Raw genomic sequence first — 115,343 nt, forward strand, 5'->3', positions numbered from 1 at the left:
ATCTACAGCGATTCGTGCATTGATCAAGAAATTAGTGGCCGCTGAAAAGCCTAGCAAGCCGCTAAGTGATAGCAAGATTGCTTCATTGTTGGCCGAACAAGGCATTAAAGTTGCCCGGCGAACAATAGCAAAGTACCGGGAATCGTTGTCGATCCCGCCGTCGAACCAACGCAAAAGCCTTATTTAATCGGGCTTAATAATATAAGGAAGACGAAATATGCAAATCAACCTTACTGGTCATCATGTCGAAATCACCGACTCTTTGCGTAATTATGTCGATACGAAGTTCAGCAAACTTGAACGTCACTTTGATCACATTTCTAATGTGCATGTCATCCTGAACGTTGAAAAATTAAATCAAAAAGCCGAAGCGACCGTTCATTTAAGTGGCGCTGAAGTATTCGCATCCTCAGAAAATACCGACATGTATGCGGCGATTGACAGCATGGTTGATAAACTCGACCGGCAGGTAATCAAGCATAAGGAAAAACTGAAAAAACATTAGTAGTTAATTAAGCATGGATATACAAGCCATCGTAAGTCTGGACCGCACCGAGTGTGCGGTTCAGTGTAATAGTAAAAAGCGAATTCTTGAGATCATCGCTGATATCGCTGCCAAGCAAAACGAGAACATTGATCAGGCAACGGTACTCAACAGTTTGATGGCTCGAGAGCGTATGGGTAGTACAGGCATTGGTAATGGTATCGCCTTGCCCCACGGACGCCTGCCGGGCCTTGAAAAAGTGATCGCCATTGTTGTAACCAGCACGCCAGCAATCGACTTCGACGCCCTTGACGAGAAACCCGTAGACATCTTTTTTGCGCTACTCGTTCCCGAGGAACAGACCGAAGGACACCTTCAAACGCTGGCCACCGTGGCTGGTAAACTAAGCGACAAAGAAACGATTAAAGCAATACGTCGCGCAACGACAAGCGACGATATTCTATCTGCATTAAGTTAAACATTAAGCGCCTATTAACCGTTTAGTAGGCGCCTAATTCAACAACGCGTATGTGATAAAACCAGAGTATTAGGGAGAAAGTAGGTGAAGCTGATAATAATCAGTGGTCGTTCGGGGTCTGGTAAGTCTGTCGCACTTCGCGCATTGGAAGATTTAGGTTATTACTGTGTTGATAATATCCCGGTAAACTTACTTCCCACCTTAACCCATACAGTTGTTGACGAGTACGATCAGGTTGCGGTAAGTATCGATGTGAGAAACTTACCTAAAAATCCTGACGATTTGGTAGAAATTTTAGACTACCTGCCTTCTTCGTGGTCGATGACCATTGTTTACATTGACGCGAGCGATGATGTACTGGTTAAGCGTTTTAGCGAAACACGTCGTCTTCACCCTCTTGCCAAGCTCAATAAGTCGCTTTCAGAAGCCATTAAAGCCGAGTCTGCCCTACTTGCTCCTATTGCAGAACGCGCAGATTTATATTTAGACACTGATAAGCTTACCATTCACCAACTGGCAGAGTTAATTCGAGAGCGTATCTTGGGTAAGAAAAGCTCACGCCTTGTGCTTGTGTTCGAGTCGTTTGGCTTTAAGCACGGTATTCCTAAAGATGCGGATTACGTTTTTGATGCCCGCTTTTTACCTAACCCCCACTGGGAGCCCGACCTTAAACATCTGACCGGATTAGATGCACCAGTAGAAGTATTTTTGGGGTCGCAGCCTGTAGTGACCAAGTTCATTTGGCAAATTCAGAATTTAATAACGACATGGCTGCCTCATTTAGAGCGCAATAACAGAAGTTACGTAACCGTAGCGATTGGCTGTACTGGTGGCCAACACCGTTCGGTTTATATCGCACAGACCCTGTCGAAAACCTTCAGTGAAATACACCCTGATGTTCAAATTCGTCATAGAGAGCTGAATCAGTAATGACTATTCAAAAAACGCTAACTATCGTCAATAAGTTAGGGTTGCATGCAAGAGCGGCGACCCAACTGGTTAAACTGGCTAATCAATTCGACGCTAAAATCATCTTAAAAAAAGGCGATAAAGAAGCAGACGCAAGCAGTGTATTGGGATTAATGATGCTTGAAAGCCATCAAGGTGAACAGGTAGACGTGATTGTGGACGGCATTGATGCTGTTGATGCACTTGCAGCTATTGAAGAGCTTATTGAGGGCAGATTTAACGAAGACGAATAGTCTTACTTGCCCAATCCATTGACCAATTAATCAACACTTAGCGCAGTTATCTTAAAATCCTGCGCAAAACCTACGCAATTATCATGACAGACTCATCATAATTGCGATATTCTACGCCCACTTAGGCTCTATGGCCTGCATTGTTCATCTTTTAGCTTGTAGGAATAACGCCTTATGGCAGAAGCGCTTGTTTCTAAATACGTACAAACTCAGTTACGCGCACTCAACGCTGCGTTGACCAACGGTCAATTCGTATCTGTACGTAAGCTTCTGCTTGAATTACCGCCTTCAGACGTCGCCCACATTCTTGAATCTAGCCCAAGCAGAACCCGTGACGAATTATGGGAGCTCATTGATGGTGACTTTCACGGCGACATTTTAGAAGAACTGTCTGACGATGTTCGAAACGGTATCATTACAAAAATGCTTCCCGCTAATGTGGTTGACGCACTTGAAGAGATGGATACCGATGACTTAGCAGAGACGCTAAGCAGCCTTCCCGAGCCAGTATTGGCCGATATTCTAGATTCGATGGATGCACAAGATCGCGTGCGCGCAGAGCAAGCGCTGTCTTACGGTGAGGAAACCGCTGGTTTCATCATGAACACCGACACCATCACATTACGTCCAGATGTGACCATTGACGTGGTTCTGCGCTATATCCGCTTAAAAGGTGAGCTACCTGAGAATACGGATACGTTTTACGTGGTAAACCGAACTGACAACCTTGTTGGTATTGTTCCGGTTACCCGTTTACTCACCGCAGATACCGACGATAAAGTGTCTGACGTTATGGACGAGGAATCTGAAGCGATTCCTGTGAATATGCCAGACGATGAAGTCGCAAGCCTGTTCGAGCGATACAATTGGCTTTCAGCACCTGTTGTAGATGAAAACCATCGCTTAGTGGGCCGAATTACCATTGATGACGTGGTTGATATTATTCGTGAGGACGCCGAGCACTCGATGATGAGTATGGCGGGTCTTGATGACGACGAAGATACCTTTGCACCCGTTATGCAAAGTACCAAACGACGCTCGGTGTGGCTGGCGGTAAACTTAGTGACGGCGCTAATGGCTGCGATGGTGAGTGATCTATTTGAAGCAACGCTCAGCCAACTGGCTGTGTTAGCTATATTAAATACCATTGTCCCCAGTATGGGCGGTGTAGCGGGTAATCAGACGCTAACGCTAGTTATTCGCGGTATGGCACTAGGCCATGTTAACGCGAGTAACTCACGATGGCTTATCAGTAAAGAAATATCCATCGGCTTTTTAAACGGTGCCATTTGGGCGGTGCTTATTGCCTCTGTCATCGCGTTATGGAAACAAGATTACATGCTGGGCGTAATTATTGCCTTTGCCATGATGGTAAACATGATTGCAGCTGCTTTAGCGGGCGCAACCTTACCTATGATCATGAAGCGTCTTAAGATAGACCCTGCCCTAGCTGGCAGTGTTATCTTAACTACGATAACCGATGTAGTGGGTATTTTTGCTTTCTTAGGTACTGCGACGCTGTTTCTAATTTAAGTTAATTTTGAACTCTCATGCCTGATAGGGCATGGGTGAGCTAAACAACACTCATGCAATAAGCGCTTTCTCTATATATCCATTGACGTTCAGCTTGTAACCCACACCCCAGACGGTTTCTACTAGCTGTCCGCCATTTTCAATACTGTTGATTTTATCAAGCTTAGTGCGTAACCGATTTATATGGGTATTCACCGTGTGCTCGTAGCCTTCGTGGTTATAGCCCCACACCTCACTGAGCAATTGATTGCGAGAAAAAACTTGGTTTGGATGACGACAAAAATAATCCAGTAGCGCAAACTCCCTAGCCGTTAACGTTAGCACTTGGCCATTTAGGGTTACGCTATGAAAACGCTGGTCGATTTTAAGGGGTCCTATTTCGATGCGCTCTTCACTACCTTGAGATGGTCTTAAATGTGCTTGGCTAGGCATACTCCTACGCATATGGGAGCGAATACGGGCAGTAAACATGCGTGCATCAAATGGCCCTGATAGATAATCATCTACGCCTACTTCATAGTAGTTTGCTTCATCTACCTCTTCGTCGGCCACATCGTCTGTCATCGCGTCACTTTCCACTGCCATCACCCAACTTTCGGGGTTCGTATCAACAAGGCCTTTTATACGATTAAGACAGATAATATTTCCATGCGACTCAACAATAACGAGCGAATAATGCTGCGCCTTAAGCAGCGACTCTGCGGATTGAAAATTAGAGACTGCGTCGTAAAGAAAGCTATGCTTACTTAAGCATTGCGATATGTTCTGTTGAAACTTATTTCCACTGTAGATGATAAGGATCATATCTCGCTCCTAATTCGCCAATAAAAAACAAGACCAGTGTGATCGTGGTTTTCTTTCACAGTGATTACAATTTTTTTAAAAAATATAAATTCAGAATTTATAACAGCACTGTTATTTATTGAGACGAATCTGTGTGCGTTTTGTGAAAGTTCTGTGATGAATTGGACATTTTACTGCCCTAAATTTTTATGCGATTTAAGCCATAAATAAGGACAATAAAATGAAATTCACTAAACTTGCTAGCGCAACGCTTTTGTCGCTAGCAGCAGTATCAGTAAGCCAAGCTGTCACTTTAGACGTTGAAATTACCAACCTGACTCAGGCGCAGAGTTTTACGCCGCGCTTAGTCATAGCTCACGATGACACCGTCGATGCCTTTGAAGTTGGGCAACCTGCGTCGTCAGCTTTAGCGTGGTTAGCTGAAGCTGGTGTTATTGACGACGAACAAAATGCTGATTCAAGCGGCGCAAACTTTGAAGCGTTACTCGGCCCTGTTGATACCGACAATGGTTCAAATACGTGGCACCGTTTTGGCGGACTTCTCGCGCCGAAAGCTACGTTAAGCTATCCCTTCGATACTATGGACAAGCCATATCTTTCGCTACTTTCCATGCTAATACCTACTAACGACGCTTTTGTTGGTATGGACAGTATTGAAATTCCAACCGAGCCGGGTACCTACACTTATTACCTTAATGCATACGACGCCGGTACTGAGCTTAATGATGAATTAAATAGTGCCCGTACAGATGTTGTTGAAGCTGGGACCGGAAACGCGCTGGGTGGATATGGCGTACCGGGTGTTGCCGGTGGCGGCGCTCCCACTCGTATTGTTGATTTGGGTACAGGTGGCACGGGTGTGGGTGCACAAATCGTTAATGGCGAAATTGAAGATGGTGAAGATGGCCCAGTACACATCCACCGCAATGCGCTTGGTGATACTGATAGCGCCGCTGGTGCCAGTGATCTGGACTCTACCGTACACCGTTGGTTGAACCCAGTAGCACGTGTAGTTATTACTGTTCCTGCATCTTAAGGAGCCAATACGATGAATAATCCAATAATTAAACTCAGTACATTATTGATGCTTTCAGCGCTTCTTGCTGCCTGCGGCGACGATGGTGATACAGGCCCTCAAGGACCAGCGGGTCCGCAGGGGGAAGCAGGTACTGACGGACAAGATGGTACGGATGGCCAGGACGGTTCGGACGGACAAGACGGTATTAATGGTAATTCAGCGGTTTATACCGTACAAATTACCAATTTAACCTACTCTCAGCCCTTTGCACCTGCCGCCGTCATATTGCATGAGTTAGGCTTCCATTCATTTAATGAAGGCGAGCCAGCCAGCATGGGCATTGAAATAATGGCTGAAGGCGGTGACCCGTCTATGGTCATTACTGAAGCCATGGACTCCACGGACTTTTTGGATGCGCAAAACTCTGGGGGCATATTGGGTCCTCGCTCAATGGGCGCAGAACTAACTCTAGTGGTTCCAGAACTCGATGCTGACGACCTGCGCCTTACGGTAACGACCATGCTGGTCAACACCAACGACGCATTCACCGGCTTAAACGCTGCGAATGTAAGCAACATGGCGGTTGGTGATATAAAAACGTTCATGACAGTGACTTGGGATGCGGGTACAGAAGCAAACACAGAAACCGCAGCTACTATGCCAGGCCCTGCCGCTAGTGCAGCGGGTGGCGGCGGAGAAGCTGCGGGCTATGATGTGGTGAGGGATGATCTTGCCGATGCAGTAAGACTTCACCAAGGTGTAGTCACTAGTGCAAACGCTGACGATCCAAGCCGTGAGGGTCTATCCACATCGGTACTAACCGAGGCCCATCGCTTTGATTTCCCAACGAGCCGCGTGGTGATAACCCGAACCCGTTAAATGGTCAAACGCAGTACCACCTGAAAGCGCCCTATTACTCAGGTAATGGGGTGTTTTTACTTTTGTGCGAAGGGGAAACGGAGATAAAACTTAACGGGAATAAGAAAGATAAGCGCTGGCTTTGCTGAGTAGATAAACTTCACAAAACCAGGCTATTACATTATTTGATAAGCTATTTAATAAGTTACTTAATAAGCTACTTAATAACTTTAAGGGTAGGTTTACCCTTTTTAGGTGGAACAGGTGCGTCTTTCACGTCGCTTGCATCAGCATCTTCCAGCGACGTCGGGCCGCTAGGTTGAGAAACATCTTCAGATGTTTCTGGACGCTCTTGCTGCGCACGAGCCACATCTTCTTCAGTGGCGAATACCGTACCTGCACCATTTTCTCTTGCGTAAATAGCCATTACCGCTTCACAAGGCATACTTAATCTTCTAGGTTGCCCAGAGAAGCGCGCTTGAAACGATAAGCCATCTAAATCAAGAGAAAAGTTAACACACGCACTAGGTGATACGTTTAAAACGATCTGACCGTCTTTAACGAATTCCTGCGGCACTTCAACCAACTCGTTGGTTGCATCTACCACAATGTACGGCGTTAAGTCGTTATCAACAATCCACTCATAAAAAGCCCTAAGCAAATAGGGCTGGTTTGACGTCATAGATGTCATAGCGGGTTGTGGATCTCACGCTCTTGGTCAGTCAAAGACGCTTTAAATGAACTACGAGAGAAAATACGGTTCATGTAAGCGTTAATTTCTTTGCTGCCAGCACCGTTTAGTTCAATACCTAGTGCAGGTAAACGCCATAATAGCGGAGCAAGATAGCAATCAACTAAGCTGAACTCTTCGCTCATAAAGTAAGGCATTTCACCAAATACAGGCGCAAGAGATAGCAAAGCTTCACGCAGCTCATTACGTGCTGCTTCTACATCACCTTCGCCACGGAAAATACGGGCAGCAAGCGAGTACCAGTCTTGCTCGATGCGGTGCATCATAAGGCGGCTCTGACCACGTGATACTGGGTAAACCGGCATAAGTGGTGGATGAGGGAAACGCTCATCAAGGTATTCCATGATGATGTGCGACTTGTAAAGTACAAGCTCGCGATCAACTAGAGTTGGAACAGTACCGTAAGGGTTAAGCTCCAACAGATCTTCAGACAAGTTGCTAGGATCTGTGTAGCTGATTTCAACACCCACACCTTTTTCTGCCAACACAATACGCACCTGGTGGCTATAAATATCAATTGTGTCAGAGAACAACGTCATAATAGAACGTTTATTCGCGGCTACGGCCATTCAATTTCCTCCGTCGAGAAACAAGTTTACGCTTACAAACGGTAAGCTTATTACGTTAACTCGTGCTACCTGAAGACCCTATTTACTAGGATTTTCAGATAGCACGAGTAAATACCAAAAAAGGGGGCGAGAAGCCCCCTTTTCATATTATACATAAATCTGTGCGATTAGTGCACTTCTCGCCAGTATTCTTTCTTCAGTAAGTAAACAAATACAAACAATACTGCGATAAAGATAAGTACCCACTTACCGATTTTGTGAGATTCAAGTTTAGAAGGCTCACCTGTGTACTCTAGGAAGTTCACGATATCGGCAACAGCTTGGTCGTACTCGTCAGGAGACATTGCGCCAGTACCATCTGACTTAATGCCTACATAACGCTTAACCATCTCTCCATCAACCATTTGCTCTTCATAAGTACGTGTTGGCGTACCTTGAAGTGGTTGAAGTACGTGTGGCATACCTACTTCTGGGAATACTGTGTTGTTCACACCAAATGGGCGGCTTTCGTCAACATAGAAAGAGCGCAGGTAAGTGTAAATCCAGTCTTCGCCACGAACACGAGCCACTAGCGTTAGGTCTGGTGGAGCAGCACCGAACCAGCCAGCAGCGGCTTCTTCTGGCATTGCACGGGTAATGTAGTCAGACACTTTTTCACCCGTGAACTGCAGGTATTCTTGACCTAGTTCGTCAGGAATACCCAAGTCTTGGAATGAACGCTGATAGCGCTGATACTTCATTGAGTGACAGCCTAAGCAGTAGTTCATGAACAATTGTGCACCGCGCTGTAAAGACGCCTTATCGGTTAAATCGATAGGGGCTTTATCCAGGTGTACGTTCCCGCCTGCCGCAAGCGCTACGCCAGGTAGGAAGAAGGCTAAAAAGCACATCATTTTTTTCATTTAGAAATCCTCTCTGGCACAGGTTTAGTGTTTTCGTTTTTGCTGTACAAGAACAGTGCTACGAAGAAACCGAAGTACATTACCGTTGCAACTTGCGACGCAATGATTTTCCAGTTTTCTTGCGGTGTACCACCTAGGTAACCTAGGAAGATAAACACAATTGCAAACACGATAAGGTTTACTTTGTGTAGGCCACAACGATAGCGCCATGACTTAACACGACCACGGTCTAACCAAGGCAGAGCAAATAGCGCAGCAATTGCACCGAACATCGCTAATACACCGAATAGCTTATCAGGAACCGCTTTTAGTACCGCGTAGAACGGTGTGAAGTACCAAACAGGGAAGATATGCTCTGGTGTTTTAAGTGGGTTAGCAATTTCAAAGTTAGGGTGCTCTAGGAATTTACCGCCCATTTCAGGGGCAAAGAACAGCACGTAAGTGAACAATGCTAAGAATACACAGAACGCCACAAGGTCTTTAAGTACGATGTGTGGGAAGAACGGCAATACGTCATCAGCAATGTCGTACTTGCTTGTGTAGTATTCATGAATTTCATACTTCGTCTTTTCAGACTCAGGTAGTGAACCTTTCTTGTGCTTGATAGCGATACCATCAGGGTTGTTAGAACCCACTTCGTGAAGTGCAATAATGTGAAGGAACACAAGAATAACGATAACCAACGGCAACGCAATAACGTGTAATGCGAAGAAGCGGTTTAGTGTTGCGCCAGAGATAACGTAGTCACCTTGTAGCCAGATAACAAGGTCAGGACCAACAACAGGAATAGCACCAAATAGCGATACGATTACCTGTGCACCCCAGTAAGACATTTGTCCCCAAGGTAGTACGTAACCCATGAAAGCTTCTGCCATAAGCGCTAGGTAAATAAACATACCAAACACCCATAGAAGCTCACGAGGCTTCTGATAAGAGCCGTAAATCATGCCACGGAACATGTGTAGATATACCACAATAAAGAACGCTGATGCGCCAGTACTGTGCATGTAACGAATGATCCAACCGTAGTCGATCTCACGCATGATGTATTCAACAGAAGCAAATGCGCCTTCTGAAGATGGAACGAAGTTCATGGTCAACCAAATACCAGTAACAATCTGGTTTACCAAAACAATAGTTGCTAGAAAACCGAACACATACCAGAAGTTCATGTTCTTTGGAGCAGGATATTGAAGAGCGTGCATATTCGCAACGCGCATCATTGGGATGCGTTCTTCAATCCAACCTAGGAAAGCATTCATATTACACGGCCTCCGCTTCTGAACCGATGATGATGTTATTGTCATCAACGAATTGATATGGCGGTACAACCAGGTTCAACGGTGCAGGAACGTTTTGGAATACACGTCCAGCCATGTCGAATTTCGAACCGTGGCACGGGCAGAAGAATCCATCTGGAACGCCTTCAACCACTTCTTCAAATGCACCGTCTTTAAGATGCTGTGGAGAGCAACCCAAGTGAGTACAGATACCAACAAGGATAAGGTACTCTTCCTTCATTGAACGGAAACGGTTTTGAGCAAAGGCAGGCTGCTGCTCAGCTTCAGAGTTAGGATCTTTCAGCTTATCTTCGTGCGTGCCTAATTCTTCAAGAATTTCTGGCGTACGACGTACAATCCACACAGGCTTGCTTCGCCACATCACACGTACTAACTGTCCAGGCTCAATCCCGCTGATATCTACTTCAACGTCAGCACCGGCGGCTTTCGCTTTGGCGCTTGGATTCCAGGACGCAATAAAAGGCACAGCAGCACCAACGACACCTACACCACCAACTACCGACGTGGCAACGGTCAAGAACCGACGACGAGTGTTGTTTTCTGGCTGGTTTTCATTGTGTGCAGACTCTGTTGCATCTACAGATACATTGCTCATCCACATTTCTCCAGGTTTGGATAATTATGATGTGTAACCCAAGCTTATACTGGTTTTATCACGCTTGCGTCATGCATCATATGGCTTGTCATGACAGCGACGTAACAGTAAAAATTTACTGGTTTACGAGGTCACGAAAGTTTTCAAAATTTTCGACCGCAAATGATAAAAGAAAAGCCCTTATAAACACAAGGTTTTACTGATATTTAAGCGATAATTTAATTCAAAAGGTGTGTTTAGGTTTAGTGAGGGAAAGGCCTAAAATCAAGGTTTTGAAGAATATTTGGTTAGATAACACCAGCAAATTAAACCTTTGTTATGAATTGTAGAGGCTTGAAGGCTTTACTGAATGTGGGACGCAGGCAACTTGTAATCGAAAAAAAGCAATAAAAAACCCGGCATAGGCCGGGTTTTTGCAAATACAAAAAACGTAAAAATTAACGCTTTGAGAATTGTGGACGCTTACGCGCTTTGTGTAGACCAACTTTCTTACGTTCAACGCGACGTGCGTCACGAGTAACGAAGCCAGCTTTACGAAGTGCTGGACGTAGTGTTTCATCATACTCCATAAGAGCACGAGTAAGACCGTGACGGATTGCACCCGCTTGACCGTTAGAACCACCACCTTTAACAGTGATGTATACGTCGAACTTTTCAGTCATTTCAACAAGTTCAAGTGGCTGACGAACAACCATGCACTCTGTTTCACGACCAAAGTACTCGTCAAGAGCGCGTTGGTTTACTTTAATGCTACCTGTGCCTGGACGTAGGAACACACGAGCAGTAGAACTTTTGCGGCGGCCTGTGCCGTAGTATTGAGTATCTGCCATGTTAATAGCTCCTTAAATGTCCAAAACTTGTGGTTGCTGTGCGGTGTGCTTGTGCTCTGCACCTGCGTAAACTTTCATTTTACGGAACATTGCGCGACCTAGAGGGCCTTTTGGCAACATGCCTTTAACTGCTTTTTCAATAACCATTTCTGGCTTGTGAGCAATTAGTTTTTCAAAGTTTGTCTCTTTAAGACCACCTGGGTAACCAGAGTGCGCATAGTACATTTTGTCTTGCGCTTTACGGCCTGTTACCGCAACTTTCTCAGCATTGATTACTACGATGTAATCACCAGTGTCCACGTGAGGTGTGTACTCTGGCTTGTGCTTACCACGAAGGCGTAGTGCGATTTCAGAAGCCAAACGGCCTAGAGTTTTGTCTGTGGCGTCTACCACATACCAGTCACGTTGTACCGTTTCTGGCTTAGCAACAAAAGTTTTCATTTTCAAATTCACCCGAATAATATCGTCGTTACTGATTTCTGAACACCAGAAATCACCTTAAAATCAACACAATGACCCCTTCGAGCCGGCTGATTCTTCCACCTTCCCAAAGGTGGGCGTAACTGGGCAGGGCGCGAATTATACAGGAATTGAAGGAAATGCGAACCCCTAAGAACAAAAAATATGGATAAAATTCCATCATCTGCCGATGACATAGAAACCGATTTGAGGTAACGTCAAAACGTTGTATTTGGAACCGTTATAAAAACAAAATGAAAATGTCTCGCTTCGTAGCTTCAATGATGATGCTACACACGCTACTTATGGCCAGTGTTAATGCTGAGGAGTTAGTATATACACGTGCGTTTGCCGATGATGATTATGGAAGTTATCACGTAGCTGTACTCAGTGCAGTTATCGCAGCAACACCAGAATACGGTGATGTTGCTTTAACCCCTCACCCCCATCCTATGAGTCAGAGTCGTCAGCTTGTTACTTTGCTAAAAGGCGATGCGGATGTAATGTGGAGTGTCACCAACAGTAACCGAGAGCAGCGTCTTCTGCCCATTAAGTTACCACTGCTGAAAGGTTATTCAGGTTATCGCGTATTGGTGATTAACCCTTCTGAGCAGTCCAGTTTTGCCCAACAAACCGGCGAAGCATTAAAGCAATCAACCATGGTTCAAGGCGCAGACTGGCCAGATTTAAGTGTACTTAAAGCAAATGGCTATAACGTAAGTGGTGAAGATTGGAGCCTTTGGTTCCATTCTATGTACTCTATGGTAGATAAGGGGCTAGTTGACGCTTTCCCCAGAAATATCATAGAAGTACACCGCGATTTAGAACGCCACAAAGATAAGCATGTCTCTTTAGAGCAGTTCCACCTATTAAAATACCCCAACTATGAGTACTTTTTTGTTAGCCCGGATAACCTTGCCCTCGCGAATAGATTGAGATTAGGTCTTGTCAGGATTCTAGATGATGGAGAACTCGAACGTATCTTCGATAGCTTCGAAGGGCACAGAAAAGCAGAAATGCTTGCCGATGCTGAAAGTAGAAAAATTCACGAGCTCGGCAACCCAACAATACCTTACAAACTAGATTACGCGCGGTGGGACAAATACAAAGATTTAGCAATACGCGCGCTCGAAAAAGAGATGTCAGAGTAAAACACCAAGCACTTAAGGTTTTCTTAAGGTCTCTCGTTTAGTGTTTTGATTTGTTTTTTTATCAATGAGTTTTTTATGCGTGTACTGCTTGTAGAGGACGATAGGCCGTTGTCTGACGCCCTCGCCCTTTCACTAAAGAATGCCAACTTCACGGTAGACTGTGTTTATTCAGGCGCAGATGCTCTTGCAACACTTAGAGCGGGCCAAAGTGACATTGTCATTCTTGACTTGGGTTTACCCGACACTGATGGCCTCGACGTACTAAAATCTATTCGAAAGAAAAACGCAACGCTTCCTGTGTTGATATTAACTGCACGGGATAAAACACTAGACAAAATCTCTGGCTTAGATGCAGGCGCCGACGACTACTTACCTAAACCGTTTGAAATAGAAGAACTGTTAGCTAGGATTAGAGTACTTGAGCGTCGTCTGAGCACAGCATCTCACACCATTCTTAGTGTTAAGAATGTCAGCCTTGATACTGCCCATCATACGCTTACTATCGACAATCAAAACGTTCACTTACCTCGACGTGAACTCATGCTACTAAAAGCGCTTATTGAAAACGCAGGGCGCATACTGAGTAAAGATCAGCTGGAAAATAAACTTTATGAGTGGGGAGAGGAAGTGGCAAGCAACACAATAGAAGTACACGTGAGTAATTTGCGTAAGAAAATGCCTCCTGAGTTTATTAAGACTATTCGAGGCGTCGGTTATTGTATTTCAAAATCGGGGGAGTGAATTGTCTTCAATTCGCCGCTTTCTAATTCTTACACTGATCAGCGCGCTTGTTTTAGTGATATTTAGTGCAGCACTTAAAGGCTACCGCGCAACACTGGGTATATCGAATACCTTGTTAGATAACGAGTTAGTTGAGCTATCCCGGGCAATCTCATACGTAGATAGCGGCACCCGCACACAGCAACAGACACTTTTCTTCCAGGTATGGAAACAAGGTAAGCTGGCCAGCTCATCTACTGACGCGCTAAGCACGCCATTAACCAGCTTCTCCGAGGGTTTTTCTGAAGTAAACGCACTGGGTACACGCTGGCGGGTACATACCCGGTTTAACCCGAATAATGATAGCTGGTATATGGTAGCTCAACCCGTAAGTAGTCGCTTCACTTTAACTGACTCGCTAACTGTAGCCGCCATCACCCCTTTTATAATTAGTGTGCCTATTCTTGCATTCATTCTCTTTTTTGGCATTACTTGGGGACTATCGCCGTTAAAACACCTATCAAAACTCCTTGCCAGCCGACAGGGTAATGATTTTTCTACCATTGCGTTATCCCGTGAGCCCAGTGAACTTAGCCCTGTTGTTACTACGTTAAACACCATGTTCACGCGACTGAATTCAGCATTCGAACGAGAGCAGCAATTCGCATCAAACGCGGCGCATGAGCTTAGAACTCCGCTCAGCGTGATGAAAATAAACATTCACAATATAGCGAACGAGTTAGGTGAAAAAGGTCACGTGTTGGCTCCGCTCAAAGCAGACACTGATAGAATGATCCACGCGGTAAATCAATTCCTTTTGCTTACTCGCACCAGCCCAGAAACGTTTGCAGAACAGCGAGAACCTGTAAATGTGCACGTGGTCGCGCAAGAGGTGATTAGTGACCTATACGGCGCTATTGAAAATAAAAACCAAGAGATAGCACTGGAAGGAGAAGAAGCTTGGTTGCTAAGTTCTCAATTTGTCCTTTACACCTTGCTTCAGAACTTAGTGAGCAATGCGAGTAAATACTCTCCTAGCGGTGCACAAATAATTATTAAGATTGAACGACGGAAAGACGAGCTTATTTTAAGCGTCTGCGATTCTGGGCCAGGCATCCCTGCTGACCAGCGCGCTGTCGTGCTAAACCGGTTCAAAAGAGCATCTAACAGCTCGCCTCATTCGGGAAGCGGCTTGGGGCTAGCCATTGTAGAACAAATCGTTGTATTACACGGGGCTGAGCTCTCTTTAGATGAAAGTTCGCTCGGGGGATTAGAAGTTAGGGTGGCATTTTCCAATGACTACATACTCTAAGATTTCTTTATTCTGCTTTTCAGCCCTTTGTGCTTTTTATACGCCCCTTGCGTTCGCCTTACCTGAAGTGGTGGTGGAAATTAAAGAGCACTTATTCTTTCCTCAGGAAGTGATTGTGCCTGCAGGGCAAAAAGTAAAGCTAACCTTTGTCAATTTCGATGATACTCCCGAAGAAATAGATAGCTTTTCTTTGAACAGAGAAAAAGTGATATTTGCGAAAAGCCGAGGGACCATCTTTATTGGCCCATTAAAAGCCGGTGAGTATCCTTTTTTTGGCGAGTTTCATCCTAATAGCGCCGTAGGAAAGGTAGTAGTTAAAAGCAAAGAGGACACGCTGGATGCTAATTAATACTGTCGTTCTCTTCTTGCGTGACACCTTGCCCATATTCCTGCTCATTAGTGTATTGCTGGCGCTGCCGCGTGTGTCTACGCTTGCCGTTGCGTGGCGGGTGTTGCTGCTGGTATTGCTCGCTGTATTTACCTACCCCCAGCTAGGACTGGTATCGCAGCTATCAGAAGGTGCCGGATTTGAGTATCTCAAATCAATACTGTTTTTTATTGCGTGGTTGGGTATGTGCCTTGTTGTCCTTTTGCCGTCACGCATGTCGAATAGGTTCAGTCTAGGCCTCACCCTGCTAGTAATAGGTATTGGCTTACCCAATTCGCTGCACTTTTTAGTTTATTTTGTTTCCGAGTTATCACGTAATAGTGATAGTACGTTATTGCTCTTGGGCACTATCATTGGTCTGGGTATAAGTATTAGCATCGCGATTCTACTTAATATTTTGCTCACCCATTTTGTTAGCAAGCGAGCAACATACTTTTTTGCAACCACATTTGTGGCAGCTCAAACCGCTAATATCGCATTACTATTGGAACAAACTGACACCTTCCCATCGCCAAGGCAGCTATGGGATAGCAGCACAATAATTAGTGACAATAGCGAATATGGTCATCTTCTGAATTCTCTTGTTGGCTATGAGGCTACGCCCTCGATGAGCTATTTATTGGTGTTTTTCTTCGCACTTATCGTGCCTAATTTAATTGCTTTCTTTTCTTCAAAAAAGAGATTCTCTGATGAAATTCAGGAGGTCGCACAGTGAGACGTTTTCTCCTTACTGCTATCGCATTATGCGCCGTGTTTTCAAGTAACGGTTATGCAGATAATTTTACCGTAGATAAGGTTTATCACCCTTATGTATTACCCTTTGAACGTGAGTTTGAGTGGCGACTTACCTCAAGACAAAATGACGATGGCAATGTTTTAATGCAACGCTTCTCATTCGGCCATGCACTTTCAGAGTTTATGATCCTCGAGACATACCTTGTCGGTGCGCGGGATGAAAATGAAGATTTTGGCTTAGAAAGCTACGAAGTAGAGTTACGCTGGATGATGACTGAACAAGGGCGATACTGGGCTGACTGGGCAACGCTGTTTGAGCTGGAAAAGCAGCACAATACCGATGACTGGGAAGTTAAAGCGGGGATACTAACAGAAAAAGAATTTGGCCAATTCAGTTTAACAACTAACGTTAGCTTGGTGTACGAGTGGGGTCAAACTGTTGAGAATGAATGGGAAAGCGAATTTAAAGCCAAGTTTAGGTATCGCTGGATCCCTGAAGTACAACCTGGATTGGAAGTGTATGTAGCAGAGGATTTTATCGGGGTTGGTCCAGCATTCATGGGTATAAAACGCTTTGACCGACAGAAGCAGTTAAAATGGGAACTGGGCTTTATTGCTGGACTAAATGGTGACAGTAAAGATCACACACTTCGCATGTCCTTGGAATACGAATTTTAATGCAAGTTTGCACTTTAGCGCCTAACTTAAGCTTTCCTTAAGGTTCAACATTTAAAGTGCACGTCATTCGATGATTTACCAAATATTCTTATGCACCAGTTTGACGTCAGTGTTGTTTTACCTGCTAAAAATGAAGCCAAAAACCTTTCTGCTTTGTTACGAGAAATTGCAGAAGTGGTTCCAAGTACAACGACAGAAATTATTGTTGTTGATGACGGTAGCAGCGACGACTCCCTAGCCTTGCTGCATAACCTTTCAAGCACCTTGCCGGTAAGTTGTCGTGTCATCGTCCACCCTATGAGCTGCGGTCAAAGCACTTCGGTTTTTCACGGCGTTTTACAGGCAAAAGGAAAGTGGATCATCACCCTTGATGCTGATGGGCAAAACGATCCTGCTGATATACCGCGACTTATTCGCGCAGCTAAAGAGACTAATGCAGCGCACTTCTGCGTTATCGGGCATCGTCAAAAGCGAAAAGATACCCCGTGGAAGCGATTTCAGTCTAAAGTTGCCAATCGTGTTCGCCAGTGGATCCTACAGGACGACACACCAGACACGGGCTGTGGCTTGAAACTCCTCCCAAGAAGTACCTTTTTACTTTTGCCCTACTTCGACCATATGCACCGATATATTCCCGCTTTAACTAAAAGGCTTGGAGGAGAAGTGGTATGTGTATCGGTCAATCATCGCGCCCGCTTAGAAGGTAAATCAAATTACACAGCGTGGAATCGTGGCTGGGCAGGAATCATCGATATGCTTGGCGTCAGATGGCTAATGTACAGAAATAAGCTTAATCACATTGCCAGCGGAATTGGTCATGAAGACTAATCTTCGCCGCCTCAAAAAATTCATAAAGTTTTTCATCGGGGCAGCAAGCATCGCGCTTGTCTGCTATGTGTCGCTTGAGGTCACTGGTGAACTATGGAAGCACGGTGATGATACAGATTGGTTGAATGCCTATATTTCAAATTTAAATTGGCAATCGCTGTGCATGATACTGAGTGGTTGTGTTGTACTTTTAACCATGGGTTTTCCCCGTCAGGCTGTCAGTTTTTTTTGCGGAGTGGGCTTTGGCGCATTGCAGGGAGGATTAATTGCTTTGTTGCTAACGGTATTGTCTGCATGCATAGCCTATGCATTAGCAAATGGCCCTCTGCGCTCACTTGCCGTCCGTCTTTTAGGTACAAAATTAAAGCCTGTTGAAAACAAACTGGCCAAGCGAAGTTTTCGCAATGTGCTAATTGTTCGTTTATTCCCTGTTGGCTCCAACCTAATCACAAACGCCGTCGCAGGTGTGCTAAGCGTTCCGTTTTTCCCGTTTATTGCTGCAAGTGCAATCGGCTTTGCGCCTCAAACTTTTTTGTTTACCTTGCTTGGAAGCGGTTCTCGATTTGTCAGTTCCCTTGAACAGCCTTTACAAATTGGTGGCTTAATCATTAGCCTTCTTCTACTTCTATCCTTATCAGGCATTGCTCGTAGGAGTGAGCCGTCGTGAGGCTTATGCTTAATTTAAATAGCCATGCATCTACCCTGTTCTTTATTGCCTGTGCTCTGATATTTGTTGGTCTGGGTTTCAGAGATGCTTGGCCCCCCGATGAGCCCCGATTCGCATTGGTCGCAAAAGAGATGGTGAACAGCGGACAGTGGCTTGTGCCCATGCGCGGTGGCGAAATTTATCCAGACAAGCCCCCTGTGTTTATGTGGTGTATTGCCTTCTTTTACCTTATTACGGGTAGCCTGAAGGTGGCTATGCTCCTGCCTAACGCTATCGCAAGCCTTGTCACTTTGGGGTTAACCTACAAGCTATCGCTAAGACTTGCCAATGAAAAAGCGGCAATGTTGAGTATGCTCGTACTTCTACTGAGCCCTCAGTTCCTTATTCAAGCCAAATTCGCTCAAATAGATGCCCTTGTCGCCTGCTTTATTTGGATTGGCGTCTACGGACTCATTCAGCACTTTTATGTGCATGTTAATTGGCGGTGGTACTTTGCAGCATGGTTCTTTATGGGGCTTGGGATCATAACCAAAGGCGTTGGCTTTTTACCTGTTCTTTTATTTATCCCCATTGCATTTTTCGCATTTACCAGCGGCTCACATCGCGGCAAGTGGTCATTGCGCATGTTGTTTGGCCCCTTAATCATGCTATCAGTTGTGGCGATGTGGCTTGCACCTCTGCTTTATCTTGGTTTGGTAAAACAAGAGCCTCAAATACAACAATACTTGTCGAACATTTTGTTTAAACAAACGGCTGAGCGATATGCCAATGCCTGGCACCACATAGAGCCCTGGTATTACTATATTGTTGAAGTTATTCCTGTATTTTGGATAACTCCAATTGCCATACTTGTATCAAAAGCTAAGTCGTTAAAAAATGTACTTACTCACAACCCCGCTTACTCACCCTTGTTGATATGGGTAATATTGGTTGTCATTTTCTTTAGTATCAGCCCAGGTAAACGTGGTGTTTATGTTTTACCGGCACTGCCTGCGTTGAGTATGGTTGCTGGTCTGGTACTTGCGAATTCGACTGTATCAAGAGGGTTGGTGCTTTTTGCGCGCGCAGTTACTTCGTTAATATCTGCCGTTTTATTGATTGCTGGCTTAGCACTGCTTTTTCACGAGCCCACCGCTGCTAAGCTGATGACGCGCTTTGACAGCGACAGCGAAACCCTTGTTCGTTTAAGCATAGTATTACTTGTACTCGGATTCGCTGGGCTTTGTACTCATATTGTCTACTATGTTTACAATAAAAAGCGCAACGCAGGGGATGGAGAATTACTCGCCCGCCAATTACTGGCATGGCTTTTCATTTTAACTGTAATTCCTTCCACATTCGGTGCATGGCTGCTAAACGACTACCGTACTCCCCGTATAGTCCTTCAAAATGCAGAAAGCCAAATAAGTAATATGTTGACGAAGGATTCAACTGCCTTCGAGGTAGGGATAGTCAGCTTTAAAGAACAGTATTTGCTTTATTCACCCTTTGAAATGGCTCATTTTGGTTACCATACCCCTAAAGAAGTAGAAAACGGTACAGCGTGGGCTTGGTTGACCGATACTTCCGAGCCTTCCCGCGAGCAGACAAAGATTTCAGGCCAGCGGGTTAGACCGCTAATACGTCAACGTTTTTTGTTAGTTCCAAGTGACTACAAATTTCAATGTGTAGACTTATCGCAAGCCACTTCACTGGGTGTAGCCCACCGTGACGAATGGTTATTGCTTCCTGCCACTGCTGCGAACGCTACCTGTGATTTACCGGCTAACGGCCCAGTTTTTAATAGCTATGACGGCTCAAGCGATTAATTAGCTTGGGCGTTCTTAACATTTTGGGCTGACATTTATAAAAGTTTTTCCCACTTAAGGTTCTCTTAAGGTCTCGCGTAAATACTCATAACATCGCAAAACCAATGAGCATGTTTATGAGTCACGTTTTAGCTTCTGTTCCAACCCAGGTTGCTAGTCAGCAATCTGCGATTGTCTCAAAGGAAAAGCCCGCTATAACCTTTATCGCGGCAAAACATGGACATAATGCCCGCCGCCGTATTGAAGCGTTTATAGCGAGTGGTTTTAAAGCTCGCTACAACGCGCGAGTGACTTCCTTTATGCCTATGCTGTTTGCTCTTGATGCTAAGGGAGTTAAAGCCACCGCAGGCGCAAGATTTGCCACCTATGATGGTCAGTATAATTCTCTTTTTATAGAGCAATACCTTAACACTTCGGTAGAAACTGCCCTCACCTTACAAGGGATAACCGTAAACAGAGCGCATATTGCTGAAGTTGGTAACCTTTTTAGCAGTGCATCGCGCTATACCCTCCCCTTGTTATTTGCCCTGTTCTTCGTTTTAAAACGATGTGGTAGCAAATATCTGGTTTTCAGTGCGACCTCACAGCTTACCTCTTTACTCATGGGCGCGGGTATTCAACTCCACCCCCTTGTTAAAGCCGATGTGTCAAAACTTCAAGGGAATAGCGATGACTGGGGCACCTATTATGACACCGCTCCTCAGGTTACTGCCCTGTCGCTACATCACGTAACCCAACACATTATTGGCTGCCCTGAACTTAATGCTCATTACCAACGTGCAATTGAGCTTATTTCCGCAAATGTGGATGCGTTAACGCAAAATATCTGCACAAAAAAGGAAACAGCGTATGTTGCTTAATCAGTATATAAACGGGCACGACGATGACGTTGCGCTGAAATACAAAGACGGTTCAATGACTTACCGCACCCTTTTGAGCGCTGTCGAGAACCTCGCAAGCTGGATAACAAACCACAATGCCGAGAGGGTGGGCATTGCCTTCGACAATAGCTTTGCATGGGTGATTGCTGATTTAGCCTGCCAACAGGCTAACGTCTGCTGTATCCCCGTTCCGCTATTTTTTACCGCTTCCCAACAAGAACATGTATTAAATGAGAGCCAGTGTCACTTTTTATTGACCAATCGCGGTGGTGAACTAAGTGAATGGAGTGAGTCACCGACTGTTATTGATAGCGAACACGACATTGTCGCTCATCCACTCAAACATGACTCTCGTGTATACACACCTGTAGGTACTAACAAAATAACCTTTACTTCTGGCTCTACGGGCTCACCGAAAGGCGTGTGCCTGTCAACTGAATCGCAATGGAAAGTTGCCCATTCTATTGAGCGCGCTGTTCAACCAGAAATAGTGAACCACCTGTGTTTACTGCCATTGTCTACCCTACTTGAAAATATTGCAGGTGTTTACGCCCCTCTGTACCACGGCGGCACAGTTTATTTAGCCACAGCATCTGAGCGCGGATTTCAAGGAAGCAAACTCGTTAATCCAAACGCACTGCTGTCACTGATAGACCGCGTTCAACCATCGTCTGTGATTTTGGTGCCCGACTTGCTAATGGTGCTAGTACAGGCATGTAATAAGGGCTGGACACCACCTTCATCACTAATGTTCATTGCTGTTGGCGGTGCACATGTAGCGCCCACTTTGCTGGCGCAAGCCCAAGCGAAGGGATTACCAGTATTTGAAGGTTATGGCTTATCTGAAGCGGTATCAGTATCAACATTGAACACGCCCAATTGCAATACGATCGGCAGTGCCGGAAAAACGCTTGGTCATAATCAACTGCACATCGAAGAGGGTGAAATCGTAGTTACAGGCAACCACTTTCTGGGCTATCTGAATCAACCTTCCTCATTTTATCCGACCCAGGTCAGAACCGGCGATTTAGGCGCCTTTTCTGACAACACACTTACGCTGAATGGGCGTATAAAAAACATAATGGTGAACAGCTTTGGTAGAAACGTATCGCCAGAGTGGATTGAATCTTTATTGCTGGGAACAGGACTGTTTAGGCAGGCTTTGGTGTATTGCGAAGCTAAACCCTACTGTGTCGCGCTCCTCGTACCCGCTTCCAATACTCTTTCTAATACACAGATTCAAAGCGCCGTGGCGCTTATCAATAAGCAGTTACCTGACTATGCGCAAGTTGTTAATTTCGCCACCATCGGTCTTTGCACGCCAGAAAACCAACTGCTTACCCCAACGGGAAAACTGAAACGTGACGCAATAATTACCCGCTACGCGACTGACTTAGACATGCTCTACCAGAGCCAAGACCAACACCAATACAGCGTTCAAAGTACAACAGCATTTTCTTCTCAATTTGTTATCAAGGAATAATTTATGAATTTCTATCAGCAACTTCAAAGCAACACCGAACATGCCAGACAGTCATTCTTACAGGCGCCGATTATACAACGCTGCTTTAACGGTGATTTTAATCTGAACGACTATATTGCCTTTCTTCAACAGGCTTATCATCACGTTAAGTTTACTGTTCCCCTGCTTATGGCTACAGGTGCCAAACTCAACGAAGATAAGGAATGGCTAAGAGAAGCAATTGGTGAATACATTGAAGAAGAAATGGGTCACCAAGAGTGGATCCTTAACGACCTTGCAGCCTGTGGCGTTGATAAAGAACAGGCGAGGATAAGTCAGCCTGCACCCGCCACCGAATTAATGGTTGCCTATGCTTTTGATGCAATAGCACGCAAAAGCCCACTGTATTTCTTCGGCATGGTATTCGTTTTAGAGGGTACAAGTATTGCGCTTGCCGACGCGGCTGCAAAACAAATCAAAGACAAGTTATCTCTGCCTAAATCAGCGTTTAAATACCTTACCTCTCACGGTGCGCTAGACCAAGAGCACATTGTTTTCTTTGAAGGGCTTATGAACAAAATTACTGACCCCAAAGAGCAGCAAATGATCATTCACAGCGCGAACATGTTTTATCGCTTATACGGAGATATCTTTCGCGAATTAACACCTGAACACGGTCTGGAACAGGTTGCTTGAATTCAAGGGTTTACCTCTGGTGCTTATCCCCCGAGGTAAATTGATAACACGTTAAGGTAACTACAATGAATATTCAGTGGCGTAATCAAGTGGTACTTCTTACAGGTGCAACTGGCGGTATTGGTCAAGCAATAGCCAAGGCGCTTGATGAAAAAGGCGCGCACATTATCCTAACTGGCAGAAGTAAGGCGAAGCTCGAACAGCTGCAACAAAATTTAACCCTTCATCATACTGCCATTGTGGCTGACATTACGTCAGATGAAGGCAAAGATAGAGTAGTAAGTGCCTGCCAACGACTTCCTTTAAGTATTCTGGTTAACAATGCTGGCATTACCTATGTGGGCGAGTTTGAGGGCACCCCAGTCGAGTCAATTGTGTCGACAAATATGCTGGCTCCGATGCTACTAACCCAACGCCTACTGCCGTTACTCGAACGTAGACCGTCTGCGCATGTCGTGAATGTAGGCTCAGCTTTTGGAAGCATAGGTTTTGCTGCGCACGGAACCTACTGCGCAACTAAATTCGCTTTGAAAGGCTGGACGGAAGCGATGCACAGAGAATTCAGCGATAGCAAAATTAAATTTCACTATCTAGCGCCACGCTCAACGCGTACCGACATAAATGACGATCGCGCTAATGCGCTAAATGAGGCATTGGGCAACCAGACAGACGAGCCTGATGCAGTAGCACAAGCATTCATTAAACAGTTAGAAAACAATTTGCCAAGGGTCGCGCTAGGACGTGCTGAACGCTTTTTTGCCAAGCTTAACGCGCTAGTTCCCAGTGTTGTTGACAACGCGTTGGCAAAGAAACTTCCAACAATTAAACGCTATGCCTTTCAAAAAGCGCAATCACAAGACAAACAGACCAGCGCTCAAAACGATACCCGCCTGGGTAACAAGCTGGTTTAACACGAGGACATTATTATGAAGAAATTAACCACGCTTAGCACCACGGTAATTCTGGGACTCGGTCTGGCATTAAGTCACACTGCTATGGCTCAAGCTAACGAAGTCACAGAAAGTACAGCGCCGACATCAGCCTTAAGCGAAACGGCTACCAGCCCTTTAAAGATACTTCAGCATCAATGGGCACATATTAACTATGAACTTGATGATGCAGAAAAGGAAAAAGCATTCGTCGCCCTTATTAATACCGCTAAATCTTTCGTAAAGGCAGAACCCAATAACCCTGAGTTATTGATTTGGCAAGGCATAATTCAATCCAGTACAGCCGGTGCCAAGGGGGGACTTGGTGCTCTGGACTACGCAAAAGATGCTCGTAAGAGTTTCGAACATGCAATGCGACTAGATGAAAATGCACTCTCGGGCTCAGCGATGACCAGTCTAGGCGTGCTGTACCATAAGCTTCCGGGTTGGCCTATTAGCTTTGGTAACGACAAAAAAGCTGAGAATTTGCTGAAGCATGCACTTGAAATAAACCCTGACGGGATAGACCCCAACTATTTCTACGCCGAGTACTTGTTCGATAATGGAAAATATGAGCAAGCGCTCAAGTTTGCCAAGAAAGCGCTCGACGCCCCAGCGCGCGCTGATCGTCCTATTGCAGATTCAGGTCGCAAAAGAGAGATCGCTTTATTGGAAGCGAAAATAGCGAGAAAAGGTTAGTCACCCTGAAGGTATACAGGGAAAGGCAATGATCTTATTGCCTTTCCATTTTCAACAAGTATTAGATTTTCGCTACAAATACCGTTAGATTAGCCGCCGATTCAACGATAATTCATGAAATTACTAACAATTTTGTCGAGTTATCTCGTTTATTCCTAACTACCTCTATCTTATAAAGGCGACTTTTCATGCAGAAAAAGAATTTCTTCTCTCCTTTTCTATTCATCCTTATTACTACGTTGTCGATATCTACGGTTCATGCAAACACCCCTGATTTACTACCGTTACAACACGCGTGGGCAAAAACGAACTATGAGCTTGAAGGTGAAGCCCAATTAGAGGCATTTTCTGCACTGATTGCGCAGGCGAAAGTGTTAGTCGAGCAATCAGAAAATAGCGCTGAAGCACTGACCTGGCTAGCTATCTCTCAATCAAGTACTGCAAGTGCGAAAGGCGGTTTAGGTGCCCTGGACTTTGCTGAAAGTGCGAAGGAAAATTTAGAACGTGCCATTGAAAAAGAGGAAGCGGTATTAGAGGGGACGGCACTCACTGTATTAGCGGCACTTTATCATAAAGTACCAAGCTGGCCAGTTAGCTTTGGAAGCGATAAGAAGGCAAAACAATTATTTAAGCGTGCATTAGAAATTAACCCAGAAGGTATGGACCAAAACTTCTTTTATGCTGAGTTTCTTTTCGACGATGGTGAATACGAAGAAGCCCAAGGGTTCTTAATCCGTGCTCAAAACGCGCCTGAAAAAGCCAACCGCCCTCTAGCCGATAAAAAACGTAGAGAAGAGATTGCTATACTTCAGGCAAAATTGGATAAAAAAGCATAGTATCATTTGCTTTATGCGGGGCTATTGCGCGTCGCTTATGAGTTCGAAATAAGCAACCCCCCCGCTTTTTGCGTGTAGAAAGGTGAATTTAACGCCTTTCTACATAAAAAGCGCATACATAGGTGGCACTTATCCTCATGTATAAATTGTAAACAGTTCTCATTCGGTATCAGCACTCCTATTATGAAAGAAAAAAGGAGTGGCCCAATGCCTAAAATCCCACGTTCCTCAGACAACGACTATACCCAAGAGATGAGCCGAACACGCCGCGAGTTTATTGCGCGCGAAACCGGCACCCAGCTAAATCACTTAGGACACTATTCTATCCCGCCTGAAACATTGTCGGGAAACATAGAAAACTTCGCCGGTGTTGCACAGGTACCTATTGGCTTCGCAGGGCCAATGCTAGTGAATGGAGAGCACGCCAAAGGTGAGTTCTACGTTCCAATGGCAACAACAGAGGGCACCTTGACCGCCAGCTACAGTAGAGGCATGCGCTTAACAAGAGGGGCTGGGGGCATAACTACCACAGTCATTGACGATGCTATGCAGCGGGCGCCTATGTTCGCGTTTTCTAACGCAAGAGAAGCCCTCGAATTTGGCAAATGGGTTGAGCAAAACTTTGAAGCCATCAAACGCGCCAGTGATAACACCACCAGCGTGGGCAAACTAAGGGATATTGAACAATATGCTGCCTCTAAACTTCGTTGGCTAAGATTCAATTTCACCTGCGGTGATGCAGCTGGGCAAAACATGGTAAGCAAAGCTACCAAAGCAGGCTGCGAGTGGATACAGGCAAACTACTCGGGCCCTATTGAACACTTTGTGCTGGCTGCAAACCTTGATACCGATAAAAAGCACTCGCACTTAAACTCGCTGCATACCCGCGGAAAGCGCGTTGTAGCAGAAATAACCCTGCCAAAAAAACTAATGACGGACATTATGCATTGCCCGCCAGAAGCATTATTTAAACAGCGCCAGTATTCAAATATGGGCGCACTAATGGCAGGTAGTGTTAATAACGGCGCACACTTCGCTAACGGCATCACCGCCATGTTTATCGCTTGCGGGCAAGATGTCGCTAATGTGGCGGAGTCGTCGGCGGGGTTTACCTACGCTGAAATTACGCCAAATGGAGACTACTACTTCTCTGTGACTATTCCATCGTTAATCGTTGCTACATACGGTGGTGGAACCGGTTTAGCTACACAAAACGAATGTTTAAGCATACTTGGCTGCACAGAAAGGGGCAGCGTAAATAAGTTTGCGGAAATTGTCGCTGCGACTGTATTGTGCGGCGATCTGTCGCTGGGTTCTGCAGTCGTCGCAGACGAATGGGTAAGCAGTCACGAGCGACTGGGTAGAAACCGTTAAAGGTTTTTAAACCTGTCACCTAACGCTTAGCAATGCAGTTCGAATAAACTGTGCGCTACTGCCGAAGGTAACTAAATTCTGTATAGAGAAATTATACAGCAGGCATGCTGGGGCGTGTAACAACAAAGTACGCGCCTATTCCCATAAATAGACCTATGCCTATGTAAGCAGGAATAGGCATTGATGCGAACAGGCAAACCAGAATAAAGCTCACCAACATACTGCAGCACGCTATGCATTTCACTTTTTTCGAAATTGCTCCATGTTTTCGCCACGCAACAAGACTGGGGCCATATTTAGGGTGTTGAAGTAACCAGTTTTCAAGGCGCGGTGAAGATTGAGTAAAACAAAAAAGCGCACCTATCAAAAAAACAGTTGTTGGCATTACCGGCAAGAATGCGCCAATAATACCTAGAAGGGTAAAAAACAACCCGAGTGATAAATACAGTACTTTTTTCATGAAATACCAACGCCCAATGCTAGCCGATTCCTTGGTAGGTGCTGTGACCACACACCCGCTGAACACTTTTCCGAAGTGCTAAATTTATACAGTCATTTTAGATAGTATGGATCTATGTAGCCTTGTCGTAAATCAAACCTACCTTTTAACCATACGTCAAAATAACTAGGTTTCCACCTTCATTGATCTAAATTTGTAGTACTAACATTTGCCCGGTCAAAAGTGATGAGCAAATCCGAGACCTTACTATCTGGCTGATTTTCAGCCTCAACGGTGAAGTTGTAGCTGGATAAACTACTTCCTATCGGACGACTGTTTAACCTGCTGCCACAGCGCTTCCATTTCATCAAGCGTCAACGCGTCGAGCTTGTCGCCCTGTTCAGCCGCTAAGCGCTCTACGCCTTTAAAACGGTTAGCAAACTTGTTACTGGCGTTTCTAAGTGCGGTATCAGCATCTACCTTGCAATGTCTTGCCAAGTTAACCATGGCAAAAAGTGCATCACCAATTTCTTCTTCAATTGCTTGTTGGTTGTCGGGCACGCCACTGTTTAAAGGTACAACACCAGTCTTCAGTGCCCCTTGTGCTCGCTGTTTGAAATCCAGCTCTTGCTGAATCTCTTCCACTTCTTCACGCACTTTATCTATGACAGGTGCGGCATCAGGCCAATCAAATCCTACCTTAGCACAGGCTTTCTGCAGCTTTTGCGCGTACATAAGTGCTGGCATACCTTTGGGCACATTATCTAAAATACTGTTTTCTATTGCTTCGTTGTCTTGCTTTAAACGCTGCTTTTTAAGCTGCTTTTCCTGGGCTTTGATAGCATCCCACTGCGCGTTTAAAGCACTGTCGTTCAATTGGGTACGTTCGACCGTGACGTTTTCATTTGTATCGCCAGAGCCTTCAGATGCAAGCGCATTCGCAAACACATGAGGGTGGCGACGCACCAGCTTATCGCTAATGCTTTTCGCCACATCGTCAAAAGAAAATGCACGCGATTCACTGGCTATCTGTGCGTAGAACACCACTTGAAAGAGCAAATCACCCAACTCATCTTTAATGTCGTGCATATCACCATTGGCAATAGCATCGGCCACTTCGTAGGCTTCTTCTATGGTGTAGCGAGTTAGGCTTTCCATGGTTTGTTTTACATCCCACGGGCATCCAGATTGCGGGTCGCGCAGCTGCGCCATAATTTTAAGCAGCCGCTGCATTTCGCTAAGCTTAGCTTTGTTTGCGTTTTGCATCGGTCACGCCTTTAAGCTGTCGCAATCGGGTTAACACTTTAGACACCGTATCGAGGTCCTGAACCTCTATCGAAATAGTGATAAGCGCCGTCTGTCTATTTTTATCACTTAGGCTGTTCACGCCTAGAAGAGGCACGTTTTCATTCGCCAATACCGTGGTAATATCGCGCAACAGGCCAGTTCTATCGTGACAAAATATATCAATACCCGTCTCAAAACCTACTTTAAGCTCTTGTGACCAATTCACTTCTATCTGACGCTCAGGGTGCTGTGACAACAAGTGTTGCAGCTGGTCGCAGCTTTCTTTATGAACGCTTACACCACGGCCTTGTGTGATATAGCCTAAAATCGCTTCGCCGGGAACCGGCTTACAGCAGTTCGCCAGCTGGCTCATTAAGTGACCCACGCCCTGCACCACCACTGCATCTTTTTTGCCTGATCCGGCCGCAGTTTTGCGCGTTTTAACCTTAGGACTAATTTCGGGTTCTGGAGCTGGCGGCTCCTGCAAGTGATGAATAAAGTTAATCACCTGCATAACGCGCACATCACCGGCACCTACCGCAGTGTACAAGTCATCGAGGGTTTGTAAGTTAAACTTCTCAAATGCCTCATTGGGTACTTTGGCAGGTAAGTGGGCACGCTGAAGTTCGCGTTCTAGCAGCTCTTTACCGGCAGCAAGGTTTTTATCTCTGTCCTGCTTTTTAAAGAAGGAATGGATAGTGGCACGCGCCCGTGATGAATGCACATAGCCAAGACCTGGGTGCATCCAGTCGCGGCTTGGATTTGGCTCTTTTCCGGTAAGTACTTCTATCTGGTCGCCACTTTGCAGTAAATAAGTGAAAGGCACTATTCGCCCATTCACTTTTGCGCCAATACAGCGATGTCCCACATTACTGTGAATATAGTAAGCAAAATCAAGCGGCGTAGCGCCTTGGGGAAGGTCAATAACATCGCCTTTTGGTGTGAACACATACACCCTATCGTCAAACACCTGGCTGCGAAGTTCTTCAACTAAATCGCCAGATTCGGCCACTTCCTCTTGCCACGCTAATATGCGACGAAGCCAGTTTATACGCTCGTCATAGCCTGACTGCTTGCCCGTACTGCCCTCTTTATATTTCCAGTGAGCAGCCACACCCAATTCTGCATCCTGATGCATTTTCTGCGTGCGAATTTGAATCTCTACCGACTTCCCTTCAGGCCCCACGATAACCGTGTGAATAGACTGGTAACCATTAGGTTTTGGGGTTGCAATGTAGTCGTCGAATTCGTTCGGTAGGTGCTTATAGCTGGCGTGAACCGTACCAAGCGCGGCGTAACAGTCTTGAAGTCGCTCGGCAATAATACGCACCGCACGAATATCAAAAAGCTGCTCAAACGTAAGGCGCTTTTTCTGCATTTTTTTCCAAATGCTGAATATATGCTTAGGACGGCCGTAAACCTCTGCGCGAATTTCTTCGCTATCAAGCAAGCCTTGCAAGTCGCCTACTATGGTTTCTATGTACTCGGCACGCTCTCGGCGCTTGCCGTCAAGCTGATGAGCTATTTGCTTGTAGGTGATGGGGTGTAGATAGCGAAACGCAAGGTCTTCAAGCTCCCACTTTAATTGACCAATGCCCAAACGGTTTGCCAATGGCGCATAGATGCTAGCGCATTCGCGGGCCACCATAACGCGGGTTTCTTCGTCGGCTTTTTTAACTTGTTGCAATGCACAAATGCGTTCTGCCATTTTGATCACAACGGCACGCACGTCTTCTACCATCGCCAGCAGCATACGACGAATACTGTCTATGTGCTGTTCGTCCGACTTTTCTGCAAAGCCAGAGCCTTTTACTTTACGCGCATGTAACGACTTGATGGCATCCATTCGGCGCACGCCAACGATCAGGTCGCGTATTTCCCCGCCGAATTCTTCATAAATATCGTCTTCACTTAAGGCGTGCTGTTCGCAATATGGAAAAACCAAGGCTGCCTGAAGCGTTGCGTCATCCATATTGAGCTGACACAAAATCTCAACCATTTCCTGACCAACCAACAGTCGCTCGGGAATAGATGACACTGCACTTAGTTTTTCTTTTGTTTCTGCACTTAACTCAAGGCTATCTAACCACGCTTCAAAGGGTGGTCGGTCGGCTTGGTGGACCTTTCTTGTCGATACCATATCCTTTACTCGTTACTGCTGCTTTCGCGTAAACAAGGCCATCATTTCCATGTGATGGGTGAAGGGGAACATTTCTGCTACGCCCGCTTTTTCCATTTCATAACCTCCCTCTATCAACACCTTCGCGTCTCTAGAAAACGTACTTGGGTTGCAAGAAACATACACTATCGTTTTTGGTAGTGCTTTTACAAGCGCATGACAAACGGTCAACGCCCCTTCTCTTGAGGGGTCGAGTAGTACCTTATCAAAGCCCAGCTGTAATGAAGCCTCGACGTTGGTCTTATCAGCCAAATCTAAATGCAGCCACTCTACATTTTCAATGCCCTGTTGCTGTGCATTGTCTTTGGCGCGGCGCACCATCTCTGCCACACCTTCTACCGCCTGAACCTTTGCACCTAACTTAGCAATAGGTAAAGTAAAATTGCCCAGCCCGCTAAACCAATCAGCGATACGTTCGCTGGGCTTTGGGTTTAGCCAACCTATTGCCTGATTAACCATTTTTTCGTTAACCACTTTATTAATTTGAATAAAGTCGTTAGCACTAGGTGAAATTGAGCAGCCATTTACCGTGTTCATCACCATATCAATACCACGGCCCACACTGCGAATTTGCCCCTGCTTATTTTCAAGCTTTAATTCAATACCGCAGACACCAACTGATGAACTCGTGTTCATCAATTCGCTCACTGCATCAATAAGCTCAGCTTCAAGGGCTTTGGTGTGTTTAATAACAAGATGTGAGGTGTTGTCGCCTGCAATAAGGCTGATATGCCCAATATGACGCGCTGACTCGAACCCTGTAAGCGCATCTCGTAAAGGGCCAATAAGTTTAGATAGCGGGTCGACCAGTATTGGGCAGGTTTCTACATTGATAACGTTACTGCTATTTGCTTCACGAAAGCCCAACTTAATTTGATTGGGGTTGCGGGCATCTATAGCCAGTCTTGCTTTCCTGCGATATTGAGGGCGAGGCCCTGCTAAAGGTGCTTGCCAAACATTTGGCTTCATTGAAAGCTGGCGTTCCATCATCACTTTAAGAGCACGGTCACGTTGCTCAAGGGCAGCGTCAGGCTTTATGTGCTGTAGCTGACACCCACCACATGCATCAAACACAGGGCAAAAAGGCGCTTGTCTTGCATCACTTGGCGAGTGAATGTTTGTCGCCCTGGCGTTAATGACTTTCTTTTTGCTAGATAGCACCTCTATGTCGCAGGTTTCCCCGACAAGGGCACCTTCAACAAATACCATCGGATTGCCGCGCACTACGCCATTGCCCATCCAGTCCAAATCTTCAATGGTGACCGTGTTAGGCTTTTGACATTCACTGGTATCCGCTGCTTTTTTGCTTTTCCCAAATCGAAGTCCTGCGACCTGCGCGTTGGCTCTGGCATTCCCTTTTTTTGAAGCGCCACGCTCAGTAAGCGACGTTTTGCCTTTTTGCTTGCTACGAGATTGTTTAAAAAGGTTTGCCAAGTGTGACTCCGGTTACTTGCTTTACGTCGTTTGATGTTAGTAGAGGTTTTTGCGCGCGCTCACCAAATAGAAGTTGCCTAAGTGGGTTAGGGGCAGTTGCTCTATTCAGTCTCTAGTATAACGGTGGCGACAGCATAATGCTGCTCATCTGAAATACTGACCACGCTTCGCGTGATACCTCGGTTTTTGCACATTGCGGCAAACTCGCCAGAAAAATGAAGCTCTGGCGCACCTAAATCGTTATTGCGCACTTCTATATGCTGCCAGCTGATCCCGTTTCCAATCCCTGTACCAAGGGCCTTCACTGCCGCTTCCTTGGCGGCAAAACGTTTGGCTAAGAAGCGAACTGGTGTACCGTGTTCGCTGAACTGCTGCCACTCGGCAGGCGTAAGTACTCGCTTGGCTAAGCGTTCATTAGCGCCATCGCCTTTACCAAGTCGCGCTATCTCTACAATGTCAGTACCTAGCCCTGCAATCGCCACGTTATCTACACCCTTTTGAATCTAAGGTTAAATGCCCGCTCGTGCTTCTAGCATAAGTTTACGCATATCAGCTACAGCCGTATGAAGGCCATCAAACGCGGCGCGAGCAATGATAGCGTGGCCAATATTAAGTTCGATTAACTGAGGGATAGCCGCAATAGGCTTAACATTGTGATAGTGCAAGCCGTGACCTGCATTCACTTTAAGCCCTAAGCTATTGGCATACTCGATACCTTCAACTAAACGCGCTAGCTCTTTATGCTGTTCTTCTTCGCTGGTGGCTTCTGCATATTGGCCTGTATGAATTTCGATGTAAGGGGCGTTACATGCTGCGGCCGCGTCAATTTGCGCTTTGTCTGCATCAATAAATAACGACACCAAAATGTTAGCATTAGCGAGTCGCTCGCACGCCGCTTTGATGTTTTCAAAATTCCCTGCTACATCAAGACCACCTTCGGTAGTCAGCTCTTCGCGCTTTTCTGGTACTAAGCAACAAAAAACAGGCTTCACTTCTTCGGCAATTGCCAGCATTTCATCGGTTACCGCCATTTCCAAATTAAGTCGGGTATTAATGGTCTGCGCTAAAATGCGTACATCGCGGTCTTTAATGTGACGGCGGTCTTCACGTAAATGAACAGTAATGCCGTCTGCACCTGCACGCTCGGCAATATCCGCTGCGTGCACTGGATCTGGGTAATGCGTACCGCGCGCATTGCGCAGCGTTGCAATATGGTCGATGTTAACGCCTAATAAAATCGTGCTCATTTCACCACCTAACCTGTAAGAGCGATAGAAGAGGCCTGCTCTTCCTGTTTAATACGTTGCTTTAAGGGTAAAAATACCCTTTTAAGGAAAGTCGCAATTGTAGCAAATTTTTTTGTAGAACGTGCTTATTAAGCGTTTGAGTTAAGAGAAAATAATTTAATGCTATTACCGCGGTTTGGGCATAAAAAGCTCGCGGCTTTTAAGTGGCTTTTCACCAATTAGCGGCTTCAGCAAGTCCCGGCAAAGCACCTTAGCCACTTTTTTACTAAGCGGCGTAAATTCCCCCTGTGACAAGCTAAGCAGCGCTTGTCCGGGAAAGCCTCGCATACCCCTTGCACCAGCCATATCTTCGGGAATAGGCACAAAGCCCGCATCTATCTGAAAGTTATAGCTGCCTGTTTCTTCTATGGGCAATTCATATTCGACGTCGGTGGTGAAGTCGGGTAACAGCCCCATTTCGTCAAGCAGTGCAAATTCGAACTGTCGCAAGGTCACTTCTATATCGCTATTATCACGAAGGGACAGCAGCGCATTTTCATAAGCGTTGTGAACGCCATCGCTGGCAAGCCCTGCCGGCATAACGCGATTAGTTAGCTCGTTAACGTACATTGCGCAAAATAACGCCGTGCCCACAAGGTTGATGGAAGGCGAAACGCTTTCAACGTGGCGTAAGTTTTTTAACTCTGACTTACCGCTTAACTGTAAACGAAGATGCTGAAAAGGTTGAAGCAGGCTTTTCTTGTCAGATTTACTATTCTTCACCCCTTTCGCTACCGCACTAACACGCCCTTCTTCTAGGGTAAAAAAGTCAACAATATAGCTGGTCTCCCTGTAAGGGCGTCTATGCAGTACATAGGCATTTAACCATTCATTATTCATTGTTGCTCACTGTGTTTTGATTGTGGCCAAAGTGTTACCGCTGGTAACGTTAATATTAGCTGCGTTTAATTCTCACCACTTTCATGGTTTCAAACTCAATGCCAGCCACCTCTTCAACGTGGCGATAATAGGTTACGTTTACCCGCGCGCCTTTTAAACTATGGTATTGCTGTTTACGCCGGTAGATAAAAGGGACATCAATGCCTTCTAGCATAATGGTGTGGCGTACCCAATCGCTGTCTTTCTCTTCCCGCTGAACGTGGGAAATCACTTTAGCATTGTCGGTTTGATTCAGCTGACTATGCTTTTCCACCAGCTTTTGTCTTTCGCTTTTCACCTTTGCCTCTTCTTTCCTACTTTGCGCTTATCGTTTGTTAGGTTTATTGGCTTTTTTCTGCGTGTGAGCTTACTTCTGCTAACGCGCTTCTATTTGCTCCACAATGAGCTGCACGGTTTCCTGGCCGCGAAACACATTGATATCAAGTCGATAGGCAATATGTACACGCTTAACCATGGCATTCGGCCATGAATGCAAATCAACGTTAAACGCAATAGCGTCGACCTCATTAGCGCCGTCACTTTTTAACACCATTTTCAGGTGCTTTTGGCCAACTAAGCGTTGGTCAAGTAGTGCAAATTCACCATCGAATAGTGGTGATTCAAAACCCTGTCCAAACGGACCTGCTTGACGCAATAAATGCGCAAAGGGTAAACACAGCTCTTTCGACGACAAGTCCCCGTCGGAAAGTAAAGCATGATTCCCATCAAGCTTTGCCATGTGCGCACGTGCAGTATCAACAAAAGCCTGCTCGAATTCTTGAAGCTTAGCTACGGGCAAGCTTAATCCAGCGGCCATGGCATGCCCGCCGAATTTTTCGATAACGCCAGGGTAGCGCGTATTAACTTCATCAAGTACATCGCGAATGTGCACGCCAGGAATTGAGCGTGCCGAACCTTTAATGATCTCGTCGTCTTGATGGGCAAAAGCGATAACAGGCTTAAGGTACTTCTCTTTCAAACGCCCTGCCACAATACCAATAACCCCTTGGTGAAAGTCTTCGCGATAAACCACCAGTGCGCTTGGCATATCGCCTTCATCCAGCGCCATTTGCTCTAGTACAGTTTCCGCTTGCGCTTTCATGCCGGTCTCAATTTCACGGCGTTCTTTATTAAGCGCATCGAGTTCCGCAGCGATCATTCGCGCTTGAATGGTTTCATCTTCCAACAAGCACGCAATGCCTTGGGACATGTCGTCTAATCGACCCGCGGCATTAAGCCTTGGCCCAACCACAAAGCCTAAATCAGTTGAGGTTAAGTGAGCGCAATCGCGATTCGCTACTTCGACCAATGCTTTAATGCCAGGTCGACACTTACCCGCCCGAATGCGCTGAAGGCCTTGATGAACTAAAATTCGGTTGTTTTTATCAAGCACGACTACATCGGCCACGGTGCCAACCGCAACAATATCAAGTAGCGACGCTAGGTTTGGTGGCGCTACTCCCGCTTTTTCAAAATGCCCTTGCTGCTGTAACTCGGCTTTAAGTGCTAGCATGATGTAAAAGGCAACGCCAACCCCAGCCAAATTTTTAGAAGGGAATTCACAGCCAGGTTGGTTAGGATTTACTATCGCATCAGCAGGAGGTAGAACATCGCCTGGCAAATGGTGATCGGTAACAACTACCTGCATTCCCAACGACTTTGCATGGGTTACACCGTCAATACAGGAAATGCCATTGTCCACTGTGACAATAACCTCTGCCCTCTGTTTGGCAGCTTCATCCACGATAGGCACGCTAAGTCCGTAACCAAAGTCAAAACGATTAGGTACAAGAAAATCAACGTTTTGATAGCCCATGGCTCGAAGCGCCAATATACATACCGATGTACTGGTTGCTCCGTCGGCATCAAAATCGCCCACAATAATAATACGTTTATTTTGTACAACAGCATCAGCGAGAATTTGCGCGGCCTGCGGCATGCCCTTCAAAACATTGAAGTGTGTTAGTCCTTTTAGACCATTCTCCAAGTCATCTAAATTCGCAATATTACGACCGCGATAAATTCTATCGATAACAGGATGTAAGTCGGAACTAAGCGAGGCGCCGGTAACCTCACGGCGAACAATAGGCAAAATCATGAAATACCACTAACCAATACTGTAAATGCAGTTGTCGATGCCAGTTCAAATAGGCTTTAAATAAAAAAACTGGAGTCGGGACACTTGATAATTAGTGCAGATTCCAAGTAAACGCCCGTGTGAACTGCAAAGCAAAACTGTACGAAAAAACGCTAGAAAATATGAGGACGAATCATACCGCAGAAAACAAAAAAACGCACAAAGCGTGCGTTTTTATCATATTTAAGGTTAAGGACTGAATGGCTATTCAGCTTCCTCCAATGCTTTAGCAAGCAACGCAGCTGGCTGATAACCAGGAATCAATGAACCGTCTGGCAGTACGATATTTGGCGTGCCATTCACGCCTAATTTTTGACCTAACATGTACTGCTCTGCCACTTTATTTTTACAGCTTGCGCTAGCTACGTCGTTACCCGCTTTAGCTTTAGTTAACGCTTTTTGCGGGTCTTTCGCACACCACACCGACACCATATCGTTGTAGTTTTCACTGTTTAACCCAGAACGTGGAAACGCAAGGTAGTGTACGGTGATGCCCGCATCGTTGAGTTCATCAATCTCGTTGTGAAATTTACGGCAATAACCACACGTAATATCAGTAAATACGCTTATTTCATGCTTTTCGTTTTTGGCCTTAAACGTAATAGACGATGATTCCATCTCTTTTACGCCTTCTTTGCGCAGCCCAGAAAGTGCCAGCTCTGTTTCGTTACGCATCTCTTCATCAATGTTAAAAACACGAGCCTGAAGCAGATACTGCCCGTTTTCACTTACGTAAAATAAACCGCGGTTTGTTGATACCTGAACCAGCCCTGATACTGGAGAGTCAGCAATAGTTTCTACATCTAACCCTAGCATTGAGGTTAATTTATCACGGATAGCCGCTTCATCAGCCGCTTGCGCACTAAGCCCTAATAGAGAACCTGCCGCAACTACACTGGCTAACAATACTTTCTTTACTGCTTTCACTAAATACTCTCCATTTTGCCATTTAAGTTCTCTTGTACTTATTGGCTTAACATGCAACTGCTTGAATCGGTATCTTCCATTTAAAGCAATTGCTAAAATTTTTACATTCATAACGTTCAGACCGTAAAACTTAGCAAAAAATTGCACGTTAAACGCTAATTTTCTTTTAACCTCAGTACATTTAACGTCAACATTTAAACTCAGCCGCGTTAAAGCACTAACGGAAAATGTATGTTCTAAACGTTTTGCATGGCTCGTATCCTACCATAGACCTTTTTATTTTATATACGTCGTCACTGAGCCTCGTCGTACACAGCCCCCAATTTATAGCATTCTTTATTTGTATATTTAGCCACGTGGGTGATGACTGTGGATTAAAGTTTGAAGTCGCTCTGTCGCTACATGAGTGTATATTTGAGTCGTTGACAAATCGCTGTGCCCCAACAGCATTTGTACAACACGTAAATCAGCACCGTGATTCAAAAGGTGTGTCGCAAAGGCATGACGCAACGTGTGGGGAGAAAGGTGCTGCTCAATTCCCGCTTTCACCGCATAGTATTTAATGCGATGCCAAAATGTTTGGCGCGTCATTTTCTGTCCACGCTTGCTTAGAAATACCACATCAGAAGCTTTACTGGCGAATATCGGTCTGGCTGTTTTAATATAGGTCAGCAGCCATTCTATTGCATCTTCACCAAGGGGCACTAAGCGTTCTTTATTCCCTTTACCCACAACCCTAACTACGCCTTGCTGAAGGCTTATTTGATCCATTGTTAACCCAATAAGCTCACTTACACGAAGGCCGGTCGCGTAAAGCACTTCAAGCATGCTCTTGTCCCGACATTCAATAGGGTCGTCGGTAAGGGGGGCATTTAGCAAATCTTCAACTTGTTGCTCACTGAGTGAAGAAGGCAAAGCTTTGGGTGTTTTCGGATTAGACAGCGCGGAAACTGGGCTATCAACGCGAACCTGCTTACTAATTAGGAATACGAAAAACGCCCGGATAGCGCTAAGCGCACGTTGGGTGCTGCGTGTGGACAGCCCCTTGTCGTGACGATAGGCTAAATAATCCTGAAGCTGCTCAGTGGTCAGCACAGCGATATCTTTTACGCCTTGATTGTTGCTGAAGATAGCAAGCTTAGTAAGGTCGGTGCGATAGCTCTGCTGAGTATGATCAGACAATCCTTTCTCAAGCCAAAGCATCTCGATAAAACCATCGATATGCGCCTGACTCGCTGCCGGCACATAAGTTAACTCACGTTGAGTTTTTGCCATCTAAAAGCCACGCTTTTGCTTAATCAGCTCGTAGGCTGATTGAATATCTTGCGCTTTCTTTTTCGCAATTTCCATTGCCTGTTCAGGTAGCCCTTTAGACACCAGCTTATCGGGGTGATGCTCAGACATGCGCTTCCTGTAGGCACGCTTTATTGTCTTTTCATCGTCGGATGCCGCCACACCTAATATGTGATAGGCATCATCTAAACTTTGCTGTTCTGAATAGGCTGATTGGCTGTGCTGACGTTGACCTGAATGAGTGCGTTGTCCTGAGCCAGAGTTAGACCGCTGCCTAAAGCGTATTTCAGCTTCATACATTGAAATTAGATAATCTAAATCACGACGCCTAAAGCCTAGTGGCTTCGCTACTTTTTCAAGTACGTTGTATTCTTCCTGTGAAAGCTGACCGTCGGCGAAAGCGGCTTGAATAAGGATCTCTAAGAATACTTGAAGAATATCCCGTCTACCGTGGCTGGCGTCGTAAAAACCTTTCAAGGTATCGACTAGAGGAAAGTCTCGTGCTTTGCCTTCTCTAAATGCATCCTGAGCTTCACGACGGGCATCCCCAGTTAAACGCATCTCGTCCATTAATGCTGTGGCGATTTGAATTTCTCTGTCCGTTACTTTGCCGTCAGACTTAGCAAGATGGCCTAACGCACTAAACAAACTATGAAAGAAAATAGCTTGCTGCTTCAGATTGTCCTGATCGGTAAAAAAGCGCCCAAAGCCACCTAGCTGATTGAAGTCTTGGCGATAGGCTTTATCAAAAAAGTGCCCGACTAACAGCCCTAAGATCGCCCCAGGTATTTTAAGAAACATAAAGCCGAACAAGGCGCCGAGGATTTTTCCCCAAATTGACATCGCGTCATACTCCGTTGGTGCACTGTTTAGAAAGTTGATGTTACTGTAGTGAAATCACGCCGTGCAGAGCGCGTTATACCAATCATCATATCAAATACATAAGTTAATTAACTAGGGCTTGTGCAGCTTGAAATCAAGCTTACTGCCACTAATTGCCTCCGTCTTTGATGTGTTGTGCATATAAAAGTGCATTTTTTTGTCTGAATGGTTGGTAATTACGACAGAAGTGCTTAGAATTGAGCGCTTATATAAATAGTAATAGCGAGTGAAAGCTACATTAACTCTTTGCCAAGAAGTAATGTGCATTATCACTGTTTTTTTAAACGTTATGTCGAACTAACCGAGACGGACGTCGTCTTACTTGGGTTTAAAAGCAACATACAACAAAACAGGCCGCCCATTAACGCATGAAAAACACCTGCGCCATGCTTGTTTCCGCGACTCTTTTGCCTACAGTCGCGTTTGCACAGGAAACGACAGCTTCAAATTCTAAACCAACGTCAGATGCAGCCCCTCTTGCATTCTGCTCAGTTGAACCTGTTACTTTCAGTAGCCAAGCATTAATGCCCAAAGGCCACGTTAAAGTTGAAGCTAACCGTACTGAAATTATCCAAGATACCGTAGCGCTGTTTTCTGGTAATGTTGATATCACGTCAGATACTGCGGTAATTAGTGCATCTCAAGCACAAATTAACGGAAGTGGCAGAGACCTTATTGCGAAAGGCGACGTAACGTATCAAGACTCGCAGTTAAAAGTAGAAAGTGATGCTGTGACCCTTCGCTCTGAAGAAGAGCGCTTAGAAATGCAAAATACCCGCTATCAGCTGACGGGTTTTGTGGGTCAGGGAGCCGCAAAAGATATTGTATTAGATACAGACACGGGAATTGTGCTCAAAGAAGTTAGCTTCACTACGTGTCCTGAAGGCGATGAAGACTGGCTAATACGCGCCAGTGAAATTAGTTTGGAAAAAGGGACCGTATGGGGCCAAGCCAAACACACACGCTTCTACATTGCCGATGTTCCAGTGTTTTATTTACCGTATTTTGCGTTCCCTGTTAGCAACGAGCGTCAAACGGGCTTATTGTTTCCAGAGTTAACCAGTTCAAGCAGAACGGGCGTCGACTATACGCAGCCCTTTTACTGGAATATTGCCCCCAACTATGACATGACTATCTCACCGCGATTGATGACCCTTCGCGGTCTTCAGCTGAATACTGAGTTCCGTTATCTAACGGAGCGTAGCCAAGGCAAAGCATACGTGGAGTACTTGCCGAGCGACTCAGATATTAGTGGGAACCCTGACCGATATTTTTATCGCTTGGAACATCAAGGGCTTATAGCTGACAACTGGCTACTAAACGTTGATTTCAACGGATTAAGTGACGACAACTATTTAGTTGATCTTGGTTCAGATTATTATAGTCGCGCTGACACCCACCTATATCGTAGCGTTGGATTAAGTTACTACTCGCAGAATCTATCCGTAAATATGCAGATAAAAGATTTTGAAGTACTGGGTAATACTGCAGATAGCTATCGCGCCGTACCTGAGATCAAAATCAACTACAACAAAGCGTTAGGTGAATATCTAGAGTTCAACCTAGACTCAGAAGTCGCACACTTTGACAATACTCTCGATACCGCTCCAACGGCTACTCGTTTTCACGTTGCACCTACTTTAGCGGTGCCGCTTCGCGCAGCATGGGGTGAACTTGTCGCAGAAACCACGCTTTTTCAAACGGTTTATCAACAAGACAATGTTGAAGGAACTGACTTAAAAGAAGATGTTGAACGCACATTAGGACAAGCTCGCCTTTATGGCGCATTATATTTTGAAAGGGATAAATCGTGGTTCAGCGACGATATGTCGATGACTTTAGAGCCAAAGATTCAATATCTTTATACATCGTATGAAGACCAAACTGCGATTGGATTCTATGACTCAACGCCGCTGTTAACCGACGTTGAAGGATTGTTTAGAGGTCAGGAATTTACTGGCCTTGATAGGATAAGCGATAACAACCAAATCACCCTTGGCGCGACCACACGCATGTTGGATAAAAACAATCGGGAACAATTTGTTCTTAGTGTGGGTCAGATATTCTACCTTGAAGATAACAAAGTCATTGCGGCAACCAAGAATCAAGATCGTTCAGCGCTCGCCGCTGAAGTGGATTGGCGCTTTAATAAAAACTGGTTCTTCCATTCTGATGTGCAAGTGACCACTGACACAGACAAAGTTGACTTAAGCAGCGTGGGTATTGAATACCGCAAAGATGATTCGCGCTTTATTCAATTAAGTCATCGCTATGTTCGCGATCTCAGTGGTGAAACCATAGATCAAATTGGTATTTCGGCAAGCTGGCCTATTTCTGAAAATTGGCAGTGGGTTGGCCGTACTTACCGAGATCTTGAACGCAATAGAAGTGTAGAAACCTATGCAGGTATCCAGTATGAATCATGCTGTTGGGCGGTGCGATTAGTTGCGCAGCGCAGTCTGAACAACCGTTACAATGCTAGCGGCGAACAGACAACAGACGATTTTGATTCTGGAATATCGCTACAATTTATTTTCAAAGGCATCGGGTCATCTGGTACCCAAAGAAGCATGCTTCAAGACGGTATGTTTGGCTATCGTCAGCCTTATAGTTTAAATTAACCCGCAGTTGAGCGCTTACAGCGCTTAAATGCAATCAACCAATAATAAAAGAGTGTGTATGAAGTTCATTATCCGTGCATTGATGTTAGGTGCCCTACTCTCGTTTAACAGTGTTGCGCAAGAGGTCATGCTTGACCGCGTGGCCGTAATTGTTGACCAAGGTGTTGTGCTTGAAAGCGAAATTGATGCCCTTGTACAAGACGTTAAACGCAACGCAGAAGCTAATAATCAACAGCTACCGTCAGATCGTGCGCTTCGTACACAGGCAATTGAGCGTTTAATCACTAAGAGCCTTCAGCTTCAAATGGCAGAGCGTATGGGTATTCGCATTAGCGACCCACAGCTCGAGCAAACCATTAGCAACATTGCAGCGAATCAAAATGCAACGATTGAAGAACTTCGTGCCCAATTAGCGGCAGAAGGTATTGCATACGATGATTACCGCGAAGACATTCGCGAAGAAGTTATCATGGGTGAAGTTCGCCGTGCTAACGTACGTCGCCGTGTTTATATTACACCTCAAGAAATTGAAACCTTGATTGACCTGATGGAACAGCAAGGCGCTACTCAAGCTGAATATCGCTTAGGTCACATTCTTATTGGTTTCCCGCCAGAGCCTACAGATGAAGATATTCAATCGGCACGTGAGCGTGCAGACAAAGTCATTTCACTATTAGAGTCAGGCTCTGATTTTGCTAAAATCGCCATTGCGTCATCATCAGGTAACGAAGCGCTCGAAGGCGGTGACATGGGCTGGCTTAACATTAACGCCATGCCGACGCTTTTTGCTGAAGCTATTCAAAACAAAGACAAAGATGCTCTTGTTGGACCTATTCGAAGCGGTGCAGGCTTTCATATCCTAAAAGTATTAGATACGCGCGGTATTGAGAAAGTCACGGTGGAAGAAGTAAACTCTCGCCACATTCTTGTTAAGCCGTCAATCATTCTTAGCGAAGACAAAGCTAAAGCCATGCTAAACCGCTTCAAGGAAGAGGTGAAAAATGGTGAAGCTGATTTTGCAGAGCTAGCTAAAGAGCATTCAGAAGATCCTGGTTCAGCCCTTCGCGGTGGCGAGCTTGGCTGGTCGGATCCAAATAATTACGTGCCTGAGTTTAAAGACGCACTTGCACAGCTTGAGCCTGGAGAATTTAGTGAACCTGTTCGTACCGTGCACGGCTGGCATTTAATTCAGCTTATTGAACGTCGTATTGATGACGCTACCGATAAGCGCAAAGAAGATAAAGCTTACCAGCTTATCTTCAACCGTAAATTTTCAGAGGAAACCGAGAACTGGTTACGTGAGATGCGTGATGCCGCTTACGTAGAAGTTGTCGACTCGTAACAATAAGTTATTCATGAGTACACCAATTAAAATAGCAATAACGCCGGGAGAACCGGCAGGTATCGGGCCAGATTTGATCATAAAACTGGCCCAGGAAGCATGGCAAGCGCAGCTTGTCGTGTTTGCCGATGGCGAAATGCTCAAAGCACGAGCAAGCGCCTTGGGGCTGCCATTAACGCTAATCGATTACGATGCCACTAACCCGCAAATTCAAGATGCGGGTTCGTTGTTTATAAAGCAAATAGATAAATCCGTTGACGTTACGCCAGGCGAGCTTGATAGCGAAAACGGGTTATACGTAGTAGAAACTCTGCGCCAGGCGTGTCAGGCAAATATGGATGGCGACTTCGACGCCGTCGTTACCGGCCCCGTACACAAAGGCATTATCAACAAAGCAGGGGTATCATTCAGCGGTCATACTGAGTTTTTTGCGTATCAGTCCAATACCATTGATGTGGTTATGCTTCTGGCAACTGAAGGTCTTAATGTAGCGCTTGCCACCACGCATATTCCCCTTGAGTATGTAGCGAAAGCTATCACCCGAGAGCGTCTTCATAAGGTCATTCATATCATCAACACCGACCTTAAATTGAAGTTTGGCGTTAAAGAACCTCACATTTATGTGTGTGGCTTGAACCCTCACGCGGGTGAAGATGGTCACATTGGCACTGAAGAAATTCATACCATCATTCCGGCGCTTAACGAACTAAGAGAAGAAGGCTTAAAGATCACAGGCCCTCTACCTGCAGACACCATATTTCAACCCAAATATCTGGAAAATGCTGACGTAGTGCTGGCTATGTATCACGACCAAGGCTTACCCGTGCTAAAATATAAGGGTTTTGGGGCTTCAGTGAATATCACGCTAGGGTTACCTTTCGTTCGTACATCGGTAGATCACGGTACTGCATTAGACTTAGCAGGAACAGGTGAAGCCGACGCCGGTAGTTTCAGAAAAGCATTGGAAAAAGCCATCGAGCTTGCACATCATCAACAATGAGTAAAACACACTTAGGCCATACGGCCAGAAAGCGATTCGGACAAAACTTCCTTCACGATGATTACGTGATAGGCAAGATTGTTGCGGCTATCGCGCCAAAAAATGAACAAAACCTGGTAGAAATTGGACCCGGTTTAGGCGCATTAACAGATCCTGTTTGTGAAGAAGTAGATGCACTCACAGTCATTGAGCTAGACAGAGATCTTGCTAAGCGATTGAGACACCATCCATTTAACGGCAATAAGCTAACGGTTATTGAACAAGATGCAATGACCATGGACTTTGGCGCCCTTTCTAAAGAAATGCCAGTCAAAGACAAAAAGCTTCGCGTATTTGGTAACTTGCCCTACAACATTTCGACACCACTAATGTTTCACCTTTTTGATCATGCTCACTGCATAGAAGATATGCATTTTATGCTTCAAAAAGAAGTGGTAAACCGCTTGGCAGCAGGACCAGGTTCTAAGAATTACGGCAGGCTTTCCGTTATGGCGCAGTATTACTGCCACGTCATTCCGGTACTCAATGTTCCGCCGGGTGCCTTTAAGCCACCCCCGAAGGTTGATTCTGCAGTAGTGAAGCTAGTGCCGCATCAGGCTCCGCCAGTAGACGTTGAGTCTGTAAATACGCTTGAGCGCGTCTGTGCGCAAGCGTTCAACCAGCGCCGAAAAACCATTCGCAACTCGCTGAAAGACAGTTTAAGTGAAGAGGAGATCCGTGAGCTAGGTATCGATCCTACCTCTCGCGCAGAAGTATTATCACTTAACGATTTTGCCACAATAGCAAACGCTGTGTCGGCAAAAGAGCACCAACAAGAGCAGTAAGTTCTCTATGGATGTACTTGATATTAAGGTGCGGGTGAAAACCCGTCACCTTCCCGACCACCTTCCGTCAGATTCAAAGCAATTTGCCTTCGCGTACCACATTACGATTGAGAACAATAGCGACCATACGGTGCAATTACTCAGTCGCTACTGGAAAATTACCGATGCAAATGGCAAAACATCAGAAGTTGAAGGTGATGGGGTTGTAGGCAAGCAACCTATCATGAAAGCGGGCGAGCATTTTGACTATACCAGTGGCGCTGTCATTGACACACCGGTTGGGAATATGGAAGGCTACTATGAAATGGAATTAGAGAGCGGCGAGCGTTTTCGCGTTCCTATCGACGTTTTCCGATTAGCCATTCCAAGTATTCTTCATTAAGGTTTCTATGTCGCAAGGTAACACGTACGTCATTGGTGATATACAAGGCTGTTACGATGGTCTTCGTCGCGCGTTAGATAAAGTAAAATTCGACGAAGAAAACGATACGCTACTCGCAGTAGGTGATTTAGTTGCTCGAGGAGAAGATTCTTTGAGCACATTGCGCTTTTTAAAGTCTCTCGGCAGCCAGTTTAGCAGTGTTTTAGGAAACCACGACCTTCACTTACTTGCCGTTGTAAACGGCATCCGCAAAGCAAAAAAATCCGACAAATTAGAGCCTCTACTTAATGCTTCAGACTTGGCCGAACTTATTGACTGGTTGCGTCAGTTCCCGTTGGCAATGAAGTTAGATGAGCAATCAGTAATGGTGCATGCTGGACTCTATCCTAAATGGTCTATCGATGAGTGCGTTTCACTTAGTGACGAAGTTAGCAACATCCTAAAATCCGACAATTACGCTGCTTTTCTTTCAGAAATGTATGGTAATAAACCCAACAACTGGTCAGATAAACTTAAGGGTAATGAGCGACTGCGTTTTATTGTGAATGCGTGTACGCGCATGCGTTTTGTTCATACCGATGGCACACTCGATTTTGATAACAAATCTCATCCCAGCGCAGTATCCCACAGCACTAGTAGCACGTTAAAACCATGGTTTGAAGTAGAGAATAAAAAGCTCGGTGACGATCAACGAGTGGTATTTGGGCATTGGGCAGCTCTGTCGGGCCAAACAAACAGTCATCAATTTATCGGCTTAGATACAGGCTATGTTTGGGGGCAAAGCATGACTTTGCTAAACCTGAACTCCGCTTCGCTTGTGAGTGTTTCTGCCTAAAACCAGAGTTTACTGGCTCCGCAATTATCCAATTCGCACATATTTACGTGTATAATTTTACGCATCAACTGGTATTACCAGTTAAACTTTCTACACTTAAGTGCTAAATAAAATAAACATTAAGTTATTGTAGCCGATACACTTACTTACGATAGTAACGATAATGTCTCATTATCTACTCAGTAATTAAGCAAACTAGCTTCTTTAATCGCTATATTTTGTTTGCTGAGACGGGTAATATCGTTAGGGATAAAAATAAAAAACACTCATCCAGGAGTTCCGATGAAAATAACGGTAGCCACACGCGTAATCGGGGGATTTGTAGCGATTAGCGCACTTCTGATCGTCATTAGTGTTGTTTCACTTTATAACCTCAACTCAATAGGCTCAGCAACGGAAGAAGTAAATGACGTTGCATTACCCACAGTAGCAGGCAGCAATGCACTTAAAGCCAGCTTTCTCAATATGGGCCGACTTACCTTCGAGAGCTACATCGAAGAAGATCTAAATGGCTTAAAAGACAAACGAGCGTCTTTTAACTCTGCCAAAGACACCTTTGAGAGTGAATATAAGAAACTGGCGCAGGCCGTTAATAACGAGCCTGAACTAAAGAGCACGCTGAATACTGTACGTGAGTCATATGAAGCATATATCACCAATGTTGAAGCGATGTACAAAAATCACCAAATGTATCTTGATATACGCAACACAATTCAAGACAGACTGGGTGACGCTGAAGACAACGCAGACGATGCATCTACCTACCTTCTAGACTTCTCAGACTTAGATGCTGTTCAGCGCGACCCTAACCTACGACGTGCGGCAGAAATCGGCAGTCAACTTGAGACGTCGCTGCTTTCTTTGCTAACGGTTTCATACGAGTACATTAAAACAGAGACACTGGTTCGTTCACAGACGCTAGGCAACGAAGTTGATTTGGTTGTCGAGAAAGTGGTCACGCAATTAAGCGACATGATGCAAACTGCGGGCGGCCGCGATGATTCTGGTACTCTTGATGATATTAACGACTTGGTTAACAACGCAATCAATGCGATTAATGCTAACGATGGCGTGGTTCAGCTTCATGTTGATCGTCTAGAGCGCAGAAATGATGCTGAAAAAGCGCTTAACGCTTCAGACTCAAATATCGCGCAAGCGGTTGTCGCTCTAGAAAACCTGCTCAATCTTGCAGACAAGAAAGCGTCACATGTAGAAAGTCAGGTTAACGGCGCCATTGCGACGGGCAACACGTTCGTTATTGTGGTTGTTATTATCTCGATTGCAGTAGCAGCATTTATTGGCTACGTGACCGTTCGCGCAATCACACGTCCGCTTTATCGTGTAAATGAACTTCTGACGGTGGCTTCATCGGGTGACCTTACTCACCGTCTAGACGATTCGGCGCAAGACGAATTTGGTCTTTTAGCCCGAAACTGCAATACGCTAATTGGAAACCTGAAGGAGCTCATTACAGCCATTAACGTTCGTGCTGAACAGCTGGCAGCCGCCTCAGAACAAACGTCTGCAGTGACGGCGCAAACGACGCATTCAATTCAGGATCAGAAATCACAAATTGGCCAAGTAGCAACAGCAACCACAGAAATGCACTCTACGTCGCAGCTGGTTGTGCAAAACGCTGAAGATACACTAAGTCAAATTCGCCATGCGGATGCTGAGGCTGAGAACGTGCGCCAAATCTCACTAGAGAATAAGAACACCATTGAGATCTTATCTCGTGACGTTCAAGAAGCGGCAGACGTCATCAATAAGCTTCATCAAGACAGCGCAAGCATTGGTGGCATCTTAGACGTTATCCGTGGTGTTGCAGATCAAACCAACCTGCTCGCCTTGAATGCTGCTATTGAGGCAGCGCGTGCTGGTGAACAAGGTCGAGGCTTTGCGGTTGTTGCTGATGAAGTAAGAACCCTCGCCAGCCGAACTCAAGAATCGACACAAGAAATCAACGCAATGATTGAAGTGCTTCAAGCGGGTGCTGAAAAAGCGGTATCGGTGATGAACCAAGGTAAAGAGCAAACTGCGGCGTGTGTGGCACAAACTGAAAAGGCTACACAGGCGTTGGATATCATCTCAGACGCCGTTCACAAAGCCCATGACGTGAGCTCTCAAATTGAGCAGTCTGCCCGTGAACAGAATACGGTATCACAAGAGATCAGCGAAAAGCTTGAAACTATTGTGGGTATCGCTGAAGAGACGACAGCTGGAGCACAGCAAACGTCTGAGTCTAGCCATGAAGTGGCTCGACTTGCTGAAGAGTTACAACAGTCTATCAGACAGTTTAAAGTGTAACGCTTTTTACAAACCTGTTTTAAGAAGGGGCTTTTAGCCCCTTTTTTGTGTCCGACAATTAATCTGGCACACTTTAGGAATGCATAGATAGTTACTTTAGAACCGTTTAACTGAGCATTAATCGGCTTTAATTCGTATAAGGACTATTCGTAACAAACCACTAAAAAAGAATGATATTTTCCCGTTTTCGCTTGCCTCTTTTCATTACTACTTTATTGGTGTCAACAATGATCCAGGCTGAGCCATCATATTACAAAGATACAGAAACCCTTCCCTATTCCATTATCGAGACCCTTGATGAAGATATTGAAGTGAGGCATTACAATGAAGCGTTAGGCGTAATGTCTAGTGGGAATGAAGATAACGGAGCATTTCAGCTACTCTTTAATTATATCTCTGGTGAGAATACATCCAGTAGCAATGTGTCAATGACGTCCCCCGTAGAAGTTGGAAAGCGCTCTCAAGAAATTGCAATGACCTCTCCTGTCGAAGTCTCATCTTCAGAAACAATGATGTTTTTCTTGCCCAGCAAATATGACATTAAAAGCGCTCCTGTGCCTACGCACAAAGATGTATCGCTGGTTACTGTACCAGCGAGAACGGTAGCCGCTATTCGTTATTCAGGTTTCAACAAGGACAGCGATAAGAAGCAGTATACGAATAAACTGCTTAAAGCCCTTAGGGACAATAATATTGAGCTTGATGGTGAACCTAGCTATATGGGCTACGACTCGCCTTTCACCCTACCGTGGAATAAACGTCACGAAATCATTGTACCGGTCGACATTTTGAAATCATCTACAAACTGATGTGAAATAAAAACGGCCGCCTTTAAGGCGACCGTTTTTTGGGGTCATTCAGCACATTAGGTGCTTATTCAAATAACGCCGTGTGAAGCTTGCGAACCACGTCGTCACTGTCGGTCTCGTTAACCAAGAACGATAGGTTGTGCGGGTTGGCGCCAAAGCAAATCATACGCAGGTTGAAATCTGAAACCGCAGCTAAAATCTTGCTAGAAACACCAACAGCGGTTTGCATGTTGTTACCTACAACCGTGACAAGGTCGTAACCTTTTTCTACTTTCACATCACAGATAGTTTCAAGTTCAGCAATGGTTTCTTTGTTTAGTCGCTGAGCCACAGAGTTTGCAGGGTTATCAAGGGTAAAAGATACCGAGATTTCTGACGTGGTAACCAAATCAACACTTAGCTTGTGCTTAGCGATGATGGCAAATACCTGCTGTAGGAAGCCTTGCGCATACATCATCTTAGGTGTTTTCACTGTCACCATTACCTGCTCTTTACGGCGAGTAATAGCGCGATACGGTGGTTCGTGCTCACAATCACGCACAATCCAAGTACCGCCCTTTTCTGGCTCCTTACTAGAGCCTACAAACACCTTTATGTCCTTGCGAAGCGCAGGCTCCATAGTGGCAGGATGTAGTACCTTGGCACCAAAGGTGGCCATTTCCGCCGCTTCTTCAAAGCTGAGTTCAGGTAACGGATGAGCAGCTGGCGTGATGCGCGGGTCAGTTGTGTACACCCCTGTTACATCAGTCCAAATCTCACACGATTCGGCATCAAGCGCTTCAGCAAGTAGCGCCGCCGTAAAATCTGAACCACCACGACCTAGCGTTGTAGTACGGCCTTCCTCGTCAGCACCAACAAAGCCTTGAGTAACCACTATCGCGTCTTTAATTTCAGGTGCCAGCAATTGTTTAGACAGCTTTTCGATTTCTTCGATTTGCGGCGCACCTTCTCCAAACTCACTGTCCGTACGTAACACCTTACGTACGTCAAAGTTCATGGTTTTTACGCCCTGCTCTGCAAGCACTGAAGAGAACATCAGCGATGACATCCGCTCACCCATTGAAAGCAGCTGATCTTTTAAATCATCACGGTGAAGGATTTCTTCATGAAACGCTAAGCTTCGCATTTCATCTAACAAGTCGTTGAGTTTTGGCTCAACCGTGTCTTTATCTTTCAACTTGTTAAGAATGGCAAGCTCAATATTGATAATGGCCTGACAGGTCTCTTCAATTTGCTGTTGCGTCATAGGTGTGTGCGCTAAGCTTACCAGGTGATTGGTTACACCTGCCGCAGCGCTCACTACCACAATGCGCGTTTTGTCATTACCGGCAACAATTCGGGCGCAGTTTTGCATTACTTCGTAATTCGCAACGCTAGTTCCACCGAACTTAGCTATCGATAAGGCATTTGTCACTATATTTAACTCCAGAATAAAACTAGCATTTCGCTAGCAGCAACCGCGCCTTTTGCGCGGTTAATCAATCGTTATTTGGTCGCCTACTTTAATATTATTCTCGGCAAACCACCCTTGGTTCATTTCCAACGCGTAAAGTACCTCTTTCGATGATCCGACCGACTCCAAACTATGCGGAGTGAGAGGTTTTATATCCGTTATTACGCCTTTTCTGTCGATAAATGCTACGTCTAGAGGAACAAAGGTATTTTTCATCCACATGCCCGCAAACTTTGGGCTAGAAAACTTAAAAAACATACCGCAGTCTTCACACAAGGCTTTGCGAAACATAAGACCCTGTGCGCGTTGTTCAAAGGTTTTGGCATACTCAACTTCATAGTGCTTGCCGCCAATCTCAAGTGTAATGGATTCAAAGTCCACTGAATTCAGCGACGATACAGGGTCAACCTGCGCTTTTGCACACCCTAAGGTTAATACAAGTGCAGCAACAATAAAGAAAGATTTTCCCATTAGACATTCCTTTTCGCCATAAAAAAAGCCGGTCACCTTAACGGTCACCGGCTTTGTAGTTTATACACTATTTTAAGCAACATTCAATGTTGGAATAATGCGCGCTTTTGCTTCTTCCTCAGCCTTTTTAAAGCTAGGCATTTTGTCGAAGTTTAAGTAGCGGAATACTTCACCCGACATTGCGTTAATTTTGCTAGCGTATTCCATGTACTCTTCAGCAGTTGGAATGCGCCCAACAATGGCACCCACCGCAGCAAGCTCGGCTGAAGTCAAATAAACATTTGCCCCATCGCCCAAGCGGTTAGGGAAGTTTCGAGTAGACGTGGAAAGCACCGTTGTGCCCGCATCCACCCGTGCTTGGTTACCCATACATAGTGAGCAGCCGGGCATTTCTGTACGTACGCCTACGCGACCATAAATATTGTAATAGCCCTCTTCCATTAACTGGGCTTTGTCCATCTTAGTCGGTGGTGACATCCATAAACGGGTTGGCAGTGTTTTGTTGTATTGCTCAAGTAGCTTACCGGCTGCGCGGAAGTGACCAATGTTTGTCATACATGAACCAATGAAGACCTCGTCTACCTTATCGCCTGCAACGTCAGATAAGGTTTTCGCATCGTCAGGATCATTAGGGCAGCACACAATTGGCTCTTTAATATCGTTAAGGTCAATTTCGATTACCTCAGCGTACTCAGCATCTGCATCGGCGCGCATCAACTCTGGGTTAGCTAACCATTCTTCCATTTTCTGCGCGCGACGCTCTAGCGTACGAGGGTCGCCATAACCTTCGTTAATCATCCAGCGTAGCATGGTAATGTTTGAACGCAGGTATTCAGCAATCGACGTTTCAGATAAGTTGATAGTACAACCGGCTGCTGAACGCTCCGCCGATGCGTCAGAAAGCTCGAACGCCTGTTCTACGGTTAAGTTCTCTAGTCCTTCGATTTCTAAAATACGGCCAGAGAAGGCGTTGATCTTGCCTTTTTTCTCGACCGTTAATAGGCCTTGTTTGATGGCGTACAGCGGAATGGCGTGTACTAGGTCGCGTAGCGTAATGCCCGGCTGCATTTCTCCCTTAAATCGCACTAGTACCGACTCGGGCATATCTAGCGGCATAACGCCAGTAGCCGCAGCGAACGCGACCAGACCTGAACCCGCAGGAAATGAAATACCCAATGGGAAACGAGTATGCGAGTCACCACCCGTGCCTACTGTGTCAGGCAGCAGCATGCGGTTTAACCAGCTGTGTATAATGCCGTCACCAGGACGAAGCGATACGCCACCGCGGTTCATTATAAAATCAGGCAGCGTGTGCTGCGTTTCTATATCCACCGGCTTTGGGTAAGCGGCGGTGTGACAGAATGACTGCATGGTTAAATCGGCAGTAAAGCCAAGACAGGCTAGGTCTTTAAGCTCATCGCGGGTCATTGGCCCTGTGGTATCTTGCGAGCCCACGGTTGTCATTTTAGGTTCGCAGTAGGTGCCTGGGCGAATACCGTCGACACCGCACGCCTTACCCACCATTTTCTGCGCTAACGAGAAACCCGCGCCGCTGTCTTTTGGCTGTTCAGGCGTACGGAATAAATCCGTTGGGCCTAAACCTAGTGTCTCACGCGCCTTCTCGGTAAGGCCACGGCCAATAATCAGGTTGATACGTCCACCTGCGCGCACTTCATCCAGAATCACCTTCGACTTATAGCTGTATTCTGCAAGAAGTTCACCGGTTTCATGGTTGGTGATTTTGCCTTCAAACGGATAGATGTCTATCACATCACCCATGTTCATTTTTTCCACATCGGCTTCAAACACCAATGCACCGGCATCTTCCATGGTGTTAAAGAAGATAGGCGCGACTTTTGAACCAATGCACACACCGCCGCCTCGTTTATTAGGCACACCCGGTAAGTCTTCACCAAAGAACCACAATACAGAGTTAGTTGCCGACTTGCGTGACGAGCCGGTTCCAACTACATCACCGACAAACGCTACGGGATACCCCTTACTTTTGACTTCTTCTATTTGCGCCATTGGGCCTTTAACACCAGGTTCTTCTGGCTCTAAACCTTCGCGGGGCATCTTGTAAGCTGCCAGGGCGTGCAGAGGAATATCTGGGCGAGACCATGCGTCAGGGGCTGGCGACAAATCATCAGTATTCGTTTCACCTGTTACTTTAAACACGGTGTAAGTGATTTTATCGTCCATTAACTTGCGCGACGTGAACCACTCACCTTCAGCCCAAGATTTAATGATGTCAGTGGCATGCTCGTTACCCGCTTTGTGCTTTTCTTCCACATCGTGATAAGCGTCAAACATTAAAAGAGTATGTTTCAGCTCTTTCGCTGCCAACGGCGCAAGCGCGTTATCATCAAGTAGCTCCACTAAAGTGGCAATGTTGTAGCCACCGTGCATATTTCCTAGCAGTTCAACGGCTTTCTCTTTAGAGATAAGCTCACAACTGTCTTCACCTTTTGCGATTGCACTTAAAAACCCAGCTTTAACGTAAGCTGCCTCATCAACCCCAGGCGGTACACGTTCTGACAGCAGTTCTAAAAGAAACTCCCCTTCGCCTGCTGGCGGGTTCTTTAATAAATCAACCAGGCCAGCTACCTGTTCAGCGTTAAGCGGTTTAGGTGGAATATTTTGAGCGGCACGTTCTTCAACGTGATTGCGATAGTCTTGTAACACAGTCTCTTCCTCTAAGTTAGCTTGCGCAATGGGAGTAAACGGTCTTGTACGCACTTGACGCAAGGTGTGTTTAATAAATCATCAACAGTATAACTTCACGGGCTCATTTTTTAAATTTAGCGCCCTTTTAATTCACTTATAATCGCTATTCATACCATTACTTTTAAACGACAAAAGCGATTAAAAAGAAATAAGCAAAGTCATTTTAGCAATTAACATGTAGTAAAGTTATAGGGCTTTATGACTTAAAGACAAGGGGTTAGCTGTACACGATGCTTCTTCAATTGAAGCAAACCGTAAACGATTAACACCAGTCCGCATAGATAATTACCCACTCAGCGAGAGTTAAAATGTTCGTAATCGCGGCGTGTTACCGCAGGTATAGTGGTTCTACATCAAGGTGACACAATAAAGAGTACGGACATTTAAAACTCGCCCTTCGGGAAGGTCTGGCAAGCTTCCTAGCTTCATTCTGGGAATTTGAAAGGGAACAACCATTCCTGCATTCCCACGCTTTGCTAGGAAACTTGCCAGCGCCTTCTGAGTGGGCACTTATCCATGCGGATTGGTATAACAACAGTAAGTGAGAGGCAGTTCATTGTGACTATACTGGCAGTAAGTAAGTGTTAATTGGGCAAGTCTGTCTGAGGTCTGGTGCGAAGATAGCTTGCAAACTTTGGCTTTCCATTTTTAGTTAAGCCGTAGTACTTAAAGGTTACCCAGCTACCGATAGCGGGTGGAGATTGGCGCTCATTTTCTGAAAAGCCCGTTCCTAATTTAAATTGAATGCCTTCTCGCGTTTCTACAAGAAGCGAGCCCATCATTCCCTTAAATCGTCCTTTTCCCGGAAGCAATGCCAGTACTTTCCCTTCTGCATCTTCAAAGCGTTTTACTTTGAGCAACATGTCACTTCGCCCGGATGTGTACAGCGCTTGTTCATGATGAAGCATTAACCCTTCTCCGCCTTCCTGGGTTACTTGCTCCAGCTTTTCATCAAGTGAAGCAATAGACGTAAGCTTAAATTGAGGGATAACTGCAAACGTTGGATTAGGTGTAGATTTACTTAGGCTGTTAAGCATGTTGAGTCGCCGACCAAAGGGCTCACCCATCATAGGCATGTCAAAGGCCATAAATCTAACTTTGGCCCAGCGTTTTGCAGATAGAGAATTTGCTGCGGCTACAGTGTCTGCTGAAGACACTGTGCTAGATGAAGCGTTAGCGACAGAATGCAGCTCGATGTTTGTCATCGTTGAAAGCACAATAGAAGCTGTACGTTCAAACTCCCCTCTTCCTATCCAAAGTTCGCCGTCAATAGTGGTTTCTGGCCAGTTGGCGGTGAACCATGTTGGCGCGAATATCTTGTTCCCATTACGGGTAAGTAGTTCAGTACCGTTCCATCTTGCGCGAATACCGTCTAGCTTCTCACTAACCCAATAGTCAGCTACGTTAATATCAGTGCGACTTTGATCGTATTGCTTAGCAAGCTGCAGCTCTTCGACAGTAACGAGCATGTGATTAGCATTAACGTTAGCTATGGCGGTGATTGAAAGTACATATACAGCAGTCAAAAAATTTCGCATCGGCTCTTCCTATAACGTGTTAACCTTTGCTTGCTTTTATGCTTTTAATAGAGAAGCAAATACAAAGAAGGCAGAGTAAATTACTCTGCCTTCTTTGCTTTTATAACTGTACGTAGGAAGGTTTTTTCGCTTAATCGAAGCTGCTCTAGTCGGTAATAATATCAATAACTGAGATCAGCACGTCTTCAGCAAACGCTTCACCTGCCGTTCTTTCTTTATCACGTCGCAGTTTGTAAGTTTCCAAGCAAGCATTTAGCTGCTCGTCGGCGGTGTACACCCCATGAACATCTGCGTTATTAGCTTGCTCAATACAGCGATCGGTTTGTCCCGTCGTGACGGTACTGCACCCGCTCGTTCCCAAGGTGATTCCGACCATACAAACCGCAGTGGCGATCCAGTTTACGTGTTTAACTGTGCTTTTATGGTTCAAGATAACTTAATCCTTCAATAAAGACTGCAAGCGTTTTTGTCTATTAACATAAACCTGATGGCCATCGTGCTCAGACGAGGAAAGTGCTAAAGCTTGGTTCACGCTTTCCAGCGCTTTTTTGTACTCGCCCATCTGCTCATAACCATAAGCTAAGCCATTATATGCGTCAGGCGTTTGAGGATACTCAGCAATATCGTATTTAAACAAGGCGATGGCTTTGTCGTAGTTTTGTTCACCCACATAGTGATAACCTAACTCGCGAATAACCCATTCCGGCGCGTCGAGTTTCTCGCCTCGCTGCTTTGAAACACGGGCGTAATAGTCTTTAATACTTTTAATATCTCCACTGAACTGCTGTGGCCTTAAATAAGCTGATAAGAACAAATGATGGTAAGCGCTGAAAGTTGACGCAGCTGAGACCAAATTGTGGGTAACTCCCTCGTAGGCTTCGTTCTCCCATCTTAATCCGGCAGGTTGATTTGCCCGCATTCCAGAAATCATATCGTTATAATACGGGCGCATGGGCGCGCCTTCATTGCCGATAGACGTGTAAATGAAGTGGTCTAATTGATTGGCAGATTTTAAGAATGCAACCGTACTTTTTGCAGATGCGCCATAGTTCCACCACACCGCAGCACTGTAAGTCAGCGCGGCGTTAAAAAGTTCAGGCTTCTGGGTAAGTGCGTACAACGCGAATACGCCTCCGGCTGATGCACCCTCTATCACTCGAAAGTCATGCACGCGATATTTCTTCTCTACCATCGGCATAAGCTCAGTGGTTATAAAGGAAAGAAAGTTTGCACCGCCACCGCCATAGCCTACAGGCCCGTTTGGATCTTCATTTGCCGTGGGATATAAATCGCGAAGTCGGTCGGTATTTTCAATGGCGACTATGATGACTTCCGGAGCAGCATTCTGAGATTGCAGCGATTCTAGCACTGCATTCATCATAGTAAGATTTCCCGAACCATCTAGACGATAAATAACGGGGTATTTCTTGTCGGGGTTTTCGGCGTAGCCTTTTGGAAGCTGAACAACCACTTCTCGTTGCTCGTTTAGCACTTTAGACTGGAGTTTCTCTACTTTCAATTCGTAACGCTGGCTGTCGCTGCCTGTTTCGCTGTTAGCCGGAAGGCTCGTGAAAGCAAGAAATAGCAGGGCAATTATAATATGTATTTGTGACTTCAAACTTAAATCCTTTTATAAGACGCTTTGCTTTTCGCAGTAATACTATTTACTTGATTGGGCCAAGCGAACTTTTATTATTATCTATTGTATAACAGGGGTTTATTCGGATTAATGACAATTTCATAGCCACATTACTCTGTATATTCCCCTTTAGCAATACAGGAACTTTCTGTAGACATTTCTCCGCCCAAGTATTTAGTTAGCACAGCGTGTAGTTCCGTTTTATTGACTGGTTTTGTGAGATATCCATTCATCCCGGATGCTAACGCTTTATCTATTTCTTCGGCAACCACCGCAGCAGTGAACGCGATAATAGGAATAGTGATGTTAGCTTTTCGCAACGCTAAAGCGGCTTCAGAGCCGTTCATTTCAGGCATGTGTAAGTCCATCAATATAAGGTCGAAATGCTGCTTTAGTGCAATCTCTACTGCTTCGTTACCGTTATTAGCAAGCGCAACTTTCAATCCTGTGTCTTCTAACAATGATTTTGCTACGACCTGGTTAATGTCGTTATCTTCTGCAACCAAAACAGTAAGTTTTGAGAAAGACGGTGTGCTTTCCTGTTCTTTAGCGCCAATTACACTATCTGCAATTTCAAACGGTAGCTCGAAATAAAATTCACTCCCCTGACCTACCGCGCTTTTTAGATAAACCGTGCCGCCCATAGCTTCAACCAAGCTTTTTACTATCTGTAAACCAAGTCCCGTTCCCCCGTGCATTCGATTAATGCTGCTGTTGGCTTGTGTAAATGCATCGAATACGCGCTCTTGTTCAGAAGCATCAATCCCGTCCCCCGTATCCTTAACTGAAAATCTGACAAATTGATGGGTCTTTGACGCTTCACCTTTCGATAGCCCTAAAGTGACACTGCCCTGATGCGTAAACTTTATCGCGTTGCTCACTAGGTTGTTTAACACTTGAGAAAGGCGCGTTGCGTCCCCTACAACACAAGTATTTAATGTTTTATCTACTTCTATTCTCAGTGAGATACCTTTGTTCTGCGCCAATTGTGCATAAAACGCCACGCAATCTTTGGCAGTACTTTTTAGGTCAAAGGGAATGATCTCCAGCGCAAGTTTTCCCGCATTCAATTTGGAGAGATCTAATATGTCGTTCAAAATGCGGTTTAGCGAGAGTCCTGAACGCTGAATCTTCTCGAGGTTAGGCCGTGCACTTTCCGAAATATCATGAGAAAGCACTACATCGGTCAATCCCAAAATACCGTTTAATGGCGTGCGAATCTCGTGTGACATAGTGGCGAGGAATCGTGATTGTGCAGCCGACGCTTGCTTTTCGCTTGCAAGCGCCCTGTTTAGCTCAAGAGTTTTGTTTTTACTCTCTACAAGGGCTTTCTCTAATTGGCTCGCTAGAGCATAGATAAGAAGGGACACAACAAGGTTGGTCACACAAAGCCTTAGCCAAAGGCCCTTGTCATAATCCCCTTCGTAAAACGGCACAAGAAAAGTACAGCATGCGAGTACTACCATTGCACTTATTCGCCAACCATTAGAAAGCAGTAAAATGGGAAAAATAGTAGCAATTGGAACTAAGGTTGCGGGCATGAGCCCATTGCTTATTACAAGGTAAGGCGCGACGGGAATGGTGAGTATTGCCCACAATTTCGCCAAAGGGTCTTTATAGTTAGAAAAGATAATTCCCGCTACCGAAATTGCACACCAAGACAGGCCGAAAAATACTGCCACATACACATTTTGGGGTTGGGCTATGACGATTACCGCTAAGATGAGTAAAGAAAAAACCAGCAGAATTTTGAAGCCAGCTTTTTGCAAGGCCGATGTGACTTCGCCAAATGATTCAGGCTTTGTAGGGTACTGCTTTGGCATTAGAGTTTCTAAGCATTATTAAATGACTAATAACTCAGTATAAGTACCAAACAACAACTCTGCATAAAAATAATGGGGTCAGAGTACTTTTCTAGCTGTTTACCGCTAGCTCTACAACCGTACTAATGTACTCTGACCCCATTATTCAAGTTGGCTATCGCTGGGATCATTACACTATTAATGTACTCTGACCCCATTATTTCGGGTACAAAAAAGCCCCAACCGAGGTTGGGGCTTTTAAATGCGTTTGAAAGCGTTAAGTACTTATACGCGCTTAACGGCTACATCTGCTTCGAACTTAGGCTTAACTGCCAAGTCTTCAGAAGGTGGAGCAAACTTAGTTAGGTCAATGCCTGCAACTGCTTGCTTGTACTCTTCTGTCGTTGGGAAACGACCAAGAACCGTTGAAAGTACTACTAACGGCGTAGAGCCTAGTAGTGATTCACCTTTCTTCTCAGCAGAGTCAGCTACAACACGACCTTGGAAAAGACGTGTAGATGTCGCGATAACTGTGTCGCCTGGCTCAGCCTTTTCTTGGTTACCCATACATAGGTTACATCCAGGACGCTCTAGGTAAAGAATGTTGTCGTACTTAGTACGCGCCGCTTCTTTAGGCTTAGCATCATCGAACTGGAAGCCTGCATATTTAGCTAGAACGTCCCAATCGCCTTCCGCTTTAAGCTCGTCAACGATGTTATATGTAGGTGGAGCTACAACTAGGGGCGCTTTGAATTCAACAGAACCGTTAAGCTTTTCTAGATTACGCAGCATTTGTGCGATGATTTGCATGTCGCCTTTGTGCACCATACAAGAACCAACGAAACCTAGGTCTACTGGCTTACCATCGTAGTAAGAAACTGGACGGATAACGTCGTGGGTATAACGCTTAGATACGTCTTCGTTGTTTACGTCTGGGTCAGCAATCATTGGCTCGTCGATTTGATCTAGATCGATAACCACTTCTGCGTAGTACTTCGCGTTGTCATCTGGCGCAAGCGCTGGCTCTTCACCAGACTTGATTTCAGCAATACGCTTATCAGCTAGGTCAATTAGGCCTTGAAGCATGTTCGCTTCGTTGTCCATGCCCTTGTCGATCATGATTTGGATACGGCTCTTAGCAAGTTCAAGCGACGCAATCATTGTCTCGTCATTTGAGATACAGATTGATGCTTTCGCCTTCATTTCTGCAGACCAGTCAGTGAATGTGAATGCTTGGTCAGCCAATAGAGTACCAATTTGAACTTCAATTACACGACCTTGGAACACGTTCTCGCCAGAGAATTGCTTAAGCATTTGCGCTTGAGTCGCGTGAACCACGTCACGGAAGTCCATGTGCTCTTTCATGCTACCTTTAAAAGTAACTTTCACAGACTCAGGGATTGGCATTGCCGCTTCACCCGTTGCAAGTGCTAGTGCTACCGTACCTGAGTCGGCACCGAATGCTACACCTTTAGACATACGCGTGTGCGAATCACCACCGATGATAATGGCACGATCGTCTACTGTAATGTCGTTAAGCACTTTGTGAATAACGTCAGTCATTGCATGGTAAACGCCTTTAGGATCACGTGCAGTGATTACACCAAAGTTGTTCATGAACGACATAAGCTTAGGAATGTTAGCTTGTGCTTTTTTGTCCCATACTGATGCCGTGTGACAACCAGACTGGTAAGCACCATCTACAACAGGAGAAATCGTTGAAGCGGCCATTGACTCAAGCTCTTGGCACGTCATTGGGCCAGTCGTATCCTGAGAACCTACAATGTTTACTTTAACGCGCACGTCAGAACCAGCGTGAAGCGGAGCATCTGAATTTACGCCAACTGCATTACGGTTAAAGATTTTTTCAACCGCTGTTAGGCCTTGGCCTTCGTGAGACACTTCTTTCGACGCTGCATATACGGCTGGCGCTTTTGTACCTAGAGTACGTGCTGCGAAAGACTGTAGCTGCTTACCGAATACAACTGCGTAAGAACCACCGGCTTTCATGAACTCCATTTTTTGAGGAGTAAATGATGCAGATACGTCAGCAAGTTCTTCTGAACCATTGTAAAGCTTCTTCGCCTTAGTATCGATAGTTAGTACAGTACCTGTTGCTACAGAGTACGCTTCTTCAAGTACTGGGTCACCGTTTGCATCGCGAACGATTTCACCATTTTCATCAGTTTTCTTAACCCAGTTCTTAAGGTCAAGACCAATACCACCGGTTACGTCAACAGTAGTAAGGAAGATAGGCGCAATACCGTTAGTACCAGCAACAATTGGCGCTTTGTTTACAAATGGAATGTAAGGGCTTGTTGGCTCACCTGCCCATAGTGCAACGTTGTTAACACCAGACATACGAGATGAACCTACACCCATTGTGCCTTTTTCAGCGATAAGCATCACTTTAGCATTCGGGTGCTTCTTACCAAGTTCAACAATTTCTTGCTGTGCTTCAGGAGAGATCATGCACTGGCCGTGAAGTTCACGGTCGGCACGTGAGTGCGCTTGGTTACCTGGAGAAAGAAGGTCAGTTGAGATATCACCTTCAGCGGCGATGTAAGTCACAACTTCAATTTTCTCTGGAACATCAGGAAGCTTGGTAAAGAATTCAGCTTTTGCGTAGCTTTCTAGTACGTCTTTAGCAATAGCATTGCCAGCTTTGAATGCATTTTCAAGACGCTCAGTGTCAGCTTCGTATAGATAAACTTGAGTCTTCAATACTTCTGCCGCAGGCTTAGCAACCGCTTCGTCATCAGAAAGTGCTAGGTCTAGTAGTACTTCTACAGACGGACCACCTTTCATGTGTGAAAGTAGTTCAAGCGCAAACTCAGGGGTAATTTCTTCTACTTTTTCTTCGCCAAGTACAATTTCTTTTAGGAATTGTGCTTTAACACCCGCCGCAGGTGTAGTACCTGGAAGCGTGTTATAGATAAAGAATTTTAGAGAGTCTTCGCGATGCTCGTTTGTTGTATCTTTAATTTGAGCAATAATTTCAGACAGCAGATCTGCACTGTCGATTGGCTTAGGGTTAAGACCTAGTTCCGTTTTACGGGTTTCGATCTCTGCCAGATATTCTGAATACAAACTCATATAGTTCTCTCGGTCTTAGTTTTACTTGGGCGTAGTGTTAAGTCGGTCTTAGCTATACGCATATAAAAATGAGGGATATTTTAACCGATTTTTAGCGGTTACGTAATGACTGAAAGTAAACAGTTAGGTATTCACCCGCCTAAACTGTCGTTATGTTAAAGCACTTACATTTTTACTAGAAAAACGCTTTTTAATTAAAAGAAAAATTAAGCCAATTATTTCATACATTTAGAAGCAAACCATCTGAAATCAATGACGATATTTAGCTTGAATGGTTTGACCAATAAAGATAAATAATAGTGTTGCACTTATGACAGACATTCATTTTATTTATGGTGCTACCAGTACAAATTACCATCAATTTTGAAACAAAATTTCATTTATTAATGTTTTCTGTGCCTAATTTCCTCTTGGCGATACTTCGATCACTCTTCCATTTTCACCATCGGTCAAAAGAAGCAGGTTACCTTGATGATCAAGCGCAATATCCCGCAGCCGTTCCCCAGGTCCCTCAAAAATTTTTGTAGAGATATATTCGTTCGATACGGCTCTAACTGCATATAAAGCTTTGGCTTTCAAACTGGTAACAAGTAACGTATTAGCTAGCATCGGGAAACGCCCATGGGAATAGTAGATCATGGAGGATGGCGCTATAGAAGGTGTCCAGTCTACAATGGGGCCAGTCATACCCGGATAGGTCGAAAAAGGCGAAATTCTAGCGCCGGAATAGTCTTTGCCTAGTGTAACAACTGGCCAACCATAATTTGCGCCTTGTTGTAAAAGGTTTACTTCATCACCGCCATCTGGGCCGTGCTCATGCAAAAATAGGTTGCCATCACTCCCCTCTACAAGTCCTTGGGGATTGCGGTGTCCAATACTAAATATAAAGGGGTTATCAGGAAAAGGAGGGTTGGCCAACGGCTTGCCGTCTATTGTGAACCCTAGCACTTTTCCTAGTTGTGAACTGATAACTTGCGCTTGCTCGCGATAATCAAAGCCATCTCCTGTCGTAACCAAAAAGCCCTGTTTTGTGTGTAAAGCACTGCCCTCTAGTTGAAGCAGTTTCCCACCGTAGTGCACAGGCGTGTCTTTGGCTTGTGCCAGTGCTAACACTGGCTGAATGTTAGTAATGCCAGAAGTAAGGGAAAGCTGTCCTTTTACTATGGCAAGACGGTTTGCACTATCGTTCCCCTTGGAATAACTCAGCAACACGGTTCTGTCTTCAGGGAATTGCGAGGGTATAAGAAGATCGAGTACGCCTCCTTGCCCTTTGGTGTACAAGTCATCGAGCATTAAAGAAAACCGCGCACTTTCCCCCTTATTGTCAATAATTACCAGCTCACCATCTCGCGTTACTATCAATATATGGGTGCTTGCCTGAGCCTTATCGATAACCGTCGTTAAGGCCTTGGGAAACGCCAGTGAGGTAGCGATATCTTCTGTCATGACATGCTGGTCAAAATTTTCATAGGCCGTTAGATTTGAGCTACCTGCTTCACGTTGCTCAGTATTAGATGCGTGCTTTTGAGTGAGTTCAGAGGCAGTAGTTACGGCAAAAGCAGGAGCCAAAGCAGCTCCCAATAAAGAAAAAGCCAGTAAACTGATCATCGTACGCCATGACTTCATTGTGATTGTCCTCTTTTACTTAACATACTATGGTATACCCTATTGCCACGCTCAAACCATTTGAGGCCTGTTGAGTTTTGTTCTAATGCACTGTGCGACAAATCTTGGACTACAAAAATGAACAACCTAATACGACGCACTATTTTCCATTTTTTACCATCATGGGCCGTCGGCTTTCTACTAGCAAGTACGTTTCACTCGTGTGCCGTTTTAATCGGACTCATTCGAATTGATGTTGATATGAATCCAAGCGATTGGTTTTTCATGATATGGCAAGATGCACTAGGCCTTTTGCCTACTTACGGCGTGATTATTGCTGTTACCTTATTATTGGCGTTCTTGGCGACACATTTCATCGTTAAACGTCTTAATCAAAATGCTAGTGGCTCTTCCAACCGTACCCGATTTATTCTTTTCACAATAGCGGGAGGCCTGTCGTTCTTATTAATGCTCATTGCCATGCAGCCCATATTGAATGTGACCCTAATTGCAGGCGCTCGCACTACCTTAGGACTTGCCGCACAATGCATGGCAGGCATCTGTGCTGGTGGGCTATATAGTTACTTAAGTAATAGTTCTACAAACAATTGATAACTAAAAATTATAATACTAAATAACCCAACCCTGATGTAAATGAAAAGTTAAGTTTGCTACTGTAAGGCATAAACACCCTACTTACTTTGCCCTACTAGGAACAAGCAACATGATAACTTACCCTGATAACGTGACCTGCTTAGCCGATTATATTGAAAGCGTTTTGCAAAAATTTGCCGACAGGCCAGCGTATACGGCGCTTGGACAAACACTTACATTTGCCGAGATAGACCGTAAGTCATCAGCGTTAGCCCGCTACTTTGTTCACGAAGCTAAATTGTCTCCTGGTACCAAAGTCGCCATACAACTTCCTAATTTAATTCAAAACCCTATTGTTGTTTATGCTGCCTTACGCGCAGGCCTTGTTGTAGTAAATACAAACCCGCTTTATACCGAACGCGAGATGAAGCACCAGTTCACTGATAGTGGCGCGAAAGCTCTGGTTATTCTGGGTGATTTGCTCCCCAAATTTACTAGCATAAAAGATGATACTAGTATCGAAACCGTTATCACCACATCGGCAACAGAGCTTTTAGACCCTAACACTGCACCAAATCTCGATGGTACGGTTTCATTCACACAAGCAGTGGAGCTAGGCAATACACTGCCTGCATTTGAACGCCCTTCTATTGCTCTAGATGAACTTGCCATGTTGCAATACACCGGTGGTACTACTGGGGTATCGAAGGGCGCAGCCTTAAGTAATAAAAACGTTTTAGCTAACTGCATCCAAATGCTCGACCGTATTGGTGAGGGCTTCAAAGATGGTGAAGAAGTATTGGTATGCCCATTACCGCTTTATCATATTTATGCATTTACGGTTGGAATGATGGCGCTCTTTGCCAAAGGTACTCAGATAATTCTTATACCCAATCCACGGGATATCGACGGTTTCATTCAAACACTCAAGCCCCATAAAATTTCAGCATTCATGGGGATCAACACCTTGTTTGTTGGTCTTGGGAGACACCCTGAATTTGCAAAGTTAGACTTTTCTAAATTACACCTCACAATGTCTGGCGGCACCGCACTTACTCAAGCCGCAGTATCTATTTGGCGAGACGTAACCGGGAACACCATCACCGAGGGCTATGGGCTATCAGAAACTGCGCCAGTTGTATCTTTTAACATTCCAGGTAAAGAAGAGATTGGCACGGTGGGGCACGAACTAGAAGGCACTGAAGTTGCGTTACTGGATAGCCATGATAAGCCGGTGGCCGATGGTGAGTCGGGGCAAATTGCAGTTCGCGGACCTCAGGTTATGCTGGGTTATTGGAACCGAGACGACGAAACTGCCAAAGTCATGACCCAAGATGGCTTCTTTAAAACCGGGGACATTGGCATTCGCACCGAATCTGGGGCAATTAAAATTGTAGATCGTTTGAAAGATATGATTATTGTCTCTGGCTTTAATGTCTATCCAAACGAGATTGAAGATGTACTCACAACTCACCCTAGCGTGATGGAAGCCGCAGTTGTGGGTAAACCCGATGAAAAGACCGGTGAGCGAGTGTGTGCATTTATTACTGTTTCAAGCGATGTATCGACACAAGACGTCATTGATTTTTGTAAACAGCACCTCACAAATTACAAGATCCCTAAGTCGATCACGATACTTGACGAGCTACCAAAATCTACCGTCGGAAAAATTCTACGTAGAGAGCTTCGTTCGGCTTAATGACTCCCCCACTTGCGCCGCACATTCAGCGCGGCGCTTAATACGTAGTTTTACGCGTTTTCCATTGAAAAATCAGGTTATTGCTACCAAAGGATAATCTGATTTCATTGGAAATAAGCGCGGTACAGACTATAACTTATCTATACCCCATTCACTTTTGTTGCACATATGCAATTTATGACATTGTCTGTCAAAACTAGCCGTCGTTCTGTCCTGCAATTCAACATTGTTGTAGGAGAGTTCACATGAGCGCGCAGCTTTTACAGCGGCAGGCCATGGATAAACACGGCATTGTTGCGACAATGGACGTAAACGGTAAAATTCTAAGCGCTAATGACAAGTGCAGCCAACTATCTGGTTTTTCAATTGACGAGATAATTGGGGAAAATATCTCCGCATTCGATATTACCAATATGTCCGAGCAGGAAAAATCAGATATTTTTGTTTCGCTATCTCAAGGCCAAACCTGGCAAGGCGAAGTACATAGTCTGACTAAGTTGGGCGAACCTTGGTACGTATTTGCCACTCTGGTTCCCGTCATTAAGTCACCGCCGCGGGTAGACCACCTAATTGCTATTGCCACCGATATATCAGAACAAAAGCGATTAGAGACGAGACTTTCCGAAGGGCGCGCGTTCTATCGAAGTATCACTGATAGTATCGGCGAGGGTGTGTATGCCGTAAACGGTGAAGGTACAACACAGTTTCTCAACCCCGCTGCCTCGCGATTATTAGGGTGGTCGCTTGACGAATTACAAGGCCGACGTTTCCACGACACGGTCCATTATCAAAAAGGAGATGGAACCCTCCTTCCTAGAGAGCAATGTCCAGTTAACCTCACTATCCGAAGCGGTCAGTCTTACACGTCTTATGAAGACTTCTTCACCGATAAACGGGGCCGCCTTTTTCCCATATCTATTGTTGCGGTTCCTCTGCTCGATAAAGAAGGAAAGCCCGATGGACACGTGGGCGTATTCAACGACATAAGCGGCCAAAAAGCCATTGAACAAAAACTCCAAAAGGCGTATGACGAAGCCCAGAGTGCTAACAAGGCAAAAAGCGACTTCCTTGCCACAATGAGCCATGAAATAAGAACACCGATGAACGCCATTATCGGCCTCACTCACCTTGCCCTAGAATCCACCGACAATGAGCAACGTCAGCAATATTTAGAAAAAGTGCAGCGTAGCTCTACAGCATTGTTAGACCTGATGAATAGCATTCTCGATTTTTCTAAAGTGGAAGCAGATAAAATAGAGATAGTTGATGAGCCCTTCACCTTAACAAAAACCATCGATAAACTCGCTCAAGTCTTTCAAGTAAAGGCGCAACAAAAACAGCTTCAGTTGCTTTTCGATATTCGGTGCCATACTAATTTGCAATGCCGTGGCGACAGCGAAAAGATATACCAAGTACTGCTCAACCTTTTAAGTAATGCTATAAAATTTACCGCCAGCGGCCACGTAATACTGACGGTTGAAAAGCGCGAAAATCAATTAGCATTCAGTGTTTCCGATACCGGTATGGGTATCAGTGAGCATGTAAAATCAAAACTTTTCAAAGCCTTTGTTCAGGCTGATGCATCCATTTCCAGAGAGTATGGGGGAACCGGCCTTGGCCTTGCGATATGTAAGCGTCTGGTTGAACTGATGGGTGGTGACTTAACCTTGGAAAGCGAGGTAGACAAGGGAAGCTGTTTTTCCTTTGCATTGCCTGTCTGTTCTGATGAAGACCCTGGTACAGGCCCTCAACTTCCCGTATCGGTTCCCGATAATGTACTGTGCATTCAAACACACCAAAGCGTGAGCCAAGGATGCGAAATACTTGCGGCAACATTAAACAGACATAACATTCACTGCCAAATAATCGACCAGGTTGAAGGGCTATTGCCGAGTAAAGCCTCTCAAACTATCGCATTTCTACCAGATGATGAGCAAAGCTGGAATAGCTTCATTAAACACATGCAGTTTGGTGAATATCAGTCGCTAAACCTTACAACATTAATCAGTCCCCTCAACAAGCAAGACGTACAAAAGCGAATGGGAAGTGCCCTTGTTCAAAATATAAATATCATTGAGCTTCCGTTTACCGACACAGAACTTATTTCAACACTATCTCCAGCTCAACTATCACTCAGTAAGCGGACACTAGAAGGCCTTGAAAGTCGAAAATGGCGAACCAGACGCCTCTTAGACAAACATGTGCTTGTGGTAGATGACGACGCAATTAGTGTAGAGATTAGCCAGCAAATACTTTCTGATCTAGGTATTAATGTTGCTGTTGCTTCATCAGGTGAGCAGGCACTTGCGTTATGCGAAATGAGCAAATTTGACGCTATACTCTTGGATTGCTACTTACCCGGTATATCGGGCTATGAAGTTGCAGAACAACTTACCCAGAAAAAAGATTGGTATACGCCAATTATTGCGCTTAGTGCCGATGAGTCTCGGGAGGCTTCTGAAAGCGCGCTTACCGCCGGTATGTGTCAGCACTTGGTCAAACCCGCAACCGCGGATGAAATCGTTCATACCATCGATATTCACATACATTCAGGTTACATTGAAATAAACCCTCCGGACGAAATGAGCCAGTTTATCTCGTCGCTGCTAACGTTTTATAAAACCTACAGTCAGCGTGGTGTTATGTCTGACTTGCTCGATATTTTTCATACACAGACGAACACGTCGAAACTGTTAACCTCTCTGCTTGAAGATGCTCAGCTTATTGGCGCAACAACGCTTGAGCAAACCCTACTTCCTCTTATAGAAGCACAAGAGAGAAATGAAGCTGTTAATGCAAGACACGTAACAAACTTATCGTTTCAGCTAGATGCAACGCTACGCCTAATTGCTCACACTATCGATAAAAACGACACCGACAATATCCATCAAAGCGGTACTAACCTAGATAAATCCTCCATGCTATCGACCCTACGCAACGTTGAGCAGGCGCTTCAATCTTATGACGCGAAAGCGGTTGAATACATCAACGTATTGGCAGCCAATTACAGCGAGTCGGTCTATGCACATAAGATTAACCGATTGAAACAGCTTGCTACCATTTACGATTTCGAAAGTGCTCAAGCGGTTATTACGCAACTGATAGGCGATATTACCGATGAATAATCAACGTAATGAAGCACATAGGTTTAGCATATTAGTGGTTGATGATGAGCCCGCAAATATCGATATTCTATTAGGCATTTTAGGCCCTTACTATGATGTAAAGGTTGCGCCTTCGGGAACAATAGCACTTAAGATTACCCAGCAGTTTACTCCCGACCTTATATTGTTAGATATAATGATGCCCGGTATGGACGGGTTTGAGGTATGTAAAAAACTCAAAGCTAACGAGGCGCTTAGCCATATACCTGTTATTTTCGTTACAGCCTTAACTCAAGGAGAGGACGAAGAAAAAGGTTTCAAACTTGGTGCAGTAGACTACATAACCAAACCCGTATCACCTAGTATCACCCTCGCTCGCGTTAAAACCCACATTAGTTTAGCCCATCAAATGCGGACGGCTGAAAACCTTGTAGCGGCGCGTACTAAGGAACTAAGTAAAAGCCAACAAAGCGCAATCAGCATGCTAGCTGCCGCTGGTCATTACAATGATACCGACACCGGTCATCATATTTGGCGGATGGCAGCTTACAGCCAATGTCTTGCTCTGGCTCACGGTTGGCCTTTCGAAAAAGCGTGCCTGCTCGCGCAAGCTGCTCCAATGCATGACACAGGCAAAATAGGTATTGCAGACGCAATATTAAAAGCACCTCGGCGATTATCTTTGAGCGAAATGGAGGTTATGCGCTCCCATGCTGAAATAGGGCACAGAATACTGTCTCAATGTGATACCCCGCTCTTTAACCTCGCAGCCGAGATTGCTTTATGTCATCACGAAAAGTGGGATGGCACAGGCTACCCACAAGGATTAAAGGAAGAGGCGATACCTGAAAGTGCACGTATAGTAGCTATTGCCGATGTTTTCGACGCCCTTACAATGAAAAGGCCTTATAAAAAAGCGTGGGCTGACGATGATGCTTTTGATCATCTTAAACGAGGTTCAGGCCAGCACTTTGATCCCGTATTGGTCGACTGCTTTCTTTCAATAAAGGAAGAGGTTTTAGAAACCAAACGCTATTGGAACCAGTTAGAGGCAGAAGGAAAGATGGCCTCGGTGTCTGACTTATTGCCTCAAGTACTTTTCCCTAGCGCATAAAAAAGGGTCGAATATTATTCGACCCTTTTAAATGATGTATTAACGAAAGTACGATACTTAACTTGTACCTAGCTCAGCTGCAATAGCGTCTGCCTGACGCTTTTCGCCCTGCACAAACTGCTTCCATTGCTGTGCCATGGCACGACTTTTCTGATGCTTTTCTGCTTCAGCTAGCTGATTAAGCGCAAGGGCATATTGCTTCTTGTTGTAAAGTGCCATGCCTTTAATCAGGTAAACCAAACCAGGGTTTCTCAAATCGCCCTTTTCAACCGCTCGGTCTGCCGCAGCAATTGCATCGTCGAAACGCTCTTCATTAAGAAGAATTTGCGCTAACTGTGCATCTAACTCACCGTCTTCAGACAGTTCAGCCGCTTGCATCATAACGGGAATGGCTTTGTCTTGCTCTTTAGCAAGTGACCAGCTTTGGCCTAAGAACTTAAGGTTGCGCAAGTTTTTCTCTAGCACGCCGTCGTTCATCGCCTGCTCCATCAACTTAGCACCTTTGTAAGGTACGCGATGATAGTAATAAAGCTGCGCCATGTTAAACACATCAGCGGATGTATTAACGAACCCGCGCTGATAAGCGGTTTCCATAATAGCCAACTGCTTGCGCTCTTCGCCTAGCTCACCGTACATACCCGCTAGCTGGATCCAATACTTAGGCTCGTCAAATAGCTTCACCATTTTAACCAGAACGTCTTTAACCTTTTGAGGCTGCTTGAGTTCATAGAAAATAGCACGCTGAAGAATTAACCACCCTTCATCGGGGATCATGCCTTCTGCTTCGTGGTCGGCAACCGCTTCTGAAATCCACGTTGAGGCTTGCTCGTACTGCTTATTCTGATAGTACGCTTGGGCCTTGATGACTTTGTTTTTCACCGGCACAGGGCCCGCATTAAGACTTTCCCAACGCTCTAAGTAAGTGATGGTATCGTCGTAATTACCCTGCATAAGGTTAAGCTGCGCCAAACTGAAAAGTGTAGTCATTTCGAACTTTTCAGGAATAGGCTGTTGCTCTACTACCTTGGCAAACGACTCCAACGCTTTTGCATAGTCTTCGTTGTTGTAATAAATGAAGCCGAAAAAGTTGTACATCATCGCTTTTTCGTAGGCGTTCATAGAATGAGACTTATCTTCCACTTCTTTCAAAATGGAAATAGCTTCTTCTACATTGCCCGCTTCATCAGCTGCCGTTTGTGCACGGGCTAGCTGCTCGTAGACTTTACCGCGAAGCGTAGGCACGCGACGGGTTTGCTTATCGCTAGCTTTTATCTCTTGTCCATCTTGCTGCTCAGCCTCTTGCGCTGTAGCGTTAGAAGCAATGAACATAGTAGGTACAGATACTGTGGCCGATGCAAATGCAAACGCCAGTGCACTAAGCAATGTATTCGTCTGTTTTCTCATCATGTTCTGTTACCCGTCAATTTGGAACGTAATACGGTTTTGTACACCAGACACTTCCGTTGCTTCGCCATTTACCACTCGAGGCTTATATTTGAACTTCATTGCCGCATCAATAGCCGCTTGTTCAAAAATACCTGAAGGGTTAGCTTCAACAACAATTGGGTCGCGTACTGCGCCTTGTTTAGTTACTGTAAATTCAACAATAACGAAACCTTCAATACCCCGTTGAAGTGCACGTCGTGGATACACTGGCGCAACCTTAACAATAGGAAGATATTCACCGTCACCGGATTCGAGGGCCAACCCGCCTTCTAGCGAGATGTCGTCTCCGACTTCAGCACCAAAGTCCATCGACGTACCTTCTGCATCTGGAGAAGGCGAGTCCATTTGAGGCTGCTCCATTTGCGGTGGCGGCTCTTCAGGCTTAGGTGGCTTCTTCGGCTTACGATCTTTTTTCTCAACCTGTTCATCCTGCTTAACCCTTACGAAGTCAAGCATGCTTCCCTTAGGCGGCTCAGTTAGTGCGCTGCCACCCATCTTGATAAGCGATTGCATCAAGAAGAACAGGCCTAACGTGATCGCAAGGGAAATAACAAATGCGATTAAATATCGTGGCATGATTTATTGCTCTTGGGCTGCAATCGAAACATCGTAAACGCCAGCGGCTCGCGACGCGTCCATAACCTTAATCAGTGTTTCTGTTGTGGCTTTTTTGTCAGCCTGAATTACAACAGAACCCTGTGGGTTTTCTGCGCGAAGACGCTCAATGTTCGCTTGTACTGCGCGAACGTCGATACGGCGCTTGTTAATCCAAATTTCGCCTTTATCTGAAATAGCGATAAGGATATTAGCGCGATCCTTTTTCACAGCAGTTGCTGCTTCTGGACGGTTAACATCGATACCCGCTTCTTTCACAAATGACGCAGTCACAATGAAGAAGATCAACATGATAAATACAACGTCCAGCATGGGCGTCATGTCGATGGCTGCTTCTTCTTCATCGACTAAGTTTTGAAAGTGCTGCTTCATAATAAATACCTTACCTTAACGCTTAGCTAGCATTAACGTTGAATAATCAATGCATCCTCAAGATGCGTGCGTTCTGATTTCACCATACGAGTTAACCAAGTAGCGGCGAATACGCCTGAAAGTGCGCCAACCATGCCCGCCATTGTGGGGATAGTGGCTTTCGATACACCTGACGCCATTGAACGAGCATTACCTGAGCCCGCAATCGCCATTACATCGAACACTTCAATCATACCGGTAACCGTTCCCATCAAGCCTAGCAGCGGACAAAGCGCAACCAGTGACTGGATAATTGGGATGCTGCCGTTTAGGCGCATGGTTAACTGTGAAATTGTTTTCTGACGAACCTGCTCTGCGAACCAAGAAGAGCGATCGGCACGTGCTGTCCACATTGCTATCGCTTCTTTCTTGGCTTGCTTGTGCCAAACCATCAGATACATCGCACGCTCGAGGATCAAAAGCCACATAACGAATATCAGCAGACCGATGACCAGGAGAACCTGGCCACCTGTTTCTGTGAAATCGCGAATTGCTTCTAGAAACTCGATCATGATTAGCCTCGCTCAGCGCGCTCTGCAATTACGCCAGACGCCTGTTCTTGTAGGATGTACACAATGTTCTTAGAACGTGTGTTAAGCATTGCATAAAGCAGTGTCATTGGAATCGCTACAACTAGACCTAGTACTGTTGTTACAAGTGCTGTTGAAATACCACCTGCCATCAGTTTCGGGTCACCCGTACCAAACAAGGTGATAGCTTGGAAGGTGTTGATCATACCGGTTACCGTACCTAGTAGACCCATAAGCGGTGCTACAACAGAGATAATCTTAATGATAGTTAGGTTACGACCTAACTTAGGTACTTCGCCCAAAATCGCTTCTGTAAGGTGAAGTTCAAGTGCTTCAACGTCGGCGTCTGGGTGCTCGTCACGTACTTTAAGTACACGGCCAAGCGGATTGTTTGTGTTTACTTCTTTGCTCTTAAGCTGTTTGTTCACTTTCATGCGAATAAGCGTCAGCGTTACAAGACGCTCAAGGGCAAGTAGAAGACCGAATGCACCAACGATAAGAATGATGTAACCTACAACACCGCCCTGCTCTACACGCTCTTGAAGGTTAGGCGCTTGAACAAGAAGACCTAGGATTGAACCACCCGTTGGGTCGATACCGAACTGCACTAACTCACCGCTTGATGCTTGTAGTTCAGCAGCAGAATCCATGTAACGGTCAGCAGGCTGACGTACAAGTTCAGATACTGTGCCTGTTACACCGTTGTACTCTAGGTATTTACCATCAGCAACAAGTGCAAAAGGACCTACGCGAACAACAGACTTATTCACTTTTTCACCGCCCGCTTCAACAACGTCTGTCTTGAACGTAGTGACTTTGCCGGCTTCAGTCATTTCGCGTTGCATTTCAAACCAAACGCGCTCAATTTCTTCAATTGATGCAAGTTTTGAGCTTGAACCCATGTCTTGTGCCATCTTATCAAGGAAGTCAGCACGGCCAGGGATTTGTGCAGAAACCACTGAGTTATAGAATTTGTTTTTGGTGTCGCCAGCGATTTGCTGAAGCACACCGAATAGCTCTTTAAGTGAACCAAGACGTGTGTCTAGTGCACCGTTTAAGTCAGCCAGTTTGAATTCGTTTTCTTCGAACTGAGTTTCAAGCTGCTCTGATTGTGCAAGCATTTGGTCGCGCTTTTCACGAGTTTCGCGAAGAATGCGATCTTGCTCTGCACGTTGCGCTTGGAAATCACGCTCGCGCTGTTTGTTTTGCTGAGACTGTGCGAACTGACCTTCTTCTAGTTGCTTAAGAAGTGCGTCTAAGTCCATGGCACGGTCGCTTTGTGCGAAAGCACCAACGCTGATGCTAAGGGCTGCTAGACCAACAGCGATACGTTTTACTGTGTTAAACATTCTCATCAACCTCTTAGTCTGTAATTGCCACTGGCAGCATTAGCAAGTCTGGTGCAAGTTGCTTCTTCGCCATGCGCAGACCTTTTGTAATTTGTGTACGGTAGCTGCTATCAAGCTCTTCCCACTGACGAGTTTGCTTGTTCCAAACACCCTGCATGCTTGCATCACGTGTTTGATAAATTAGCGCTGTGCGACCAAGGCGTAGGAATTCAACGTCACGCTCTTGACCGTTAATTGAATGAATACCGCTGTACGCTTCCATAGTGCGGCCGTAGTCCATCTCTACTTGATACGCTTCCATTACGCGGCGGAATTTCTCAGACGCAGCAACGTCGGCGCGGTCCATCATAGCGCGAAGGTCAGCAACGCGATTCGCGCGCTCTTCTGGAAGGAATGGTACGTCTAGCGCAACAAACTGCTCTAGGCCGTCAATCATGCGCATCATTAGTGGTGTGATTTGACGCTCAACAACAGACACTTCATCGATAGCAGCATTTAGGTCTGCCATTTCTTGTTCTTGGTTATTGATTTGCTTACGAAGCTGAGTGTTATAAACCTCAAGGCCTTCGATTTCTTTCATCAATGTTTTGAACTGTTGAAGTTTGCTGTCGATTTGATCGGTAATACCGTTAATCTTTTCTTGCGATTTCGCCGCTGACTCGTTTATTTTCGCTGCCTCATCGACAACGGGTTTTAAGACTTCATCGTCTTGTGCAAGCACGGGTGTCGCTGCTAGCGCACCTGCCACAAGCAAGGCATTGATAAGCTTCATACATTCAAACCTTTAAAGTTAAAAGAAATCGGTTGTATCCGACTATAAATTTCTGCGCGTAGGATAGGAGTTTTCTGTGACAGTTTTATTACGAAACTGTCATAAATCGATGACTATTGTCACAAATAGAAAAGCCCGGCAGGAAAACCGGGCTTTAGATGATTGTTGCTGCTCTCTTTTTGAAGAAGCAGCACTGGCTGTATTTTCTTAGAAGTTATAAGTAATTGAAGCGTTTATACCTGTACCTACGCTTAGCTTACGCAGCGTAAGACCTTCTTGCTCAATTTCTTTCTCGTCGTTGAAAATGTTTTGCACACGTAATTTAATTGTAGTGTTGAAGTCAGGGTAGTAAGTATAAACGGCGTCCAATGAATGGAACGGTTTTTCAATACCATCTTCAAAACCACGTACGCCAGGCGCAATGATACGTTCACCGAATGAGTTATAGACTAGTGACGCTGAATGCTCACCGTTATCAGAATCCCAACCTAACTGAAGGTTAGCAACCCACTCAGAGTGACCTACTAGACGACGCTTGTCGTTAGTAATGGTCGCCGTGATAGTACCGCCGTAAGCTTCACGTGCCTGCTGAGAGAACAGTGATTCTTGATCGCCACTACCAATAGTTACTTCTGAGTCAGAAAGCGTCATGTTTCCTGATACAAAGAAGTTACTGAAGTTATCACCAATAAAGCCAAGGTCGTGCAAGAATTCAAACTCGATACCGTACAGCTCACCTTCCTGTCCGTTAGCCGTTAATAGCTGAGGCACACCTTCACCGCCGTCAAACTGCACCATCTCGATAGGGTTTTCCATATCTTTATAGAAGAGTGCAACAGACAAGTTGTTACCTTGTGACATATACCACTCCCAGCGGAAGTCGATATTCGTCAATTCAGTTTCAACCAATGAAGGAGAACCGCGTACAAGGAATTCTGTTAACGGGTCGATAAAGAAGGTTGAGCTGATATCACGTAAGTCAGGACGGATTAGCGTTTGGCTGATGTTAAAGCGATACTGCATTTCTTCACTTGGGATATAAGTGAAAGCTAATGACGGTAGTACATCAGATTCATTGTAGATGCTGTCAATGATGGCATCAGTGTCGTCAGCAAACTTATCCGAGTGCTCGATAAATGGAATCGATACTTGCTGGAAGTCTTCATAACGAGCACCGCCACTTACGCGGAACTTCTGGTTGAAGAATGCATCAACCATGAAATAGCCTGCGGTAAGTTTAGTTGCCGCTGAGTACTTATCACCTGCACCTGTATTGTCCTGAAACACAGAACGACCCGTTGAGCTGGTGTAGAAGTCGTCGTTATAGATATTTTCTTGTGAGAAAATTTCATTCAAACGGCTACCTTCTTTAAAGTCAGAAGAAATACCAAAGTGACGCACCGCTAAGTCAATATTGTTACCGTCACGGGTTTTGTCGTAGTAATCCATACCGGCTTTAAGTTCAACGTCGTAGCCATCGCCGAAGAACGCGGTAGACACGTTGAAGCCATAGGTATCAGACTCATCATAAAGCACCTGATATTGGCGGTTAAGGTTAGTTCCTGGCGTATCATCAAGACGCTCAAGCTCTAATGCACCCGACTCATCGTAGAACTGCTGGAATGTTACTTCCATGATATCTGGCGCTTCACGAGACGCACGGCTAGTTCCCACGTACCAATCGAAAAACACACCATCTAACAAGTTAAGGAAGTTGTGCGTACCTTTAAGCTGTGAAGAAACCATTTCACGCTCTTCGAAAATGATATCCATGCGGCGGAATTCTTCCACGCCAGGGTTAGATTCACTTTCGTCGAAGTAGTATCCATCGCGAACACGGTCTCGCATGTCGTGAAGGATCATGTTCACAAGTTCTACTTTGTGGTTGCTGTTGTACTCGTAACCCACGTTGAACATACCGCTCCAACGCACGTTTTGCTCTGTAGACACCATGTCGCGATATTTAGTGAAGCGTGGATTTTCCTGACCACCACCGATATCGTTACCTAACATCTCTTCGGCAACTGTCCATTCGTTGCTGTAAGAAACCGTTGCAAGGAAACCAAGTACAGAGTCGTTGTCGAATACGTAATTGTTACCAATGGTCGTACCCAAGCTGAAGTTCGGGTCTACAGACTTTTCGTCTGGGCCGATGTCCCAGTTAAATGAACTTAGGATATCCTGCGTTTCAGCCAGTGTTCTTGTGCGGTCGCCCTCAAAGCCTGCAGAGCCATTTGCAGCAAGACCCGAGCTGATAATGTCAGGCAGTGCACGGGTACCGTCGTCACGACCAGTCCAATCATCGCCGCCACCAGAATAGAAAACACCGGTGTCGCTATTTTGCGTATTCCAACCGCCACCTGCACTTACATTGAATACAAACTCAGATGGGATTGATTTAGTACGAATGTTTACGTTACCGCCACCAAAGTGACCAGGCATATTGGGTGAGTAAGATTTCTGAACGTTCAGGCTTTCGATGATACTTGATGGGAATAAATCAAGCGGTACAACCGAGCGCGTAGGATCCGGACTTGGTACCGTCATGCCATTTAGCTGTGTGCTTGAATAACGCTCACCTAAACCACGAACGTAAATAAATTTACCGTCAACTAGCGTAAGACCTGTTACACGTCGAAGTGCAGCAGCGGCATCGCCGTCACCGGTACGAGAAATTTGTTCTGCGCCAAGAATATCAGCAACGAACGCCTGATTTTGACGCTCTTGTAAAACCGCCGTTGCGGTTCCTTTAAGTCGCGTACCCGTAGCAACGACTTCTTCAATTACTTCGTCTTCTGACTGCTGTGCTACTGCTGATAACGGTAACGCGCTTGCGCCAAGAATGGACGCGATAGCCAGCGAAAGTCCACCGACTTTAAATGCTGACGTTTGATTGTTTTTCATTGTGTAACTCCTAAGAAACTGTAATCAGGTAGCTGCGCTTACACAAAAGCTAAGGCGCAAAAACGCCTTAGCTTTACTGTGTCTCGCATTCACTTATTAGTCTTGAAGACCAACAGTTACCCAACCCAGTGTCCAGTCAGACTCACCGTCGAATGCACCTTGGAAGTCTGTGCTATCAAAGAAAGCGTCCAAAGTAGAAGCGTCGAAGCCTGAACCTAATAAAACTGAATTGCTTGCAGGTACGAAACCTGTTGAATCAAAGCCAAGTGCTGCAGTTTCAGCAAGAACGCTGTTGCCGTCTTGACCTTCAAACCACGCTTGCGTGCTGTCTGTACCAATAGTGTCTGAACCAAATGCGCTCGCAGATGAACATGCTACTGTTGAGTGTGTCACAGTTAGTGAACCTGCTGCTGCGTTAGCAATTGATTCATCACCATTCACTCGTAGGCAGTTGCTGTAGTTTGCGCCACCGGTAACCACTAGGTTTTTGATTGTTCCCGCTGTACCGTTGCGAAGACGTACACCGTTTGTATTGTCTGCACCTAAAATTGTTACGTTAGATACTGTTGGTGTCGTCAATGGTGTCCACGCAGGGTTATCTTCGTTGTTGTCAGCTTCGAACGCATTGTCGCCGCCCGCTGCATCTTGCTTGATAACTACGTACTGCGCCTTACCTGTCCAACCGAATGACCAGTCTAGAGAATCATCACCGATAGCAGTTAATACTAAGTGACTTACGTTTACTGTACCGCCGAAGAACTCAACGCCATCATCTAGGTTTTGGTGAACTTGGATGAAGTCAACTTCAGTGCCGCTACCTACACCCGCAAATGAAATACCGTTTAGCTCATCACCTGCCGCAAGTGCTTTACCTGCGTGCTTCACGATAACGTAGCGAAGCGTACCTGAGCTATCTTCACTGTCTGCACCACCGTATAGGCCTGCATCACCTTCTGCGGCTACACCACAGTTAGCCAGTTCAGCTTCAGACGTATCACCGTCGTCACCTGTGTTACATAGGTTTGTTGGTGCGTTACCTAGAATAACTAGACCGCCCCATTGGCCGATGGCTGTTTCGCCGCCAGTCATATCTTCTGAAGATGTGAAGGTAATTGGCAGTGTTGCAGTACCAGACGCTTCAATCTTAGAGCCACGACGAACAACTAAGAAATCATCACCATCTTCACCGAATACTGTAGTACCGCGCTGAATGTAAAGTGAAGCGCTGTCAGCGTTGTCGTTACCTACCGCTGTACGACCTTTAATTAGCCAGTGAGCATCGTTAGTTAGCGATACATCAGCAGTAAACACGGTGTCAGTAGCAAGCTGATAAACAGGCTTGTCAGTAATATCTGGGAAGCTAGCAGACACGTCGGTCGCCAAGCCTTGCTCTAGTGCCGTTGTAACGTCAGCAGGAATGCTATCGTTTACCGCAACAGTCCAACCGTCCATCCAGTTGTTGTCACCGTCAAATGCACCGATATAGTCAGTTGCTGCGAAGAAGTCATTCTCTTCTGATACATCAACGCCCGCACCAAGAAGTGGTGAGCCAGAGCGAGGTGTAAATCCATCGTTAGAAAGCATTAGTGCATCAGCGGTAAGCACGCTGTTACCTGTTTGGCCTTCGAACCATGTTTGAGTAGTACCACCACCGATAGCGTCTGAACCAAAGTTATTACCTGCTTCACAAGCAACCACTGAATGTTCTACAGAAAGCTCGCCAGATACTGCGTTAGCAATCGACTCGTCGCCGTTAACTCGTAGGCAGTTAGAGTAGCCTTCACCAGCTGTAACAACTAGATTGCGGATATTACCCGCAGTACCGTTGCGTAGACGAACGCCGTTAGTTGTGTCAGCGCCAACGATAGTCACGTTAGAAATAGTAGGCTTAGTGAGTGGAAGCCACGCTGGGTTGTCTTCGTTATTATCCGCTTCAATAGCGTTGTCGCCACCAGCAGCTGATTGTTGGATATAAACGTTTTGCGCGTTACCTGTCCAACCGAAAGACCAATCTAGCGAGTCATCACCGATATCAGTAAGTACAACGTTACGTACGCTAACTGTACCGCCAAAGAATTCAATACCGTCATCAAGGTTTTGATGAACTTGAATGTACTCAACTTTAGTACCTGAACCGATACCTGCAAATGAAATACCGTTTAGCTCGTCACCCGCTGCAAGAGCGCGGCCTGCGTGCTTAACTACTACGTAGCGAAGTGAACCTGTGCTATCTGCAGGGTTATTACCGCCGTAAAGACCCGCGTCACCTTCAGCAGCCACACCACATGAAGCAAGTTCAGCGTCAGAGGTATCTGAATCGTCACCGGTATTACATAGGTTAGTTGGTGCATTACCTAGAAGTACGATACCGCCCCATTGGCCGATACCCGTTTCGTCACCGATAAGGTCTTGTACAGAGGTAAACGTGATAGGTGCACTTGCCGTACCGTTAGCTTCAATCATTGAGCCACGACGTACTACCAAGAAGTCATCACCTTGCTCACCAAACACAGTCGTACCTTGTTCGATGTATAGTGTTGCGCTGTCTTCGTTATCGTTACCTACTGCAGTACGGCCTTTAATTAGCCAGTAAGCATCGTTAGTAAGTGTAACGTCAGATGTGAATGTGGTGTCAGCAGCAATTTCGTAAACCGGCTTGTCTAGGTCGAAGTCAGCCGATACGTCTGTTGCTAGACCCTGTGCAAATGCGTTTTGAACGTCAGTTGGGAAACCGCCGTTTACGCCTACCGTCCAACCTACAGTCCAGTCTGTGCCGTTAGGGTTGAATGCACCAATATATTGACCGCCGCCAAGTGCTACAGGAGAAGATGCAGTTGGGAAGTAACCGTTGTCCTCAAGCATTAATGCAGACGCAGCTAAAACGCTGTTGCCATCTTGGCCTTCAAACCACGCTTGAGTAGTGCCACCGTTAATGGTGTCAGAACCAAAGTTGTTCGCAGGTGTTTCACACGCAACAATTGAATCAGTGATAGAAAGCTCGCCCGACTCAGCGTTAGCAATTGCTTCGTCACCGTTTACACGTAGGCAGTTGTTTGCAAGTGCAGAACCCGTTACTAGAACGTTTGAAAGCACGCCTGCTGTACCGTTACGTAGACGTACACCATTGGTGTTGTCTGCACTAACAATAGTCACGTTTGAAATAGTTGGCTTAGTTAGCGGCAACCAAGACGGATTATCTTCGTTGTTATCCGCTTCGATTGCGTTGTCGCCACCGTCAGCTGACTGTTGGATATAAACGTTAGTTGCGCTACCAGTCCAGCCAAATGACCAGTCTAGTGAATCGTCACCGATGTCAGTAAGTACAACGTTACTTACGTTAACCGTACCACCGAAGAATTCAATACCGTCATCAAGGTTTTGGTGAACCTGAATATAGTTAACTGTGGTGCCTGAACCGATACCAGCGAATGAAATACCGTTTAGCTCGTCGCCTGATGCCAGAGCTTTACCCGCATGCTTAACTACAACGTACTCTAGCGTACCTGAGTTATCTTCTGGGTTATTACCACCGTAAAGACCTGCATCACCTTCTGCAGAAACACCACAGTTTGCAAGTTCTTCGTCAGACGTATCTGCATCGTCACCCGTATTACAAAGGTTAGTTGGTGCGTTACCTAGTAGAACTACACCGCCCCACTGACCGATTGAAGTTTCTTCACCAGTAACGTCCTGTACCGATGTCATCACGATAGGCGCTGTAGACGTACCAGATGCGTCAATTTGAGATCCACGACGAACAACTAAGAAGTCATCGCCGTCTTCGCCGATTACTGTAGTACCTTCTTGAATAGTTAGTACCGCTGCATCAGCGTTGTCGTTACCAACCGCCGTACGACCTTTGATGATCCAGTGAGCATCGTTCGTTAAGGTCATATCTTGAGTGATAGTTAAATCGGTATCTAAACGATAAACAGGCTTATCTGTAATCGTTCCTGAGAATTCGCTTGATACGTCTGTGGCAAAGCCTAGAGAGAACGGCGTATCTACATCAGGGGTAGTCGGTGTTGTTGGTGTTGTAGGTGTAGTTGGTGTTGTTGGAGTTGTTACTACTTCATCACCTTCATTAATATTGATGTCACCGCCACAGCCTGCAAGGACAAGCGCAGTCGTGATAGCACTTACCTTAAATATGTTACGAATTTCCATTAAATTCTCCAGATTTTTGTAATACGGATTCTAAGGTTTGCTAGAGAGTAAAGGAGATCGGTGACATTTTTGTTACAAAGTAAAAAACTTATCGAATTTATTTGAACTTTTTCAGCTTTGAACTAAAGCCTGCGTAAAGCTATTACTTTTCAATTAGATAAAACAAGATTGATTAAAAATAAAACTAAAAGCTTGGCTTGAGGTGTTTAGTTTTTCGTTCTAAACCATTTGGTTATGACAGTTTTGTGACCACGAGTGACAGGTTCTGCGAAATGAATACTGTTAAGGTTGGGGTCGCCAGAGGGCAGCAAATTATTCCAAAAGAGTGCCATTCCCTTTTTCGGTTTTACTGCAATATCTAGCTTGGTGAAGCGGGTGTGACCGCCGTCACATTCATCATTCAAGTAAATCATGCATGTCCACGTTCGCTGACCACGCGATAGACAATGCGCTTTGTACTGCGGGCTTCCTGGAGGAAAGAAGTCGTAGTGAGGTTTGTAATATTCCCCAACATTGTAGTGCTGGGCCTGAATAACTTCTCCTTCTCCCACGCCCAAACTAAGGGTTGAAACAATGCGACTATCAACGTCTTTGACTAGCTTATTACCGAGAAAGGCTAATTCACATGTTGAAGAGGTTCTAATGTCATCAGCGCTAGCGGCTCCCGCCAATTTAGAGGGCGCGAGTTTATCTTTGGTCAGCGCAACAATGTCGTCACACTCTTGGCTGCTCAAGAAGTTATCGTACGAGAAGAGCTGAATGTCACTGGGCTCGGCAAGTGGCTTAGCCTTTTCCACGCGGGCGATAGCACTTTTTGCTAGCTTCTCGTAGAAACTTGGAGAGGGTGAAAACTGATAATTAGTGGGCAAATTGGCGCCGAGCACTTTTTTAATAGTGTCGGGAGAAAAACCGTTTTCCGCTAGGGTTGTCACGATAGTTGGCACAGCTGTCCCTGATAGCAGGCATTTGACAACCCATTGTTTCCACGCTGGCGGCATATACGACACAGTTTTATCCTTTGCTTTTAACGGCGAGTGATGCGGCTTCTACTTTCGCTTTTCTATTCCAATAATCGACGCTGGCGTACCAGTACGTCTTCACGAATGGGGAAATATCCGTCTCTTAACACCTGCTGCTGCCCTTCCTGTGACAAGATATAGCGCAAAAACTCCCTTTCCAGAGTAGGTAAAGGCTCACCAGGCTTTTTATTTATCACTAAATAAAGAAAACGGGCAAACGGATACGTTTCGTTGCGCACTGTATCGATAGAAAGAGGGATTAAGCTATCTAGCGACTCACCTAAAGGCAGAGCGCGAACTCCTGCGGTTTTATAGCCGTAAGCGGCATAGCCAATCGCGCCTGTACCGCTGGCCACGGACAATACTACAGATGCAGAGCCAGGTTGTTCGTTTACCGTATTCTTAAAGTCACCATCGCACAGCGCCATCACTTTAAACAAGCCGTAAGTACCCGATACTGAATTTCGACCGTATAGCCTGATAGGAGAACGATAGCCTATATCGTCAACGCCGAGCTGAGACCAATTGGTAATGGCTGTATTGCTGCCACAAAACTGGGTTTCAGAAAACACCGCGTCAACTTGCTCAAGGGTCATACCCGGCAGCGGATTGCGTCTATCCACAAAAATGGCGATGGCATCCATTGCCACTTTTAATACCGTAGGCGGGTAACCGTGGGTTCGCGTAAAATCCCGTATTTCACTGGGTTTTAGTTCTCGGCTCATAGGGCCTATGGTGGCAGTACCTTCAATAAGTGCCGGCGGAGCGGTAGATGAACCGGACGCCTGTATTTGAAAGCCGACCTGAGGATAAAGGGTTTTAAATTCCTGTGACCAAAAGGTCATTAAGTTTGCCAGCGTGTCTGAGCCAACAGAGGATATTTTTCCTGCCACCCCAGGCTTACGTTCATAGGCAGGTACTTGATAGCTACCAGAAGCAGATGACGAGCTTTGAGTATTTTGAGAATCAGCCAGAGTTCCAAATGGTAACAATAAGCCTATTACTAAAAGTAACGTTGAAAGGCGATAGCGTTGCCCTTTCATCTTGTTATACTTTTTGCTCACCAACACTTCTCGCCTCTTAGGGTTACAGTTGCTCTGCAATCAACTCGTTATCCAGTACAAACGAGAAATTGCTGCCCTCACCCAATGTACTGGTTATATCTAAACGAGAATTATGATGACTTAGTACATGTTTTACAATGGAAAGGCCTAAGCCAGAGCCACCGGTTTTGCGAGAGCGCGCTTTATCCACGCGATAAAAGCGCTCGGTAAGGCGGTTTAGATGATTTGGCTCAATACCATCACCGTTATCTACCACAGAAAATTGCGCGCCATTGGGTTTACGTCGCCAGTACACATTAATTTCGCCACCAGCAGGTGTGTAGTGCACCGCATTAAACACTAGGTTTGAGCAAGCACTTCGAAGCTCGGTCTCTACACCGAAAACATAGAGTTCTTTGTCGATGTGGAAGTTTATTGTGTGGTTTTTCTCTTTATTAAGCGCCTGCGCTTCTCTTTCCACTTGCGCAAGGACCACAGGAATATTCACAACATTTTCGTAGATGCGTTCCGAACTTGCTTCAATGCGCGACAACACCAGCAAGTCTTCTATCAAGTTTTGCATACGGTGGGTTTGCGATGTCATTTCTTTCATCGCTTTTTGCATGAATGGATCGGAGTCTTCATCAATAGGAAGAATTTCAAGGTATCCGTTAATGACCGTTAGCGGTGTACGCAATTCATGAGACACATTTGCCACAAAGTCCTTACGCATTTCTTCAAGCTGGGACACCCGCGTTATGTCACGGGCAATCAGCAACAAATGCTCATCGCCATACGGCATAATCCGGTATTCAAAGGTTTTGTTGGGGTTGGTAGGTGACGGTACTTCAATGGGGTATTTATAATTCCCTGCATGAAAGTACTGAATAAACTCCGGATGGCGCAACAAGTTGTCGATTCGACGCCCAGAGTCTTGCGGCCATTTAAGCCCTAAATCCAAGCGAGCAAGGCGGTTACACCAAATAATGCAGGCCTTAGCATCAACCACTACCGCCGCATCAGGCAAGGCTTCAGACCCCTCTCTAAAGCGCTTTACCAATTCACCAAGCTCTTTGCGCTTATTGCGGTTACGACGCTGAAGGTAATAAATCCCTTCATAAATATGTTCCCACACGCCACGCACGGTAGGTGGAGACATTTTACGACTATGCCATAACCAGCGATTTAGCTTGTAAAGATGCCAGTAGTTAAATAGCAGTAGCAGGGTTGCGCCAATAGCAACGGCGAATAACATATCATCTAGATACCACCCGACTAGCGCAAAAACCACAAGGAATAGCACTAAGCGCAATGTACTTCTCAACCAAGAGAACGGGTAATACATGAAATAGCTCGCGTTGTTAAAGGTGGAATTGGGCGTATGCCCAGATGGCGCAGCGGCATCAAGGGAATAACACTATGTTACTCCCTAAACACTACATTTATTACAGCTTAGTAGAAAAACGGTAACCCGCGCCGCGTACTGTTTGGATCATAGCATCATGTCCGTGGCGAGAGATAGCTTTGCGTAGACGTCGAATATGTACATCTACCGTTCTGTCTTCTACATAAACATTGGTTCCCCAAACATTATCTAGCAGTAGCTCTCGGCTATAGACACGTTCTGGGTGCGTCATAAAGAAGTGCAACAATTTAAATTCAGTCGGCCCCATGTCTAACGGTTCTTCATTCGCCATTACGCGATGTGATACCGGTTCAAGTTTAAGACCATTAAATTCAATGGGCTCCTCGCTTGATGTAGGCGTTACTCTTCGCATCACTGCTTTTATTCTTGCCACAAGCTCTTTCGGCGAGAATGGTTTAGTAACGTAGTCATCAGCACCTGCATCCAGGCCGCGAATTTTGTCTTCTTCCTCGCCACGGGCTGTAAGCATGATGACGGGAATGTCACGAGTAAACTCGTGCTGCTTTAAACTTTTAGCTAGCTGTACACCGCTTCCTCCCGGCAACATCCAATCTAATAAGATTAAATCTGGGTAAGGTTCGCAAATTTTTTCTTGCGCGATGTCGAAATCTTCGGCTTCAATAATGTTAAAACCAGATTGCTCAAGCACAAACTTAAGCATTTCACGGATAGGCGCTTCGTCCTCAACCACCAACACTGTACGAGACATCGTAATATTCCTGCTCATTTTTAAACGCCGTTATTATTAATGTGGTCTGTGACAGTTTTATTAAAACGATTACATTTATGTGTCAAGTTTAATACAAGCTTGTTCCAAAGTTTAAATACATAATCTTGTTTATTCATACGATTACGCATATTCTTGAAATTACATAAAACCGACTGTTATTGTTGCAAAGGTGAGCAACTACCAAGCGTTGTCGGTGATTTAAAAGGTCTGATGTAACAGGGGTGTGTTTATCGATGGCTGCGGTCAAGACAGGGTTATCAAGGAAACTCTTAGCCAGAGTGTTGTCAGTGTACTTTTCTCTCACGCTGCTAGTGACGGTAGGACAGATCTTTACAGAATACCTCAGCACGAAAAATCACGTTGAAGGCGAGCTTCAAACGCTAAAAAACACCTTTTCTTCTAGCCTGACCCGCGCTTTGTGGGAACTTAACCACGACCAAGTGCGTGCCATCGCCGAAGGCCTTATGTCATTGCCTATTGTTGAAGGGCTTCAAGTTCGTGGTGAAAACGGTAACTACATTGCCGAGTACGGCATCCGTGCTCAGCGTTCTCCTGCTCCGGTTGACCGTGAAATAATTGAAGATCATCCCGGCGGCGTATTTAGCTACAGCTTCCCACTAGTATTTAAATTCTCAGGTCGCGAATCTACGGTTGGCGACGTTACCTTGTATTCTAGCTTTGATACTATTTTTAGCCGTATTGAAGTAGGCGTATTTTTTCTTATCGGTAATGCGTTAGTAAAAACCACCTTTCTGGTCTTCTTGTTCATGACCGCATTTCGCACCATGCTTTCTGAACCGCTGCAAACCATTACCGAGCAAATGGGTAATTTCGATCCTCAACACCCAGAAGAGAGCAAACTCAGCATAAAGCTCGATGATGACAACGAGCTATTACAGCTTAAGGAATCTTACAACCACGTTATTGACGACCTGATTATTTCAAACAATAAGCTGAAAGACGCGCAGAATGAACTCACTCTTGCCAACAAGAAGCTAGACGACCAAAACCTGATTTTAGAACAAGAAGTGGCAAAGAAAACAGCGTCGTTGTCTCAGATCATGCTCGACTTAGAGCAGCAAAAAGACGAGCTTATTGCCCACCAGCGAGAGCTTCGCCAAGAAAACGAAAATCTTCAGTATATAGAAGCCGAACTGCGCAAACGTAACCAAGAGCTAGCCAGTTCGATGGATACACTTCATCAAGCGCAAGAGCAATTAGTCGAGTCGGAGCGCATGGCGTCGCTGGGCGGTCTGGTGGCCGGTATCGCGCATGACGTAAACACGCCATTAGGCGTGAGTGTGACCGCAGCCAGCTTTCTACAAGAGCGACTTAACAATTTAAAGACCGACTTCGAAGATAAAAGCCTGACCAGTAAGAACATGGCAAGCTTCATCGATGAAGCAGAACAAACTGCGCTATTACTTTTAAGTAACCTGGAGCGCGCATCTGATCTTATCGCCAGCTTTAAACAGGTGGCCGTTGACCAGACCAGTGAAACCGAGCGCGAATTTGTGTTGGGCGACTATATTAACGAAATTATTCAGTCACTTAAGCCAAGTTTTAAGCATACTGAACATCAAATTAACGTATCCTGCCCCGACAATTTAGTTGTGACCTGTGCACCTGGCGCCATCGCTCAAATCGTTACCAATATGGTGGTTAACTCAATTACGCACGGCTTTGAAGGCAAAGCGGCCGGCTCTGTAACACTAGATGTAAAAGAAGATGGTGATAATGTTGTGATCCACTACCAAGATGACGGAAAAGGTTTAAGCGAAGAAGAGCTCAGTAAGTTGTTTGATGCCTTCTTTACTACCAAACGCGGAGAAGGTGGTAGCGGTCTAGGCACACATATTATGTACAACCTAGTTACACAGTCACTGCATGGGCATATAGAGGCCGACAGTACGCTTGGCAACGGCTTACAGTACACCATTCGTTTTCCGAAAAAGAGTGCTTAACCTTTCTTGCCACTATCAATCTAAGGTGCCCGCTTTCTAGGGCCTTTTATTCAATTGCACCGCGAGTCTTACGTTGGTAGGCTTGCGCCCTATTTTTATCAAGAGAATGCTTACACTATGTGGTTTAAAAATGTAAAAGCCTATCAAATTACTCAGCCGTTATCGCTAGACGAGGGCGATTTAGAACGTGCCCTTAACGAACACGCTTTTCGCCCGTGCGGTAGCCAGGACTTAGCAACCATAGGGTTCGCCTCTCCGTTTTCTCAGGCGGGTAAGCAAGGCACCATGTTCCATGTTTTTCAACAGCGTTTTTGGATAACCCTAAAGAAACAGGAAAAGATCTTGCCCGGCGCAGTGGTAAATGCCGAGCTTGACGAAATGGTGGCCAAAATTGAAATGGAAACCGGTTCGCCAGTTGGTAAAAAAGCCAAAGCAGATCTTAAACAAGAAATTCAAACCCGTTTGCTGCCCCAGGCATTTACAAAAAACACCTACACTCACGGCTTTATTTCGCTTGCTGACAACTTAGTCGTAGTTGACGCATCATCTGATGGCAAAGCCGAAGCCTTTTTGGCCATGGTAAGAAAAGCCATAGGCTCACTTCCAGTAGTGCCATTTACGCGCAGAAGCCTTCAAAGCGAGCTTACGCACTGGGTTACTGAGTCAACACCAGAAGGTGTAGGTCTACTTGAAGAAGCTGAGCTTAAATCTACCGATGACACTGGCAGCGTTATTCGTTGTAAGAACCAGCCGCTAGACAGCGAAGAAATTAGTATTCATTTGGATGCCGGTAAGCTGGTTCAAAAGGTTGCATTCGAATATGCAGAGACGTTGACGGCTATTATGTGTGAGGATGGCGCCATTAAACGTGTTAAGTTCACCGATCGCATTAAAGAAGAAACTGACGATGTGCCAAAAGATCAGGTTGAAGCGCGCCTTGATGCAGAGTTCGCGCTTATGTCAGCCGAAATTTGTACACTGCTTAACTTCCTTCGTGGTGCGCTTAATCTTAACGACGATAGTTTATAAACTTATGGCAAATAAATATTAAGCCGATGAAAAAGATAGCCTAGCGCTATCGAAAAGCCTAATTACCTTGGGGTAGTTAGGCTTTTTATTAGGTCCTGTTAATTAACTTGATTGTTTGAACTGGCAACCGTCATTTAGCGCAAATACTTCTTCGCTTTTTTCCTAGCCTTTCTCCTAGCCTTTTTCCTAGCTTTTGCAAGAAAGTTTCCCAACCGCTTTAAGTTGGATAGTGAATAACCACAATAAAGCGCGTTTCTCCTACCTCATCTCGATAACCGTGGGGCTGGTCTGCGCGTAATATACACTGCTCTTGCGCTTGATAAGTTTGCCATTGACCATCTTGCAAAACCCCTAACTTTCCTTGTAGTACGTGAATATGTTCGGTGACGCCTATTTGATGCGCCGAAGAGTGCTGCTCATGAAAGTCCGTTAAGCATAGTTCAAACATTTCAAACTGGGTGGCTGAGTTAAACGGAAATAGCGTTTTTATGGTTACGTTTGGGTCGTTAGCGAACTTGTTGTCGGCATGTTGGGACGTAGGTGCGGTTTCATCACCTGACAAGAAAGAAGAAAAAGAACACGCAAGACCGGTTGCTATCTTCCACAAGGTAGCGATTGTGGGGCTAGACTCGCCTCGTTCTATTTGCCCCAACATGGCTTTAGACACTCCAGTCAACTGCGCGGTTTTATCAAGGGAAAGCCCCCGAGCTTTACGAACAGACTGCAGGTGGTGTGCAATACTTCTTGAAATAGCAGAAGGCTGCGCATTTGCTTTTGTCATGTAATGAAGGCCTTTTATTTTGACGCTGAGTTTAATAAACCAGTTGTGCGCTATAACGCACAGATGTTAAGTTAACTATTGTACGTTATAGCGCACAAAAAGGTAGAGTAGCACATTCGATAGACACTAAAAGCGTGTTTCATCGCTCGGTCGATTCCAAATCGAAATTCCATCACGAGGGTTTTCATGAGCAAGTGGAAGTTAAGTCATATCAGCGCAGGGCTAACCGCGGTTACAGTGGGTTACAGTAGTTCTGTTGTCATTATCATTGATGTAGCGCGTAAAGCCGGCGCCAGCGACGACATGGTAGTGAGTTGGTTGTTGGCGCTTGGGCTCGGTATGGGCATTACCTGCATTCTGTTTTCGTGGCTATCCAAACTGCCCGTTGTTACCGCTTGGTCTACCCCAGGCGCGGCTTTTTTGTTAACCAGTATCGGTGACTACCGTTTAAGTGAAGCCATTGGTGCATTTATACTATGTGCCTTGCTTTCTCTTGTAACTGCGCAAAGCCGTAGCCTGCTCAAACAAATAAGTCGGATTCCCCCTGCAATCTCATCGGCGCTTTTGGCCGGCATTCTCTTACCTATATGCCTTGCGATATTCAGTGATGTTAATGACGCACCGTACTTAGTTGCGTTATTTATCGCGGCTTATTTAGTAGGAAGCCGACTATTTCCCCGCTATCTTATGCTGTTGTTGCTGATCATGTCGGTGACCATTAGCTTGTTTATGAGTAGTGCAGATGGTGTGGTTGCTCTATCAAGCGACTCACCAGGGCTGCCATCAATATTCACCCTGCCCGAGCCTATTTGGGTAACGCCCACTTTCTCACTGAGTGCTGCCATTGGATTAGCATTTCCCCTTTTTCTTATCACCACGCTTTCTCAAAACTTGCCAGGTATAGCTATTCATCACGCCCATGGCTATACGCCCGACCACAAACCCATTTTGTCAGGCATTGCCATTGTTCAAGCCTTATTAGCACCTTTCGGTGGTTTTACCTTTAACTTAGCGGCGATAACGGCAGCGCTATGCATGGGCGAGCAAGCGGATGATGAAAAGTCGCAGCGCTATAAAGCCGCTATAGCAGCGGGGGTGGCGTATTTGTTCATGGGGTTATTAGCGTCTGTGGTCGTTGCGCTATTTGTGAGTATGCCCAGTATCATTATTCATCTGCTTGCAGGACTAGCCCTATTAGCTACGCTGCAAGGAGCGGTGGTTCGCGCCATGGAAGTAGAGCACCACAGGGCTCCTGCGTTGCTTACCATGCTGTGTACGGCGTCAGGATTTAGTTTATATTCCATGACTTCAGCGGTGTGGGGATTGGGGTTAGGTTTATTGCTGCTTTACGTTCAAAAGAAGCCTGTTAGCGCGTAGCAGCATTTGTTTGCTTTATGCTGTTTCATTGTCAGCTTTTCATAACGAAAAGGCCGGTACCGAAGTTATGCTTCAGTACCGGCCTTTGCAGTATTTTTTAGCTTAAAACACTTACAAGAAGATCTGCTTCGCTGCGCTTGCAAGCTCTTCAAACTCATCAGAGTGAAGCTCGCCCATATCTTCAACCACACCGCGCTGAATAGCTAAGTTTAAGATCGCATCTTTTTGACTGTCTACCGCACCTGAAACTGCAGCGCCAACACGAACGAAATCAATGTAGGTTAACTCTTCTGGCATGTAGCTTAGGTCTTTCCAATTTTTTGAAACATTAACGAAGGTTTCTCCGAAGCCCCACTCTGTCATAATGCTTGCACCAATACGGCCAGCTAATTTATCGATTGCCACTTCAAGGAATGAAGGGTTCGCAAAGACTTCAGGGTGACGCTCAGCCTCGGTCAAAATAGGCAGAACACCGATGTTGTGAACCAGTGCCGCTAGTGTCATGGTATCCATGCTCATTTCACGCTTTTTGGTACGCGCTATGTAAAGCTGAAGCACCGCCATAGAGTTAGCCACGATATTAACTGTATTTGCCCACTCTTGTTGTAAATAGCGTGCAACTACATCGTTTTTAGAGACGAATAATTGCTCCATAGCGAGTGCAGTAGAGATGTTTTTAATTTGGCGTAAACCAATTCGTGTAACCGCTTGGCTGATAGAAGTAACTTTTACGCTACGTCCCATATAAGCACTGTTCGCAATTTTGATCATTCTTGCGCTAAGCGATGGATCTTGACCAATCACATCTCCCATCGCGTTTAAATTAATGTCGGGATCGTCTGCCGCTTTGCGGACTTTCAATGCAATAGCAGGAAGCGTGGGAAGGACGAGTGTGTCATTGTTAATTTTTTCAACCAAAATGGTTGAAAGCGCGTTCTGTGTAGACATATTTCTACCCTTAGAAAGTTCCAAATAGCCTCGTGAAGGCGATAGGTTGCTTTACCAGTTAATCATCTCGACCACCAGCAAAACTGATGACTAAAATAGATTCGATGTTTGTGCGTTGCATTCCGTGCGTTAACTTACATAGGCCTCTATGCTTCACGCTAAAATACAAACCGTTTATTGTTTTATTATGGTATTTCTATCACCATACTATAGTAGCTCTTTAGTTTCGACCAACTAAAAAAATACAGTGTCGATGCGAATCATTAGCAACGGCAGAACCACCAGAGCTTTTTTTAAAGTATAGTCAACTGGTAGCAAACCACTATTGATATTAAGCAAATATTTTTCATACTTTTGTATTAAATCAAAAGCATAGCTATAGTGAGCTATCTATTCACCGCCCCGCATACTGTAAATCAATGCGGTTAAACCACACGGTAAGAGTCATTATGAAAAAAACAATTACAACTTATTCTCCTATTGCAGCTGCAGTAGCGGGTTTATTTATGCTGACCGCGTGCAGCAAAAGCGCCGATACAACACCAACTCAAACAGCAAAGCCTGAAACCGCTTCCGAGCAAACCTTACTTGTTGATGAGTCTCGCTTGTCTATTTATCACGGCGTAGATCTTACCAGCGATTTGTCACACCTTAGTGACAATCAACACAAAATGCTTTCACTGTTAATTGATGCATCGAAAATCATGGACGACTTGTTCTGGAAACAAGCGTTCTTTGAAGATAAAGATGCATTTCTTTCGTCAATTAGTGACGAAAAAGTTCGCCACTTTGCAGCGATCAACTATGGCCCTTGGGATCGCTTAAATGGCGATACACCTTTTTTAAGTGGCTATGAAGACAAAGCGCTGGGCGCTGAGTTCTACCCCCATGATATGGAAAAAGAGGAATTTGCCACGGCAGATTTTGGTGACAAACAAGGCCTTTATTCCATGGTGAAGCGCGATGAAGCGGGCAACCTTTATTCGGTGCCTTATTCTGAAGCCTTTAAAAGCGAACTAATGAAGGCGTCTGACTTACTTAAAAAAGCGTCAGAGCTTGCTGAAGATGAAAGCTTTAAACAATATTTGCAGCTGCGTTCTCAAGCCCTACTATCAAACGACTACCTGGCTTCTGACATGGCGTGGATGGATATGAAAACCAACCCTGTTGAGCTGGTTATCGGTCCTATTGAAAGCTACGAAGATCAACTCTTTGGCTATCGCGCAGCGTTTGAAGCCTATGTACTCATTAAAGATTTAGCATGGAGTGAAAAGCTAGCTAAATACGCGGCCTTCTTACCTGAATTACAGCAAGGCCTTCCGGTTGCTGAGGCATATAAAGCGGAAATGCCAGGTTCTGATGCAGACCTTAACGCTTATGATGTTATTTATTATGCCGGCCACTCTAATGCAGGCAGTAAGACCATTGCAATTAACTTGCCCAATGACGAGCGAGTACAGCTAGAAAAAGGTACCCGCCGTCTGCAGCTTAAAAACGCAATGCGTGCAAAGTTCGATACTATTTTGGTGCCTATTGCGGATACGTTAATTGTACCAGAGCAACGTGAACACATTACGTTTGACGCCTTTTTCGCGAACACCATGTTTCATGAAGTGGCACACGGTTTAGGGATTAAGAATACCCTAGATGGTTCAGGGACTGTGCGCGGAGCACTTAAAGAGCATGCGTCAGCTCTTGAAGAAGGCAAAGCGGATATTCTAGGTTTGTACATGGTACAAAGTCTTCTTGAAAAAGGTGAAATCACTGAAGGTACACTAGAAGATTATTACGTTACCTTTATGGCTGGCATTTTCCGTTCTGTGCGTTTCGGCGCAAGTTCTGCACACGGAAAAGCGAACATGATCCGCTTTAACTTCTTTGCCCAGCAAGGCGCCTTCGAGAAAACAGAAGACGGCATGTATCGCGTAAATATGGAGAAGATGGGCGCCGCAGTAGAAGCACTATCTGAACTAATCCTTACATTACAAGGTGACGGCGATTACGATGGCGTAGCGAAGCTAGTAGAAACTATGGGTGTAATTAAACCCGATCTTGCTTCAGATTTAGCGCGCCTAGAGGCAGCGAGCATTCCAGTTGATATTCACTTCAACCAAGGTAAGAAAGTACTGGGGCTTGCTAACTAAGTAAGCACTGTACTCATTAAATAAAAATGCCGCCCTGAGATAACATCTAGGGCGGCATTTTTGTATTCTTAACTTTACACGCTATTCTACGTGTTGCTTCATATTTTCAGTATACGGAGGCCAGCCTAGCGGTTTGCCTGCCAACACGTGAAGGTGAATGTGATATACCGTTTGACCACCGTATTCATTACAGTTCATTACCGTACGAAAGCCTTGGTCAGCAAACCCTTGCTCCTTTGCAATTTTTGCTGCAACAAATGACAAGTGCCCCACCACTTCGCGATCTTCTTCGGCTATATCATTTACCGTTGCAATTTGCTTTTTCGGAATAACCAGAAAGTGAGTCGGTGCCTGAGGGTTTATATCTTTAAACGCCAGCGCCAATTCATCTTCGTACAATATGTCCGCTGGAATTTCCTTGCTGATGATTTTGTCAAATATTGTTTCTGCCATATCTCACTTCCCTTACCAATTAGGTGATTACCAATTATGTTAGCAGTGTTAAAACATTTGCCTGCGAACATAATTAAAAATTAAGTGCTATTGTGCGGCGCAGGGGCATCTCATGCGAATAGCACCCTCATACGAAGACCCCTCATACGAAGAATAGCGCCCTTTTTCTTTACTTAAGCGAAAACAAACCACAGTAGTATTACGCCCAACGCCAAGCGATAAATAACAAAAGGCAGCATGCCGATACGCGATATCCAGCTTAGGAACAAATAGATACAAAGGTAGGCGCTTACGAATGAAAACGCCGCGCCATAAAGCAGCGCATACCAGTCTACCGCTTCGTTGGCATTAAGCAGGTCGAGAGTGGCCAAAAGCCCCGCGCCTAAAATAACTGGAATAGACAGCAAAAAGGAAAAGCGTGCACACGCTTCGCGCTTAAGCCCTAACATCAAACCTGCGGTCATCGTAATACCTGAGCGAGATGTGCCAGGAATGAGTGCCAATACTTGGGCTAACCCGATATAGATGGCTTGCTTAAGTGTCAGTCCTTCTAGCTCTTGTTCGCGTTTTGCAGTGGCATCGGCGTACCATAGCAGCAAACCAAAAATAATAGTGGTACCCGCTATTACCAGCGCCGTACGTGCGTTTTCTTCTATCCAGCCTTTCATTAAAAAGCCAATAATAACCGCTGGAATAGTTGCCACAATAACGTACCAAGCAAGCTTACTGTCGGTAGATTGTTGCTTGCTAAACCCTTGTGTTACCCAAGCTACAGTCATCTGAGCGATTTCTTGACGAAAATAGATCATAACCGCAAGCAGGCTTCCCACATGAACGGCGACATCAAACGCTAAGCCCTGACTTACCCAACCAAAAAGTTCAGCGGGCAACAACAAGTGTCCAGAGCTACTGATAGGAAGAAATTCAGTAACGCCCTGAATAATTGCTAAAATAATAATTTCAAAAAGTGTCATTCCTTTGCTTAACTCCAAGTAAAGTCAATCGGCCATAATTGCTGTTTCTGTTTATCAAAGTTTTGCCACATTTTGGCATAGGTTTCTTGCGTTTCAGGGTGAATGTCGTTGGGAACAAGTTCAGCTAACGGCCAAAGCACAAACGCGTTGTAGCAAATCTCTTCGCGAGGTAAAACCACAGGGGTTGTGGTCACCTTACTATCATAGGTAAGCAAGTCGAGATCAAGGGTTCTGGCACAGAATTTTTTGTCTGTATGCACCCTGCCATTGTCTTTTTCAATGGCTTTAAGAATTGCGCACACTTCCTCAATACTTTTTGACGTCGTCGCCCGAGCAGCGGCGTTATAAAAAGGGCTTCCATTGAAGCCCACCGCTTCGCTCTCGTAGACCGAAGACACTGCGACATCTGAGAAGTGCTGTTTCAGGGCAACTAAAGATTGCTTGGTGTAATGCTCACGTTCAATATTAGAGCCAATGCTGATTAAGATGGTGTGTTGTGACATTAATTGCGCTCTTTACGCATTTCAACAGCAACCGTTTGCGCATTGGGAAGGATATTAGGCTTAACAATTTTAAGCGTTATTGACGCAACGGTGAAATTATCAAGAACGGCGTCCATCACTTTATTACCTAAAGCTTCAAGTAGCTCAAATGTGCTTTCTTTGCCTACTTCTACAATACACTCTGCCACTTTTGCATAGTCTACAGTGTCTGCAACATCGTCGCTTTGCATCGCAGCGCTTAAATCAACATCAAGTGTTACATCAAGAAGTAGCTGGGTGGTTCGTACTCGCTCCCAATCATAAACACCAATCAGGGTGTCTACTTCAAGCCCTGTTATATAAATTTTTCCCATGGAATTTTTCATCTTGTACTGTTATCAAACCAGTTTATCGCCGTTTTTATTAGCCCTACTACTGGTCTTACTACTGCGCTTTCACCCACATATTGCTGGTAAACGGTGGTATATCGCGTTTGGATGGAGTAGCTTTACGCTTGTGTGGCACAACTATACCGCTGTATGACAACTGGGAGCAACCAAGGTTTCACAATTTAATGCGACTAAAGCCCATTGAACTTGCACACACCAAATTTAACGTAATAAAAGGCAATATTTTTAATAATTAGAATGACAAAATGATTTCGCTAACTCTTTTGATGATCGCTGTTGCCTATCTTTTCGGTTCACTTTCAAGTGCTGTGGTTATAAGCCAGCTGTTTGGTTTACCAGACCCACGAACCGCCGGCTCTAAAAACCCAGGTGCTACCAATGTGTATCGACTGGGCGGTCGTGTTCCAGCACTCCTCGTGCTTGTCATGGATATACTAAAAGGCACTATTCCCGTTTACGGCAGTTACTTTCTGGGCATAGAGCCAATCATGTTAGGCGTCATTGCTATTTTCGCGTGCTTGGGGCATATCTTTCCGCTCTATTTTGGTTTCAAAGGTGGAAAAGCCGTCGCCACTGCGTTTGGCGCTATGCTCCCTATAGGCCTCGATTTAGCAGGTTTGCTTATTTTGAGTTGGGTAGTAGTGGTGTTTCTTACGGGCTATTCTTCATTAGGCGCGCTTATCGCAGTATCTCTTGCGCCGTTATTTACATTTTTGATTAAGCCTTTATATACCGTGCCCGTGGCAATGCTTTCGCTGCTTATCATTCTACGCCACAAAGACAACATTGCCCGTCTTTTAGCGGGCAATGAAAGTAAAGTATGGGATAAGGGAAAAGTTAAAGAGTAAGCGCCTTTTCCAGCACATCTAACTTACCATCTATCGGCGTAACCGGCGCAATGCCAAGTATTTTGGCCAACGCAGGATAAACCTCCAGGTTGCTAAACACAGGTAGGGTGGTATTCGTTTTAAACGCAGGTCCCACTGCTACAAACGTCGCCCCCATATCAGGCAGCGTGTTCATGTAGCCATGCCCACCTTTACTAATATGCATGCTGTTGGCGTTTTTAAAGCGTGCTGGCGGGGCTATCTCAATAATAATATCGCCGGTTCTATTTCCCACTTCCATATGTCGCTCAGCGCGCTGGGTATCGTTAAGCACAATGTAACGGTTTTCGGCTATATGGGTAAGACGTTCTGTTTCTTCGGTGATTTGTTTATCGTTCACGCCCACTTTGGCGTAAAGATGAACTTGCGCTCCCTCATTTTCAATAATGAAGCTATCAGGTATAGATAAAGACTCAACTTCTATAAGCTGACTTTCATCAATGGGTGTCATGCCGTGATCCGACACCACTACCAAGTTTACCGGCAAATCTAATGCGTTAATGCGTTCATAAAGTTGACCAATAAGCGCATCCACTTCCTGCACCGCATCATTGGTTTTGTCGGCAAAAGGTCCTTCATCATGTCCAACCGAATCGGTAAGCGAGAAATAACCCGCAATAAAGCGAGGGCGCGACACCTCAGGCAGTTTCAACCAAGTTATAATTTGATCTACCCGCTGCTGGTAATCGGCGTATTTAGAGTAGTGATAGAAGTAGCTAGGCAAGGTACCTGATATGCGTGAATCAGACTCTGGCCAGAAGAAGGTAGCTGCCTTCATGCCATGATATTCCACTAAGTTCCATAGCGGCGTTGCCGTAATCCACGTGCTGTCCATGCCGCCGTAACCCAGCTTGTACTGCGCGTAGCCTTCTTTCGTTGGGCGAGACTTATCAAAAAATCGATTGTTCACGATGCCGTGGTGTTTCGGTAATAACCCAGTGATAAGTGAAATATGGTTGGGAAAGGTATTTGAAGGATAAACAGGGGTCATAGACGACGCTCTTACCCCTTTCTTTGCAATAGCACCAAGGTGTTGCGCGTTGTGTAATTCGATATAGTCGTGGCGAAATCCATCAAGAGAAATGAGCACGACATACTGATCTTGCTGCTCTTGCTTCAGGCCTTTTACAAAGTCATTCAGGGGTGCTTTGCTTGATGCAAATGCATTGGACGCAGTGAGCGCTGCAAAGGTAAGCGAAATAAATAACGACAATGCTAAATAGAATAGCGGTGCATTTTGTTTTGTTCCGTCTGTTGCTAAGCGCATGGTGTTTAACGTCCTTACTCAATGTTCATTTTAGTAAAACAAAAGGCAATGGAATGCGCTCCCATTGCCTTTTATTTATGCTTTTTTGTTTTACCTGCTTGCTATGCTCAATATTTCCTCAGTGAACTTAGGGAAGACATAGTAGCGTTTACAACGAGGTGTGGCGCCTAATTACCGGTTTTTTATGAATACCTAAATCGCCGATAAAGTATCAAGGGGCCAGCGCGGCTTGGCTTGTGAAGACAAGGCCAAGGTTTCCCCAGCTTTCAAACGCTGCATGCCCGCATAGGCAATCATGGCACCATTGTCTGTACAATACGCTAAGCTAGGATAAAACACCTCACCTTTTAGCTCTTGCATCAGGGCTTTCATCTCACTGCGCAACATTGTATTTGCACTTACGCCGCCAGCAATAACCAAACGCTTCATGCCAGTCTGCTTTAATGCTCGCTTACATTTTATAATAAGCGTATCAACGACGGCTTCTTGAAACGCGTAGGCAATATTGGCTTTAATTTGCTCAGCATCACCACCAGTTAGGTCAGCATCGCGAATGGTGTTCGCCGCAAAGGTCTTTAAACCACTGAAACTGAAATCTAGTCCTGGTCTGTCGGTCATCGGGCGAGGAAACTTATAGTGTCCCGCTTCTCCCTTTTCAGCCAATCTTGCTAAAAGAGGGCCGCCTGGGTAATCAAGGCCAAGTAACTTGGCGGTTTTATCAAAGGCTTCACCAGCGGCATCATCAATAGACTCACCAAGTACTTCATATTGACCAATGCCTTCGACTTTAACTAGCATTGAGTGGCCACCTGAAACCAATAAAGCAACGAAAGGAAATTCAGGTGCGTCGTCTTCAAGCATAGGCGCTAATAAATGCCCTTCCATATGATGAACGCCCACTGCTGGCACATTCCACGCGTAGGCCAATGAACGCCCGACAGACGAACCCACTAACAATGCGCCCACTAAACCGGGGCCTTGGGTAAAAGCAACGCCGTCGATCTCTGATGGTTGGGTGTTAGCGTCTTCCATAGCCTTTTCAATTAAAGGAATGATCTTTCTCACGTGGTCCCGTGACGCAAGTTCAGGCACAACACCACCATAGTCTGCGTGCAGCTTTACTTGGCTATATAGTTCGTGCGACAGCAACCCTTTTTCATCGTCGTAAACGGCGATGCCAGTTTCGTCACAAGATGTTTCTATTCCTAAAATACGCATGGGGAGTAACCCTTTTACTACTAACTTCAATGCTTCGTTTTTGGATTTGCTGTCGCCTTTTTATCACAACACGTGTTCACACAATTGTTGAGAACCATAATGACTAAGCAAATATCAAAAACTGAGAAAATAATTCTGGCGATCTGATGCGATCATCTTTATGATCCCGCCGCGATCATAACACTACCCTAGTCAGGATCATCTGATTCCACACTTTTGATCACTCATTTTTCAAAAGGGAATTGAGCAAGAAAACATTCTGAAAAGGGCGCTTATACAAGCCGAGTTAAACAACACGGTGCTTAACGAGCGCAGAGTTTACCTTTAATCCTGCATTCATGGAATGCCAGTGAACAGGTAAATGAACGGTAAATGCACAATATTGGCTATTTTTTGGCAATTCATCCTTTACTTTCTCTGTAGATATGATTAGAATTTCGCACCATTTTTAACCCGGGTGGCCTTTTTAGCGCACAATTTTACCCGGATTTACACAGTAAAAGTTTTGAGGTGAGTGTTTAATGCCTATCGTTAAAGTTAGAGAAAACGAGCCGTTTGATGTGGCGCTGCGTCGTTTTAAGCGTTCTTGTGAAAAAGCAGGTGTTCTTTCTGAAGTTCGTCGTCGTGAATTCTTCGAAAAGCCAACTTGGGAACGCAAGCGCAAGAAAGCTGCCGCTAAGAAGCGTCATCTTAAGAAGCTAGCTCGTGAAAACGCACGTCGCGTAAAACTCTACTAATATAGGGTTAAGTAACGAGTCTGAAAGGTGTTGCAATTGCAGCACCTTTCGCGTTTCTGGGCCTCTATTTTTTGGCCTTATTCTTATCGACTCCATTTTTTCCTTTTCAAATGGTTGCATTTGATTTTCAACCTGGGGCTTAATAATACCAGTCCGCATAGATGATTATCCTCTCAGCGAGATTTAAAATGTTCGTAATCGCGGCGTGTTACCGCAGGTATAGTGGTTCTACATCAAGGTGACACAACAAAGAGTACGGACATTTTAAACTCGCCCTTCGGGAAGGTCTGGCAAGCTTCCTAGCTTCATTCTGGGAATTTGAAAGGGAACACCATTCCTGCATTCCCACGCTTCGCTAGGAAACTTGCCAGCGCCTTCTGAGTGGGCAATGATCTATGCGGATTGGTATAAACTCTACTAATAAAAAATCAGGAAACATCATGGCACTAATTGATGATTTAAAAGCAGCGCAAAAAGATGCGATGCGTGCAAAAGAAAAAGTACGTCTTGGTACTATTCGCATGGCAATGGCTGCCATTAAACAAAAAGAAATCGATGAGCAAATTACGCTAGACGACAGTGCAATCTTAGCGGTACTAACCAAAATGGTTAAGCAGCGCCAAGACGCCGCCGCGCAATATGACGCAGCCAATCGCGACGACCTAGCTAGCAAAGAGCGTGAAGAAATCACTTACATTGAAGATTTCTTACCTCAGCCTTTGACTGACGATGAGCTAAATGCACTTATCGACGAAACCATGGCTGCGACCGGAGCATCGGGTATGCAGGATATGGGTAAAGTCATGGGCGCCTTGAAACCTAAGGTTCAAGGCCGCACCGACATGGGTGCTTTGAGTGCAAAAATTAAGGCGCGTTTGAACGCTTAAACTCTGCCCTTTCGTAAAAGAGAAGCGTGTAGAAGGTGTGCATTGTCACACCTTCATTGTTCTCATTTTTACACTTCCCTGTTAAAGTAGATTACTGTTTTCATAATGTTGTAGCCTGTCGCTTGAAGCGCAGTTACGACTTGTGCTTTTCTCATTCTTTTTGAACTGAATCTTTTTTAACTAACCCTTTTTGAAAGTACCCTCATGGCTGGAAAGATACCTCGCGATTTTATAGACGACCTGCTGTCACGTACCGATGTGGTAGAAGTAGTAGATAGCCGAGTTAAACTTAAAAAAGCAGGTAAAAACTACCAAGCGTGCTGCCCTTTTCATAACGAAAAGTCGCCATCTTTCACTGTTAGTCAAGACAAACAGTTTTACCACTGTTTCGGCTGTGGCGCTCACGGTAACGCTATCTCGTTTATTATGGAGTTCGACCGCTTAGAATTTGTCGAGGCCATTGAAGAGCTAGCGCGCTATCACGGGCTTGAAGTCCCCCGTGAAAAGGGCAGTCGCCCTGCCATGAGCGAAGAGAAAAAGCAGCAACAGCAAGACGATTACGCAGTAATGGAGCAAGTTGCACGCTTTTTCCAGCATCAGTTACGCCAAAATGGTAATAGCAAAAAAGCCATCGACTACTTGAAAAACCGTGGATTAAGCGGCGATATCGTTAAGCAATGGGAAATTGGCTACGCACCAGACAGTTGGGACGCGTTGCTAAATACCTTTGGCAAAGATCCACAGCGCATCAAGCAACTGGTCGATTTAAAGCTGGTCAATAAAAACGACCAAGGGCGTACCTACGACTTCTTCCGCGACCGCATTATGTTTCCTATCAGGGACAAACGGGGTCGTGTTGTGGGTTTCGGCGGCCGAGTATTAGATGACGGCGGCCCTAAATACTTAAACTCGCCAGAAACCCGCATTTTCCACAAAGGCAGTGAGCTCTTTGGCTTTTATTCTGCCAGACAAAAAAATCGTAGCCTGGATACCGTCGTTATTGTAGAAGGCTATATGGACGTAGTGGCGCTAAGTCAATTCGACATTAATATTGCTACTGCTGCGCTAGGTACAGCTACCACACCTGAACATATTCAAATGCTGGTTCGCGCTACGTCTCACATTGTATGCTGTTATGACGGTGACCGCGCAGGGCGTGAAGCTGCATGGCGCGCGTTAGAAAACGCCCTGCCCGCGTTAAAAGACGGCGTGCGTATTTCGTTTTTATTCTTACCCGACGGCGAGGATCCTGACACGATGGTGCGTCAGGTGGGGAAAGATGCGTTTATGGAAATGCTAGATGACGCTATGCCGTTATCCCGCTTCTTCTTTGAAAACTTATTAAAGACGCACAATGTGGGCACGCCAGAAGGTAAAATTGCCCTTAAGAAAGCGGCAATGCCGCTTATCGAAAGCACATTAGGTGATGATCAAAAGCAAATGCTGCTGGAAGAACTAGCCAAGCACACTGGCGAGTTCGATCGGTTTAAACTTCAGCAAGATATCACCAAAGCCAATCAAGGTTCGAAGCAAGCTTATTCTCCGAATCGCAATCAAGTAAACAAGCCTAAACTATCACCGCTTCGCATGCTGATACGCTTGCTGCTTGATAAACCTGAATTAGCCACACTATGTGAAGACGTTCAAATTGATATTTTTGCGGGCAGCAACGCTGCTGGCATGGATTTATTACGCGATGTGCATCGCTATTGCGTGAGTCACCCTCAAGCAAAAACCGCGCAGCTTGTTGAAAATTTCCGCGACCATCCCCATTCTTCTACTATCGCGAAATTATTGTTACAAGAACACTTGGTTAAAGACGAGGATGCTGAACGGGTTTACAACGACAGCTTCGCTCGCTTACTGGACGGGCATTTCGATAGCCGCATTGAAACCTTAATTTCACGCTCGCGGGTTCAGCCGCTGACACAGGCGGAAAAACAGGAATTGAACCTGCTTATGAGGGAAAGGCAGAAGAGTTAACCTTGGGCAAACTGACCTAGAGGTTAGCCTGTTCTTCTGTAGGCTTTTGCACAAGGCTTTTTTAAACACTTATGTTGGTGAGATTAAGTTAACAAGATTAGTTTAGCTAAAATACGCGCTGTCTGGAATACGCGCTGTTTTATAGCTTAAAAACACTGGCTAAAAAATCGGCCATCAATCTGGTAAAACCACCGTTTATTCTGCTATACTGGCTAATTCGCTGTGGGCACAGATAAACGTGTCTCATTCACTATAAAGTGAACAAAAATACAGCAGCACGAGTAGCAAAGATATAGCCGAACATAACGGGCAGATCCGAACCCGAGCAGATGTGCATCGCAACATAATGGTTTAGACCAGCGTGGCATCGAGCATTAACGGCCTTGATACAAAAGCAGTACTACAGCAGAACGGGGAACATACCTAGACGTATGTTGTCTTTTCTATTGCAAACTAATTGAATGTGAGAAGTGTAGGTTATATGGCGCAAAGCAAGCAGTCTCAGATTAAACTCCTGATTGCAAAAGGTAAAGAGCAAGGTTACTTAACCTTTGCAGAAGTAAACGACCACCTGCCGCAAGATATTGTCGATTCTGATCAAATCGAAGACATAATCCGCATGATTAACGACATGGGAATTCAAGTTTCTGAATCAGCTCCTGATGCAGACGAACTTCTCATGCAAGAAGCGAATGCTGATGAAGATGCTGCAGAAGCGGCAGCTCAGGCACTAGCTACTGTAGAAAGTGAAATTGGCCGTACGACTGACCCAGTTCGCATGTACATGCGTGAAATGGGTACGGTTGAACTTCTTACTCGTGAAGGCGAAATTGAAATCGCTAAACGAATTGAAGATGGTATCAACCAGGTACAATGTTCAGTTGCTGAATACCCAGAAGCTATCACTTATCTATTAGACCAGTGGGATCTTTACGAAGCAGAAGAAATTCGCTTGAGCGACATCATCTCTGGCTTTGTTGATCCTAACGATGAGCAAGACCTTGCTCCAACGGCTACTCACGTTGGTTCTGAATTATCTGAAGAAGAGTTAGATGATGAAGACGACGATGAAGATGATGACGATAGCGACGAAGACGATAGCGGTGTTGACCCAGAGTTAGCCCGTGAGCGTTTCACTGAGCTTCGTGAGCAATACCTTAAAACTCGTGAAGTTATCGAGAAGAAAGGCCGTGCTCATGCTGACTCTCGCACGCAAATCAATGCATTAAGCGATGTTTTCAAAGAATTCCGCCTAGTTCCAAAACAGTTCGATCGCATGGTTAAGAACATGCGTGAGATGATGGACAAAGTGCGTATTCAAGAGCGTCTAGTAATGAAGTTCTGCGTGGTTAACGCAAAAATGCCGAAGAAAGACTTCATCAAAGCATTTGCGGGCAACGAAACGTCTAATGCATGGTTACATGAAGCAGTTAAATCAGGTGCACCATACGCCGCTGACCTTGCTGTAAATCAGGAAGAAATTGAGCGCTGTATTAGCAAGATGAACCAAGTCGAACAGGAAACTGGCTTGGTGATCGCAGATATCAAAGACATCAACCGTCGCATGTCAATCGGTGAAGCGAAAGCACGCCGCGCGAAGAAAGAAATGGTTGAAGCTAACTTACGTCTTGTTATCTCAATTGCTAAGAAGTACACCAACCGTGGTCTTCAATTCCTAGACCTTATTCAAGAAGGTAACATTGGTCTAATGAAGGCGGTGGATAAGTTCGAATACCGTCGTGGTTATAAGTTCTCAACTTATGCAACGTGGTGGATTCGTCAGGCAATTACTCGCTCTATTGCTGACCAGGCGCGTACTATCCGTATCCCTGTTCACATGATTGAGACGATCAACAAGCTTAACCGTATCTCTCGTCAAATGCTTCAGGAAATGGGTCGTGAGCCTACCCCTGAAGAGTTGTCAGAGCGCATGTTAATGCCTGAAGACAAAATTCGTAAGGTACTTAAAATTGCTAAAGAGCCAATCTCGATGGAAACCCCTATCGGTGATGATGAAGATTCACATCTTGGCGACTTTATCGAGGACAGCACGATTATTCAGCCCCTCGACTCAGCAACTGGCGGTAGCTTGAAAGATGCAACGCAGGAAGTACTAGCAGGCCTAACAGCCCGTGAAGCAAAAGTACTTCGTATGCGCTTCGGTATCGACATGAATACTGACCACACCCTTGAAGAAGTAGGCAAGCAGTTTGACGTAACCCGTGAGCGTATTCGTCAAATTGAAGCGAAAGCACTTCGCAAACTTCGCCACCCTAGCCGTTCTGAGCAGCTACGCAGCTTCTTAGACGAATAGAAAAAGCATTGCTTTGACTAAAAATCCCCAGCCTTGGCTGGGGATTTTTTTATGCCTTCGTTTTATTCAATACCCCGTTAACTTGCGCGGCACGACTTGTTTATGTTTATTGCGCCCACAAAAAAGCCTCCTTTCGGAGGCTCTTAATAGCTTTTGACAAACTAGTGCGTGTTACACTCTGAATTGCTTCGCAATTGACTCAAGGTGCTGCGCCAGGTCAGCAAGCTCATTACACATGCTGCCTAATTCACCTGAACGGCTCGCCGTTTGCTCGGTACGCTCATGAATTTCATCAACGTGACGAACTATGTCAACCGCTACAGTGCGCTGGTCTTCGGTATTGTGCGCAATTTGCTCGTTCATTTGATTGATGCGCCCAATAGTACTGGTAATGGTTTCTAGACTGCTTCCCGCTTTATTAGCCGTCTCTACACTGCTAGTTGCTTGTTCAGTACCACGAGACATTACCTCTACCGCTGAGTGAGCAGCATTTTGAAGCTGTTCAATAGTACTTTGAATTTCTTCCGTAGACTGCTGTGTGCGCGATGCTAGCGTTCTTACTTCATCAGCTACCACTGCAAAGCCTCGACCTTGTTCACCCGCCCTAGCTGCCTCGATAGCGGCGTTAAGCGCTAATAAGTTAGTTTGCTCTGCAATGCCTTTAATCACATCCAGCACCGAGCCAACTTTATTAGAATCAGACTCTAAACGAGCTATAACGTCAGCGGTTTCGCGTACGTTCTCAGCAAGCTGCTGAATACTGGTAACGGTTTGCTGTACGATTTGACGTCCTTCACTGGCCGCTGTTGTCGCTTCGTTAGCGTCGCTTGCCGCCTGCGCTGCGCTATGTGCAACTCCGTCAACAGAGCCACTCATTGTATCTACCGCACGCTTAGCATTGGTTGCAGACTTTTGCTGTACATCAATGGTGCGCTGGGTTTCTTCCGTTACACCGCGTAAGTTCTGCGCTAGGTTTGATAGCGGTAAACTCGCTTCTACCACATCACGCACTACGCCTTGCAGCTTGTCCATGAATTGGTTGAACCAATACACCAACTCGCCAATTTCATCTTCGCTTTTGGTTTCTATGCGAACCGTTAGGTCACCGTTTTCTTGAGCAATATCTTTAAGGGAACGAACCACGTCATCAATACTTTGCTTAATGCCGCGAACAATAGGTACCGCTGTTCCAAACAGCAATATAGTCACAACCACGGCTAAAATGACGCCTGTGCTAATTAACGAGGTATTGGCACTGTCTGTGTTTTTAAATGCTTCTTCAAATGCCGCCTGTTGAGCATCACGAAATTGAGACATCGCAGCGATGGCACCATCGTATGACTGATTCATTTGGGCTGAGAGTTCGCCTAAACGACTGAAGTCGGCAGTGCCGTTGACCATAGACTGTGATACGTCGTAGGCAACATCGAAATAATTATCAAAGCCTGAGGAGATGCGGGAAATTTCACTACGAAACTCAGGGCTAATAGAAGCAATTTGGTTTAAGCCGCTTTTTGCTTCTTCGGCGAGCTCTTGCGCCATAGTAAGGGTGTCTTGATCACCAGTGGTCACTGCGCTCGCAAGGGTATCGCGAACCTTTTGCATATCAACTAAGGTCGATGCTGATAGTTGAAGGGCAGGAAATTGAACTTTCTGAACTTTTTCTAGCGTTGCACCATTATTGAGTGCGGTATAGACAGTGATAAGCAAGTAAATAATAAAACTTAGCGCTGCGATCCCCGGAATGAGGAAAATCTTTGTCGCAATTGGCATTTTTTTTAGAAAGTTCATCAGCTATCCCACTGTTTTTTATAATTGCTTAACTACGTTTCAGTTTTACCTGAAAAAACATCATAACTAATTTATCTACCCAATAGCTAAAATCTTTAATGAAATTATGGCCTCGCACCAAAATGCAAGGCCATAACGAGTAGTTAGAACGTATAGTTTACGCCTACTTTAAGCAGTGTTGCATCATTTAGATCGTTTAGATCATCTGAATACCAAGTTACGTCAGTTTTAAGTGCAAAACCTGGCTCAACGTCGTAACGAAGACCAACAGTAACTGCCGATACATCTAGCTCCTGTTGAGCAGCAATACCTGCCGCAGTTTGGTAAATACCCGGCGAGCCATTTGCGCCGTTCCACGTAGCATCAACCACGGCATCACCTGTCGCAATCGTAGCAGGCAATGCAGCAATTAAACCTAGCTGAGTACCATTATCCGCTTCTTCAACTTCGTAAGTAATATGTGGTGTAAACTTGCCAAAGCGCATACCCGCCGTAACGTACCATGCTTTATTATCGGCAATAACAGAGCCATCAACTTCTGTTTGGGTAAATTCTGCACCCACAAACCAATCGTACTTATCGATATCAACAGCCACTTCAAAGAAGGTACCTGTATCTTCGTTAACACTCAGGCCTTCAGCGGCTAAAGACGCCGCAGGAATAAAGGCACCATATTGATTTAAACCACCAACAAATGTGTCAAAGTCAGCATTCGCAGCACTTGTTTTACCACGTGCTAGCAAAGTACGCGCACTGAACCAATCACGTGTTGCTTCAAATGAAACAGCGACCACGTTTTCCAATTCTAACGCAGCAGGCGTTCCTGAAATGGTGGTATCAGCCTCAACACGACCAACGGTAAACTGTGCACCATATTCCCAGTCACCTGAGTAGTTCATGTAGTCAACACGAACACCGTCAATGTTGTTGAAGTCAATGCCGTATACAGCATCTGGTGGTGTTAGCCAGTGATACGAGTAACCGATATCTAATGACGCAGAGTACTTAAATAAAGGCATGCGAAGACGGCCTGCACTGATGTTGAAGTTGTTGTTCAACATATAGGTCATGTACGCCCATTCAAAATCGGCGTCGTAATCTTCACTACCACGGCCAACCAGCTGGGCGGTCGCAGAGAGCTTATCGCTAACATCACCACGAACCTGAAGGCCAAATACACTTGCAGGGTCGAAGTTAAAGTCGCTGTCGTAATCGTACACTGACTCGTCATCGTCTAGTGTCATACCACCAATAAGGTTTGCAAAGCCGTTGATTTGAATATCAGCCAGTGCCGGAGTAGCTAACAGGCCAGCCATAGATAAGATAGCAAGTTTGGTTTTCATGCGTGTTCCTTAAATTCTTTGTATAAACGGTCAGTTAAAAGGTAGCGACTACTCGTACGCTGTCGTTAACAGCGCCAGCGTCGACGTAACCAATTGCGCCAGGGTTTCCTGCTACTGCAGATACAACTTCTGCATCGCTACCCAGAGCTTTTGGTGGTTGACCTTTACCGGTAAATACTAGTTTTGACCAAAACGCAGTTAATTGTGCTGCGGTTTTGTTTAATACCTTGCCGTTAAATTCATCAGTGGCAGATTGGCCTTCAGCTAACGCAACTGGCTCGGCTTGCGTACCGCTTGGAAACGCCTTTGCTTTATTTAGAAATAAACGGCTAATACTATCTTTATCGAGGGTGTCAGCGTTACTTGGATGAACAATAACTGCTACATCGGCAAAAGCTACGTTACAGCACAATCCTGCTGCAAGTATCCATTTCTTCATGATATATCCTCTAGAGTCTGTTGAATGCTTGCTCTTCGCTTTTAACTTTCTTGCTAACCCGTTTGCACGGAAAGTGGAGCTTTTAAACGGCTTGAGACAAACATGTGCGTGTGTGCTCATACTCATACAACGGGGTAAGTATTGGTCACAATTGCCATATTCGCCAATTTGAGCGTGAAAATTTTAGCGTTTAAAAATTAATGACTTATACAAGCGTTTGATTTTGGCGCGAAGTGTAGATGAAGTTGTAAGTTAAGCAACTATACAAATGTCTAATACATACCTTTATGCATTATGACTACAAATAAGAATTTATGATGAGAGCAGTGAAAAACAAATTATTTTATTTTATTCAGTAAGTTAAGGGAGTTCACCACAAAACGCTTAGTGATAAGCGCTGATATTTACGTATATAAAAACATACGCAAAAGATAATCCTTACAGCCCCTTCCTGTATATTTTTGAATCAGCCCTTGTTGAGCGTGTATTGAAGAAAATAAAGGATAAGCGGGGCTTGTACCCCGCTAATGGTTACGATTCGCCTTTTTTATAAGGGATCGACTGCTCCAGCTTCTCTATCTCCATTGTTCGTTGAAGTGGAGAACCGGTGTTTCTTGCCAGCCAGCTATAAGCGGTGGGAACAACATATAGTGTCATGAAGGCAGAAACGAGAACACCAGAGAAAATGACCATACCTATAACCATTCTGCTTTCTGCTCCTGGTCCAGACGCGAGTACAAGTGGTAAGGAGCTAAATACCGTAGTGAAGCCCGTCATTACGATAGGACGTAGGCGCTGCGCGGCTGCGCGTTTAAGCGCATATTCAAACTCCATACCGGCATCCCGTAGTTGGTTTGCAAACTCGACAATAAGAATACCGTTTTTTGCGGCAAGTCCAATTAGCATAACCAAACCGATTTGACTGTATATATTGATCGTCATATCGCTAAAGAATAGCCCGATATAGGCTCCAACAAGCGCCAACGGAACGGTCAGCATGATGACTAACGGGTGTACCCAGCTTTCAAATTGCGCAGCCAATATTAAGTAAGTGACAGCGAGTGCCAGCATAAATACATATACAAATGAATTACCCGCTTCCTGATACAGCTGTGACTCGCCTTTGTAATCTATTGATACATTGTCAGGCAGTTCTGTACTTACAATGTTTTCTAAATATTCAAGTGCCTGCCCTAGCGTATAACCGTCCGCCAAGTTGGCAGAAATAGTGACAGCACGCATTCTGTTGTAGCGATTTAACTGTGCTGACGTGGCTTGCTCTTCAAACGTGAGTAAATTGTCCATAGGAATGAGCTCGCCAGTACGGGATGAACGCACGTACAAATTTTCTATGCTGTTAGGGCTTCGAAAATCTTCCTCTATACCTTCCATGATGACATCGTATTCTTCGCCCCTATCAAGGAATGTTGACACCCTGCGCTGACCCAGCATCACTTCCAGTGTGCCGCCAATATCACTAATTGATACCCCAAGATCAGCGGCCCTGTCGCGGTTAATATTCACCAATAGCTGTGGTGAGGTTTCTTTATAATCGGAGTCTAGTCGAATGAGCCTTGGGTTCTGCGCTGCCTTTTGTAGAACAATGTCTCGCCATTCAACCAGATTTTCGTAGGTATCGCCTTGTAAGACAAACTGAACAGGACGGCCGAGGCCTCCTCCGGAAATCCCGCTGCGCATGATGGCAAAAGCACGAACGTCAGGCACGCTGTTAAGTTTGGCGCTGATTTCATCCATGAGCGAAAATGTACTGAAATCTCGCTCATCCCAGTCTGCAGACCCCACAATTGCGATACCCGCATTACCGCCGAAACCAGGTGTTCTAACCAAAAGGCGATTGATTTTCCCACTCTCGCGGTAAGGCATTAAGATACTTTCAATTTTTTCGAGATTCTTTGCGTTACTTTCGAAACTAGCCCCTTCCTGCGCGTTCATCAAAATGAAGAAATTGCCTCTGTCTTCTTTGGGAACGAACTCGCTAGGCACTTTTTCAGAAAGCTGTACCAATGCAACGATAGCAATAGCAAGCATAAGCAGCATCAAAATAGGCTGATGCAACGTTTTACCTAGCGTATTGAAGTAGCCGTTCTCTAGTTTAGAGAACTGCTTGTCCATCCAACTTCCAAAGCCAGACGATCGGGTTCTTTTTTTAAGGATTTTCGACGCCATCATGGGCGACAACGTAAGTGCGGTAAAGCTTGAAAACGCTACCGCAGCAGCTATGGCCAATGCGAACTCCGTAAATAGCCTTCCAATGTTGCCCTCAAGGAAAACCAACGGTACAAACACAGAAATAAGCACCAGCGTTGTTGCAATAACCGCAAACCCAACTTCTTTAGCGCCGCGGTAGGCGGCCAAAATAGGTGGTTCGCCCATTTCTATGCGTCGGTAGATGTTCTCAAGCACAACTATGGCGTCATCCACCACCAAACCGATGGCTAGCACCATAGCAAGCAGGGTAAGAAGGTTGATCGAAAACCCCAGTGCATACATCACGATAAAAGCGGCAATAATAGAAACGGGTACGGTAACTGCCGGAATCAACGTGGCGCGAATATTACCTAGGAAAAGGTAAATAACGATCACCACCATGAGCATCGCTATACCTAAAGTCTCATATACTTCATCAATCGACGCCTCAATAAATACCGACGAATCATAGCTGGGTACAATAAAAATATTATCAGGAAGGGTGGCTTCAATTCTTTCAATTTGCGCTTTCGCTGCACGGGCAACGTCTAAGGTGTTGGCTTTGGACTGCTTAATAATACCGAGTCCAATCATATTGACGCCATCACCACGAAACTCGGTTTCGTCATCTTCTGCGGTTAATTCAACATGGGCTATTTCGCCAAGCCGCACAAGATAGCCGTTGTCGCGTATCGCAACCGTCAGCGCGGCAAAGTCGTCAGGTGTAAGAAAGGTTCGCGCAACCCGTACTTCAAAGTTACGATCAGTACTTTCCACTTCCCCCGCCGGCAATTCCACATTCTCGGCGCGAATGACTTGCTCTACATCGTTTACCGTAATACCTCTTGCCGCCATTGCATTGCGGTCTAAGAACACTTTCATGGCATAGCGCCTGCCTCCCCCAATTTGAACTCGGGCGACACCATCGACAATTGAAAGCCTATCCACTAATACGCGCTCGGCGTAGTCAGTTAACTCCATGGTATTTAGGTTTGTGCTTCGTAGGTTGTACCATACCACGGCGCTTTCATCGGAATTTGCTTTAGACACCTCAGGAGGATCAGCTTGGTCAGGCAAGTTATTGAGTGCGCGACTTACTCGCTCGCGCACGTCATTCGCGGCAGCATCAATATCACGAGAGAGCTTAAATTCAATGGTAATGTCTGAGCGACCATTACGAGAGGTCGAGGTAACGTTTTTTATCCCCTCAATACCCGATATTCTATCTTCCAATAGCTGGGTGATCCGAGTCTCAACAATATTAGCCGATGCCCCTGTGTAGGTCGTACTCACCGAGACAATCGGTGGGTCGATATCAGGGTATTCACGCAAACTCAACATGGTAAAAGCGACAATACCGAAAATGATCAGCAGTAAATTAATAACCGTTGCGAAAACAGGGCGCTTTACAGAAACGTCTGACAATAACATGACGATATGCTCCCTTAGCGGTTTAACACATTAACCGGAGATTGGTCGCGTACCCGAAGCGTGCCTTCGGTAATGACCTCATCGCCTTCGTTTAACCCACTAACAATTTGTACCAGCCCGGGACGACGCTCACCAATTACCACTTCAGTTTGATGTGCAACGTTATCTTTAACGACATACACATACTGCTTGTCTTGAACGGGAACCAGCGCCTTTTCCGGCAATACCAAAGTATTCAGCACGCGCTTTTCAACAATTACGGTAAGCAGCATACCTGGGCGTAGACGATTATCTTGGTTGTCTATCGTCGCACGTACCCGAATAGAGCGACTAATCGGGTCGAGTCGCGTGTCAATGTTAGAGATTTTCCCTGTAAACTCTTCTCCGGGGTAAGCCACCGAGGATGCACTTAATGCCTGCCCTTTAGCCACGCTTGCAAGATGGTTTTCAGCGATACTGAAATCGACCTTAATTAGACTGATGTCATCTAAAGTAGTGATAGTGTCACCAGGTTGCACCAAAGAGCCGATACTGATTTCGCGATTACCTAATAGTCCGCTAAATGGCGCGCGTATCTGCAAGTCATTTAGCTGAGCTAGCGCAATATCTAGCTGAGCTTGTAAGGCTTTAACCCGTGCTTGCTGCTCGTCAAGAAGTTGTTCAGAGGTAGCGTTTGACTGACGCAAGTCAGAAATTCGCGTGAACTGGCGTTTGGCCTCATCAATATTCGCCTTAAGTTCCTCTACCCTGGCGCGTTCTTCCGTATTGTTTAGCTGAACCAGTAACTCGCCTTCGGTGGCTTTATCGCCGTCTTCAAAATTAATTGTTTTTACGGTATCGGTGACTTGTGCGGTAATATTCACCGACTCATTGGCGGTAGCAGTACCTAATGACTCAATCGTAATGGGGAATGCCTGTGATGATACCAAGGCTGTTTTTACCGGCGTCGCCCGCACGCTACTATTACTCGCGCTCTCTTCTTCGGGCATATTCAAATACACTACAACACCTGCAAGTAGTACTACGCCAAGCAACAAAGGCGATAAAGATAATCGTGAAGACATAACCTTTCCTATAGGTAAAAAAGTATCCCATCACGTATTTTTCAAAACGTTTAGGATACTCAAGTACACAAAATCGGCTTACGTTTCTTCGCAAGCGCCGCTATACGTTAAGATTGTGTACTGCGTTATTATTGTTAGTTGTGTTAT

The 115,343-nt window shown here is 45.3% G+C and carries 99 protein-coding genes (1 of these 99 cut by a window edge); 45 read left to right on the forward strand and 54 right to left on the reverse strand.

Going from position 1 to position 115,343, the window contains the following annotated elements; genetic code table 11:
- From AC0J2X_RS04565 to mgtE, 6 genes are all read left to right on the forward strand, one after another.
- Window positions 1–187 carry the 3' end of an RNA polymerase factor sigma-54 gene (locus tag AC0J2X_RS04565; protein WP_014948342.1) on the forward strand. 1,295 nt of this gene lie to the left of the window's left edge, so 187 of the gene's 1,482 nt are visible here — the last part of the coding sequence; its start codon lies off the left edge, out of view; it ends in the stop codon at window positions 185–187.
- 30 nt (window positions 188–217) lie between these two features.
- Window positions 218–505 carry a ribosome hibernation promoting factor gene (hpf, locus tag AC0J2X_RS04570; protein WP_012517338.1) on the forward strand — a complete coding sequence of 96 codons (288 nt, stop codon included), beginning with the start codon at window positions 218–220 and terminating at the stop codon, window positions 503–505.
- 13 nt (window positions 506–518) lie between these two features.
- A complete protein-coding gene (gene ptsN, locus AC0J2X_RS04575; protein WP_014975727.1) occupies window positions 519–962 on the forward strand; it encodes a PTS IIA-like nitrogen regulatory protein PtsN in 444 nt (147 codons plus the stop codon).
- Between the two features lie 84 nt (window positions 963–1,046).
- Entirely contained in the window at window positions 1,047–1,892 is an 846-nt protein-coding gene (gene rapZ / locus AC0J2X_RS04580; RefSeq protein ID WP_014948340.1) for an RNase adapter RapZ, read from the forward strand.
- Window positions 1,892–2,164: an HPr family phosphocarrier protein gene (locus AC0J2X_RS04585; RefSeq protein ID WP_061439594.1), complete on the forward strand. Its 273-nt coding sequence runs from the start codon at window positions 1,892–1,894 to the stop codon at window positions 2,162–2,164. The genes rapZ and AC0J2X_RS04585 overlap by 1 nt, the downstream gene beginning before the upstream one ends.
- Window positions 2,165–2,338: 174 nt before the next feature.
- Window positions 2,339–3,697, forward strand: a complete 1,359-nt coding sequence (gene mgtE, locus AC0J2X_RS04590; RefSeq protein WP_014948338.1) for a magnesium transporter — start codon at window positions 2,339–2,341, stop codon at window positions 3,695–3,697.
- Window positions 3,698–3,748: 51 nt separating this feature from the next.
- Here the strand turns inward: mgtE and AC0J2X_RS04595 are convergent, their stop codons facing one another.
- The gene (locus tag AC0J2X_RS04595; RefSeq protein ID WP_239245044.1) at window positions 3,749–4,501 is read right to left on the reverse strand and encodes a response regulator transcription factor; all 753 of its coding nucleotides are present in this window, start codon (window positions 4,499–4,501) and stop codon (window positions 3,749–3,751) included.
- A 220-nt stretch (window positions 4,502–4,721) separates the two neighbouring features.
- On the opposite strand from AC0J2X_RS04595, the gene AC0J2X_RS04600 reads away from it, so the two are divergent.
- Complete coding sequence (locus AC0J2X_RS04600; RefSeq protein WP_014948336.1) at window positions 4,722–5,537, forward strand: spondin domain-containing protein; 816 nt, start codon at window positions 4,722–4,724, stop codon at window positions 5,535–5,537.
- Between the two features lie 12 nt (window positions 5,538–5,549).
- On the forward strand, window positions 5,550–6,398 hold the full coding sequence (locus AC0J2X_RS04605; RefSeq protein ID WP_239245042.1) for a spondin domain-containing protein: 849 nt from the start codon (window positions 5,550–5,552) through the stop codon (window positions 6,396–6,398).
- Window positions 6,399–6,594: 196 nt separating this feature from the next.
- On the opposite strand, the gene AC0J2X_RS04610 is transcribed toward AC0J2X_RS04605, so the two are convergent.
- The 7 genes from AC0J2X_RS04610 to rplM all read right to left on the reverse strand — a co-directional run bounded on the left by AC0J2X_RS04610 (window position 6,595) and on the right by rplM (window position 11,766).
- Window positions 6,595–7,068, reverse strand: a complete 474-nt coding sequence (locus AC0J2X_RS04610; protein ID WP_014948334.1) for a ClpXP protease specificity-enhancing factor — start codon at window positions 7,066–7,068, stop codon at window positions 6,595–6,597.
- Complete coding sequence (gene sspA / locus AC0J2X_RS04615; protein WP_012517332.1) at window positions 7,065–7,697, reverse strand: stringent starvation protein SspA; 633 nt, start codon at window positions 7,695–7,697, stop codon at window positions 7,065–7,067. Before sspA ends, AC0J2X_RS04610 begins: the two co-directional genes overlap by 4 nt.
- 167 nt (window positions 7,698–7,864) lie before the next feature.
- On the reverse strand, window positions 7,865–8,599 hold the full coding sequence (locus AC0J2X_RS04620; protein ID WP_014948333.1) for a cytochrome c1: 735 nt from the start codon (window positions 8,597–8,599) through the stop codon (window positions 7,865–7,867).
- Window positions 8,596–9,861: a cytochrome b gene (locus tag AC0J2X_RS04625; RefSeq protein ID WP_014948332.1), complete on the reverse strand. Its 1,266-nt coding sequence runs from the start codon at window positions 9,859–9,861 to the stop codon at window positions 8,596–8,598. Before AC0J2X_RS04625 ends, AC0J2X_RS04620 begins: the two co-directional genes overlap by 4 nt.
- Window position 9,862: 1 nt before the next feature.
- Window positions 9,863–10,495 (reverse strand): ubiquinol-cytochrome c reductase iron-sulfur subunit, encoded by a 633-nt coding sequence (petA, locus tag AC0J2X_RS04630; protein WP_049586157.1) that lies wholly within the window; start codon window positions 10,493–10,495, stop codon window positions 9,863–9,865.
- Between the two features lie 437 nt (window positions 10,496–10,932).
- On the reverse strand, window positions 10,933–11,325 hold the full coding sequence (rpsI, locus tag AC0J2X_RS04635; RefSeq protein ID WP_014975723.1) for a 30S ribosomal protein S9: 393 nt from the start codon (window positions 11,323–11,325) through the stop codon (window positions 10,933–10,935).
- Between the two features lie 12 nt (window positions 11,326–11,337).
- Window positions 11,338–11,766, reverse strand: coding sequence for a 50S ribosomal protein L13 (rplM, locus tag AC0J2X_RS04640; RefSeq protein WP_014948329.1), 429 nt, complete (start codon window positions 11,764–11,766; stop codon window positions 11,338–11,340).
- A gap of 272 nt (window positions 11,767–12,038) precedes the next feature.
- Between rplM and AC0J2X_RS04645 the strand changes: the two genes are divergently transcribed.
- From AC0J2X_RS04645 to AC0J2X_RS04720, 16 genes are all read left to right on the forward strand, one after another.
- On the forward strand, window positions 12,039–12,935 hold the full coding sequence (locus AC0J2X_RS04645) for a hypothetical protein (RefSeq protein WP_014975722.1): 897 nt from the start codon (window positions 12,039–12,041) through the stop codon (window positions 12,933–12,935).
- 75 nt (window positions 12,936–13,010) lie between these two features.
- Window positions 13,011–13,676 (forward strand): response regulator, encoded by a 666-nt coding sequence (locus tag AC0J2X_RS04650; protein WP_472995824.1) that lies wholly within the window; start codon window positions 13,011–13,013, stop codon window positions 13,674–13,676.
- Between the two features lies 1 nt (window position 13,677).
- Window positions 13,678–14,967, forward strand: a complete 1,290-nt coding sequence (locus AC0J2X_RS04655; protein WP_014975720.1) for a sensor histidine kinase — start codon at window positions 13,678–13,680, stop codon at window positions 14,965–14,967.
- Window positions 14,951–15,316, forward strand: a complete 366-nt coding sequence (locus tag AC0J2X_RS04660) for a cupredoxin domain-containing protein (protein ID WP_014975719.1) — start codon at window positions 14,951–14,953, stop codon at window positions 15,314–15,316. Before AC0J2X_RS04655 ends, AC0J2X_RS04660 begins: the two co-directional genes overlap by 17 nt.
- The gene (locus tag AC0J2X_RS04665) at window positions 15,306–16,070 is read left to right on the forward strand and encodes a hypothetical protein (protein WP_014975718.1); all 765 of its coding nucleotides are present in this window, start codon (window positions 15,306–15,308) and stop codon (window positions 16,068–16,070) included. The genes AC0J2X_RS04660 and AC0J2X_RS04665 overlap by 11 nt, the downstream gene beginning before the upstream one ends.
- A complete protein-coding gene (locus AC0J2X_RS04670; RefSeq protein ID WP_014975717.1) occupies window positions 16,067–16,768 on the forward strand; it encodes a hypothetical protein in 702 nt (233 codons plus the stop codon). Before AC0J2X_RS04665 ends, AC0J2X_RS04670 begins: the two co-directional genes overlap by 4 nt.
- Window positions 16,769–16,858: 90 nt before the next feature.
- Entirely contained in the window at window positions 16,859–17,596 is a 738-nt protein-coding gene (locus AC0J2X_RS04675) for a glycosyltransferase family 2 protein (protein WP_014975716.1), read from the forward strand.
- A complete protein-coding gene (locus tag AC0J2X_RS04680) occupies window positions 17,586–18,263 on the forward strand; it encodes a TVP38/TMEM64 family protein (protein ID WP_014975715.1) in 678 nt (225 codons plus the stop codon). The genes AC0J2X_RS04675 and AC0J2X_RS04680 overlap by 11 nt, the downstream gene beginning before the upstream one ends.
- Window positions 18,260–20,071, forward strand: a complete 1,812-nt coding sequence (locus AC0J2X_RS04685) for an ArnT family glycosyltransferase (protein WP_081106062.1) — start codon at window positions 18,260–18,262, stop codon at window positions 20,069–20,071. The genes AC0J2X_RS04680 and AC0J2X_RS04685 overlap by 4 nt, the downstream gene beginning before the upstream one ends.
- A 116-nt stretch (window positions 20,072–20,187) precedes the next feature.
- The gene (locus AC0J2X_RS04690) at window positions 20,188–20,931 is read left to right on the forward strand and encodes a thermostable hemolysin (RefSeq protein ID WP_061486929.1); all 744 of its coding nucleotides are present in this window, start codon (window positions 20,188–20,190) and stop codon (window positions 20,929–20,931) included.
- The gene (locus AC0J2X_RS04695) at window positions 20,921–22,435 is read left to right on the forward strand and encodes an AMP-binding protein (protein WP_061439588.1); all 1,515 of its coding nucleotides are present in this window, start codon (window positions 20,921–20,923) and stop codon (window positions 22,433–22,435) included. The genes AC0J2X_RS04690 and AC0J2X_RS04695 overlap by 11 nt, the downstream gene beginning before the upstream one ends.
- Window positions 22,436–22,438: 3 nt before the next feature.
- Window positions 22,439–23,110 carry a TenA family transcriptional regulator gene (locus AC0J2X_RS04700; protein ID WP_014975712.1) on the forward strand — a complete coding sequence of 224 codons (672 nt, stop codon included), beginning with the start codon at window positions 22,439–22,441 and terminating at the stop codon, window positions 23,108–23,110.
- A gap of 65 nt (window positions 23,111–23,175) precedes the next feature.
- A complete protein-coding gene (locus tag AC0J2X_RS04705; RefSeq protein WP_061439583.1) occupies window positions 23,176–24,021 on the forward strand; it encodes an SDR family oxidoreductase in 846 nt (281 codons plus the stop codon).
- A 15-nt stretch (window positions 24,022–24,036) separates the two neighbouring features.
- Window positions 24,037–24,738, forward strand: a complete 702-nt coding sequence (locus tag AC0J2X_RS04710; protein WP_061439581.1) for a tetratricopeptide repeat protein — start codon at window positions 24,037–24,039, stop codon at window positions 24,736–24,738.
- 188 nt (window positions 24,739–24,926) lie between these two features.
- On the forward strand, window positions 24,927–25,574 hold the full coding sequence (locus AC0J2X_RS04715) for a tetratricopeptide repeat protein (RefSeq protein WP_061439579.1): 648 nt from the start codon (window positions 24,927–24,929) through the stop codon (window positions 25,572–25,574).
- A 207-nt stretch (window positions 25,575–25,781) separates the two neighbouring features.
- Window positions 25,782–26,948, forward strand: coding sequence for a hydroxymethylglutaryl-CoA reductase (locus AC0J2X_RS04720; RefSeq protein WP_472995825.1), 1,167 nt, complete (start codon window positions 25,782–25,784; stop codon window positions 26,946–26,948).
- A 91-nt stretch (window positions 26,949–27,039) separates the two neighbouring features.
- On the opposite strand, the gene AC0J2X_RS04725 is transcribed toward AC0J2X_RS04720, so the two are convergent.
- The 12 genes from AC0J2X_RS04725 to djlA all read right to left on the reverse strand — a co-directional run bounded on the left by AC0J2X_RS04725 (window position 27,040) and on the right by djlA (window position 39,652).
- Window positions 27,040–27,408 (reverse strand): YbaN family protein, encoded by a 369-nt coding sequence (locus AC0J2X_RS04725; protein WP_061094246.1) that lies wholly within the window; start codon window positions 27,406–27,408, stop codon window positions 27,040–27,042.
- Window positions 27,409–27,702: 294 nt separating this feature from the next.
- Window positions 27,703–28,653, reverse strand: a complete 951-nt coding sequence (gene mazG, locus AC0J2X_RS04730; protein ID WP_061439577.1) for a nucleoside triphosphate pyrophosphohydrolase — start codon at window positions 28,651–28,653, stop codon at window positions 27,703–27,705.
- Window positions 28,631–30,814 (reverse strand): GTP diphosphokinase, encoded by a 2,184-nt coding sequence (relA, locus tag AC0J2X_RS04735; protein ID WP_039235859.1) that lies wholly within the window; start codon window positions 30,812–30,814, stop codon window positions 28,631–28,633. Before relA ends, mazG begins: the two co-directional genes overlap by 23 nt.
- 12 nt (window positions 30,815–30,826) lie before the next feature.
- Window positions 30,827–32,287: a 23S rRNA (uracil(1939)-C(5))-methyltransferase RlmD gene (gene rlmD / locus AC0J2X_RS04740; protein ID WP_278711981.1), complete on the reverse strand. Its 1,461-nt coding sequence runs from the start codon at window positions 32,285–32,287 to the stop codon at window positions 30,827–30,829.
- Window positions 32,288–32,388: 101 nt separating this feature from the next.
- Window positions 32,389–32,769: a holo-ACP synthase gene (gene acpS, locus AC0J2X_RS04745; protein ID WP_168462894.1), complete on the reverse strand. Its 381-nt coding sequence runs from the start codon at window positions 32,767–32,769 to the stop codon at window positions 32,389–32,391.
- A 27-nt stretch (window positions 32,770–32,796) separates the two neighbouring features.
- On the reverse strand, window positions 32,797–33,534 hold the full coding sequence (gene pdxJ / locus AC0J2X_RS04750) for a pyridoxine 5'-phosphate synthase (protein ID WP_278711980.1): 738 nt from the start codon (window positions 33,532–33,534) through the stop codon (window positions 32,797–32,799).
- Between the two features lie 165 nt (window positions 33,535–33,699).
- The gene (recO, locus tag AC0J2X_RS04755) at window positions 33,700–34,413 is read right to left on the reverse strand and encodes a DNA repair protein RecO (protein WP_278711979.1); all 714 of its coding nucleotides are present in this window, start codon (window positions 34,411–34,413) and stop codon (window positions 33,700–33,702) included.
- Window positions 34,414–34,468: 55 nt separating this feature from the next.
- The gene (locus AC0J2X_RS04760; RefSeq protein WP_278711978.1) at window positions 34,469–34,750 is read right to left on the reverse strand and encodes a hypothetical protein; all 282 of its coding nucleotides are present in this window, start codon (window positions 34,748–34,750) and stop codon (window positions 34,469–34,471) included.
- Between the two features lie 78 nt (window positions 34,751–34,828).
- Complete coding sequence (gene recJ, locus AC0J2X_RS04765) at window positions 34,829–36,550, reverse strand: single-stranded-DNA-specific exonuclease RecJ (protein ID WP_278711977.1); 1,722 nt, start codon at window positions 36,548–36,550, stop codon at window positions 34,829–34,831.
- A 243-nt stretch (window positions 36,551–36,793) separates the two neighbouring features.
- Window positions 36,794–37,516 (reverse strand): bifunctional protein-disulfide isomerase/oxidoreductase DsbC, encoded by a 723-nt coding sequence (gene dsbC / locus AC0J2X_RS04770; RefSeq protein WP_014948313.1) that lies wholly within the window; start codon window positions 37,514–37,516, stop codon window positions 36,794–36,796.
- A 348-nt stretch (window positions 37,517–37,864) separates the two neighbouring features.
- Window positions 37,865–38,791 (reverse strand): site-specific tyrosine recombinase XerD, encoded by a 927-nt coding sequence (gene xerD / locus AC0J2X_RS04775; RefSeq protein ID WP_278711976.1) that lies wholly within the window; start codon window positions 38,789–38,791, stop codon window positions 37,865–37,867.
- Window positions 38,792–39,652 carry a co-chaperone DjlA gene (djlA, locus tag AC0J2X_RS04780; protein WP_014948312.1) on the reverse strand — a complete coding sequence of 287 codons (861 nt, stop codon included), beginning with the start codon at window positions 39,650–39,652 and terminating at the stop codon, window positions 38,792–38,794.
- Between the two features lie 407 nt (window positions 39,653–40,059).
- On the opposite strand from djlA, the gene lptD reads away from it, so the two are divergent.
- The 8 genes from lptD (at window position 40,060) to AC0J2X_RS04820 (ending at window position 49,811) form a co-directional block, all read left to right on the forward strand.
- Window positions 40,060–42,312 (forward strand): LPS assembly protein LptD, encoded by a 2,253-nt coding sequence (lptD, locus tag AC0J2X_RS04785; protein ID WP_014975696.1) that lies wholly within the window; start codon window positions 40,060–40,062, stop codon window positions 42,310–42,312.
- A 28-nt stretch (window positions 42,313–42,340) separates the two neighbouring features.
- Entirely contained in the window at window positions 42,341–43,654 is a 1,314-nt protein-coding gene (gene surA / locus AC0J2X_RS04790; protein ID WP_258312597.1) for a peptidylprolyl isomerase SurA, read from the forward strand.
- 13 nt (window positions 43,655–43,667) lie between these two features.
- On the forward strand, window positions 43,668–44,654 hold the full coding sequence (gene pdxA, locus AC0J2X_RS04795; RefSeq protein ID WP_014975694.1) for a 4-hydroxythreonine-4-phosphate dehydrogenase PdxA: 987 nt from the start codon (window positions 43,668–43,670) through the stop codon (window positions 44,652–44,654).
- Window positions 44,651–45,478, forward strand: a complete 828-nt coding sequence (rsmA, locus tag AC0J2X_RS04800) for a 16S rRNA (adenine(1518)-N(6)/adenine(1519)-N(6))-dimethyltransferase RsmA (protein ID WP_014948308.1) — start codon at window positions 44,651–44,653, stop codon at window positions 45,476–45,478. Before pdxA ends, rsmA begins: the two co-directional genes overlap by 4 nt.
- Window positions 45,479–45,485: 7 nt before the next feature.
- Window positions 45,486–45,860 (forward strand): Co2+/Mg2+ efflux protein ApaG, encoded by a 375-nt coding sequence (gene apaG / locus AC0J2X_RS04805; RefSeq protein WP_278711975.1) that lies wholly within the window; start codon window positions 45,486–45,488, stop codon window positions 45,858–45,860.
- A 7-nt stretch (window positions 45,861–45,867) separates the two neighbouring features.
- Window positions 45,868–46,695: a symmetrical bis(5'-nucleosyl)-tetraphosphatase gene (locus tag AC0J2X_RS04810; protein ID WP_049586127.1), complete on the forward strand. Its 828-nt coding sequence runs from the start codon at window positions 45,868–45,870 to the stop codon at window positions 46,693–46,695.
- Window positions 46,696–46,977: 282 nt separating this feature from the next.
- Window positions 46,978–49,002 carry a HAMP domain-containing methyl-accepting chemotaxis protein gene (locus AC0J2X_RS04815; RefSeq protein WP_278711974.1) on the forward strand — a complete coding sequence of 675 codons (2,025 nt, stop codon included), beginning with the start codon at window positions 46,978–46,980 and terminating at the stop codon, window positions 49,000–49,002.
- Between the two features lie 227 nt (window positions 49,003–49,229).
- Window positions 49,230–49,811, forward strand: a complete 582-nt coding sequence (locus tag AC0J2X_RS04820) for an SOUL family heme-binding protein (RefSeq protein ID WP_014975692.1) — start codon at window positions 49,230–49,232, stop codon at window positions 49,809–49,811.
- A gap of 64 nt (window positions 49,812–49,875) precedes the next feature.
- Here AC0J2X_RS04820 and lysC read toward each other — a convergent pair whose 3' ends face one another.
- The 9 genes from lysC to AC0J2X_RS04865 all read right to left on the reverse strand — a co-directional run bounded on the left by lysC (window position 49,876) and on the right by AC0J2X_RS04865 (window position 64,163).
- Window positions 49,876–51,225, reverse strand: coding sequence for a lysine-sensitive aspartokinase 3 (gene lysC, locus AC0J2X_RS04825; protein WP_014978350.1), 1,350 nt, complete (start codon window positions 51,223–51,225; stop codon window positions 49,876–49,878).
- A 60-nt stretch (window positions 51,226–51,285) separates the two neighbouring features.
- Entirely contained in the window at window positions 51,286–51,735 is a 450-nt protein-coding gene (locus AC0J2X_RS04830; protein ID WP_014948302.1) for a DUF192 domain-containing protein, read from the reverse strand.
- Between the two features lie 72 nt (window positions 51,736–51,807).
- A complete protein-coding gene (acnB, locus tag AC0J2X_RS04835; protein WP_156077915.1) occupies window positions 51,808–54,420 on the reverse strand; it encodes a bifunctional aconitate hydratase 2/2-methylisocitrate dehydratase in 2,613 nt (870 codons plus the stop codon).
- Window positions 54,421–55,046: 626 nt separating this feature from the next.
- Window positions 55,047–56,000, reverse strand: coding sequence for a DNA ligase (locus tag AC0J2X_RS04840; RefSeq protein ID WP_156077914.1), 954 nt, complete (start codon window positions 55,998–56,000; stop codon window positions 55,047–55,049).
- 145 nt (window positions 56,001–56,145) lie between these two features.
- Entirely contained in the window at window positions 56,146–56,430 is a 285-nt protein-coding gene (locus tag AC0J2X_RS04845) for a hypothetical protein (RefSeq protein WP_039224537.1), read from the reverse strand.
- 6 nt (window positions 56,431–56,436) lie between these two features.
- Complete coding sequence (locus tag AC0J2X_RS04850; protein WP_014975690.1) at window positions 56,437–57,618, reverse strand: alpha/beta hydrolase-fold protein; 1,182 nt, start codon at window positions 57,616–57,618, stop codon at window positions 56,437–56,439.
- 131 nt (window positions 57,619–57,749) lie between these two features.
- The gene (locus AC0J2X_RS04855) at window positions 57,750–59,462 is read right to left on the reverse strand and encodes an ATP-binding protein (protein ID WP_156077913.1); all 1,713 of its coding nucleotides are present in this window, start codon (window positions 59,460–59,462) and stop codon (window positions 57,750–57,752) included.
- Window positions 59,463–59,726: 264 nt separating this feature from the next.
- Entirely contained in the window at window positions 59,727–62,537 is a 2,811-nt protein-coding gene (locus AC0J2X_RS04860) for a bifunctional aconitate hydratase 2/2-methylisocitrate dehydratase (RefSeq protein WP_014948296.1), read from the reverse strand.
- 399 nt (window positions 62,538–62,936) lie between these two features.
- On the reverse strand, window positions 62,937–64,163 hold the full coding sequence (locus tag AC0J2X_RS04865; RefSeq protein ID WP_156077912.1) for a PQQ-dependent sugar dehydrogenase: 1,227 nt from the start codon (window positions 64,161–64,163) through the stop codon (window positions 62,937–62,939).
- Between the two features lie 117 nt (window positions 64,164–64,280).
- Here AC0J2X_RS04865 and AC0J2X_RS04870 point away from each other — a divergent pair, with 117 nt between their 5' ends.
- The 4 genes from AC0J2X_RS04870 to AC0J2X_RS04885 all read left to right on the forward strand — a co-directional run bounded on the left by AC0J2X_RS04870 (window position 64,281) and on the right by AC0J2X_RS04885 (window position 70,653).
- On the forward strand, window positions 64,281–64,754 hold the full coding sequence (locus AC0J2X_RS04870) for a hypothetical protein (protein WP_231513038.1): 474 nt from the start codon (window positions 64,281–64,283) through the stop codon (window positions 64,752–64,754).
- A gap of 112 nt (window positions 64,755–64,866) precedes the next feature.
- Entirely contained in the window at window positions 64,867–66,435 is a 1,569-nt protein-coding gene (locus AC0J2X_RS04875) for an AMP-binding protein (protein WP_014948293.1), read from the forward strand.
- A gap of 245 nt (window positions 66,436–66,680) precedes the next feature.
- Entirely contained in the window at window positions 66,681–69,560 is a 2,880-nt protein-coding gene (locus AC0J2X_RS04880) for a PAS domain-containing hybrid sensor histidine kinase/response regulator (protein WP_156077911.1), read from the forward strand.
- Window positions 69,553–70,653, forward strand: coding sequence for a response regulator (locus tag AC0J2X_RS04885; RefSeq protein ID WP_014997336.1), 1,101 nt, complete (start codon window positions 69,553–69,555; stop codon window positions 70,651–70,653). The genes AC0J2X_RS04880 and AC0J2X_RS04885 overlap by 8 nt, the downstream gene beginning before the upstream one ends.
- Window positions 70,654–70,710: 57 nt before the next feature.
- On the opposite strand, the gene AC0J2X_RS04890 is transcribed toward AC0J2X_RS04885, so the two are convergent.
- From AC0J2X_RS04890 to phoB, 12 genes are all read right to left on the reverse strand, one after another.
- Window positions 70,711–72,060, reverse strand: coding sequence for a tetratricopeptide repeat protein (locus AC0J2X_RS04890; RefSeq protein WP_039234964.1), 1,350 nt, complete (start codon window positions 72,058–72,060; stop codon window positions 70,711–70,713).
- Between the two features lie 6 nt (window positions 72,061–72,066).
- A complete protein-coding gene (locus AC0J2X_RS04895; RefSeq protein WP_156077909.1) occupies window positions 72,067–72,675 on the reverse strand; it encodes an energy transducer TonB in 609 nt (202 codons plus the stop codon).
- A gap of 3 nt (window positions 72,676–72,678) precedes the next feature.
- Window positions 72,679–73,086: an ExbD/TolR family protein gene (locus AC0J2X_RS04900; protein WP_014948289.1), complete on the reverse strand. Its 408-nt coding sequence runs from the start codon at window positions 73,084–73,086 to the stop codon at window positions 72,679–72,681.
- A gap of 32 nt (window positions 73,087–73,118) precedes the next feature.
- The gene (locus AC0J2X_RS04905) at window positions 73,119–73,637 is read right to left on the reverse strand and encodes a MotA/TolQ/ExbB proton channel family protein (RefSeq protein WP_012517279.1); all 519 of its coding nucleotides are present in this window, start codon (window positions 73,635–73,637) and stop codon (window positions 73,119–73,121) included.
- Window positions 73,638–73,639: 2 nt separating this feature from the next.
- Window positions 73,640–75,004, reverse strand: a complete 1,365-nt coding sequence (locus AC0J2X_RS04910) for a MotA/TolQ/ExbB proton channel family protein (RefSeq protein ID WP_014948288.1) — start codon at window positions 75,002–75,004, stop codon at window positions 73,640–73,642.
- 13 nt (window positions 75,005–75,017) lie between these two features.
- Window positions 75,018–75,776, reverse strand: a complete 759-nt coding sequence (locus tag AC0J2X_RS04915; RefSeq protein WP_014948287.1) for a DUF3450 domain-containing protein — start codon at window positions 75,774–75,776, stop codon at window positions 75,018–75,020.
- A 207-nt stretch (window positions 75,777–75,983) separates the two neighbouring features.
- Window positions 75,984–78,680, reverse strand: coding sequence for a TonB-dependent receptor domain-containing protein (locus AC0J2X_RS04920; RefSeq protein ID WP_039234969.1), 2,697 nt, complete (start codon window positions 78,678–78,680; stop codon window positions 75,984–75,986).
- A 96-nt stretch (window positions 78,681–78,776) separates the two neighbouring features.
- Window positions 78,777–82,847, reverse strand: a complete 4,071-nt coding sequence (locus AC0J2X_RS04925; protein WP_278712001.1) for a beta strand repeat-containing protein — start codon at window positions 82,845–82,847, stop codon at window positions 78,777–78,779.
- A 206-nt stretch (window positions 82,848–83,053) separates the two neighbouring features.
- Entirely contained in the window at window positions 83,054–83,845 is a 792-nt protein-coding gene (locus AC0J2X_RS04930; protein WP_069944220.1) for a prolyl hydroxylase family protein, read from the reverse strand.
- A 62-nt stretch (window positions 83,846–83,907) separates the two neighbouring features.
- A complete protein-coding gene (locus AC0J2X_RS04935; RefSeq protein WP_156077907.1) occupies window positions 83,908–84,936 on the reverse strand; it encodes a PstS family phosphate ABC transporter substrate-binding protein in 1,029 nt (342 codons plus the stop codon).
- Window positions 84,937–84,952: 16 nt separating this feature from the next.
- Window positions 84,953–86,254 carry a phosphate regulon sensor histidine kinase PhoR gene (gene phoR / locus AC0J2X_RS04940; RefSeq protein ID WP_014948282.1) on the reverse strand — a complete coding sequence of 434 codons (1,302 nt, stop codon included), beginning with the start codon at window positions 86,252–86,254 and terminating at the stop codon, window positions 84,953–84,955.
- A 100-nt stretch (window positions 86,255–86,354) separates the two neighbouring features.
- The gene (gene phoB, locus AC0J2X_RS04945; protein ID WP_014948281.1) at window positions 86,355–87,044 is read right to left on the reverse strand and encodes a phosphate regulon transcriptional regulator PhoB; all 690 of its coding nucleotides are present in this window, start codon (window positions 87,042–87,044) and stop codon (window positions 86,355–86,357) included.
- A 254-nt stretch (window positions 87,045–87,298) separates the two neighbouring features.
- Here phoB and AC0J2X_RS04950 point away from each other — a divergent pair, with 254 nt between their 5' ends.
- Both AC0J2X_RS04950 and rdgC read left to right on the forward strand, forming a co-directional pair.
- On the forward strand, window positions 87,299–89,029 hold the full coding sequence (locus AC0J2X_RS04950) for an ATP-binding protein (RefSeq protein ID WP_472995827.1): 1,731 nt from the start codon (window positions 87,299–87,301) through the stop codon (window positions 89,027–89,029).
- 117 nt (window positions 89,030–89,146) lie between these two features.
- Window positions 89,147–90,058, forward strand: coding sequence for a recombination-associated protein RdgC (gene rdgC / locus AC0J2X_RS04955; RefSeq protein ID WP_472995828.1), 912 nt, complete (start codon window positions 89,147–89,149; stop codon window positions 90,056–90,058).
- A 217-nt stretch (window positions 90,059–90,275) separates the two neighbouring features.
- Here rdgC and AC0J2X_RS04960 read toward each other — a convergent pair whose 3' ends face one another.
- Window positions 90,276–90,839 carry a helix-turn-helix domain-containing protein gene (locus AC0J2X_RS04960; RefSeq protein ID WP_014948278.1) on the reverse strand — a complete coding sequence of 188 codons (564 nt, stop codon included), beginning with the start codon at window positions 90,837–90,839 and terminating at the stop codon, window positions 90,276–90,278.
- A gap of 186 nt (window positions 90,840–91,025) precedes the next feature.
- On the opposite strand from AC0J2X_RS04960, the gene AC0J2X_RS04965 reads away from it, so the two are divergent.
- Complete coding sequence (locus AC0J2X_RS04965) at window positions 91,026–92,216, forward strand: benzoate/H(+) symporter BenE family transporter (RefSeq protein ID WP_014975686.1); 1,191 nt, start codon at window positions 91,026–91,028, stop codon at window positions 92,214–92,216.
- Between the two features lie 111 nt (window positions 92,217–92,327).
- Here AC0J2X_RS04965 and AC0J2X_RS04970 read toward each other — a convergent pair whose 3' ends face one another.
- A complete protein-coding gene (locus AC0J2X_RS04970) occupies window positions 92,328–93,164 on the reverse strand; it encodes an HDOD domain-containing protein (RefSeq protein ID WP_014948276.1) in 837 nt (278 codons plus the stop codon).
- 449 nt (window positions 93,165–93,613) lie between these two features.
- Between AC0J2X_RS04970 and AC0J2X_RS04975 the strand changes: the two genes are divergently transcribed.
- Window positions 93,614–95,308, forward strand: a complete 1,695-nt coding sequence (locus tag AC0J2X_RS04975) for a dipeptidyl-peptidase 3 family protein (RefSeq protein ID WP_472995829.1) — start codon at window positions 93,614–93,616, stop codon at window positions 95,306–95,308.
- Between the two features lie 81 nt (window positions 95,309–95,389).
- On the opposite strand, the gene AC0J2X_RS04980 is transcribed toward AC0J2X_RS04975, so the two are convergent.
- The 4 genes from AC0J2X_RS04980 to folB form a co-directional block, all read right to left on the reverse strand.
- Complete coding sequence (locus tag AC0J2X_RS04980; RefSeq protein ID WP_014948274.1) at window positions 95,390–95,761, reverse strand: histidine triad nucleotide-binding protein; 372 nt, start codon at window positions 95,759–95,761, stop codon at window positions 95,390–95,392.
- Window positions 95,762–95,934: 173 nt separating this feature from the next.
- Complete coding sequence (locus AC0J2X_RS04985) at window positions 95,935–96,735, reverse strand: undecaprenyl-diphosphate phosphatase (RefSeq protein ID WP_014948273.1); 801 nt, start codon at window positions 96,733–96,735, stop codon at window positions 95,935–95,937.
- An 8-nt stretch (window positions 96,736–96,743) separates the two neighbouring features.
- A complete protein-coding gene (folK, locus tag AC0J2X_RS04990) occupies window positions 96,744–97,238 on the reverse strand; it encodes a 2-amino-4-hydroxy-6-hydroxymethyldihydropteridine diphosphokinase (protein ID WP_014948272.1) in 495 nt (164 codons plus the stop codon).
- Complete coding sequence (folB, locus tag AC0J2X_RS04995) at window positions 97,238–97,591, reverse strand: dihydroneopterin aldolase (protein WP_014948271.1); 354 nt, start codon at window positions 97,589–97,591, stop codon at window positions 97,238–97,240. The genes folK and folB overlap by 1 nt, the downstream gene beginning before the upstream one ends.
- 281 nt (window positions 97,592–97,872) lie before the next feature.
- Here folB and plsY point away from each other — a divergent pair, with 281 nt between their 5' ends.
- Window positions 97,873–98,475 (forward strand): glycerol-3-phosphate 1-O-acyltransferase PlsY, encoded by a 603-nt coding sequence (gene plsY / locus AC0J2X_RS05000; protein ID WP_014948270.1) that lies wholly within the window; start codon window positions 97,873–97,875, stop codon window positions 98,473–98,475.
- On the opposite strand, the gene AC0J2X_RS05005 is transcribed toward plsY, so the two are convergent.
- Entirely contained in the window at window positions 98,465–99,781 is a 1,317-nt protein-coding gene (locus tag AC0J2X_RS05005; protein WP_252119754.1) for an alkaline phosphatase family protein, read from the reverse strand. The two genes, plsY and AC0J2X_RS05005, sit on opposite strands and share 11 nt — an antisense overlap.
- Before the next feature lie 192 nt (window positions 99,782–99,973).
- A complete protein-coding gene (gene tsaD / locus AC0J2X_RS05010) occupies window positions 99,974–100,999 on the reverse strand; it encodes a tRNA (adenosine(37)-N6)-threonylcarbamoyltransferase complex transferase subunit TsaD (protein WP_039224515.1) in 1,026 nt (341 codons plus the stop codon).
- Window positions 101,000–101,520: 521 nt separating this feature from the next.
- On the opposite strand from tsaD, the gene rpsU reads away from it, so the two are divergent.
- From rpsU to rpoD, 4 genes are all read left to right on the forward strand, one after another.
- Window positions 101,521–101,736 carry a 30S ribosomal protein S21 gene (gene rpsU / locus AC0J2X_RS05015; RefSeq protein ID WP_012517258.1) on the forward strand — a complete coding sequence of 72 codons (216 nt, stop codon included), beginning with the start codon at window positions 101,521–101,523 and terminating at the stop codon, window positions 101,734–101,736.
- Window positions 101,737–102,176: 440 nt separating this feature from the next.
- A complete protein-coding gene (locus AC0J2X_RS05020; protein ID WP_012517256.1) occupies window positions 102,177–102,623 on the forward strand; it encodes a GatB/YqeY domain-containing protein in 447 nt (148 codons plus the stop codon).
- 204 nt (window positions 102,624–102,827) lie between these two features.
- Window positions 102,828–104,606: a DNA primase gene (gene dnaG / locus AC0J2X_RS05025; RefSeq protein WP_049587032.1), complete on the forward strand. Its 1,779-nt coding sequence runs from the start codon at window positions 102,828–102,830 to the stop codon at window positions 104,604–104,606.
- Between the two features lie 481 nt (window positions 104,607–105,087).
- Window positions 105,088–106,920 carry an RNA polymerase sigma factor RpoD gene (gene rpoD, locus AC0J2X_RS05030; protein ID WP_014948265.1) on the forward strand — a complete coding sequence of 611 codons (1,833 nt, stop codon included), beginning with the start codon at window positions 105,088–105,090 and terminating at the stop codon, window positions 106,918–106,920.
- 171 nt (window positions 106,921–107,091) lie between these two features.
- Here rpoD and AC0J2X_RS05035 read toward each other — a convergent pair whose 3' ends face one another.
- The 5 genes from AC0J2X_RS05035 to AC0J2X_RS05055 form a co-directional block, all read right to left on the reverse strand.
- The gene (locus AC0J2X_RS05035) at window positions 107,092–108,711 is read right to left on the reverse strand and encodes a methyl-accepting chemotaxis protein (protein WP_039224512.1); all 1,620 of its coding nucleotides are present in this window, start codon (window positions 108,709–108,711) and stop codon (window positions 107,092–107,094) included.
- Window positions 108,712–108,854: 143 nt separating this feature from the next.
- Entirely contained in the window at window positions 108,855–110,054 is a 1,200-nt protein-coding gene (locus AC0J2X_RS05040) for a hypothetical protein (RefSeq protein ID WP_014948263.1), read from the reverse strand.
- Between the two features lie 34 nt (window positions 110,055–110,088).
- Window positions 110,089–110,493: a type 2 periplasmic-binding domain-containing protein gene (locus AC0J2X_RS05045; protein WP_039224509.1), complete on the reverse strand. Its 405-nt coding sequence runs from the start codon at window positions 110,491–110,493 to the stop codon at window positions 110,089–110,091.
- 531 nt (window positions 110,494–111,024) lie between these two features.
- Window positions 111,025–114,132, reverse strand: a complete 3,108-nt coding sequence (locus tag AC0J2X_RS05050; protein ID WP_069943751.1) for an efflux RND transporter permease subunit — start codon at window positions 114,130–114,132, stop codon at window positions 111,025–111,027.
- A 14-nt stretch (window positions 114,133–114,146) separates the two neighbouring features.
- Window positions 114,147–115,196, reverse strand: coding sequence for an efflux RND transporter periplasmic adaptor subunit (locus tag AC0J2X_RS05055; RefSeq protein WP_014975679.1), 1,050 nt, complete (start codon window positions 115,194–115,196; stop codon window positions 114,147–114,149).
- Between the last annotated feature and the right edge of the window lie 147 nt (window positions 115,197–115,343).

The sequence above is a fragment of the Alteromonas sp. R7 genome (genome assembly GCF_055755235.1).

Coding starts and splice junctions, on each gene's coding strand:
- AC0J2X_RS04700 (WP_014975712.1), top strand. CDS start 22,439: ATGAATTTCTATCAGCAACTTCAAAGCAACACCGAACATGCCAGACAG.
- AC0J2X_RS04815 (WP_278711974.1), top strand. CDS start 46,978: ATGAAAATAACGGTAGCCACACGCGTAATCGGGGGATTTGTAGCGATT.
- AC0J2X_RS04600 (WP_014948336.1), top strand. CDS start 4,722: ATGAAATTCACTAAACTTGCTAGCGCAACGCTTTTGTCGCTAGCAGCA.
- AC0J2X_RS04620 (WP_014948333.1), bottom strand. CDS start 8,599: ATGAAAAAAATGATGTGCTTTTTAGCCTTCTTCCTACCTGGCGTAGCG.
- rplM (WP_014948329.1), bottom strand. CDS start 11,766: ATGAAAACTTTTGTTGCTAAGCCAGAAACGGTACAACGTGACTGGTAT.
- xerD (WP_278711976.1), bottom strand. CDS start 38,791: ATGGCAAAAACTCAACGTGAGTTAACTTATGTGCCGGCAGCGAGTCAG.
- AC0J2X_RS04930 (WP_069944220.1), bottom strand. CDS start 83,845: ATGCCGCCAGCGTGGAAACAATGGGTTGTCAAATGCCTGCTATCAGGG.
- AC0J2X_RS04710 (WP_061439581.1), top strand. CDS start 24,037: ATGAAGAAATTAACCACGCTTAGCACCACGGTAATTCTGGGACTCGGT.
- sspA (WP_012517332.1), bottom strand. CDS start 7,697: ATGGCCGTAGCCGCGAATAAACGTTCTATTATGACGTTGTTCTCTGAC.
- AC0J2X_RS04970 (WP_014948276.1), bottom strand. CDS start 93,164: ATGTCTACACAGAACGCGCTTTCAACCATTTTGGTTGAAAAAATTAAC.
- AC0J2X_RS04980 (WP_014948274.1), bottom strand. CDS start 95,761: ATGGCAGAAACAATATTTGACAAAATCATCAGCAAGGAAATTCCAGCG.
- AC0J2X_RS04920 (WP_039234969.1), bottom strand. CDS start 78,680: ATGAAAAACAATCAAACGTCAGCATTTAAAGTCGGTGGACTTTCGCTG.
- AC0J2X_RS04985 (WP_014948273.1), bottom strand. CDS start 96,735: ATGACACTTTTTGAAATTATTATTTTAGCAATTATTCAGGGCGTTACT.
- AC0J2X_RS04680 (WP_014975715.1), top strand. CDS start 17,586: ATGAAGACTAATCTTCGCCGCCTCAAAAAATTCATAAAGTTTTTCATC.
- petA (WP_049586157.1), bottom strand. CDS start 10,495: ATGAGCAATGTATCTGTAGATGCAACAGAGTCTGCACACAATGAAAAC.
- AC0J2X_RS04830 (WP_014948302.1), bottom strand. CDS start 51,735: ATGGGAAAATCTTTCTTTATTGTTGCTGCACTTGTATTAACCTTAGGG.
- hpf (WP_012517338.1), top strand. CDS start 218: ATGCAAATCAACCTTACTGGTCATCATGTCGAAATCACCGACTCTTTG.
- AC0J2X_RS04605 (WP_239245042.1), top strand. CDS start 5,550: ATGAATAATCCAATAATTAAACTCAGTACATTATTGATGCTTTCAGCG.
- AC0J2X_RS04840 (WP_156077914.1), bottom strand. CDS start 56,000: ATGCGAAATTTTTTGACTGCTGTATATGTACTTTCAATCACCGCCATA.
- AC0J2X_RS05035 (WP_039224512.1), bottom strand. CDS start 108,711: ATGAACTTTCTAAAAAAAATGCCAATTGCGACAAAGATTTTCCTCATT.
- dnaG (WP_049587032.1), top strand. CDS start 102,828: ATGGCTGGAAAGATACCTCGCGATTTTATAGACGACCTGCTGTCACGT.
- AC0J2X_RS04950 (WP_472995827.1), top strand. CDS start 87,299: ATGGCTGCGGTCAAGACAGGGTTATCAAGGAAACTCTTAGCCAGAGTG.
- pdxJ (WP_278711980.1), bottom strand. CDS start 33,534: ATGAGCACGATTTTATTAGGCGTTAACATCGACCATATTGCAACGCTG.
- mazG (WP_061439577.1), bottom strand. CDS start 28,653: ATGCAAAACGCAAACAAAGCTAAGCTTAGCGAAATGCAGCGGCTGCTT.
- relA (WP_039235859.1), bottom strand. CDS start 30,814: ATGGTATCGACAAGAAAGGTCCACCAAGCCGACCGACCACCCTTTGAA.
- AC0J2X_RS04725 (WP_061094246.1), bottom strand. CDS start 27,408: ATGAAAAAAGTACTGTATTTATCACTCGGGTTGTTTTTTACCCTTCTA.
- folB (WP_014948271.1), bottom strand. CDS start 97,591: ATGGGAAAAATTTATATAACAGGGCTTGAAGTAGACACCCTGATTGGT.
- rdgC (WP_472995828.1), top strand. CDS start 89,147: ATGTGGTTTAAAAATGTAAAAGCCTATCAAATTACTCAGCCGTTATCG.
- phoB (WP_014948281.1), bottom strand. CDS start 87,044: ATGTCTCGTACAGTGTTGGTGGTTGAGGACGAAGCGCCTATCCGTGAA.
- plsY (WP_014948270.1), top strand. CDS start 97,873: ATGATTTCGCTAACTCTTTTGATGATCGCTGTTGCCTATCTTTTCGGT.
- AC0J2X_RS04695 (WP_061439588.1), top strand. CDS start 20,921: ATGTTGCTTAATCAGTATATAAACGGGCACGACGATGACGTTGCGCTG.
- apaG (WP_278711975.1), top strand. CDS start 45,486: ATGGATGTACTTGATATTAAGGTGCGGGTGAAAACCCGTCACCTTCCC.
- djlA (WP_014948312.1), bottom strand. CDS start 39,652: ATGTCAATTTGGGGAAAAATCCTCGGCGCCTTGTTCGGCTTTATGTTT.
- AC0J2X_RS04895 (WP_156077909.1), bottom strand. CDS start 72,675: ATGCCACGATATTTAATCGCATTTGTTATTTCCCTTGCGATCACGTTA.
- AC0J2X_RS04975 (WP_472995829.1), top strand. CDS start 93,614: ATGAAAAAAACAATTACAACTTATTCTCCTATTGCAGCTGCAGTAGCG.
- AC0J2X_RS04810 (WP_049586127.1), top strand. CDS start 45,868: ATGTCGCAAGGTAACACGTACGTCATTGGTGATATACAAGGCTGTTAC.
- tsaD (WP_039224515.1), bottom strand. CDS start 100,999: ATGCGTATTTTAGGAATAGAAACATCTTGTGACGAAACTGGCATCGCC.
- AC0J2X_RS04965 (WP_014975686.1), top strand. CDS start 91,026: ATGAGCAAGTGGAAGTTAAGTCATATCAGCGCAGGGCTAACCGCGGTT.
- recJ (WP_278711977.1), bottom strand. CDS start 36,550: ATGATTTTGCCTATTGTTCGCCGTGAGGTTACCGGCGCCTCGCTTAGT.
- phoR (WP_014948282.1), bottom strand. CDS start 86,254: ATGTATTACCCGTTCTCTTGGTTGAGAAGTACATTGCGCTTAGTGCTA.
- AC0J2X_RS04875 (WP_014948293.1), top strand. CDS start 64,867: ATGATAACTTACCCTGATAACGTGACCTGCTTAGCCGATTATATTGAA.
- AC0J2X_RS04660 (WP_014975719.1), top strand. CDS start 14,951: ATGACTACATACTCTAAGATTTCTTTATTCTGCTTTTCAGCCCTTTGT.
- rpsU (WP_012517258.1), top strand. CDS start 101,521: ATGCCTATCGTTAAAGTTAGAGAAAACGAGCCGTTTGATGTGGCGCTG.
- AC0J2X_RS04650 (WP_472995824.1), top strand. CDS start 13,011: ATGCGTGTACTGCTTGTAGAGGACGATAGGCCGTTGTCTGACGCCCTC.
- AC0J2X_RS05050 (WP_069943751.1), bottom strand. CDS start 114,132: ATGTTATTGTCAGACGTTTCTGTAAAGCGCCCTGTTTTCGCAACGGTT.
- rpsI (WP_014975723.1), bottom strand. CDS start 11,325: ATGGCAGATACTCAATACTACGGCACAGGCCGCCGCAAAAGTTCTACT.
- AC0J2X_RS04715 (WP_061439579.1), top strand. CDS start 24,927: ATGCAGAAAAAGAATTTCTTCTCTCCTTTTCTATTCATCCTTATTACT.
- AC0J2X_RS04960 (WP_014948278.1), bottom strand. CDS start 90,839: ATGACAAAAGCAAATGCGCAGCCTTCTGCTATTTCAAGAAGTATTGCA.
- AC0J2X_RS04690 (WP_061486929.1), top strand. CDS start 20,188: ATGAGTCACGTTTTAGCTTCTGTTCCAACCCAGGTTGCTAGTCAGCAA.
- AC0J2X_RS04585 (WP_061439594.1), top strand. CDS start 1,892: ATGACTATTCAAAAAACGCTAACTATCGTCAATAAGTTAGGGTTGCAT.
- AC0J2X_RS04860 (WP_014948296.1), bottom strand. CDS start 62,537: ATGAGTTTGTATTCAGAATATCTGGCAGAGATCGAAACCCGTAAAACG.
- AC0J2X_RS04720 (WP_472995825.1), top strand. CDS start 25,782: ATGCCTAAAATCCCACGTTCCTCAGACAACGACTATACCCAAGAGATG.
- AC0J2X_RS04865 (WP_156077912.1), bottom strand. CDS start 64,163: ATGAAGTCATGGCGTACGATGATCAGTTTACTGGCTTTTTCTTTATTG.
- AC0J2X_RS04870 (WP_231513038.1), top strand. CDS start 64,281: ATGAACAACCTAATACGACGCACTATTTTCCATTTTTTACCATCATGG.
- AC0J2X_RS05055 (WP_014975679.1), bottom strand. CDS start 115,196: ATGTCTTCACGATTATCTTTATCGCCTTTGTTGCTTGGCGTAGTACTA.
- rsmA (WP_014948308.1), top strand. CDS start 44,651: ATGAGTAAAACACACTTAGGCCATACGGCCAGAAAGCGATTCGGACAA.
- AC0J2X_RS04855 (WP_156077913.1), bottom strand. CDS start 59,462: ATGCCAAAGCAGTACCCTACAAAGCCTGAATCATTTGGCGAAGTCACA.
- AC0J2X_RS04905 (WP_012517279.1), bottom strand. CDS start 73,637: ATGATCGAGTTTCTAGAAGCAATTCGCGATTTCACAGAAACAGGTGGC.
- AC0J2X_RS04625 (WP_014948332.1), bottom strand. CDS start 9,861: ATGAATGCTTTCCTAGGTTGGATTGAAGAACGCATCCCAATGATGCGC.
- AC0J2X_RS04880 (WP_156077911.1), top strand. CDS start 66,681: ATGAGCGCGCAGCTTTTACAGCGGCAGGCCATGGATAAACACGGCATT.
- surA (WP_258312597.1), top strand. CDS start 42,341: ATGCAATCAACCAATAATAAAAGAGTGTGTATGAAGTTCATTATCCGT.
- AC0J2X_RS04675 (WP_014975716.1), top strand. CDS start 16,859: ATGCACCAGTTTGACGTCAGTGTTGTTTTACCTGCTAAAAATGAAGCC.
- AC0J2X_RS04915 (WP_014948287.1), bottom strand. CDS start 75,776: ATGAAGCTTATCAATGCCTTGCTTGTGGCAGGTGCGCTAGCAGCGACA.
- AC0J2X_RS05005 (WP_252119754.1), bottom strand. CDS start 99,781: ATGCGCTTAGCAACAGACGGAACAAAACAAAATGCACCGCTATTCTAT.
- AC0J2X_RS05045 (WP_039224509.1), bottom strand. CDS start 110,493: ATGAAGAAATGGATACTTGCAGCAGGATTGTGCTGTAACGTAGCTTTT.
- folK (WP_014948272.1), bottom strand. CDS start 97,238: ATGTCACAACACACCATCTTAATCAGCATTGGCTCTAATATTGAACGT.
- AC0J2X_RS04885 (WP_014997336.1), top strand. CDS start 69,553: ATGAATAATCAACGTAATGAAGCACATAGGTTTAGCATATTAGTGGTT.
- ptsN (WP_014975727.1), top strand. CDS start 519: ATGGATATACAAGCCATCGTAAGTCTGGACCGCACCGAGTGTGCGGTT.
- rpoD (WP_014948265.1), top strand. CDS start 105,088: ATGGCGCAAAGCAAGCAGTCTCAGATTAAACTCCTGATTGCAAAAGGT.
- AC0J2X_RS05020 (WP_012517256.1), top strand. CDS start 102,177: ATGGCACTAATTGATGATTTAAAAGCAGCGCAAAAAGATGCGATGCGT.
- pdxA (WP_014975694.1), top strand. CDS start 43,668: ATGAGTACACCAATTAAAATAGCAATAACGCCGGGAGAACCGGCAGGT.
- AC0J2X_RS04820 (WP_014975692.1), top strand. CDS start 49,230: ATGATCCAGGCTGAGCCATCATATTACAAAGATACAGAAACCCTTCCC.
- AC0J2X_RS04705 (WP_061439583.1), top strand. CDS start 23,176: ATGAATATTCAGTGGCGTAATCAAGTGGTACTTCTTACAGGTGCAACT.
- AC0J2X_RS04665 (WP_014975718.1), top strand. CDS start 15,306: ATGCTAATTAATACTGTCGTTCTCTTCTTGCGTGACACCTTGCCCATA.
- AC0J2X_RS04890 (WP_039234964.1), bottom strand. CDS start 72,060: ATGATGAGAAAACAGACGAATACATTGCTTAGTGCACTGGCGTTTGCA.
- AC0J2X_RS04595 (WP_239245044.1), bottom strand. CDS start 4,501: ATGATCCTTATCATCTACAGTGGAAATAAGTTTCAACAGAACATATCG.
- mgtE (WP_014948338.1), top strand. CDS start 2,339: ATGGCAGAAGCGCTTGTTTCTAAATACGTACAAACTCAGTTACGCGCA.
- AC0J2X_RS05040 (WP_014948263.1), bottom strand. CDS start 110,054: ATGAAAACCAAACTTGCTATCTTATCTATGGCTGGCCTGTTAGCTACT.
- AC0J2X_RS04645 (WP_014975722.1), top strand. CDS start 12,039: ATGAAAATGTCTCGCTTCGTAGCTTCAATGATGATGCTACACACGCTA.
- lptD (WP_014975696.1), top strand. CDS start 40,060: ATGAAAAACACCTGCGCCATGCTTGTTTCCGCGACTCTTTTGCCTACA.
- AC0J2X_RS04925 (WP_278712001.1), bottom strand. CDS start 82,847: ATGGAAATTCGTAACATATTTAAGGTAAGTGCTATCACGACTGCGCTT.
- AC0J2X_RS04900 (WP_014948289.1), bottom strand. CDS start 73,086: ATGAAGCAGCACTTTCAAAACTTAGTCGATGAAGAAGAAGCAGCCATC.
- recO (WP_278711979.1), bottom strand. CDS start 34,413: ATGAATAATGAATGGTTAAATGCCTATGTACTGCATAGACGCCCTTAC.
- AC0J2X_RS04610 (WP_014948334.1), bottom strand. CDS start 7,068: ATGACATCTATGACGTCAAACCAGCCCTATTTGCTTAGGGCTTTTTAT.
- AC0J2X_RS04910 (WP_014948288.1), bottom strand. CDS start 75,004: ATGTTTAACACAGTAAAACGTATCGCTGTTGGTCTAGCAGCCCTTAGC.